The organism is Methylobacterium mesophilicum (assembly GCF_036441335.1).
Classification (GTDB): Bacteria; Pseudomonadota; Alphaproteobacteria; order Rhizobiales; family Beijerinckiaceae; genus Methylobacterium; species Methylobacterium mesophilicum_B.
In genome coordinates this window covers 1,148,627-1,261,328 of sequence record NZ_MLBW01000034.1, presented here as the reverse complement: position 1 = coordinate 1,261,328, position 112,702 = coordinate 1,148,627, and the positions used below count along the sequence as shown (strand labels likewise).

Sequence of the window (112,702 nt, the reverse complement as noted above, 5' to 3'; positions counted from 1 at the left end):
CCGTGCTGGCGCCCGGCTCGAACGTGTTCCACTACGACCACATCCACGTCGATCTCGCGCGGCACGACCCGCGCGGTCTGCGGCGGATCTGCAAGCCGCTGATCAAGTTCACGCCGCAGCTCGGCACCGGGGCCGAGCGGCCGCTGAGCCGTCCGGTCCCGCCGCAGCGCCAGCCCGCCGGCCCGCAGGCGCCGGTGGACGTGGAGGAGGACGATCCCTACGGCGCGTCGCCGATGTCGAAGGCCGGGGGCGCGACCCAGGTGGCCCGGGCGCCGGCCCGGCCCCGCCGGTCCGACGGCCACCATCCCGGGCGCGCCGCCGAGGCCCGGGAGGGACGGGGCCGATCCGGCCGGACACTGATCCCGCGCCCCGACCGACGGGCGACTGTAGCGGCCGCGCCGCACAGGCCGCCAAAGCGCCGGCGCGGGGCAGCCGGAGCTTGACTGGCGGCGCGGCCGAGCCATCGTTCGCGGATGCAGGATCGCACATCCGTCGAGGCACGCGCCATGCGCCCGGTCTTTCACGGCTTCGCCCTCGGGCTGGCCCTTCTCGCCCTGGCCCAGCCGGCGCTCGCCCGCTCGGCCCGGGAGGACATCGAGCCCGCCGAGGAGCGGATCTTCCCGTTCGACGCGCAGATCCCCGGCTGCCAGGACCCGTCGGTGCTGGAGCGGGTCTCGACCAACTTCGCCGAGAAGGAGGCGAAGTTCTGGAACTCGTCGATGACGATCCTGTCCTTCGACACGATCGAGCGCACCGCGTGGCGGCCCTGGGGCCTCGACACCTATCCGCGCCGGTTCTGCACCGCGACCGTCACCACCTCCGACGGGGTCCGCCGCAAGGTCGACTACTCGGTGCGCGAGAGCCTCGGCATCATCGGGGCGACCTGGGGCGTCGAGTTCTGCATCCACGGCCTCGACCGCGACCTCTCCTACGCCTACGCCACCGCCTGCCGGATGGCGCGTCCCTGACCGTGCGCGGGCGTGCCGCCAGCCTCGCGGGCCTGCTCCTCGCCGGGGCGGCCGCCGCGCCGGTCGCCGCCCAGGATTTCGGCGGCTTCGCCCGCCGCGGCGCGCCCGGCGACTTCGACTTCTACGTCCTCGCCCTGTCCTGGTCGCCGACCTACTGCGCGGGGCCGGGCGCCCGCCGGGACGACGTCCAGTGCGCTCCCGGCCGCGGCCTCGGCTTCGTCGTCCACGGCCTGTGGCCGCAATACGCGAGCGGGTACCCGCAGAACTGCTCGGCGGTGAACCGCGCGCCGACCCGGCAGGCCATGGAGGTCGCCGGGCAGGTCTATCCGAGCGAGGGACTCGCCCGGTACGAGTGGCGCAAGCACGGCACCTGCTCGGGCCTCGATCCCGCCGCCTACTTCGCGGCCGCCCGCGCGGCGCGGCTCGCGGTGACGATCCCCGACGCCCTCAAGGGCGGCTCCCCGCCGCAGACCCTCGCGCCGATCGAGATCGCCCGGCAGTTCGTGGCGGCCAATCGCGGCCTGCGCCCCGACATGATGGCGGTCACCTGCACCCGCGGGCAGCTGCAGGAGGTCCGGATCTGCTTCGGCAAGGACCTGCGCGGCTTCACCCCGTGCCCCGAGGTCGCCCGCGGCAATTGCCGGGCGCCCGAGGTGAGTCTCGACGCCGCCCGCTGAGTTTTTTCGCTCTTTCGCGCTCCGGACCCTGGACCCGGCGCGCGGGATCGGCTTGAGCGCGCTGCCATGAACTATCGGCACGCCTTCCACGCCGGCAACCACGCCGACGTCCTGAAGCACCTCGTCCTGGCGCGGGTGCTCGACCACCTGCGCCTGAAGGACAAGCCGTTCCGGGCGCTCGACGCCTTCGCGGGTCTCGGCGTCTACGATCTCGAGGCCGACGAGGCGGCCCGCACCGGCGAGTGGCGGGACGGCTGGGGCCGGATGGACGCGCCCTTCGTGCCGGAGGTGGAGGCGCTGCTGGCGCCCTACCGGGCGGCGGTGGCGGCGGTGCAAGCGCGCCACGGCGCCACCGCCTATCCCGGCTCGCCGGCCGTGATCCGCGAGGCGCTGCGGCCCGGCGACAAGGGCGTGTTCGTCGAGCTGCACCCGGCGGACGCCGCGACCCTGCAGGAGCGCTACGCCCGCGATCCCCGCACCAAGGTGATGAACCTCGACGGCTGGACCGCGATCAACGCGCAGATCCCGCCGCCGGAGCGGCGCGGCCTCGTGCTGATCGATCCGCCCTACGAGGTGCCCGGCGAGATCGAGCGCCTCGGTGCCCATCTCGCCCGCGCGGTCACGAAGTGGCCGACCGGCCTGTTCCTGGCCTGGTACCCGTTCAAGGACGCCGCCGCCCTCGACCGGATGGTCCGCGACCTCGGTACCGCCCTGCCCCGCCCCGCCCTGCGGCTCGACCTGCTGATCGACCGGCCGGACGATCCGACGCGACTCACCGGCAGCGGCCTGATCGTGGTCAACCCGCCCTGGCGCCTCGCCGAGGAGGCGATGCTGTTCCTGCCGGCGCTCGCCGAGCGTCTGGCCCGGCAGGATTTCGGAGGGTTTCGCTGCGATCCGATCGGCCCGGCGGCCTGACTCGGCAGAATTGGGGCGTCCCGGGGAAGTCCTCAGGTCGCGCGCGGAAGGAAAAGGTGGGGGCTCCGACACAAATGTGGCGGCAAAGTCACATTTCCGCATCGAACGCGGTCAGCGATACGGATCTGCCTAAAAATTATGCAACTGCTTCATGTTTGATTTTGTGTCAATCGCGCCGCGATGTCAGCTTGGCTGTGAACGAACCCGAACGAGCTGCGACACCATGCTGAAGCGATCCACCCTGGCCGGCCTGGCCACCGTGCTGCTGTCCTCGACCAGCATCCTCGCGGCCGATCTGGCGGCCCCCGCGCCGGTTCCGGTCGCGCCCCCGGCCGAGCCCTGCAAGGCCACGCTGCTCGGCCCGGCCTACAGCGGCGTGATCAAGGCCAACCCGAACCCGAGCTGCTTCTCGGCCGGCCCGCTGGGCGACCTCTACGTCGGCGGTGCCATCACCGGCTACGGCTACACCCAGTCGAACCCGTTCGCGTCGTTCTCGACGCCGGCGGCCCCCAACGACCGCGACCGCTCGGCCCGGTTCGACTTCTCGAACGTCCAGGGCATCATCCAGAAGCCCGAGGGCGCGTTCCAGTTCTACATCCAGGCCGGCGGCTACTCGATCCCGCAGCTCGGCTTCCCCACGCTCGGCACCTTCACCCAGACCGACCTGCTGTTCGGCCCGGTCCCGGTCGCCTACGGCAAGATCCAGATCAACGATGAATGGTCGGTCCAGGGCGGCCGGATGTTCACGCTGATCGGCACCGAGCTGCTGTTCACCTACCAGAACCTGAACATCAACCGCGGCCTCCTGTTCGTGCAGGAGAACTTCATCAACCAGGGCGTGCAGGTCAATTACAGCAGCGGCCCGCTCTCGGTGTCGCTCGCCGGTACGGACGGTTTCTTCTCCAACGAGATCACGTGGTTCACCGGCAACGTCGCCTACAAGCTCGACGACTACAACACGATCGGCGTCAACGGCGGCCTGAACGTCGGCCGGACCAACGCCCTCGACCGCAGCCCGCGCTACCAGTTCGCGACGCCGAACCTCCAGCAGAACAGCGGCATCTTCAACATCAACTACACCTACGCGAACGGTCCGTGGATCATCTCGCCGTACTTCCAGTTCACCAACGTCGAGCGTGACCTGCGCGTCGGCATCGGCAACTCGGCCTCGACCTACGGCGGCGCGCTCCTGGCGGCCTACTCGTTCACCGACAATTTCGCCCTGGCCGGCCGCGTCGAGTACACCGAGCAGACGGGCGTCCGCGGCTCGGGCGGCACCAACCTGCTGGGCTTCGGCGCGGGCAGCAACGCCTTCTCGGTCACCGTCACGCCGACCTTCACGTTCGACCGTTACTTCTTCCGGGTGGAGTACGCCCACGTCGAGCTCGGCGGGATCACCCGCGGCAACCTCGCGGAGGGCACGCTCGGCACCGGCTTCGGCCGCACCGGCAACCGCACCTCGCAGGACCGCTACATGGTCGAGACCGGCATCACCTTCTGATCGGACCGCCCGGTCCGGTTCAGGAAACCGATCGTCCTCGAGCCCCCGGCCTCCGGTCCGGGGGCTTTTTCGCGGCCGCGCGCCGTCGGTCCCGGCTCGGCGCGCTCCTCGGGGGGTCAGGCCCGCCTGAGCAGGCGCCGACCCGGCCGGTGGCCCTCCTCACCGGTGTCGCGGAAGCCGAGCTTCTCCAGCAGGCCCCAGGAGGCGACGTTGGCGGGGCGGCACTCCGCCACGACGACGCGCGCCGGGAAACGCGCACCGAGGAGGTCGAGGATCGCCGATACGGCCTCGTGGGCGAAGCCGCGCCCGCGGGCCGCGCCGCCGATCCAGTACCCGATCTCGATCGTGCCGGCGCCGCGCAGATGCGTGCCGACGACGCCGACGAGCGCACGCCCGGCCGGATCGGGCGCTCCGTCCCGAACCCAGGCGCCGAGGAAGCAGTCGCGGCCCCGGGTGCAGCTGCGAATCAGGTCCTCGGCGTCCTGCAGCGTGAACGGCGTCGGCAGGAAATCCACCGCCGCGGTGATCGCCGGATCGTCGGTGAGCGCGCGGACGGCCGGCGCGTCCGCGGGCCGGAGGGCGGCGATCGTGAGGCGCGCCGTCTCGATCGCCGGCAGGTCGGCCAGGGTGTCGCGCGCGCCGCGGATGGTAAACATGGGCTGGATGTGGGGTGCCGGCCGGTCACGAAAAGGGACGATCCGGCGAGCCGGAATCATCCCCGGCACCGCGCGAAAACCTTGCGCCCACCTTCGCGCCTGGGTCGTAGACGGCCCGAACGGGAACGGTTGCTTAACCTGAATCCGTCTTCATTGGCGCATCAAGTTGCGTCAGGCAAACGGGTGCGTCGATGCGGGTGCGCGGTACGGGTCAGATGTTGCGGACGCTGTCGCGCGTGGCGCTCATCGGCATCATCGGCGGTGCGGCTGCCGCCTGTTCCTCGGACGCCTCGCGTCTGACCAACCCGTTCTCGAACCCGTTCGACTCGGAACCCTCCGCTACCGGCAGCCTGCCGGACGGGACTGCTGCTGTTCGACCGGACGCCGGGCGGCCTCAAGCCGACGGATGCCGGCCGCGAGATGCTCTGGGCGATCGACAGCATCAACACGGTGCTGGAAACCTGCACCGACCGCCTGCGCACCCTGCGCGGCGCGGAGGGCGGGCGCGTGGCGCTCGGCGTCGTCTCCACCGCCAAGTACTTCGCCCCGCAGGTGATCGCGGGCTTCGTCAAGATCCTGCGCCGCGACGCGGTGGTCTTCGTCGCGCCCGGTGGCAGCGCCGTCGACGGCGTGGCCAAGCTGCNCGCGACTCCGGCCCAGACCAGCGCCGCCGCGCCCGCGACCCGCGTCGCCTCGACCGGCAAGGTCGGCTGGAGCGCCGAGGGCGGCACGCAGATCACCGTGTCGCGCAACGACAGCCTGAACCAGATGTCGACCCGCTTCGGCGTGCCCGCCTCGGCGATCCTGGCCGCCAACGGCCTGAGCAACGCGAACCAGATCACGCCCGGCCGCCAGATCGTGATCCCGGTCTACAACGCCTCCGGGCTGAACCCCGCCGCTGCCCCGATGACCGCCCGGCCGGCCCGGGCCGCCGAGGAGAAGCGCGAGGACGCCAAGCAGGTCGAGACCAAGATCGCGACGAAGCGCGAGGAGGCGAAGGAGGCTGCCAAGGAGGCCGCCAAGGAGGCCGCCCAGAAGCTCGCCGAGGCGAAGGCCGCCAAGGAAGCGGCCCAGAAAGCCGCCGCTGCCGAGAAGGAGGCCGAGCGCAAGGAGGCGCTCGCCCGCGACGCCGCCGCCCGCAAGGTCGCCGACGCCAAGACCCGCAAGGACGTCGCCCTGAAGGAGGGCGAGAAGCCCAAGCACGTCCGTCCCGGACAGGTCGCCAAGGCGGACGAGAAGAAGGCCGACGAGAAGAAGGCGGATCCGAAGGCCGAGGCCAAGGCGAAGGCCGAGGCGAAGGCTCAGGAGGCCAAGGCCGAGGCGAAGGCCGCCGCGAAGGCGGAGGCCGCCCAGAAGCTGGCCGAGGCGAAGGCCGCCAAGGAAGCCGCCCAGAAGGCCGCCAAGGAGGCCGCCGCCGCCGAGAAGGTCGAGAAGGTGGCCGCCAAGGAGGCGCCGAAGGCGGCCCCGGTCGCCGCCGCGCCGGCCAAGCCCGAGCCCGCCGCCACCGGCTCCGTGGCCGAGGCGACGGAGAACTTCCGCTGGCCCGCCAAGGGCCGGGTGATCTCCGGCTACGGCACCTCCGGCAACGAGGGCATCAACATCGCCGTGCCGGAGGGTACTCCGGTCAAGGCCGCCGAGGAGGGCACGGTCGCCTATGCCGGCTCCGACGTGAAGGGCTACGGCAAGCTGGTCCTCGTACGCCACGCCAACGGCTACGTCTCGGCCTACGCCCATAACGGCGAGATCGACGTGAAGCCCGGCGAGAAGGTCAAGCGCGGCCAGACCATCGCGAAGTCCGGCGCCTCCGGAAACGTGACCTCGCCGCAGCTGCACTTCGAGATCCGCAAGGGCGGCGCCCCGGTGGACCCGATGTCCCAGCTCGCCAGCAACTGAGACGGACCGCGCGGGGCCGAGGCCGGCCCGCGCGGCGCCGAATGAGACGGCAAGACGCGGCGGCGGTCCCGGACGGGGCCGCCGTTTCGCGTCGCCCGCCGTCCGGCCGCCCCGGCTCGCGACCCGCGCCGGCCGTCCTAAGCCTTCGGCGCCTGCAGCGTCCCGTCGGGGCTGTGCCGGTCGACGGTCTCGGGCAGGGCCTGCGCCAGGGTCGGGAACAGCTGGTCCATCGGAACGCCGAGCTTCTCCGCCATCTGGCGCACCTGCTCGTTGTCGAGGACCTTGCGCAGGTCGTCAGCCGTGATCGGCTCGTTCGGCCCGCGCCCGAGCCAGGAATTGACCTGGCTCTCGTAGCCGGAGCGCCGGAGCTGATCGAGCAGCGCGTTGAGGCCGCCGGGCAGCACCTGCTGGATCACGCCCGGCAGCGCCTTCAGCGCCATCTGCCCCAGCGAGCCGCCGAGAGTGTTGAGCAGACTCATGTGGACCCCCGTCGAATGGTCGATCCCCCGAGTCTAGGGCGGTGTCCGCCGAGCGGGAGTGGCCAGGGGACCGCGGCGCGCCCGCGTGAACCGCAATTTAGTCGACAGCGGCCGTCCTCCGGCCAGGAATGCCGGCCGGAACGTCGGTCCGCGGTCGGCTCTCATGAGATCCCTGGCGCTGTCATGCATGCTCGCGGCCGCGTGCGTCTCCCCGGCGCGTTCGGACGCGGAAACGGCGCGTCCGATGCCGGCGCGCCCCCTGGCGGATGCGGTCTTCGTTCGGCCGCTCTACGGCACTTACCGCCATTGCGGGGGTTCGTGCCTGAAGAGCGGCGAACTGTCGTGGTTCTGCTTCGCCACGCAGGGCTGCTACCTGAGCTGCGCGACCGCGCCGCCGCAGATGAAGTGCGTCGTCCCGTGAGGCTCCGGGCGATCAGCCGACCTGGGTGCTGAAATTCGGCTGCGGCTTCAGGCTGCCGTTCTCGCTCTGGTCGGCGACCGCGGCCGGCAGGAACTCCGCCAGCACCGTGGGGACGCGCCCCTCCGGGATCCCGAGGTCGTAGGCGAGGCGCTCGGTGACGCCCTCCGGCAGGCAGGCGGCGATGGCGCTCTCCGGCACCGTCTGCCGCGTCCCCGAGCCGAGCCAGGATCCCACCGCATCCCCGTGCCCGGTCTCCCGAAGGCGGTCGAGGAAAGCGGCGAGGCCGCCGGGATAGAATTTCGCCATGGACAGGGCGAGCTTGCCGCTGCCGGTCTGCTCCAGAGCGCGGTCTGCCGCCGCCACCACATCGCCGATCAGGGACTTCGCACCGTCGAGCAGGCCCATGGTTCTCCACCGTCGCGCTTCTTCGTCGCAGGGTGAAGTCGGGCGCGGACCGGCGACGGCAAGCGCGTGCGGCAATTGCGCGGCGAACCGTCTAGGATACCGGCGTCGCGAACCCGGGAGCCATCGATGAAGCGCGTGCGGGCCGGCGTCCTAGAGGTCGCCTATCTCGAGTCCGGTCCGGCCGACGGGCCGACGGTCGTTCTGCTCCACGGCTTCCCCTACGACGTCCACGCCTGCGCGTCCGCGGCCGCGCGGCTCGCCGCGGACGGCGCGCGCTGCCTCGTGCCGTACCTGCGCGGCTACGGGCCGACCCGGTTCCTCGATCCCGCCACGCCGCGCTCCGGCGAGCAGGCGGCGCTCGGGGCCGACCTGCTCGCCTTCCTGGACGCGCTCCACATCGGCGACGCCGTCCTCGCCGGCTACGATTGGGGCGGCCGGGCGGCCTGCGTGGTGGCGGCGCTCTGGCCGGAGCGGGCCCGGGGACTCGTCAGCTGCGGCGTCGGCTACAACATCCAGAACATCCCGGTCGCCGGGAAGCCGGTCGCGCCGGAGACCGAGCACCGGCTCTGGTACCAGTACTACCTCCACGGCACGCGCGGTCGTGCCGGCCTCGCCGCGAACCGGGACGCCTTCTGCCGCCTGCTCTGGCAGCTCTGGTCGCCGACCTGGGCGTTCGACGCGGAGACCTTCGCGCGGACCGCCCGCGCCTTCGACAATCCCGACTTCGTCGACGTGGTCGTGCATTCCTACCGCCACCGCTTCGGCCTCGTGCCGAGCGATCCGGCGCTGGTCGAGATCGAGGCGCGGCTCGCGGCCCAGCCGGCGATCGCGGTGCCGTCGATCGTGCTGCTCGGCGCCGATGACGGCGTCGGGCCGCCGCCCGCCACCGACACGGAGGCCCGCCATTTCACCGGTCCGTACCGGCGTGAGATCGTCGCGGGGATCGGCCACAACTTTCCGCAGGAGGCGCCGGACGCCTTCGCGACGGCGATCCGCGCCCTGCTGTGAGCGCGCCGCGGATGCCCGACGCTTCGGCGTTGCTTTCGGGAAGCCCCTGGCTATAGTCCGCGCGCTTTTCGACAGGTCTGCGGGCGCCACATCCGGCGGCAGGCCTGCGCGCCATTCGCAGGAGACGCTCGTTGATCACCCCCGCCTTCGCGCAAGGGGCCGGTGCGGCCGCTGGCGGAGCGGAGATCGCCTTTCAGGTGGTCCCGTTCGTCCTGATCTTCGTGATCATGTACTTCCTGATCCTGCGACCGCAGCAGAAGCGGGTCAAGGACCACCAGGCGCTGCTCAAGTCCGTGCGCCGGGACGACACGGTCGTCACCAACGGCGGCCTCGTCGGCCGCGTGACCAAGGCCTCGGACGACCAGCCCGAGATCGAGGTCGAGATCGCCCCGAACGTCCGCGTGCGGGTGGTCCGGACGATGATCTCCGAGGTCCGCGCCAAGGGCACGGTGAAGGCCGCCTGATTTCCGGTTGAACCGGCCGGCGCCGTGCGCCGGCCCAAGAGAGAAAAAGACGGCCGATGCTGCGCTTCTCCCGTGCGAAGATCATCGCGACGCTGGGCCTGATCCTGGTGGGGCTGATGCTCGCCGTGCCGAGCTTCTTCTCGCCCGAGCAGCGCAAGAGCTTCGTCGCCAGCCTGCCCTCCTGGTTCCCCAGCTGGGTCGTGCCGACGCGCGCCATCGTGCTCGGCCTCGACCTGCAGGGCGGCTCGCAGCTCCTGCTCGAGGTGGACCAGAACGAGCTGATCGCCTCGCAGGCCAAGGCCCTGCGCGACGACGTGCGCCGCGTGCTCCAGCAGGAGAATGTCCGCGCCGACGGCGGCATCGGCCTGCTCCAGCGCGGCGTCCAGGTGAAGATCGACGACGCCGCTGCCCGGGCCAAGGTCCTGCCGAAGCTCCAGGAACTGTCGCAGCCGATCACCACCTCGCTGGGCCAGACCGCGGCCCGCACCCTGGATGTGTCCGAGCAGCCCGGCGGCGTCATCCGCCTGACGCTCACCGATGCCGGCATCACCGACCGGACCCGCCGGGCCGTGAGCCAGGGCATCGAGGTCATCCGGCGCCGCCTCGACTCGACCGGCACCACCGAGCCGTCGATCCAGCAGCAGGGCGCTGACCGGATCCTGATCCAGGTGCCCGGCGAGCAGAACCCGGAGCGCCTCGAGAAGCTCCTCGGTTCCACCGCCAAGCTGGAGTTCCGCATGCTCGCCGACAGCCCTTCGGGCGACGTCGACATGCTGCCCTCCAAGGACGAGAAGGGCGCGAAGGTCCCGGTGGAGCGCCGGGTCATGGCCGATGGCGGCGAGCTGACCGACGCGCAGCCGGCCTTCGACCAGCAGTCCCACGAGCCGATGGTGAGCTTCAAGTTCAACCTGCGCGGGGCGCAGCGCTTCGGGCAGGCCACCTCGGAGAATATCGGCCGGCGCATGGCGATCGTCCTCGACAACGAGGTCGTGTCGGCCCCGGTGATCCGCTCGGCGATCACCGGCGGCTCCGGCCAGATCACCGGCAACTTCACCGTGCAGCAGGCCAACGATCTCGCGGTCCTGCTGCGCGCCGGCGCGCTGCCGGCCAAGTTCACCGTGGTCGAGCGCCGCGTCGTCGGCCCGGGCCTCGGTCGCGACTCCATCGAGGCCGGCAAGCTCGCGACCCTGGTGGCGGCGGGCCTCGTGGTCGCCTTCATGTTCGCGACCTACGGGACCTTCGGCTTCATCGCCAACATCGCCCTCATGGTCCATGTCGGGCTGATCCTGGGCCTGATGTCGGTTCTGGAGGCGACCATGACGCTGCCCGGCATCGCCGGCATCGTGCTCACGATCGGCACCGCGGTGGATTCCAACGTGCTGATCTACGAGCGCATGCGCGAGGAGAGCCATGCCGGCCGGTCGCTGATCTCGGCGCTGCAGGCGGGCTTCGACCGGGCCTTCGCCACCATCATCGACTCGAACTCGACCATGGCGATCGCCGCCCTGATCCTGTTCTTCCTCGGCTCGGGCCCGGTGAAGGGCTTCGCCGTGGTCTTCATCCTCGGCATCCTCACCACGGTCATCACGGCGGTGACGCTGACCCGGATGATGATCGCGGTGTGGTACAACGTGTTCCGGCCGAAGGCCCTGCCGTTCTGATCTTTGGAGGGTCGACGGAGTTTGCGCGGGCGGCGCGAAGACCCCCTCTCCCGCACGGGAGAGGGGACGCGCGCCTCGCCCGTCTTCGTCGCGACTGTCCGCGAATAGAGTATCGACCATGCGCCTGCTCCGCCTCTGGCCCGATGAATCGCATTTCGACTTCATGCGATTCCGGCGCCTCACCTTCCCGCTCTCGGCGGCGCTGTCGCTCGCGACCGTGGCGCTGTTCCTGACGATCGGCCTGAACTTCGGCATCGACTTCAAGGGCGGCACCCTGGTCGAGCTGCAGGCGAAGTCCGGCACCGCCGACGTGGCGTCGATCCGGCACACGGCCGCGGGCTTCGGCTTCGGCGAGCCGGAGGTGCAGGAACTTGGCAACCAGGGCACCGTGCTGGTCCGCCTGCCGCTCCAGCCCGGCGAGCAGGGCCAGACCGCGGTGATGAACAAGGCCCACGCCGCCTTCGACAAGGATTACGATTTCCGCCGGACCGAGACCGTCGGCCCGCGCGTCTCCGGCGAGCTCGTTCAGTCCGGCACGCTCGGCGTCGTGCTGTCGGTCGTGGCGGTGCTGCTCTATCTCTGGTTCCGTTTCGAGCGGGAGCTGGCGCTCGGCGCCATCGTGGGCACCCTCCACGACATCGTGCTGACCGTCGGCGTGTTCATCATCAGCCGGATCGAGTTCAACATGACCTCGATCGCCGCGATCCTCACGATCGTCGGCTACTCGCTGAACGAGACCGTGGTGGTGTTCGACCGGACCCGCGAGCTGATGCGCCGCTACAAGACCATCCCCACCGTCGACCTGCTCAACCTGTCGATCAACTCGACCATGTCGCGCACGGTGATGACGTCGATCTCGTCCGCGCTGTCGCTGCTGGCGCTGGTGCTGTTCGGGGGCGAGGCCATCAAGGGCTTCGCCGTGGTGATGCTCTGCGGCGTCCTGATCTGCACCTACTCGGCGATCTTCATCTCGACGCCGGTGTTGATCTATCTGGGCCTGATGCTCTCGGGCGCCCGCGCGGCGTCGGAGCGGTCCGGCGTCCCGCAACCGGCGGAGTAGTCCCTTTCCCGAGATGGCCGATCAGCCAAGTCCGAAGAGCTTCGAGTCCGGCTTCGTGCCGGGGCGCCACATCATCGACACCTACGGCAACGGCGGCTTCCGCTTCGCCGGGATGTCCCATCGCGGCTCGATCCTGCTGCTGCCCTCCGGGGTCCGCGCCTGGGACGTGACGGAGCCGCGGGCCATCGACCGCACGGCCCTGCGCCCGGTCCAGGCCGAGGCCGGCGGCATCGAGCTGCTGCTCGTGGGGACCGGCCTCGACATCGCGGCGATCGACCCCGCGCTCCGGGGCTGGCTGAAGGATTTCGGCGTCGGCCTCGACGTGATGCAGACCGGCGCCGCGGCCCGGACCTACAACATCCTGGTGGCCGAGAACCGCAAGGTCGCCGCCGCGCTGATCGCGGTGGCCTGATGCCGGAGGTCGACGGCCAGACCGCCGAGACCGGGCTCGCCTTCGCGCAGTCCCACTGCGAGGGCCTCGTGCGCGCCGGCGACCCGGACCGCTACTACGCGACCCTGTTCGCCCCGGCCGCCGCCCGCCCGCACCTCTTCGCCCTCTACGCCTTCTCGTTGACCATCGCGCGGGTGCGCGAGGCCGTCTCGAACCCGATGGCCGGCGAGATCCGCCTCCAATGGTGGCGCGACGCCCTGCAGGGCGAGGCGCGCGGCGACGTGCGCGCCAACCCGGTGGCGGCGGCCCTGGAGGAGGCGATCCGGGCGAACCGCCTCGGCCGTCAGCCCTTCGTCGACCTGATCGATGCCCGCGTCTTCGATCTCTACGAGGACCCGATGCCCCGGGTGAACGACCTGGAGGGCTATTGCGGCGAGACCGCCTCGGCGCTGTTCCGGCTGGCGAGCCTCGTGATCGGCACCGGCACCGAGCCGGGCGGCGCGGGCGCGGCCGGCCATGCCGGGGTCGCCTACGGGATCACCGGGCTCCTGCGGGCGCTGCCGTGGCACGCCCGCGCGGGGCAGGTCTACCTGCCGGCCGATATCCTGGGCCGCTACGGCGTCACCCGCGAGGACATCGTGACGGGCCGCGGCGGTCCGGGCCTGCGCCGGGCCTGCGCCGATCTGCGCGATCTCGCCCGGCAGCACCTCAAGGCCTTCGAGGCTGCGCGCCCGACCATCGCGCCCTCGGCGGGCGCCGCCTTCCTGCCCACCGCCCTGGTCGAGCCCTACCTCGCCGCCATGGAGCGGGCCTCCTACGACCCGCTCAACACGCCCGTCGAGTTGCCGCGCTGGCGCCGGCTGTGGCGCCTGTGGTGGGCGGCGCGGCGGGTGGGATAGCCGCCGCTTCGAGCTCTTCGCGAGCGGCGCCACGCGCGCGGACACGTTGCGCAGCCTTATGTCGCGTCGCTGCGCGCGCGCTGATGGAGCGCTGTCAGAGCACCTGCGCCAGTCCCAGCACCAGGGCCGCCAGCCGGGCCGGCGCGCCGAGCTCCGGCTCGGCCTCCGGCGTCGCCAGCACCGCCACCCGGCAGCCGCTATCGCCTCTGAGGCCCGTCACCAGCCGTCCGCCCGGCTCGAGGGCCGCGCGCCAGTGCGGCGGGATCGCCGGGACGCTGCCGTTGACGAGGATCCGGTCGAAGCCGCCGTCCGGTAGGTCGGGGGCCAGCCCGTCAGCCCGGACGACATGCACCTCGGACAGGGCAGCGAGCCGCCGCGTCGCCGCCCCGGCCAGCGAGATGTAGCGCTCCAGGCTGAGCACCGCCCCGGCGCCCAGCTGGGCGAGCAGCGCGGTCACGTAGCCCGAGCCCGTGCCGATCTCCAGGACGCGCTGGCCGGGCTCGAGCCGCAGCTGCGCCAGCATCAGCGCCACCGTGGACGGCGCCGTCATCGAGGCGCCGCAGGACAGCGGCAGCGCGATGTCGCGCCGCGCGTGCTCCCGATGCGGCGGCGGCGCGAAGGTGTCCCGCGGGACCTGCTCCATGGCCCGCAGCACCGCGGTGTCCCGCAGCCCGCGGCCCCGGAGCGCCATCACGAAGGCCGCGTTGCCGGCAGCCTCCTCCAGGCTGCCCAGATCGATCCACGTCCTTTCGATCACTCGGCGAAGGCCTGCGCGAAGCGCGTCAGCGTCGGCTCGTCGGTGAGGTCGAGGCGCAGCGGCGTCACCGAGATCCGCTTCTCGGCGATGGCCTTGAGGTCCGAGCCGTGGCCCGGCTCGAACCGGGCCTTGGCGAAGGCCAGCCAGAAATACGGGTTGCCGCGCCCGTCGACCCGGGCGTCGATCGACAGCAGCGCCTGGTTGCGGAAGCCCTGCGCCGCCACCGCGATGCCCTGCACGTCGGCCGGCTCGCAGTCCGGGAAGTTCACGTTGACCAGGATGCCGGGCTCGATCCCGGTCTCCAGGATCTTGCGGACGACCTTCGCGCCGTGCGTCCGGGCGCAGTCCCACTTGAGCGCACCGCGCCCGCCGGCCCCGTAGGCCTGGCTCAGGGCGATGGAGCGGATGCCCAAGATCGTCCCCTCCATGGCGGCCGCGATCGTGCCCGAATAGGTCACGTCCTCGGCGACGTTCTGGCCGCGGTTGACTCCCGACAGCACGAGATCCGGCCCGTGATCGCCCAGGATGTGGCGCACGCCCAGGATCACGCAGTCCGACGGCGTGCCCTTCACGGCGAAGCGCTGCTCCGAGACCTGCCGCAGCCGCAGCGGGTCATTGAGCGAGAGCGAGTGCGACACACCGGACTGGTCGCTCTCCGGCGCCACGACCCAGACGTCGTCCGAGAGGTCCCGGGCGATCTCCTCCAGGGTGCTGAGCCCCGGCGCGTGGATGCCGTCGTCGTTGGTGACCAGGATGCGCATCAGCGGGTGCCCTCGATCCGGTTGAGCCCGCCCATGTAGGGGTGGAGCACCGACGGGACCGTGATGCTCCCGTCCGGGTTCTGGTAGTTCTCCATCACGGCGATGAGCGCGCGGCCGACCGCAACGCCCGAGCCGTTGAGCGTGTGGACATAGGCCGGCTTGCCGTCCTTGCCCCGGTAGCGGGCGTTCATCCGCCGCGCCTGGAAGTCGCCGCAGACCGAGCAGGACGAGATCTCGCGGTGGGTGCGCTGGCCGGGCACCCAGACCTCGATGTCGTAGGTCTTCTGGCTGGCGAAGCCCATGTCGCCGGTGCAGAGCGTCATCACCCGGTAGGGCAGATCGAGCTTCTTCAGCACCGCCTCGGCGCTGGTCAGCATCCGCTCGTGCTCGTTGGCGGATTCCTCCGGCGTCGTGATCGAGACCAGCTCGACCTTGCTGAACTGGTGCTGGCGCAGCATGCCGCGGGTGTCGCGCCCCGCCGCCCCGGCCTCGGCGCGGAAGCAGGGCGTCAGCGCGGTGAAGCGCAGGGGCAGCTCCTCCTCGCGGAGGATCGCCTCGCGGACGAGGTTCGTCAGCGGCACCTCGGCGGTGGGCACGAGCCAGAACTGCTCGTCGCTGACCGGCGCGGAATCCGCGCCGGCCTGCCCCTGCAGCGACCTGACGTAATCGAGTCCCTTGAAGACAGAGAACTGGTCGTCCTCGAACTTCGGCAGCTGCGCGGTGCCGAACATGGCGGCGTCGCGTACCAGAACCGGCGGCGCCACCTCCAGGTAGCCGTGCTCCTGCGTGTGCAGGTCGAGCATGAACTGGCCGAGCGCCCGCTCCAGCCGCGCGAGCTGCCCCTTCAGCACCACGAAGCGCGAGCCGGACAGCTTGGCCGCCGCCTCGAAATCCATCAGGCCCGAGGCCTCGCCGAGCTCGAAATGCTCCCTGCCCTCGGTCAGCCGCTCGCGGGTCGCGGCGTGGCTGCGATAGAGCACGTTGCCGTGCTCGTCCGCGCCCTCGGGGACGTCGGGCTTCGGCCGGTTCGGGATCGCGGCGAGGCGGTCTGCCAGGGTCTTGTCGGCCGCCTCCTGCGCCGCCCTCAGCTCCGGCTCGGCGCCCTTCAGGGCCGCGACCTCGGCCATCAGGGCGGCGGCGCGGTCCTCGTCCTTCGCCTTCTTGGCGCCGCCGATCTCCTTGGCCAGCGCGTTGCGCCGCTCCTGATTGGCCTGCGCGGCCGAGACGGACGATTTCCGCGCCTCGTCGAGGGCGATCAGCTCGGCCGAGAGCGGCGCGAGGCCCCGGCGGGCGAGGTCGCGGTCGAAGGCGTCCGGGTTCTCCCGGATGGCGCGGATGTCGTGCATCGAGTCGGCTCGGGTCTTCTGCGCGGCGTCGAGCGCGCGGGCCCCGCTTTGCCGCATCGCGTCCGGTGGGACAAGCGCGCGGGCGCGCCCGAGCCGGCCGTCAGCCCTTCGGCGGCGCGAGCTTGAGCTGGTCGATCGCCCAGAGCCACGTCCCGTCCGGTTGCTCGCGGGCGACCTCCACCGAGAACGCGCCGTTGGGCAGCCGCGCGAAGGTCATGGCCAGCGCGCCGTTGCGCAGCGGCGGCGGCGTTTCCGGCGCCGGGAAGTCGGATTTGCGCGCCAGCAGGTCGGCGTAGAAGGTCCGGATCTCGGCGTGGCCCGTGGCGACGACGCGGCCCGCCGCTAGCACCGCGTCGGGCTCGTAGAGGGCGACGAGGCCCTCGACGTCGCCGGCATTGGCGCGGCGGTTGAACAGGTCGGCGAGCGCCTCGGGGGCGCGGGCCGGCTCTCGCGTCTGGTTCGTCATGGCATTTCCTCAGTCCGGCCCTGGCGGCCGCTCGGTGCTGCGGCAATGCGCCGGGCGGCCGATGTGTCCCCGGCGCGCGTCATTTCAGGCGCGTGCCGTCGCGGTCGGCCACCGAGACGGCCACCGGGATCCCGGCCTTGACGCTCTCCGAGACGGTGCAGAACCGCTCGAACTGCTCCAGCACCCGGTCGATCCGCGGCATGTCGGCGGCGGCGGCCCCGAGCTGGATGTGGACGCCGATCCCGGTGACGCGCAGCCGCCCCTCGGCGTTGCGCTCCACCCGGCACGACGCCTCGGCCGCGACGCCGCGCGCGTCCTGGTGGAACTTGCCCAGGGCGAAGACGAGGCTGGCGCAGAGGCAGTTCGCGACCCCGGAGATCAGCAGTTGCTCGGGGAACGGCCCGGTCCCGCCGCCGATCGGCGGCGCCTCGTCGGTGCGGAGCGCCGGCAGGGCGGCGCTGAAATCGACGGTGAAGACGTAATCCGCGACCTGGGTGATCCGGATCGTCGGTTCCGCTTCCATCGATGCTCCCCGGCAAACCTGTCGGCGCGACCGGCCGGGTATACCAACGTCCGATCCCCGTTCGCGTTCGGGAGGACTGCGCCATGCGTCCGGACACGGATGATTTCCCCGGTTCTTCCCCGTAGAACCGGCCGCCTGACCGACCCGCACGCGAACCCCCCGATCCGATGACGAGCCCCGCGACCCTCGACACCCTGATGCCGCTCCTCGAGCGCATCGCCACCGCGCTGGAGCGGGCCGCGCCCGCCGTCCCGCCGGCCTTCGACCCGAGCGCCGCCGACGCCTTCCTGTGGGGGCCCGAGCGCCGGCTGACCCCGGTGCCGCAGGTCGCCCGGGTGGAGATGGGTCTGCTCACCGGCATCGACCGGGCGCGCGACACCCTGGTGGAGAACACCGAGCGCTTCGCCCGCGGCCTGCCGGCCAACAACGCCCTGCTGTGGGGCGCCCGCGGCATGGGCAAGTCCTCGCTGGTCAAGGCGGCCCACGCCGAGATCAACGCCCGCCGGCCCGCCGGCAGCCTGCCGATGAAGCTCGTCGAGATCCACCGCGAGGACATCGAGGCGCTCCCGGACCTGATGGCCCTGCTGCGGCCGGACCCGCACCGCTGGCTGGTCTACTGCGACGACCTCTCCTTCGATGCCGACGACACCTCGTACAAGTCGCTCAAGACGGCCCTCGACGGCGGCATCGAGGGGCGTCCGGGGAACGTGCTGTTCTACGCCACCTCGAACCGCCGCCACCTCCTCGCCCGCGACATGGTGGAGAACGAGCGCTCGACCGCGATCAACCCCGGCGAGGCGGTGGAGGAGAAGGTCTCGCTCTCGGACCGGTTCGGCCTCTGGCTCGGCTTCCACAAGTGCAGCCAGGACGAGTACTTGGCGATGATCCGCGCCTACGCCGACCGCTACGGCCTCGCCGTGGCGCCGGAGCAGCTGCGCGCCGAGTCCCTGGAATGGGCCACCACCCGCGGCTCGCGCTCGGGCCGGACCGCGTTCCAGTTCATCCAGGACCTGGCCGGGCGGCTCGGGAAGACGCTGGACTGAGGGGCGGCTTCAAGTCTTTGGCGTGACCCGATTCCCGGTGCTCGCGTCGGCCCCACCGTCTTTGCGAGCGGAGCGAAGCAATCCAGGCAGCGCCACGCCCGACAACGTCGCGCAGCCCTGGGTCACTTCGCTCCGCCCGTGATGACGGAGGGCGCGCTAGCGCCCGCTCGACCCGAACCCGCCCACGCCCCGCTCCGAGCCGGGGCCGGGCACTCCCTCCAGCACGGTCAGCGCCGGCCGCGCGATCCGCGTGAAGACGAGCTGCGCGATCCGCTCGCCCGGCTCGATCCGCACGGGCTCGGATGCGTCGCGATTCCAGGCGGAGACCAGCAGCGGGCCCTCGTAATCCGCGTCGATCACGCCGGTGCCGTTGCCGAGCACCAAACCGTCCCGGTGGCCGCGGCCCGAGCGCGGGAAGATCAGCCCGCACCACGCGGGATCGCGGATCAGCACGCTGAACCCCGCCGGGATCAGGACCGCCTTCCCTTGAGGCTGCAGCTCCAGGGGGGTGTCGAGGCAGGCGTGCAGGTCGAGGCCGGCCGCGGCCGACGAGCCCCAGCGCGGGAAGCCCCAGCCCGGCAGGCGCGGGTCGAGCAGCCGCAGCCCGACCTCCGCCAGATCGCTCACGCGGTCATCCGCGCGATCGCCTCGGCCATGGCGAGCGTCCGCCGGGCGACCTCGACGTGGAGGCGCTCGACCATCTTGCCGTCGACCGCGATGACCCCGCGCTCGCGGTTCTCCGGCAAGTCGAAGACGTCCATCAGCCGGCGGGCCTGCGCGATCTCCTCGGCATCCGGCCCGAAGGCGGCGTTGGCCGGGCCGATCTGGCTCGGGTGGATCAGCATCTTGCCGTCGAAGCCGAGGTCGCGGCCCTGCGCGCACTCGGCCTCGAACCCGGCCGCGTCCTCGAGGTCGGTGAACACGCCGTCGATCGCCTCGATCTCGTAGGCCCGGGCGGCGGCCAGGATGTTCATCAGCCACGGAACCAGCGCGGCCCGACCCGGTGGTCGGATCCGGGACGCCTTCAGGAGGTCGTTCGGGCCGATCACCAGGGCGGCGAGCCGCCCGTCCACGTCCCGCGCGGCACCGGCGATCTCGGCGGCGTTCACCACCGCCATCGGTGTCTCGATCATCGCCCAGACCCGTGTGGCGAGCGGCGCGCCGAGCCGGCGCAGGCGGGAGCCCACGGCGATCAGCGTGTCGGAGGTCCGGACCTTCGGCACCAGGATCGCGTCCGGGGCGGCCGGCGCGAGCGCCACCAGGTCGGCCTCGCCGTCCTCGGTCTCCGGCGGGTTGACGCGGACCACGACCTCGCGCGGGCCGAAGCCCCGCGCGGCGACCGCCGCGGCCACCTGCGCGCGCGCCGCCATTTTCGCGGCTGGGGCGGTGCCGTCCTCGAGGTCGATCAGGATCACGTCGGCGGGCAGCGACCGCGCCTTCTCCAGCGCCCGGGCGTTGGAGCCCGGCATCGCCAGCACGCTGCGACGGGGACGGATCTCGCTCATCACGCTTCTCCCAAGCCGGCGTCGGCCTCGGCGACGCCGATAGCTTTCCGCGCGCATCCCGGCAAGAACGCCGGCCGTAACGGTGGCGGCGCGGACAGCGGCGGAGGAACGGCATGGCGCGCTGGATCGCGGGACTCGACGGCTGCCGCGGCGCCTGGGCGGGCGCGCTCCTCGACCTCGACGATCCCGACCGGTACCGCTGCGCGCTGTTCCCGGACGTCGCCGCCGTGCTCGACGCGAACCCGGATAGCCTCACCTTGGAAAACGCGATCACCCGCTGGGTCCAGTCGACCGCCCTGATGCGGTCGGATGTCGAGGCCCTGATCGGCTTCGCGCTGGCGATCGGCGTCACCCTGCACGCCCTGNCCCGGCTCGGGCCGGCGCGGGCGTCGGTGTTCCCGATGCCGCCGCGGGGCGCGGTCTACGCCTCCGACTACGCCGCCGCGAAGGCCGCCTCGCGGGCGGCGAGCGATCCGCCCTTCGCGCCCTCGATCCAGGGCTACAACATCTTCCGCTACGTCCGCGCCGTCGACACGCTCCTGCGGGAGCGCCCGGAGGCGCGCGCGCGGCTCCACGAGGTGCATCCCGAGGTGGCCTTCCACGCCCTCAACGGCGGCCGGCCGCTCGGCCTGCCCAAGAAGGGCAAGCGCGCCCGGGAGGGGCTGGATCTCCGGCGGGCGCTCCTCGCCGCCGCCGGCCTCCCCGCCGCGCTGATCGGGTCCCGGGTGAAGGGCGTTCCGGAGGACGACCATCTCGACGCCCTGGCGGCCCTGGTGGTGGCCCGCGACCTGAGCCTCGGACGGGCCGAGCCGCTGCCGGATCCGCCCGGGCGCGACGCCGTCGGGCTCCCCGTCGTGATCTGGGCACCGGCGCCGCGCCCGCTGTGCTGAGCCGTCGCCCGCGCGACTGCCGGGCGCGCCGTCGGCCCCAACGTGCTGTTTTGCACGCTGGCGCGCGCGCGGCCGGTGTCCGTCCCCGGCGCGTGCTCTAGCTCTGGTTCCATGAGCGCCGCGAACCCCCTGCCCGTCCGTCACATCGCCCGCGCGATCGTCCTCGATCCGCGGGACCGGATCCTGCTCATCGCCTACACGTCGGTCCACGCGACGGGGCCAGACGGGGCACCGCTCCGGTTCTGGTTCATGCCCGGTGGCGGCCTGGAGCCCGGCGAGGACCACGTCACCGCCTGCCGCCGGGAGCTGGAGGAGGAGATCGGCCGGGGCGACGCCGCGATCGGCCCGCAGGTTGCGGCTTGCGACGGCCCGTTCCACCTGTTCCGGCAGGCGCGGGACGCCCGGGAGCGCTACTTCCTCGTTCGCCTTCCGGACGACCGCGTCGACACGAGCCGCCTCGCCGAGACCGAGGACAACCCGCTGATCGGGACGCGCTGGTGGCCGCTCGACGAGCTGCGCGCCAGCGGCGAGCACGTCGAGCCGGCCGGCCTCGCGGATCTGGCGTCGGACCTCGCGCGCGGGACTATTCCGGCCCAGCCGCGCGTTCTTGCTTGGCGAGGACTTTGATTTCACTCCCGCTGTCGCGGATTTGTCTAACTGGAGACGACTTTATGTTCCCCGTCTACCTGACCGAAGGCTACCGGTCCTTCCTCCTCGATCGCTTCCCGACCGAGCGTCGGCGCTTCGCGCAGCTCGCCTCCACGCAGAATCCGGAGATCCTGGTCATCAGCTGCTGCGACAGCCGGGTCTCCCCCAGCGCGATCTTCAACGCCGGCCCGGGCGAGCTGTTCACGATCCGCAACGTCGCCAACCTCGTGCCGGTCTACCAGCCGGACGGCCAGTATCACGGCACGTCCGCGGCCCTGGAATTCGCCGTCCAGGCGCTGGAGGTGAAGCACATCGTCGTGCTCGGGCACGCCACCTGCGGCGGCATCAAGGCCTGGGCCAACAAGGCCAAGCCGCTCTCGCCGGGTGACTTCATCGGCAAGTGGGTCTCGCTCGTGGGCCAGGCCGAGGACAAGGCCGGCGATCCCGGAGCGCCGAACTACCTGACCAAGCTGGAACACGCCGTGGTCGTGCAGAGCATGGAGAACCTGCTGACGTTCCCGTTCGTGAAGGAGCGGGTCGACGACGGCCGCCTCGAGATTCACGGCGCCCATTTCGGCGTGGCCAGCGGCTCCCTGCTGGTGCGCGATCCGCAATCCGGCGAGTTCAAGCCGCCGATCGACACCGCCGGCCAGGCGGTCCGCTCCGTCGCCGCCATCGCCTGCGAGTGAGCGCGCGGCGCAGGCCGTGAGGTTTGGCGCCGCCGTATCCGGTCCCGGATCCGGACGCGACGGCGCGCCTCGAAACGGTCCGCCCCGGCGCGCGATCTGCGCGGACGGACTCACGGTCACCCGAGGCCGACAGAGCCGTCCACGCGAGAGAGGCGGCGGGCTCGCGCCCGCCGCCTCTGGATCGGTCCGGCCGAGGCCGGGCCGCCGATGACGATGCCGCCTTACATCGCGCCCGGGAGACGCTCCGCCTGCTGCAGGTGCATCTGGAGAGCCGGCAGGGCCTGCTGGGCGTAGTTGCGCAGTGCCGGGTTCGGGCCGCCCTGGGCGTAGGCCTGGGTCATCGCGATGGTCATCTGATGGGCCTGGATCTGCTGCGAGGCGTACAGACGGTCGAAGCGCGCGCCGGCCGGGGCGGACGACAGCTGGGCCAGCATCGCCTGCTGCTCAGGGTTCGGCGGGACGATCGTCGAGGCACCGGTGGCTCCCACGTCGCCGCGACCGATCTGTCCGCCCGCGGCGGCACCGCGCGCCGCGCCGGCGCCCGCGCCCTCGAGCGCTGCCCGCCACCGCGATCGGGGCGGTCACCAGGCCGCCGAGGCCGGGATCGCCGGCGACGCCGTTCATCTGGCCGCCGGCCAGGGCCACGTTGGCGGCGCGGTGGTCACGGAGCACTTCCTGGGCGTAGGAGCGGATGCGCGGGTTGCGCGACTTCGACAGGGCGATCTGCGAGGACTGGATTTCGAAGGCGTTCGCCTGCATCGACTGCATGCGGAAGTCGTTGGCGCTCTGAGCCATGGCCGGGGTCGACAGCGCCAGGACGAGCGCGGACGCGGCAGCGTAGTTCTTCAGCATCGGGACCTCTGTTCGAAATGGGCACGCGAACCGCGGAGGGACGCCGCATGCGCGGCACGGGCGTCTTGGCAGACGACGTCCTGGAAGGCGCCGAGCCGACGCGGTCGCGAATTGGTCGGTCAACGAGGTTATCGGCTTATGGTTCCTGCCGTTTTCGCCTCGGAGGGGACGGTTCCCGGCCGGATCTGATCCCGCGCGTGCGCCCGTTCGGGGGATACTGCCGGGTGTCGATCGCGCTCCCCCGGGAGGGCGACCTCGATGGGCGGGTCCTTCCGGCCTCGCCTTCGGGCGGAGCGCGCGGCGCGACGCGCGCGGGCAGCCCGTGATCGTCGTCGCCGTCCAGATCCTGCGCGCCGCCGCCGCCCTCATGGTGGCGTGGCACCACGCCCGGCACGAGGTGGCGCTTCTCGCCGACCGCGGCGCCGGCCCGGCGCTCGACCCCGCGACGCTGCTGCCCTGGTGGGGCGGGGTCGATCTGTTCTTCGTGATCTCCGGCTTCGTCATCGTCCACGCCGGCGGCCGGCTCGCCGGCCGACCGGGCGGGCGCGTCCGATTCCTCGCCCACCGGGTCGCCCGGGTGGTGCCGCTCTACTGGCTGGTGAGCCTGCTCTACCTCGTCCTGGCGCTGGCGCGGCCGGACCTCCTCGGGGATGCGGCCGCGCTGGTGCGTGACCCGCTCGCCCTCGTGGCGAGTTTCCTGTTCTGGCCGGCCGCCCGCCCGGACGGCACGGTCCAGCCGCTCTACGGCCTCGGCTGGACCCTGAACTACGAGGCGGCCTTCTACGTACTCTTCGCCGCGGGTCTGGGCTTCGGCCTGCGCGGTGCGGTCGCGTGGCTGTGCGGGAGCCTGGCCGGCCTCGTGGCGGTCGGTGCCCTTGTGCCGAACCTGCCGGTACCGCTCCGCTTCTGGTCGGATCCGATCGTGCTCGAGTTCGCCGCCGGCGCCGGTCTCGCCCTCGCCTGGGGCGCGGGGTTCCGGCCGGCCCTCCTGCTGGTGGCCGCCGCCCTCGGAAGGCCCCGCGACGCGGCCGCGGTCGCGCGGCTGCCGTTCCCCTTGCGCGGGCTCGTCGAGTTCGGCGACGCGTCCTACGCGCTCTACCTCGTACACCCGTTCGCGCTGCGCCTCGTGCGCGAGGTGCTGCTCCGGCTCGGCCTCGCCCCCGCCCTGCATCCGTGGGGCAGCATGGCACTGATGCTCGCCGGCAGCGTCGCGGCCGCGCTCGTGATCCACCGCCTCGTCGAGCGGCCCCTGACCCGGGCGCTGCGGCGGCGGCTCGATCCGGGCGCGCCGCAAAACCGTGTGCGCGCCGTGCCGGCCCCGGTTCCACCGGGCGGCCGGGCGGATTAGCCTCGCGTGCCCGAGGAGGAGGCCAGCATGAAGACCCTGCTCGTACCCGTCGCGATGCACGACGCCCTGCCCTCCGTCTTCGAGACGACCCGGCTGGCGGCGACGCGCTTCGGCAGTCTGATCGAGGGCGTGTCCCTGCGCCCGGCGCTGGCCGAGTACGTGCCGGTCGACATGGTCGGCGGCATGACGTGGCTGCGCGACGAGGAGGCCGACCGGGCCGAGGCCGAGGAGGCGGGCGGTCGGTTCATCGCCTTCATGGACGGCGCCGGCATTCCGCGGCACGCCCGCGACGGGCTCTGCATTCCGGACCGCGTACCGGATGCCGGACCGCGCTACCGCTGGCGGCAGGACGTTCCCACCGGCGACGCGTTCCTCGGGCAGTACGCGCGGCTGTTCTCGGCCACGGTCGTCGGGCGCCCGGGGACCACCGACAACGCCCCGCGCATGACCACGTTCGAGACGGCCCTGTTCGAGAGCGGCCGGCCGATCCTGCTGGCGCCGCCCACGGCACCGGCCAGCCTCGGCGAGGCGGTCATCATCGCCTGGAACGGCTCGACCGAGACCGCCCGGGCGGTGGCTTTCGCGATGCCGTTCCTGCGGCGGGCCGAGCGGGTGCTCGTGCTCAGCGTCGAGGGCGGCATGGTGCCGGGCCCGACCGCGCAGGATCTCGCCCAGGCGCTGGCCTGCGAGGGCGTGGACGCGTCGCACCGGGCCCTGCCGGCCGGCCGGCGGGTCCCCGGCGAGACCTTCCTGGCGGAGGCGAAGGCCTTCGGCTGCGACCTGCTGATCAAGGGCGCCTACACCCAGAGTCGCCTGCGCCAGATGATCTTCGGCGGTGTCACCAGCCATGTCCTCGCCCATGCCGACATGCCGGTCCTGATGGCGCATTGAGCTGGGGGTCGCGCCCGCCCGGATGACGGGAGGCGGGGCAGCCGTTCGCGTCAATATGGGGCCGGGAACCTTGGCCGGGTCCCGGCGTTCGGGTCCCGCACCCGTACGGCACGCCCCCCGTGACACGCCCCCACGGCATGTGTCCTCGGCACAAGCCCGGGAAAGGAGCCCCGTGACGAGCCCCGTGAGACGCCTCTTCCTCGCCGGTCTCCTGGCGATCGCGGCCATCCCCGCCGCCCGCGCTGAGCCGACGACCGTCCGGTTCCGCGGCACCATCGTCAGGGCCGACTCGGAGCGCCTGGAGATCCGACGCGCCAGCGGCAGCACCCTGGCGGTGCAGCTGGGCCCCCGGACCCGCATCTACGCGGTCAACGGCGCCAGCCTGCGGGCGATCAAGCCGGAGAGCTACGTCAGCATCCTCGGGGCAACCGAGTCCGACCCGCGGCAGGTGAGCGCCGTGACCCTGTACTCGCCCTCCGAGCGCGGGTTCGAGGCGGGCAGCCAGGCCTGGGACACCGGGCAGGGCGCGCGCCTCACCGCCGGGTGGGTCGCCGACCTGCAGCGGGGCGCGCCCACGCGCGTGACCGTCGCCTACAGCGGTGGCCAATCCTCCTTCGCCATCCCCGACGGCACGCCGGTGACGCAGTTCTCGCCGGGCGAGAAGGCGATGCTGCAGCCGGGCGCGGCCGTGACGATCTTCGCGCGCTCCGGCGACGACGGCAGGCTGGTGGCGGGGACGGTCGCAGTCGGCCGCCAGGGGGTCGTGCCGGGGCTCTGACCCGACCGACCGGGACGCTGCGTCACCGAAGGCGCAGCAAACCCGCGCGCGGACTCGGAAGCTGCGCTACACCGGTCGGCGATGACCGAGTCCACCTTCACCCTCGATCCGCGCCTCTCGGCCGACACCGCCGAAGTCGGCGACCTCGCCCTGTGCCGCGTGCTGCTCATGGACGATGCCCGGTTCCCGTGGCTGATCCTGGTGCCGCGCCGCGCCGACGTCGCCGAGATCACTGATCTCTCCGAGGCCGATGCCGCCGCGCTCTGGCAGGAGGTCCGCCTCGCCACGGGGGTGATGCAGGCCCTGTCCAAGCCCGACAAGGTGAACATCGGCGCCCTCGGCAACGTGGTCGCGCAGCTCCACGTCCACGTCGTCGGCCGGTTCCGGTCCGATCCCGCCTGGCCGGGGCCGGTCTGGGGGTTCGAGACGCGCAAGCCCTACCCGCTCCACGCCCGCGCCCAGCTCCTCGAGCGCGCCGGTGCCCTCTTCTCCGCGGCCTGAACCCTGGCATGACCGATCCCCGCGACACCCTCGGCTTCGTCCGCAACCGCCTCGACCGCCACTCGGCCGAGCAGCCCGAGGAGGCGGTGCCACCCTTCGACACGCCCGAGGCCCGCCTCGTGCTGATCTGCGGCGACCGGATCGTGCTGCGCGGTGAGACCGCGCTGATCGCCGTCGCGGAGGCGGCGGGCCTCGCGGGCGGGACGCGCGTCTTCCTCGGGCATCGGGACGGGCGGCCCGTCTTCGCCGCTGCCGCGCCGGCCGAGGCCGCGGAGCGCTTCGCCGAGGGGCCGACCCGCACCCTCGATCTCCGGTCGATCGCCACCGACTCCGCCGTGGAGGCCGAGGAGCTCGGCCTGCTCGCCGTGGCCAAGTCGATGCTCGACTGGCACGCCCGCCACGGCTTCTGCGCGAATTGCGGGACCGCCACCGTGGCCAAGGCCGGCGGCTTCCGGCGCGAATGCCCGAGCTGCAGCGCCCACCACTTCCCCCGGGTCGACCCCGTGGTGATCATGCTGGTGCGCCGGGGCGACACCTGCCTGCTCGGCCGCGGTCCGCATTTCCGGCCCCACATGTATTCCTGCCTCGCGGGGTTCCTGGAGCCCGGCGAGACGATCGAGGACGCGGTCCGACGCGAGGTGTTCGAGGAGACGCGGATCCGGGTGGGCGCCGTCACGTACCGGACCTCGCAGCCCTGGCCGTTCCCGTCGTCGCTGATGATGGGCTGCGCCGCCGAGGCGCTCGACGAGGCCATCGTCACCGATCCCAGCGAGCTGGAGGACGCTCGCTGGTTCAGCCGGGCCGACGTCGCCGCCATGCTGGCGGGCACGCATCCGGACGGGATCCTGGCCCCGCCGCCCATGGCGATCGCCCACTACCTGATGCGCGCGTTCGTGGCCGGCGAGACCTGACCCGGACCAGCCGGGCTCGGCGGCGCCCCGGCGAACGGCGTCGGCCCGGACGCGCCGGGGCCGCTGACCTGCCGTTCCCCGGCGCGCCNGAGGTCGGCGGCCGTGCCGCGCAGGGCCTGCTGGCCCGGGCGGGTGGCGTTGAACACCAGCAGCGCCGGCGTCGTGGGCGCCAGCCCCTCCGCCACGGCGCGCGCCAGCAGCGCCCGCAGGGTGCGCTTGGGCATGTAGACGACCGTGGTGACGCTCGGATCGGCGAGCGCATCCCAGTTCAGGTCGTCCGGCAGGGCCCCGCGGCGGTCGTGGCCGGTGACGAACTGCAGGCGGCGCGCGGCGTCGCGATGGGTCAGGGACAGGCCGAGGGACGCCGCCGCTCCCTGGGCGGCCGAGACGCCCGGGACCACGGTCACCGGGATGCCGGCGGCCCGGCAGGCCTCGATCTCCTCGCCGGCGCGGCCGAAGACCAGCGGGTCGCCGGATTTCAGCCGCACCACCTGCTTGCCGGAGCGGGCGAGCTGGACCATCAGCGCGTTGATGTCGTCCTGCCGGCAGGACGGGCCGTGGCCGGTCTTGCCGACCAGCATGGTACGGGCCTCGCGGCGGGCGTAGTCGAGGATCTCGGGTGCGACGAGGTCGTCGTAGAGGATGACGTCGGCGTTGCGCAAAGCCCGCAGCGCCTTGAGCGTGAGGAGCTCCGCGTCGCCGGGGCCGGCCCCGACCAGCGTCACGGCACCGCCCTTCGGGGCGCTCTCGGTCTCGCCGAGCAGCTCGGCGAGGTCCCGGTCCGACGGCGCGCGGTCGGGCTCCGCGAAGGCCCGGTCGGTGAAGCGCTCCCAAAAGGCCCGGCGGTCGGCGAACCCGTGGAAGCGCGCGGTGACGCCGTCCCGCCAGTCGCGGGCCGCGGCCATCCAGCGGGCGAACCCCCGGGGCAGCATCGCCTCGATCCGGGCGCGCACGGTCTGGCCGAAGACCGGGGCGGCGCCCTCCGTGGAGATGCCGACCACGAGCGGCGAGCGGTTGACGATGGCGCCGAATTTGACGTCGCAGAGGTGCGGCCGGTCGACCGCGTTGACGATGGCGCCGGCGCCGCGGGCCGCCGCCACGAAGGCGACGCACTCGGTCTCGTCCTCCATCGCGCCGATGCAGAAGGCCGCGCCCCAGAGGTCGTCCGGGCTCCAGGCGCGTTCGTGCAGAACCACCTGCCCGTCGACGATCTCGCCCGGCACGGCGCGCAATTCCTCGCCGGGCTCGGGGGCGTAGACGTCGACATGGGCCCCGGCCGCCGCGAGGAGCTTCACCTTCCAGGGGGCGCCTCCGGAGGAGCCGGCCAGCACCACCCGCTTGCCGCGCAGGGGCACGAAGACGGGCAGCACCGCCAGCGGCTCCAGGCCGGCCGCCTTGGTCTCGCGGGGCGCGCGGGCGGCGCGCAGGGGGGTATCGGTCACGGGTCTGTCCTGAATCGTCCTGATCCGGCCGATCCCGTCTGCCCCTTCATCCCGAGGTGCCGGAGCGTAGCGGAGGCCTCGAAGGAGGGCTCCAGTCGGCCGCGCGATCCCTGGAGCCCGCCTCCGAGGCCCGCTCGCGCGGGTCCCTCGGGATGAGATGATCTGACGGGAGACGCCGATCGATCCTCGCCGAGAGTGTATCAGATAATCACGCGGCGCGGGCGGTCTGCCCGGCCAGCATCTTGCGGATCTCCGGTATGCAGGAGCCGCAATTCGTCCCGGCCTTGCAGGCGGCGCCCACCGCCTCCATGGAGCCGGCGCCCCCCGCGATGGTCGTGGCGATGACGTCGGCGCCGACGCCGTGGCAGGCGCAGACCACCGGCCCCGCCGAGGCAGTCGCCGCGCGGCCCGAGAGCAGGGCCCGCCGCTCGGAGGCGTCGGGCGTCTCGGTGGCGAACAGGGCCTTGGCGGACTCCCAGTCCGGCCGTTCCCCGGCGGGCGCGTAGGCGAGGCAGGCGACGAGGCGGTCGCCGTCGTAGACCGCGCAGCGATAGCGGTCGCGGGCATGGTCGGCGTATTCCGCCAGCTCGCAGCCCGACAGTGCGTCGCTCTGGATCAGCCCGCGCACCATCAGCGCCACCGCCCGGGAGCTGTCGGCGGTAGCGAATTGCGCACCCCAGCCGCCGGTGATCGCGGCCCGCGCCCACCACCAGCCCTCGGGCATCGGCACCTGCCGGCGCGTCAGCAGGAAGCCGCGGGCGCGGTAGCCGACGGGCGCGATCGCCGCGGGCGTCGCCTTGAGTTCGGGCTGACCCGAGACCGGGTCGGTCATGCCCCGCACCAGCGCGCCGACCCGGGCCTGCGACGCGAAGGCGCCCCCCCAGTGCATCGGCATGAACAGGCTGCCCGGCACCACCGTATCGGTGACCGTCACCTCCAGCTCGGCCGCGCCGTGCGCGGTCGTCAGCCGGGCGATGTCGCCCTCCGCGAGGCCGTGGGCCGCGGCGTCCTCCGGGTGGACCTCGACGAACGGGACGGCCCGGTGCGCCGAGAGGCGCTGGCTCTTCCCGGTGCGCGTCATCGTGTGCCAGTGATCGCGGACGCGGCCGGTGTTGAGCATGAGCGGGAACGCCGTCGAGGCCGCGAGCGCGAGGGCCGGGGGCTGCACGGCCACGAAGCGGGCGCGGCGGTCGAAGGTGTAGAACCGGCCGTCGCCGAACAGCCGCGCCTTGCCCTGCGGGGCGCCCCGGAAGCCGGAGCGCTTCGGGATCGGCCACTGCACCGGTAGGGTCACGTCGTAGGCGGCGTCGCTGATGTCCGCGAGCGCGCCGAGGTCGAAGTCGCGGGTGCCGTTGTTCTCGTAGGCCGAGAGTCCGGCGTGCTCGCGGAAGATCGCCGCGGCGGAGTCGAACGCGAAGGCCCGGCCGTGGCCGAGGCGGCGGCCGACCTCCGCCAGCGCCGCCCAGTCCGGACGGGCCTCGCCGGGGCTCGCGAGGAACCGGCGCTGGCGCGAGATCCGCCGCTCGGAATTGGTGACGGTGCCGTCCTTCTCGCCCCACGCCTGTGCCGGGAGGAGCACGGTGGTCTTGCCGCATCCCCGGGCCGTGTCGGAATCCGCCACCGCCTCGGACACCACGTAGAGGTCGAGGCCGGCGATCGCGTCGCGGATCGCGTCGGCCCGCGGCATCGAGACCAGCGGGTTGGTCCCCATCACCCAGAGGGCCTTGATCTTGCCCCGGCTGACCGCCTCGAACAGCGCCACCGCCTTCATGCCCTCGCCGGAGATGATCCGCGGGGCGCCCCAGTAACGGCGCACCCGGTCCACCTCCTCCGGAGTGAAGTGCATGTGGGCGGCCAGCATGTTGGCGAGCCCCCCGACCTCGCGCCCGCCCATGGCGTTCGGCTGGCCGGTCAGCGAGAACGGCCCCATCCCGGTCTCGCCGATGCGGCCGGTGATGAGGTGGCAGTTGATGATGCTGTTGCCCTTGTCGGTGCCCTGCGCCGACTGGTTCACACCCTGCGAGAAGGCCGTGACCACCCGGCGGGTACCGGCGAACAGGGCGTAGAAGGCCGCGATGTCGGCCTCCGGCACGCCGGTGACGGCGGCGACCGCCGCGAGATCCGGCGCGATCTGGCGGGCGCGCTCCAGGGCGCCGTCGAGGCCTGCCGTATGGTGATCGATGAACGCGCGGTCGCGGAACCCGTTGTCGGACAGGTAGACCAGAAGGCCCGAGAACAGGGCGGTATCGGTGCCCGGCCGGAGGCCGAGGAACAGGTCGCATTCCTGCGCGGTCTGGGTCCGGCGAGGGTCGATGACCACGAACTTGGTGCCGCGGCGCTCCTTGGCGTCGGCCATGCGGCGGAACAGGACCGGGTGGCACCACGCGGTGTTGGAGCCGACCAGCACGATCAGGTCGGCCTCGTCGAGATCCTCGTAGCAGCCCGGAACCGTGTCGGAGCCGAAGGCCCGCCGGTGGGCCGCCACCGCGCTCGACATGCACAGCCGCGAGTTGGTGTCCACGTGCGGCGTGCCGATGAAGCCCTTCGCGAGCTTGTTGGCGACGTAGTAATCCTCGGTCAGGAGCTGGCCCGACAGGTAGAAGGCGATCGCGTCCGGCCCGTGCTCGTCCGCCACCGCGCGGAGCTTCTCCGTCACCGTGTCGAGGGCCGCGTCCCAAGAGACCTGCGCGCCGTCGACCTGCGGGTGGAGCAGGCGGCTCTCCAGCGACAGGGTCTCGCCCAGAGCCGAGCCCTTCGAGCACAGGCGGCCGAAATTGGCCGGGTGCTCGGTATCGCCCGCGATCGCCGCACCGCCCTGCCCGTCCGGCGTCGCGAGCACGCCGCACCCGACCCCGCAATAGGGGCAGGTGGTCCGCACCGTCTCCGCCGCCGCTGGCTGGGTCATGGCTCGCGTCCTCGATGGGTCGTCCTGGGGGGAGCAAGCCCCGCGCCGCGTCCCCCCTCCCCGCGCGGGAGAGGGTGATCGGTGCTCAGTACACGTCGGCCTGATACCGCCCGGCCTTCTTGAGCGCCGCGAGGTAGGCCACTGCGTCCTCCGGGCTCTTGCCGCCGAACTGCGCCGCCACGTCGATGATCGCCCGCTCGACGTCCTTGGCCATGCGCTTGGCGTCGCCGCAGACGTAGAAATGCGCGCCGCCCTCGAGCCACTTCCACAGCTCGGCGCCGTTCTCGCGCATCCGGTCCTGGACGTAGGTCTTCTCGCTGCCGTCGCGCGACCAGGCCAGGGACAGGCGGGTGAGCACCTTGTCGTCCTTCAGCCTGGTCAGCTCGTCCTTGTAGAAGAAGTCGCTGGCCTGCCGCTGGTGACCGTAGAACAGCCAGTTGCGGCCCGGTGCCTGCGTGGCGGCACGCTCGCGCAGGAACGCCCGGAACGGCGCGATGCCGGTGCCGGGGCCGCACATGATCACGTCCTTCGACAGGTCGGCCGGCAGCCCGAAGCCGTGCGCCTTCTGGAGGTAGACCTTCACCCGGGTCTGCTCGGGCAGGCGCTCGCCCAGGTGGGTCGAGGCCACGCCGAGGCGCAGCCGCGAGCGGTGGTTGTAGCGCACCGCGTCCACGGTCAGCGACACGCGGCCGACATCCATCTTCGGCGAGGACGAGATCGAGTAGAGCCGCGGCTGGAGCTCGTCCAGGGCCTCAAGGAAGACCTCGGCGTCGGGCCGCGCGCCCGGGAACTTGTGGAGCGCGCCGAGCACGTCGAGATAGGCGGCGTCGCCGTCCGGATCCTCGCCGGAGGCGAGCGCCTGCGCCTTCTTGCGCGCCGCTCCGGAGGTGAGCAGCGACAGGAGCTGGTAGAGGTTGTCGGGCGCCGCGCCCAAGGCGTGGTTGATCAGCAGGTGCTCTCGCAGGGTCTTCTCCCCGATCACGCGCTCGGGGCGGGCGCCGAGTTCCGCGATCACCGCGTCCACCAGCGCCGGGGCGTTGGCGGGGAACAGGCCGAGGGAGTCGCCGACCTCGTACTGGATCGGCGTGCCGTCCAGCCCGATCTCGATGTGCCACGTCTCCTTCTCGCCGCCCGGATCGTTGAGACGGCGGCGGGACAGGAACAGCGCCTCGACCGGGTTCTCGCGGCAATAGCCGAGCGGGCCGAGATCGGCCGCGCCCTTCGGGGCGTCGTCGTCCGCCTTCGGCGCGGCGGGGGCGCCGCCGGCGGCGCCGAACTCCTCGTCGAGCTTCTTGAGCATGCGCAGGGTCTCTTTGCCGCCGGGCTGGCAAAGGTTCAGGCGCGCCTCGTTCTTCAGGAAGATCGCGTTGGCGTAGTCGGCGCAGTTGTAGCCGCACTGGCCGCAATCCTGCTGGGCCATGGCGGCCATCAGCTTCTGCGGCTCGGGCCGATCCTTGGCCATCTCCATCCGGTCGGCGATCGGTACGGACGGGTCGTGCCAGGGCGCGTCGTCGTTGTCGGCGAGCTTCGGACCCGCCGCCGGGCCCTCGCCGGGCGCGAGCACCGTCGCGCCCGCGATGGCGGGGCCGAGCAGGGCGGCGAAGTAACCCGAGAGCCAGGCGCGCTGGTCCTCGTTGAAGGGCGCGGTCTCGGGGATCAGGACGAGGGGGGGCGAGACGTGCTGGGTCATGCGGCGGCCTTCAGGGCGGGCTGGTCCTCGGCGGCGTCGCGGAGCGCCTCCGCGCCGGTGCGGCTGGTGAAGGCCTGGAAGCTCTCCTCCGGGCCTTGCCGAAGGGCGAGGTAGGCGCGCAGCAGCGCCTCGACGCGGGCGGGCGCGTCCTCGGCCTTCACGGCCTTCCAGATCTCGGTGCCGATCTTCGGGTTCTCGGCGAAGCCGCCGCCGACCACGATGTCGTAGCCCTCGACGGTGTCACCCTCCTCGGAGACCACGACCTTGGCGCCGATCAGCCCGACATCGCCGATGTAGTGCTGGGCGCAGCTGTGGTGGCAGCCGGTGAGGTGGACGTTCACCGGCACGTCGAGGTTCGGCAGCGCCTGCTCGATGTGGTCGGCGATGATCAGGGCGTGGCCCTTGGTGTCGGAGGCCGCGAACTTGCAGCCCTTCGCGCCCGTGCAGGCCACGAGGCCGGAGCGGATGCCGGCCGCCTTGGTGGTGAGTCCGAGATCGAGCACCCGCTGCTCGACCTCGGCGACCTTCGCGTCCGGCACGCCCGAGACGATGAAGTTCTGCCAGACGGTGAGGCGGATCTGGCCGTCGCCGCACTCGGCCGCGATCTTGGCCAGCGCCCGAACCTGATCGCTGGTCATCTTGCCGACCGGAAGGACGACGCCGATCCAGTTGAGGCCGGGCTGCTTCTGGGCGTGGACGCCGACATGGGCGAAGCGGTCGGTGGCCTTGCGCGGCGCCACGTGCTCGGGCGCGACCCGGTCGAGCTTGCGGCCGAGCTTGTCCTCGACGGCGGCGAGGTACTTGTCGAAGCCCCAGGCGTCGAGGACGTACTTCATCCGGCTCTTGTTGCGGTTCGTCCGGTCGCCGTTCTCGATGAACACCCGGATGATCGCGTCGGCGACCGCGTTGCAGTCCGCGGGCTTCAGGACGATGCCGGTGTCGCGGGCGAGGTCCCGGTGGCCCGAGATGCCGCCGAGCACGAGGCGCATGTAGATCCCGGGAGGCACCGAAGCGCCCTCCAGCACCTCCACCGCCTGGAAGCCGATGTCGTTGGTCTCCTCGAGGGTCGGCATCACGCCGCTGCCGTCGAAGGCCACGTTGAACTTGCGCGGCAGGCCGTAGAGCGAGCGGTCGTTCAGGATCCAGTTGTGCCAGGACTTGGCGAGCGGGCGCGTGTCCAGAAGCTCCTGCGCGTCGATGCCGGCGGTGGACGATCCGGTGACGTTGCGGATGTTGTCGGCGCCCGCCCCCCGGGCCGTGAGGCCGATATCGGTCAGCCCGTCGAGGAAGGGCTGGGCGTGCTCGGGACCGATCTCCCGCACCTGCAGGTTCGCCCGCGTGGTCACGTGCACGTAGCCGCCGCCGTGCGCGTCGGCGAGGTCGGCGACGCCGGCGAACTGCCAGTGGTGTAGGATCCCGTTCGGGATCCGCAGCCGGCACATGTACGAGACCTGGTTCGGCGCGACCCAGAACATCCCGTGGTACCGCCAGCGGAAATTGTCCTCGGGCTTCGGCTGCTTGCCGGCGGCGGCCTCCTGGATGAGGCGGTTGTGGCCGTCGAACGGGTTCTCGGCGCGCTTCCACTTCTCCTGGTCGCAGAGCTTGCCGCCGTCCTTCACGGTCCGGTCCTGCGCCTTGATGTGGATCGCGTCCGGGCCCGTGGGCTCGGCCGGCGGCGCGGACGCGCCCGCTCCGCCCGCGGCGAGGCCGCCGGTCAGGCGGACGGCGGCGATGCCGGAGGCGAAGCCCTCGAGGTAGCGCTTCTGCTCGGCCTCGAACGCGCCCGCGGCGGTCTGGGTGGTGGTCTCGGACATCCGCGCCTCCTCAAGCAGCCAGGGGCTCGGGCGCTCGGCGCCCGAACATCAAGTCGTCCACGTTCTCGATCGGGTCGCCGGAGCGGATCAGCCCCTTGCAGGCGCCCTGCTCGGCGATGTCGCCGACGAACACCGCGCCGATCAGCCGGCCGCCGCGCACCAGCAGCTTGCGGTAGAGGCCGGCGCCGGGGTCGGAGAGCACGATCGCCTCCGCGTCGTCGGGCGTGTCCACGATCCCGGCCGAGAAGACCGGCAGGCCCGACACCTTCAGGCTCGTGGACAGGGCCGTGCCCCGGTACTCGGCCGGCTCGCCCGAGAGGTGGCGGGCGAGCGTGTCGGCGTGCTCGTAGGCAGGCTCGACCAGGCCGTAGATCTGGCCGCGGTGCTCGGCGCACTCGCCCAGCGCGAAGATGCGCGGGTCCGAGGTGGTCATCCGGTCGTCGACCGTGATGCCCCGGCCGGTCGCCAGCCCGGCTTCCTGCGCCAGCGCCACCGAGGGGCGCACGCCCACCGACATCACCACGAGGTCGGCCGGTAAGACGGTACCATCCGCCAGGACGAGGCGCTCGACGCGGCCGTCGCCCTCGACTCGCGCGGTATCGGCCTGGAGCATCACCCGCACGCCGCGGGACTCCATGGCGCGCTTCACCAGCCCGGCGGCGTGGTGATCGAGCTGGCGCTCCATCAGACGGTCCATGACGTGGAGCAGCGTGGTCTCGACCCCGAGCCGCGCGAGCCCGACCGCCGCCTCGAGGCCCAGGAGGCCGCCGCCGATGACGATGGCCCGGGCGTGCCGGACGGCCGCCGCGCGGATGGCCGCCACGTCGGCGAGGTCGCGGAACGTGATGACGCCCGGGAGGTCCATGCCGGGCTTCGGCAGGCGGATCGGCAGGGAGCCGACCGCGAGTACCAGCCTGTCGAAGGGCAGGACGTGGGTCTCGCCCACGATGACGAGCCCGTTCTCCCGGTCGATCCGCGTCGCCGGCGCGCCGGTGATCAGGCGGATCCCCTGATCCGCGTACCAGTCGAGGCCGCGGAAGGCGCAGGCCGCCTCGTCGACCTCGCCGCCGAGCAGCGAGGAGAGCAGGACCCGGTTGTAGGCGGCCGTGGGCTCGGCCCCGATGCAGGTGATGTCGTAGCGGCCGGGTGCGGCCTCGGTCAGCCGCTCCAGGAAGCGCAGCGAGGCCATGCCGTTGCCGACGACGACCAGCCGCTCGCGCGGCGGACCGTTCCCGGCGCGCGCGTCGTGTCCGCGTGTGTCCTCAGGGGATATCGCCATCGCTCGATCGCGTCTGGAACCTCGATTGCAGGATCGTTGGCGGACCGCCCACGAAAAAGCCGCTGCCGGTTATCTCCCGGCAGGCTTCAGCCTCAGGGAGAACCGGATCAGCGGCCTCGCTGACGGCGCTGTCCGTCGCCGTTGACGGACGCAGGAAGGATTGCAGGTTCCGTGCCAGACGCTGCATGGCCCGCGAGAGTCGCGCGGATCCTCAGGACTGAGAGCCGGTGCTGGGTACGGCGGAGGCTCGAAGCGACGGCTTCGGCGCTGCACAAAAACTGTGCGACCCGTCGCGAAAGCGATCACGGGCCGGTCGGAACCTCGGGAGACGAGGCTCGAATGTCGGGCGATGTCAGAGTGAGGCGCACCGCCGGGACACCGATCATGAGGCGGCGCCCGACATGTCGAGCTGCCGGGTCACGCTCTCGGGTCGCGCGAATGGGCGCCGACGACCCGCGGCCGCCCGGAACGCAGGCCCCGCCCGATATCGACGGGGCGATCCGCTAAAGCAGCGTCGACAGCATCGCCAGGAGACCCAGCGTCGGCATCGCGCCCGCGGCCAGGACCCAGTACCAAGCGTGGTGCGTGCCCGCCCGACGATTGTCGTTGCAGGCGCGGGGCACCCGGCCACCCCGGGTGACGTAGCGTCGAAGCTCGACCCGCCCGCGCGGATGCGGCATCAACGATCCAGTTTCGAGCTTGCGGCATCCAGGCATGGCGGAAGCACAACGGGCGAGCCTGCCCGACGTTCCGCCGCCGTTCGCGCCGATTCCGCGGGCCGGTGACGAACGGCCCGCAGTGTCGTCACCGTCAGGAATCGGCGATCGCCGCGCGGTACAGATCCGGCCTGTAGACCGTCGCGATCGCCGCCGCGATATCGAACTGCGCGGGGATCTGCTGCGTCGCCCGCATCTGCTCCAGCAGCCACCGGGCCTGCGCCGCGCGGGGCTCCTCGACCGGAGCGCCGAAGCGGATGCGCGGGCCCGGCTCGGTGGGCGCGTCCGGATCGCCGAAGACCCGCCCGACCAGGGCGGGATCGAGGTCGAGATAGGCCCGGCGGGCGAGGCGATGGATCAGTTCGGTCCGGTTCTCCGGCTCGGCGCACCAGCGCCCGGCCCGGGCGACCGCCCGCACCAGCGGCAGGATCGCGTCGTCGAGCCGCGCGGAGACGGCCAGCACCTTCTCGGTCGCGTTCGGCGCGAGGGCGCTGCCGTGCACCGCGATCCGCCCGTGGCCGGTCGCGGCCGCCACGTCGTTCCAGGGCGCACCGGCACAGAACCCGTCCACCAGGCCGCGGCCGAGGGCCTCCACGCAATGCTGCGGCGGGACCACGACCGTGCGGAACGCCGCCGCGTCGAGGCCGCCGGCCTCGGCGAACAGCCGCACTTGGTAGCTGTGGCACGAGAAGGGGTGCACCGTTCCGAGGGTCAGGGGGCTTCCGGCACGGTGGCGGGCCTCCGCCACGCCCGCGAAGGCCCGGGCGACGTCCGCCAACGCCTCGCTGTCCGTGTCCATCGCCGCCCAGAGGGTGCGGGACAACGTGACGGCGTTGCCGTCGGTGCTGAGCTGGAGCGGCACGATCAGGTCGGAGGGCGGCCCCGACAGGGCGAGCCGGCTCGCCAGCGCCAGTGGCGCCAGCATGTGCGCGCCGTCGAGATGGCCGAGCGCCAGCCGGTCGCGGAGCGTCGCCCAGGAGGGCTCGGCGGTGAGGTCGAGGTCGAGCCCCTCGGCCCGGGCGAAGCCGAGCTCGTGGGCCGCGATCAGGGGCGCCGCGTCGCAGAGCGGAACGTATCCGAGCTGGAGCCTCATCCGAGCAGGTCCGCGGTGGTGACGATCGCCCGGGCGATGTCGGCGATCTTGCGCTTCTCGTTCATGGCCTTGCGGCGCAGCTGCTTGTACGCCTCGTCCTCAGAGAGGCCCTTCATGGTCATCAGGATGCCCTTCGCCCGCTCGATCAGCTTGCGATCGGCGAGTTCGCCCCGCGCCTCCGTGAGCTCGCGCTGGAGGCGCGCGAAGGCGTTGAAGCGCAGGATCGCGATGTCGAGGATCGACTTGATCCGCTCCGCCCGCAACCCGTCGACCACGTAGGCGGAGATTCCGGCATCGACGGCGGCCTGCATCATGGTCGAGTCCGAGCGGTCGACGAACATCGCCACCGGCCGCTCGACCTGGCGGGTGACACCCGACATCTGCTCGAGGATGTCCCGGCTCGGGCTCTCCAGGTGGATCACCACGACGTCGGGCTTGAGCGCGGCGACGCGCTCCATCAGGTCGGCGGTGTCGGGAATCACGACCACGCGCCCGATCCCGGCGGCGCGCAGGCCCTCCTCCAGGATGGCCGCGCGGGCGCGGCTCGGGTCGATCACGGCGACGGTGAGATTGGTTTCGGTCATCTCGGCCCGGTACCGGGCGGGTCTTCTTCTGGGGGCCGGCCCGGCTCGGACCGTCGCGAGCGAAGCAAGGCCCGTGCCCGTGGCGGGCCGGCCGGCGGACATGTCCGCGGGATCCCATGCCGCGTCATCAGTAACCGCCGCGCAAACAAACGGTCCAGCTTCCGCCGCAATGCTGGCCGCACATGGCAGGTCTCGAGGCGGTCACGGAGATCGGTGATTCGGATGCGCAGGCCAGATCAGCCCGCCCTCACGGACGCCGCCCACGGCCGCGTGTCCATGCCCTTCCTGCCGACGCTGGCCGTCGTGACGGTCCTGGGCGTGGCCTCGCTCTACTGCCCGACTTCAGAGCCGGTTCGGCCCGGCGCCCGGGCCGAGGCGGGCGCGACCGCTGCCCCCGGGCCCACGGATTTCGCGCCGGTCGCCGCCGTCTCCGCGGTGGGCCGCCCGCCGGCCGTGATCGCGTTCTCCGAGCTCTACCCGCTCGACGCCGCCGTCACGCGGACGGGGTCCCTTCCCGCCCGTCCGGCCGTGGCNCCTGCCCGGGCCGGCGCTGCCCCGAGGCGCCGCGCGGCAACCCCGATCCCATGGCGCCCGCGCGCGTCGAGGCCGCCGAGCAGGCCGAGGACGCGCTGCTCCCGTCCCAGGCCCTCCCCTTCGCGGCCTCTGTAATTCAGTCCCTGGTCCCGGCCGCGCAGGCGGTCGGCGATGCGGCGAATCTCGTGCGCAGCGGTGCGAAGGCGGTCCAGGGCACGGTGGCTCTGGCCGTGGCCGACTGCCTGCGCTGAGCGCGTCCGCCCGCGGACGCTCAAGCCTCTGGATCTCGTGAGCGGACGTCCTAGGTGCGTTGCAGCGGACGGTCCGGACTGCCGGCCGCGGACCGGGGCCGGGGCCGGATGTCTGCACGCATCGAGGATTACGCGCTGGTCGGGGATTGCCGCAGCGCCGCGCTGATCAGCCGTCAGGGCAGCGTCGACTGGCTATGCTGGCCGCGCTTCGACGCCGCCGCCCTTTTCACCAGCCTCCTTGGAACTGAGGCGCACGGTTTCTGGAAGATCTTCCCCGAGGCCGAAAACGTCGAGACGCGCTGGTCCTACCGGCCGGGCAGCCTCGTGCTGGAGACCCGCCACACCACGCGGCAGGGCGAGGTCCTGGTCACGGACTTCATGCCGGTCGGCGACGGATCCCATCTGGTGCGGCTCGTCGAGGGCGTGCACGGGCGCGTCGCCATGCGGATGGAGATGGCGGTCCGCTTCGATTACGGCTCGGCCGTCCCCTGGGTCTCCCGCTCCGAGCTGGGCGACCTGCGCGCCGTATCGGGGCCCCACAAGGTCGTGCTGCGCACCGACGTCCATCTCAAGGGATCGGACGCGCAGACGACGGTGTCCGAGTTCACCGTCCATGCCGGCGACAAGCACCGCTTCGTCCTGAGCTACGGCCCCTCGCACGAGGGCGACCCGCCCCCGATCGAGCCGCGCAAGGTCCTCGAGACCACCGACCAGCACTGGCGCGAATGGTCGTCGCGCTGCACCGGCGGCACGGAATGGGACCGGATGCTCCAGCGCTCCCTGCTGACCCTCAAGGCGCTGATCTACGAGCCCACCGGCGGCATCGTGGCGGCGCCCACGGCCTCCCTGCCGGAGGGGCTCGGCGGGATCCGGAACTGGGATTACCGGTTCTGCTGGCTGCGCGACTCGACCCTCACGCTGATCGCCCTGATGGACGGGGGCTACATCGACGAGGCGCGCGACTGGCTGGGCTGGCTGCTGCGGGCCGTGGCGGGCAATCCCGAGCAGGCGCACATCCTCTACGGCATCGCCGGCGAGCGGCTGCTGCCCGAGATCGAGCTGGACTGGCTGCCGGGCTACGAGAACTCGCGGCCTGTCCGGATCGGCAACGCCGCCGCCAGCCAGTTCCAGCTCGACGTCTACGGCGAGCTGTTCGACGCGCTCTACCAAGCCCATGCCCGCGGCCTGCCGGTCAGCAAGGACGGTATGCGGGTCGGCCTCGCGATCCTGAACCACTTGGAGACGGCGTGGCGCGAGCCCGACGAGGGGATCTGGGAGGTGCGCGGCGGGCGGCGCCACTTCACGCACTCCAAGGTCATGGCCTGGGTGGCGTTCGACCGGGCCCTGCGCATGCACGAGATGCACGAGAACGGCGCCACGCAGGAGCAGGCCGAGCGCTGGCGCGCCATCAAGGACGAGATCCACGCCGAGGTCTGCGAGAAGGGCTTCGACCCCGATCTCAACAGCTTCGTGCAGTCCTACGGCGCGAAGGCGCTCGACGCGAGCCTCCTGCTCATCGCCCATACCGGCTTCCTGCCGCAGCACGATCCCCGGGTGATCGGCACCGTGGAGGCGATCGGCAAGGGGCTGATGCGGGACGGGTTCATCCTCCGCTACGAGACCGAGGGGCAGACCACCGACGGGCTGACCGGCACCGAGGGGGCTTTCCTCCCCTGCACCTTCTGGTACGCCGACAACCTCATCGGCCTGGGGCGGCGCGACGAGGCCGGGGCGCTGATCGAGCGCCTGATCGGCATCTGCACCGATCTCGGCCTCGTCAGCGAGGAATACGACGTGCATGCCAAGCGTCTTGTGGGTAACTTCCCTCAGGCGTTCACCCACGTCGCCCTCGTCAACACGCTCCTCAGCTATACGCGCGGCGAAGGGCCGGCGGATCGGCAGGGTGGTAAGGCCAACGGAGCTCCTCCCGCCGTCCTGCGGCAGCGCGAAGCCGCGAAGCGGACCGCGCGAGGCGAACTGGAAGACGCGACAACATGAGCGGTGCTGACACTCCCGCGAAGGCGGCCCTGGCTGAGATCGATACGCTCAGCATCAACACGATCCGGACGCTCGCGATCGACGCGGTGCAGAAGGCCAATTCCGGCCATGCCGGCGCACCCATGGCGCTGGCGCCGGTCGCCTACACGCTGTGGAACCGCTACCTGCGCTACGACCCGGCGCACCCGCACTGGCCGAACCGCGACCGGTTCGTGCTCTCCTGCGGCCACGCCTCGATGCTGCTCTACGGGCTGCTGCACCTCGCGGGCGTCGCCGAGAGCGACGGCGGCAACGCCCCGGCGGTGTCGCTGGAGGACATCAAGAAGTTCCGCCAGCTCGACAGCCGCACCCCGGGCCACCCGGAATACCACTTCACCACCGGCGTCGAGACCACCACCGGCCCGCTCGGCCAGGGTGTCGCCAACTCGGTCGGCATGGCCATGGGCAGCCGCTTCCTCGGCCAGCACCTGAACCGGCCGAGCCTGCCGCTGTTCGACTACAACGTCTACGCCGTCTGCTCGGACGGCGACCTGATGGAGGGCGTCGCCTCGGAGGCCGCCTCGCTTGCCGGCCACCTGCGGCTCGCCAACCTCTGCTGGATCTACGACGACAACACGATCACCATCGAGGGGCACACGGAACTCGCCTTCGGCGAGGAGGTCGCGACGCGGTTCCTCGCCTACGGCTGGCAGGTGCTGCGCGTCGCCGACGCCAACGACGTGTACGCGCTGGCGGGCTCGATCGAGACGTTCCTCGCCACCAACGACCGCCCGACGCTCATCATCGTCAAGTCGGTGATCGGCTACGGCGCCCCGAAGAAGCAGGGCACCTCCAAGGCGCACTCCGATGCGCTCGGCGAGGACGAGGTGAAGGGCGCCAAGCGCGCCTACGGCTGGCCGGAGGACGCGCAGTTCCTCGTGCCGGACGGCGTGCAGGAGAACTTCCGGAACGGCATCGGCAAGCGCGGCGCCGGCCTCTACGATTCGTGGCAGGGCCTGCTCGCCAAGGCGAAGGAGGCGGACGCCGCCCACGCCGAGGACCTGGACGCCTTCCTGGAAGGCCGCCTGCCGAAGGGCTGGGACAAGGACATCCCGGTCTTCGAGCCGGACGCCAAGGGCCTCGCCACCCGCGAATCCTCCGGCAAGGTGCTGAACGCCATCGCCCAGCACGTGCCGTTCCTGCTCGGCGGCTCGGCCGATCTGGCCCCGTCCAACAAGTCGAACCTGACCTTCGAGGGCGCGGGCTCGTTCGGCCCGTTCTCGCCGGGCGGCCGGAACCTGCATTTCGGCGTCCGCGAGCACGCCATGGGCTCGATCGTGAACGGGCTCGGCCTCTCCGGGCTGCGGGCCTACGGGGCGACCTTCTTGGTCTTCGCCGACTACATGCGCCCGCCGATCCGGCTCGCCTCGCTCATGGAGCTGCCGGTCTTCCACATCTTCACCCACGACTCGATCGGCGTGGGCGAGGACGGGCCGACCCACCAGCCGGTGGAGCAGCTCCTGTCGCTGCGCTGCATCCCGGGCCTCGTGACGCTGCGCCCGGCCGACGCCAACGAGGTCGCCGAGGCCTACCGGGTGATCTTCACGCTGAAGAACCAGCCGGCGGTTCTCGCCCTCTCGCGCCAGCCGCTGCCGACCCTCGACCGCGCGAAGTACGGGGCTGCCTCCGGCACGGCCAAGGGCGGCTACGTGCTGGCCGACAGCGAGGGCACGCCCGACGTGATCCTCCTCGCCTCGGGCTCCGAGGTGCAGCTCTGCGTCGGGGCCTACGAGGCCCTGAAGGCCGAGGGCGTCAAGGCCCGGGTCGTGTCGATGCCGTCCTGGGACCTGTTCGAGCGCCAGGACGCGGCCTACCGCGACTCGGTGCTGCCGCCCGCTGTCAAGGCGCGGGTCGCCGTCGAGCAGGGCAGCGTGATCGGCTGGGACCGCTACGCCGGCTCCGAGGGCGCGATCATCGGCATGCACACCTTCGGCGCCTCGGCGCCGATCAAGGATCTCCAGACCAAGTTCGGTTTTACCCCCGATAAGGTCCTGGACGCCGCGAAGGCGCAGGTGGCCAAGCACAGGAAGTAGCCCGGGGGCCCGCTCTCCCGCCCGGTCCGGGCGGGAGAGCGCGTTCGGGCGCGAGTACGCGGTACGCGAGGCGAGGAATCGACATGAACGCGCTCAAGGCCCTGCACGACGAACAGGATCAGGCGGTCTGGCTCGACTTCGTGGCCCGCGGATTCATCCAGAAGGGCGAGCTGAAGCAGCTCGTGGAGCGCGACGGCCTGCGGGGCGTCACCTCCAACCCGTCGATCTTCGAGAAGGCGATCGGCCACTCGGACGAGTACGACGACAGCCTGAAGGCCGTGCAGGCGACCGGCGACAGCCGCGTCATCGACCTCTACGAGGGGCTCGCGATCGCCGACATCCAGGCGGCCGCCGACGTGCTCCGCCCGGTCTACGAGGCGAGCGACGGGGCCGACGGCTACGTCAGCCTGGAGGTCTCGCCCTACCTCGCCCTCGACACCGAGGCGACGCTGGCCGAGGCGCGCCGCCTGCACAAGGCGGTCTCCCGCGACAACCTGATGGTGAAGGTGCCGGCCACCCCGGAGGGCATCCCGGCGATCCGGCAGCTGACGAGCGAGGGCATCTCGATCAACGTCACCCTGCTGTTCTCGCAGGAGGCCTACGAGGCCGTGGCCCGCGCGTTCATCGACGGGCTCGATGAACGCGCCAAGGCCGGCCACGACGTCTCGCGGATCGCCAGCGTGGCGAGCTTCTTCATCAGCCGGATCGACGTGCTGGTCGACAAACTGCTCGACGAGAAGATCGCGCAGGCCAACGACCCGGACGAGAAGTTCGCCCTGGAGCAGCTGAAGGGCAAGGTGGCGATCGCCAACGCGAAGCTCGCCTACCAGCGCTACAAGACGATCTTCGCCGAATCCAAGTGGACCGCGCTGGCCGAGAAGGGCGCCAAGGCGCAGCGCCTGCTCTGGGCCTCCACCGGCACGAAGAACAAGGCCTATTCGGACGTCCTCTACGTCGAGGAGCTCATCGGGCCGAACACCGTCAACACGATGCCGCCCGCCACCATGGACGCGTTCCGCGACCACGGCGTGGTGCGGGCCACGATCGAGGAGGACGTGCCGGGCGCCGAGGCGGTCATGAACCGCCTCGCCCGGGCCGGGATCGACATCGAGGCGGTCGCCGAGCAGCTGGTTAAGGAGGGCGTGCAGCTCTTCATCGACGCCGCCGACAACCTGCTGGGCGCCGTCGCGGGCAAGCGCGTCGCGCTGCTGGGGCACCGCCTGGACGGCCAGAGCCTCGCCATGGACGACACCCTGGCCGCCGAGGCCAAGAAGGCCGTCGAAACCTGGCGCGCCAGCGGCTCGATCCGCCGGCTCTGGGCGGGCGACGCCTCGGTCTGGTCCGGCCACGACGAGGCGAACTGGCTCGGCTGGCTGCACATCGTCGAGGAGGAGCTGGAGAAGGCCGCCGACTACGCCGCCTTCTCCGACTGGGTGAAGGCGGAAGGCTTCACCGACGCCGTGGTGCTGGGCATGGGCGGGTCGAGCCTCGGCCCGGAGGTCCTGAGCCTGACCTACGGTCAGCGCGAGGGTTTCCCGAAGCTCCAGATCCTCGACTCGACCCACCCGGATCAGGTGCGCGCCCTGGAGGCGAGCATCGACCTCGCCAAGACGCTGTTCATCGTCGCGTCCAAGTCCGGCTCGACCCTGGAGCCGAACGTCTTCCGCGACTACTTCCTGGCCCGCGCCAAGGACGTGCTCGGCGACCGGGCCGGCGACCACTTCGTGGCCGTGACCGATCCGGGCTCCGACATGGAGCGCGCCGCGCAGAGCGATAAGTTCAACAAGATCTTCTACGGCGTGAAGCAGATCGGCGGGCGCTACTCGGTGCTCTCGGCCTTCGGCCTCGTGCCGGCCGCCGCCATGGGCCTCGACGTGAAGGCGCTCCTCGAGACCGCCCGCATCATGGTCCGCTCCTGCGGGCCGGCCGTGCCGCCGGCCGTGAACCCGGGCGTCCTGCTGGGAACGGCCATCGGCGCCGCGGCGCTCGCCGGCCGCGACAAGGTGACGATCGTCGCCTCCCCGGCGATCGCGAGCTTCGGCGCCTGGGCCGAGCAGCTGATCGCGGAATCGACCGGCAAGCAGGGCAAGGGCCTCGTGCCGGTGGACGGCGAGCCGGTCGGCGTTCCCGCCGTCTACGGCCACGACCGGTTCTTCATCTACCTGCGCCTCGACGGCAACGCCGAGGCCGCGCAGGACGAGGCCCTGCGCGCCCTGGAACGGGACGGCCACCCGATCGCCCGCATCACCCTCGACTCGGTCGAGCAGCTGCCGCAGGAATTCTACCGTCTGGAGATGGCGACCGCGGTGGCCGGCGCGGTGATCGGGATCAACCCGTTCGACCAGCCCGACGTCGAGGCCAGCAAGATCGAGACGAAGAAGCTGTTCGCCGAGGCCGAGGCGAAGGGCGCCCTCCCCGCCGAGGCGCCGCTCTACGAGGACGACTGGGTCGCGCTCTACGCCGATCCGCGGAACGCCGACGCCCTCAAGCCGGCCGCCGAGGGGCTCGAGGCCGCGATGAAGGCGCAGATCGGCCGCCTGAAGGACGGCGATTACCTGGGGCTCCTGGCCTACGTCCCGCGCGACGCCGAGGCCGCCGCCATCCTGCAGGAGCCGCGGATCGCCGTGCGCGACGCCCGCAAGGTCGCGACCTGCCTGGAGTTCGGGCCGCGCTTCCTCCACTCGACCGGCCAGGCCTACAAGGGTGGCCCGGATACCGGCGTGTTCCTGCAGATCACCGCGGACGCTGCCGAGGACCTGCCGATTCCGGGCCGGAAGCTCGGGTTCAGCACCGTCGCCGCGGCGCAGGCGCGGGGCGACTTCGCCGTCCTCGCCGAGCGCGGCCGGCGGGCGCTGCGCGTCCACCTCAAGGGCGGCGACACGAAGGCCGGCCTCGTCCGGGTCGCGGCGGCCTTGAAGATGGCGGTCGTCTAGCCGTTCCGGACCGGCGGCGGGGGGCTTCCCGTCCCGCCGCCGGCCCGCCGCGGCAGGCCTCGTCCCGCGAGCGGGCGCGGCTCGCGGATCGCCTGTGACGTCGGTGAAGCCGTAGGGGCCTGACCCTCGCCGCGCGGGGGCAAACGGTAAGGAAGGGCAGCAATGCAACTCGGCATGATCGGCCTCGGCCGGATGGGCGGCAACATCGTCCGGCGTCTCCTGCGCGACGGGCACACAGCCGTGGTGTTCGACCAGAACCCGGCGGCCGTCGCCGCCCTGGTCGAGGCCGGGGCTGTCGGCGCGTCGAGCCTGGAGGATCTGGTCTCGAAGCTCGAGGTGCCGCGCGCGGCCTGGGTGATGCTGCCGGCCGGGGCGATCACCGAGCAGACCGTCCAGGCGCTCTCGGGTCTGATGCAGGCGGACGACTGCATCATCGACGGCGGCAACTCCTTCTACGGCGACGATGTCCGCCGCGGGGCCGCCCTGAAGGAGAAGGGCCTGCACTACGTCGACGTCGGCACCTCGGGCGGCGTCTGGGGCCTGGAGCGCGGCTACTGCATGATGATCGGCGGGGACAAGGAGGCGGTCGACCGCCTCGACCCGATCTTCAAGACCCTGGCGCCCGGCATCGGCGACATCCCGAAGACGCCGAACCGCGAGGGGCGCGACCCCCGCGCCGAGCAGGGCTACATCCACGCGGGCCCGACCGGCGCCGGCCACTTCGTCAAGATGGTCCATAACGGCATCGAGTACGGCCTGATGCAGGCCTACGCGGAGGGCTTCGACATCCTCCGCCACGCCAACGCGTCCGACCTGCCGGCCGAGCGCCGCTTCGACCTCAACATGGGCGACATCGCCGAGGTCTGGCGTCGCGGCAGCGTCGTCTCGTCCTGGCTCCTCGATCTGACCGCCCAGGCACTCGCGGGCGACGAGCAGCTCACCGACTTCTCCGGCTACGTCGAGGATTCGGGCGAGGGCCGCTGGACCATCAACGCCGCCGTCGAGGAGGGCGTCCCGGCGACGGTGCTCTCCGCCGCGCTCTACCGCCGCTTCCGCTCCCGCGAGCACGCGAGTTACGCCGACAAGCTGCTCTCGGCGATGCGCAAGGGCTTCGGCGGCCACCAGGAGCCGAAGGGCTGAGCGGGACGCCCGCAGGCCGACCTGTCCGACCCCCGAAGCCGCGAGGGCCCGAACCCATGAGCCTTCCCGTCGGAACCCACGTCCTGAAGGATCCGGAGGCGGTCGCCCGCGAGGCGGCCGAGCGGATCATCGTGGCCTGCGGTGAGAGCCGGTCCGACCGGATCGCGGTCTGCCTCTCGGGCGGCTCGACGCCCAAGGTGCTGTACGGCCTGCTCGCCGGGCCGGATTACGCGGCCCGGGTGCCGTGGGAGCGGATCCACTGGTTCTTCGGCGATGACCGCGCCGTGCCGTGGGACGATCCGCGCAGCAATGTCCGGATGGTCCGGGAGGCGTTCGGCCACGGGTCGCGGATCCCGCCGACGCATCTCCACTTCATCCCGTCCGACGCCGGCCCGGAAGCCGGTGCCCGCGCCTACGAGCGGACGCTCCTCGACTTCTACGGCGCCGAGCACCTCGATCCGGCCCGGCCGCTCTTCGACCTCGTGCTGCTCGGCCTGGGCGAGGACGGCCACACCGCCTCGCTGTTTCCCGGCAAGCCCGCCGTCGACGAGACCCGGCGGCTCGTCGACGCCGTGCCGGAGGCCGGCCTGGAGCCGTTCGTCCCGCGGATCAGCCTGACGCTGCCGGCGCTCGCGTCCTCGCGGCACGTGCTGTTCCTCGTCACCGGTTCCGGCAAGCGGGCTCCGCTGGCCCGGCTGGCCGCCGGCGAGTCGCTGCCCGCTGGCCGCGTGACGAGCGCGGGCGCCGTGGCGTGGCTGCTGGACGAGGCCGCGGCCGGNCGTGTATGCGCGCATTGTGCCGATTTTGAGCCGCGTTGCACGCCCTCACCGCTCGCCGCCTACGACCTCGACGACCTGCGGGCGCGGATCGGGGCGCGGACGGAGGTCGACGGCAATTTCCGGGCGATCGTGTCGCTGATCGCGCGAGAACGCAACCCGCCGCCGGCGCCCCTCGGGTATCCTTCGTGCAGCCTCGTGAAAGGGCACCGAAGGAGACCTGCCGATGCCGCAGACCACCACCCCGACCGATGTCGAGGCGATGCTGGCGAACCTCGCCCGCTCCGCGCGCCGCTCGCCGGAGGCCTATCTGGCCTCGGCCCGCGCCACCCTGGTCCGCATCCTGGCGCAGCCGGACCTGCTCGACCCGTCGCGGCTGGTCGGCCAGGGACCCGGCCTGAGCCGGAACCTCCTGTTCGGCACCGAGGCGATCAGCGTCTGGGCGATGGTCTGGGCGCCCGGCACGGTGACGCCGGTCCACGACCACCACTGCTCGTGCTGCTTCGGCCTGCTGCGCGGCAGCCTCCGGGAGACGTGGTACCGCCCGATCAGCGAGACCCACGCCGTGGCGACCATGGACGCCGTCCGCGAGCCCGGCTTCGTCGCCTGCATGATGCCCACGGGGCCGAACCTGCACCGGATCGCCAATGACGGGCCGGAAGCGGCCGTCTCGATCCACGTCTACGGCTACGACCACCGGGCGCAGGACTCGTCGATCCACCGGACCTACGCGGTGGCGGCGGGCTGAGCCCCGCCGCGGCGCGGTCGCCTCACGCCACGTAGATCGTCGGGACGGCGGTCGTGTACTTCATCTCCTCCATGGCGATCGAGGAGGACAGGTTCGAGAAGTCGAGCTTGGCGATGAGGCGCTGGTAGACCGCGTCGTAGGCCTCGATGTCCGGCACCACGATCCGCAGCAGGTAGTCGATCTCGCCGGTCAGGCGCCACGCCTCGACGATCTCCGGGAAGCCGGCGACCACCCGCCGGAACGCGTCCGACCAGTCGGCCGCGTGGCGCGGCGCCTTGACGGCCACGAACACCGTGGTGGGGACGTTGACCTTGCGGCGGTCCACCAGGGCGACCCGGCGGCGGATCACCCCGGACGCCTCCAGCTTCTTCACCCGCCGCCAGCACGGCGCCGCGCTGATGCCGACCTGCTCGGCGAGTTCGGCCACCGGGAGCGTCGCGTCCTGCTGGAGGAGATCGAGGATCTTCCGGTCCACGGCGTCCATGCGATCGATGCTCCCGTCGGCGCGTCCGGGCCGGACTACAGGGCGAAGTGCTTCGAGAGCTTGAGCCCCTGGGCCTGGTAGTTCGAGCCGGCCCCCGCCCCGTAGAGCGTCTCCGGCAGGTCGAGCATCCGCTCGTAGACGAGGCGGCCGACGATCTGCCCGTCCTCCAGGAGGAACGGCACGTCGCGGGAGCGGACCTCCAGCACGGCCCGCGCGCCCGCGCCGCCGGCCCCGGCATAGCCGAAGCCCGGGTCGAAGAAGCCCGCGTAGTGGACGCGGAACTCGCCGACCAGGGGATCGAACGGCACCATCTCGGCGGCGTGGTCCGGCGGGACCTGCACGGCCTCCTTGGAGGCCAGGATGTAGAACTGGCCGGGATCGAGGATCAGGCTGCCCGACCCGTCGGCGGCCAGCGGCTCCCAGAAATCCGCCGCCCGGTGGCGCCCGGGGGCGTCGACGTCGACGAGGCCGGTGTGGCGCTTCGCCCGGTAGCCCACGAGGCCGTCGAAGCCGGCGAGGTCCACCGACACCGCCACGCCGCCCTGGAAGGACGGGCTGCCGGCGTCGACCAGGGCCGAGCGGGCGTGCAGCAGGCCGAGCTCGGCCTCGGTCAGCCGCGGAGCCCCGCGGCGGAAGCGGATCTGCGACAGCCGCGAGCCGCTGCGCACGAGGACCGGGAAGGTGCGCGGCGAGATCTCCGCGTAGAGCGGCCCGTCGTAGCCGGGCTCGACTTGGTCGAAGGCCTCGCCCCGGTCGGTGATCACGCGGGTGAAGACGTCGATGCGCCCGGTCGAGCTCTTCGGGTTCGCGGCCGCCGAGAGATCGGCCGGCAGGGCGAGGCTCTCCTGGAGCTCCGCGATGTAGACGCAGCCCGTCTCCAGGACGGCGCCCGGGCGCAGGTCCACGGCGTGCAGCGACAGCCGGTCGACGCAGGCCTGGACCGTCCGTCCCGAGCCGGGCAGGAAGCTCGTCCGCACCCGGTAGGCCCTGGCGCCGAGGCGCAGGTCGAGGCTCGCGGGCTGGATCTGATCGGCCGCGAAGGGGCTCGCGGTCCGGATGCCGCCCGCCTGCGCGAGGGCGGCGATCGCCTGGGCCGGCAGGATGCCCGACCGGCCGTCCGCGCTCGACTCGGCGGCTCCCGTGGCTGCGCCCGCGTTCATCGCGCCCCTGACTCCATCGCGCGCGCCGGCCGGTCCGCGTCACGCCGAGCAGCGTTGTCCGCCGGGACCCGCTAACGCGGGCTTAACCGCGTCCGGAGGCCCCGTCGTGCCGGCGCCGCGCGCCGCGGGGCGCCCCGCCGCGCGAGGTAGTCCGCCGCAATTGACGGCGATTCCGCCGCCCACTACCACCGGCCGGGAAGCGCGTTCCTTTCGGCTTCAGCGAGTCGTACCGTCCGAAGAAGGGCCATTTAGGGCGATGTACAAGGCCGAGACGCGGGGAATAAGTGTGACGGTCCAGTCTCGTTTCGTCGAGGAGGAGTCCTCGCCGACCGAGAGCCGGTACTTCTTCGCCTACACGGTCGAGATCGTGAACAACGGGAGCGAGCAGGTCCAGCTGCGCTCGCGCCACTGGCGGATCATCGACGGCCACGGGGCGTGCCAGGAAGTGCGCGGCACCGGCGTGGTCGGCAAGCAGCCGGTGCTGGAGCCGGGCGAGTCCTTCTGCTACACCAGCGGCTGTCCGCTCAACACGCCCGACGGGTTGATGGCCGGCAGCTACACCATGGCGACGGTGGCCGGCGAGAGCTTCGAGGCCGAGATCCCAGCCTTCTCCCTCGACAGCCCGCACGTCCGCCGCAGCCTGCACTGAGGTCCCGGCCCGGGGCCTCGCCCCGGAGGAATCCATGTCCGCGACCGGCGAGCGGCTGAGCCCGCTCGACATGCTCGCCCGCCTCGTGTCGTTCGACACGGAGAGCGACAAGTCCAACCTCGCCCTGATCGACGCGGTCTGCGCCTATCTCGACGGCTGGGACGTCCCGTACCTGCGCCTCCCGAACGCGACGGGCGACAAGGCCGCCATCCTCGCCACGGTCGGCCCGATGGCCGACGGAGGCTCCGTCCTGTCCGGCCACACCGACGTGGTGCCGGTGACGGGCCAGGCCTGGACAGGCGACCCGTTCACCCTGCGCGTCGCCGACGGCCGGGCCTACGGACGGGGCGCGGTCGACATGAAGGGCTTCGACGCGCTGGCCCTGGCCCTCGTGCCCGACATGATCGCCGCCGGGCTGAAGCGGCCGATCCACATCCTGCTCTCCTACGACGAGGAGACGACCTGCCTCGGCTCGATGGACGGGATCGCGCGTTTCGGCGACGGCCTGCCCCGGCCGGCTGCGGTGATCGTCGGCGAGCCCACCGGGATGGAGGTCGCCGACGCCCACAAGAGCATCGTCACCTGTCTCACCACGGTCCACGGCCACGAGGCCCATTCCGCCCGCCCCGCCCTCGGCGCGAACGCCGTGGCGGCCGCCTGCGACCTCGTCGCCGGCCTCAACCGGATCGCCGACCTGATGATCGAGCGCGGCGACCCGTCCGGGCGGTTCGATCCGGCCTCGACCACGGTCCATGTCGGGACGATCCAGGGCGGCACCGCCCGGAACATCCTGGCCAAGGAGTGCCGCTTCCTCTGGGAGTATCGCGGCCTGCCGGATCTCGACCCGGCCGAGATCCCGCGGCTGTTCGCGGCGGAGGTCGAAAGGGTCACCCGCGAGCGCCTCAACCGCTACGGCGCGTTCGGGCGGATCGACACCCTAGAGGAGGTCGACATCCCCGGCCTCGCCCCGGAGCCGGGCTCGGCGGCCGAGCGCCTGTGCCTGCGCCTCGCCGGACGCAACCACACCGTCGCGGTGCCCTACGCCACCGAGGCCGGGCGCTTCCAGGCGGCAGGTCTCCCGACGGTGGTCTGCGGCCCCGGCGACATCGCCCAGGCGCACCAGCCCGACGAGTTCATCACCCTCGACGCCCTGGGCCAGGGTGAGCACTTCCTGCGCGAGCTGATCGAGGTGAGTGCGTCATGAATGCGGTAACCGGTATCACCATCAAGCTGCGCCCGCTGGAGCGGGAGGACCTGCGCTTCGTCCACCAGCTCAACAACAACGACAGCATCATGCGCTACTGGTTCGAGGAGGCCTACGAGTCCTTCGCCGAACTTCAGCAGCTCTACGAGCGCAATATCCACAATCAGACCGAGCGGCGCTTCATCGTGGCCGATCCGAGCGGGGAGCCGGCCGGGCTGATCGAGCTCGTCGAGATCAACCACCTGCACCGGCGCTGCGAGTTCCAGATCGCGATCCATCCGAGCTTCCAGGGCCGCGGCTACGCGTGGCAGGCCACCCGGATCGCCATGGATTACGCCTTCAGCGTGCTCAACATCCACAAGCTCTACCTGCACGTCGACCGGGACAACGCCCGGGCCGTGCGGATCTACGAGCGCTGCGGCTTCCATCCCGAGGGCGTTCTCAAGGACGAGTTCTTCGTGAACGGGCGCTACCGGGACGCCGTGCGGATGTGCCTGTTCCAGCCCGAGTACCTGAGGGCCCGCGGCGGGGGCGGCGACATCGCGGAGCCCGTCCTGAAGGTCTGAAGCGGGTCTCGACCGTCGCCCGCGAGCGGCGGACGAGACCCGAAACGAAACGGGGGAGGAGCCCATCGGCCCCTCCCCCCACGTTCACACCGCTCAGTTGCGGCCGGCGCCGCCCGCCTGACCGCCGGCGCGGCCGGCACCCTGGGCACCGCCCATGGCGCCGTTGCCGCCGCTCATGCCGCCGCGCTCGGCGCCACCCGTCCGGCCGCCCTCGGCGCCGGACTTCATGCCGCCCTGCTGGCCGCCGCGATCGGACGCGTTGCGGATGCCGTCCTGCTGGCCGCCGCGCATGTCGCTGTTGCGCATGCCGTCGTTCTTGCCTTCCTGACGGGACGCCTTGTCCATCCCGCGGTCCTGGCCGCGGTCGTTGCGGTCCGTCCGGCCGTCGTTGCGGCCCTCGGTCCGCGACGCGTTGTGGATGCCGTCCCGCCCGCCGCGGTTGTCGAAGCGCGCGCCGGCGCGCTGCTCGGAGCGGAAGCTCGCGCTGACCGCGCCGCCGCCGCTGAGGCGCCGGTACTCGGCCGACCCGTAGCGCACCCGCTGGCCGCGGATCGTCACGAAGCGGTCCTCCTGGACGGAGACGAGGCGGCGGTACTCGGGGGAGCCGTACAGCACCCGCTGGCCGCGGATCACGACGTAGCGCTCGCGCGGGCCGGTCTCGCGGACGCTGACCAGGCGGCGGTACTCGGGCGAGCCGTACAGCACCCGCTGGCCGCGGATCACGACGTAGCGCGCGCGCGGGCCGCGGTTCTCGGTGACGATCAGGCGGCGATATTCCGGCGAGCCGTACACGACCCGGCGGCCGCCGATGAACACGTAGCGGCCCTCGCGGCGGAAGCCGCCCTCGACCCGCTCGGACCGGACGTCGGTCCGGCTGACGTCCGTCCGGCCGCGGAAATCGGCGCGGTCGGCGCGACGGTCGCCGCGACGGTCACCGCGATCGGCACGCGCGCCGTCGCGATCCCCGCGCTCGTTCCGCTCGGCGCGATCACCGCGGCGGTCGCCCCGCTCGGCGCCGGCCCGATCCTTGTCCTGGGCCATGCGGTCCTGAGGCGGCGGCCCGGGCGGCCGTCGCGGGCGGCTTCGCCATCGAGTGCGACGTCCAGCTCAGCGCCGACGGCGAGGCGATGGTCTTCCACGACGCCGCCCTCGGGCGCCTGACGGGGGCGAGCGCGGCCCTGGCCGACCGCTCCGCCGCCGAGCTCGCGACCCTCGCCGTCGCCGGGTCCGCGGAGACGATCCCGACGCTGCCGGCCTTCCTGGCGGCGGTGTCCGGGGCGGTGCCGGTGGTGATCGAGGTGAAGTCCCGCTACGACGGCGACCTGCGGCTCGCGACCCGCACCGCCGAGATCGCCGCGGCCTGCGCCGGGCCGGTGGCGCTGAAATCGTTCGACCCGCAGGTGGTCGCGGCCCTGCGCGACCTCTGCCCCGCCACGGTCCCGCGGGGCATCGTGGCGGAGACGACGCAGGACGACCCGGTCTACGCGGCCCTGACGCCCTCGCTCCGCCGGTCCCTCTCCGACCTGCTGCACCTCGCCGAGACGCGGCCCGACTTCCTGTCCTGGCGGGTGGACGACCTGCCCTGCGCGCCGACCTACCTCTGCCGGCTGCTCGGTCAGGTCCCCGTCATGACCTGGACGGTCCGGAATGCGGAGCAGCGCGCCCGCGCGGCCGCGCACGCGGACCAGATGGTGTTCGAGGGGTTCGTCCCGTGACTGTTCCTGCGCCCCGTCCGATCCCGTCCGAACTGGATCGCCATGACCGCTTCGCGTGACGCGCGCGCCCGCTTCGCGCGGCTCTGCGGGGGCCTCGCCCTCGCCGCGACCTTGCTTGCCCCGGCGCCCGCTTCCGCGGCCGACCCGTGCGAGGGCACGACCCAGGCGGATCTCAACGCCTGCGCGGGGGCCGATTACCGGGCCGCCGACACGGCGCTGAATGCCGTCTACGGGCAGCTGGTGAGGAAGATCGGCCCGAAGACGAAGGACGCCCTGCGGGGCGCCCAGAAGGCTTGGCTGTCGTACCGGGACGCGACCTGCTTCCTCGAGACCATGGGCCTCGACGGGGGCTCGGCCTACGCGATGGCGTACAACGGCTGCCTGAAGGGGCTGACCGACGCGCGGACCAGGGTCCTGAAGGGATACCTCGACTGCAAGCCGGACGACGTGTCCTGCGTCGGCCGGCTCGCTGAGTGAGCGCGCGCCGCGACGGCGCCGTCCGGTTCGGAGAGCGCGCGTCGCCGCGCGCCGTCCAGGAGGCCGCGCGAAAGCGCGCGGCGGGTGACGTCGGCGGCCGTCTGACAACGCTGCCATGGTCGCCGCGCGCATCCGCCCGCTTGCCCCCGGCCGGTCAGGGGCTAGAGTCCGGCCCATGAAGCAAGCACCCGGGCCGACGCCGGAGACCGCCGCACTGACCGTGCGGGCGCTTCCCGGACTGAAGGAGATCGGCGCGGCGGAATGGGATGCCTGCGCGTTCTCGTCCGAGACCCTGGCGGCGGGCGACGAGACCCACAACCCCTTCGTGTCGCACGCCTTCCTGTCGGCGCTGGAGGATTCGGGCTGCGTCTCGCGCAGGACCGGCTGGCTGCCGCTCCACGTCTCGGTCGAGCGCGACGGCGTCCGCCTCGGCGTGGCGCCCTGCTACCTGAAATCGCACAGCCAGGGCGAGTACGTCTTCGACCACGGCTGGGCCGACGCCTACGAGCGGGCCGGCGGCGCCTACTACCCCAAGCTCCAGGTCAGCGTGCCGTTCACGCCGGTGACCGGGCCGCGCTTCCTGATCGCGCCTGGGGCCGATCCCGACGAGGCCACGGCCGGCCTCGTCGCGGGCCTGCGGGCGCTGCGGGGCGAGACCAAGGCCTCCTCGATCCACGTCACCTTCATGCGCGAGGCGGAGTGGGAGCGGGCCGGCGCGGCCGGCTTCCTGCAGCGCACCGACCAGCAGTTCCACTGGCAGAACGACGGCTACGCGAGCTTCGACGATTTCCTCGCCGCCCTCGCCTCGCGCAAGCGCAAGACCATCCGCAAGGAGCGCCGCGACGCCCTGGCGCCCGGCATCGCCGTCGAGCACCTGACCGGCGCGGCCATCACCGAGGCCCACTGGGACGCGTTCTACGCCTTCTACATGGACACGGGCTCGCGGAAGTGGGGACGGCCCTACCTCAACCGCCGGTTCTTCTCGCTCCTGTCCGAGCGCATGGCCGACCGGGTGCTCCTCGTGATGGCCAAGCGCGGGGACGCCTACATCGCCGGCGCGATCAACCTGATCGGCGATACCGCGCTCTACGGCCGGAACTGGGGCTGCATCGAGGACCATCCGTTCCTGCATTTCGAGGTCTGCTACTACCAGGCGATCGACTTCGCGATCGCCCGGGGCCTGAAGCGGGTCGAGGCGGGGGCCCAGGGCGAGCACAAGCTCGCCCGCGGCTACCGGCCGGTCCTGATGCACTCGGCCCACGACATCGCCGACCCGGCGCTGCGCCGCGCGGTGGCCGATTACTTGCAGCGGGAGCGCGCCCACGTCGCCGAGGCGGTCGACGTCCTCGACACGCTGACGCCGTTCCGGCGCGCGGACGCGGACGGCCCGGGCGCGACGCCCCCCGACGCCTCCTCCCCCAACACCTCACCCCCCGAGAGTTCCGAGTCATGAGCCCGATCGACCGCATCAAGACCTACGCCGACGAGCTGACGGCCCTGCGCCGCGACCTGCACGCCCATCCGGAACTCGGCTTCGAGGAGGTCCGGACGGCCGGCATCGTCGCCGACCTCCTCGAGACGTTCGGCTGCGAGGTCCATCGCGGCGTCGGCGGCACCGGCGTGGTCGGCCTGCTCAAGGGACGCACCGACAACGGCAAGCGGATCGGCCTGCGCGCCGACATGGACGCCCTGCCCATCGAGGAGGAGACCAACCTCCCCTACCGCTCGACCTATGCCGGCAAGATGCACGCCTGCGGCCATGACGGGCACACCACGATGCTGGTCGGCGCGGCGCGCTACCTCGCCGAGACCCGCGATTTCGACGGGACCGCGGTGTTCGTGTTCCAGCCGGCCGAGGAGGGCCGCGGCGGCGCCCGGGCCATGCTGAAGGACGGCCTGTTCGAGCGCTTCCCCTGCGACGAGATCTACGGCCTGCACAACCAGCCCGGCGGCGGCCACGGCATGATCAAGCTGCGGCCCGGGCCGATCATGGCGGCGGCGGACTTCTTCGACATCCACATCCGCGGCAAGGGCATCCACGCCGCACAGCCGCACCGGGGCACCGACCCGATCATCATCGCCACCGGCCTCGCCCAGGCCCTCCAGTCGATCGTGTCGCGCAACGCCGACCCGCTGAAGTCCATCGTCCTGTCGATCACCCGGATCGAGGCGGGCTCCGCCTACAACGTGATCCCCGAGACGGCTCACCTCGCCGGCACGATCCGCACCTTCGACAAGGAGATCCGGGCGCTCGCCGGCACCCGCATGCGCGAGCTGGCGGCCGGCTTCGGCGCGGCCTACGGCGCCCAGGTCACGGTCGACCTCCAGGACGTGTTCTCCGTCCTGGAGAACGCCCCCGCGCAGGCGGCCGCCGCCACGGAGGTCGCCACCGAACTCCTGGGCGCCGACAAGGTCGAGTCCAACGTCGTGCCCAAGATGGGCAGCGAGGACTTCGCCGACATGACCATGGCGGTCCCCGGCGCCTATGTCTGGCTCGGCGCCAATCCGGGCCCGGGCCTGCACAATGCCGGCTACAACTTCGACGACTCGATCATCCCGATCGGCAGCGCCTTCCTGGCGCGGATGGTGGAGCGCCGCACCGCGGCCTGACGCCGGGCCGTCCCCGCCGTCCCGGACTGTCCGGATGGCGGGCGATGTCGCCGCGCGAGTCCGGTCGGCCGTCGACAGCGCGGCCGATCGGTGCGAATCCTGACGAAACCTGCCCGCGACCCAACGCGGGTCGCGATGGGAGGGCGCCATGTCACCGGAGATGCGGGAATCGCGCGCGGCGCTCATCCTGCTGGCCGCCTCGGTGGGGGCGGTCCTGCTGTTCGGCGCTTTCACGCTGCTGACGCAGCTCGGCTGAGGCACGGCCGCGATTGCAACCTGAGCGGGTTGGCTGCGGGCCGGATCGCGGGGGGGCGGTCCCGTGCGAAGCGGGATTTCGCCGCCGGCACAGGGCATTGTCGTCGATGTGTGACGGGCGATCGAGTTGAGTTAACTGCTCATTAATTCCATCAGCGGTTGTATATCTCCGAAGGCGGGCACGGTGCGCGCTGAAACCGGAGTTCGCCCATGATGGCCGACGCAATCCAGGGTCCCCGCCCTCGGCCGGTCGACCTCTCAGCCGCCCTCGACGCCTCCGGGATCGTCGGCGCGTGGTCGTGGTCGCCGCGCGCCGAGCGGTGCGTGCTCGATGCCGGCGCCGCGGACGTGCTGGCCGGGGATCCCGGACTCGCCGGGCGCCCCCTCCCGCTCTCGGTCGCCAAGGCCTGCGTCCACCCGGAGGACCGGCCGGCCGTAATCCGGCAGTTCAAGGCGGTGCGCGAGCGCGGCGGCCTGTTCGTGGCCGAGTACCGCACGCTGTCGCCGTCGGGGCAGGTCCGCCGGATCCTCGATCGCGGCCGGATCCCGCCGGGCGCGTCGAGCCGGCGCCTCGGGCACGGCGTCATCATCGACGTGACGGACGAGCCGTCGGCGACGCGGGCGATGGCCGGGCCCGCGGACGCGCTGACGCAGGCCGTGGACCGCGCCCTCGAGTGCCGCGACGCCCTGGAGGGCGTGGCGGATTCCGAGCTTCAGCTCCTGGTCGACATGCTGCTGCTGCACCTGGGCCGGCGCATCGCCAAGGCCTCCACGACCGGCGCGAGCCGCGGCCGCCACTGAGGCGGGGGCGCTCCGTCCCGCCGGGCCGTCCGGCCCGGCTCACTGCACCAGCACGGCCTGGTTGCAGAGGGTGCCGTCCACGTCGAGATCGGCGTAGCCGAGGCGCAGGCCGAGGGTGCGCAGGACGGTGTCGAGCACGAGATCGATCCCCGGCGCCACGGTGCCCAGGGTCGTCGTCAGGGCCGATTGGAGCAGCGGGGGCACGCCGAGGCCGCTGATGTTCAGCACGAGATTGCGCAGCAGGCTGCCGGTGAGCGACTGGGTCAGACCGCTCGAGGCCACCGAGCGCACCGTGTGATCCGCGATGTCCGCCTCCGAGAAGACGAGGGTCTGCGATCCGGTGCCGAGCGTCGCGAGGGCCCGCCCGGAGACGTTGACCAGCGGCAGGGCGATCAGTGTCGCCGGCTGCGACAGGTCGGGGCTCGCGCTGCCGCCCGCGATCGCGGTGCGCGGGATCTGAGCGATGGCCAGCGTCGCCAGCCCCGTCTGCGCGTCGAGGGTGACTCTGCGTCCTCCGGACCCCGTGCAGCTGAGCGACCGCAGGGTGGCCTGCGCCGGTGCCACCTCCGCGTAGACCGGCAGGGACAGGGTTCCGAGCCCGAGCGGCGCCGTGACGGTGGCCTCGATCAGCAGCCGGGTCTGAGCCGTCTGCACGGTGGCGTTCTGGCTGCCCGGCCGGACCCAGCCCGAACTGCGCTTGCGCTCACCGATCGCCAGGGTCAGGCGCGTCGCGAGCAGTCCCGGCACGGTGGCCCCGAGATCGACCGCCACTTGGTTCTGCCCGTTCGCCAGGGAGGCGGCCGCGCCGAGCAGGTTCAGCACGTTGAGGGAGGGGCCGGCGAATCCCCGCGGCGGCGCCAGCGCGGCGGCGTCGCCGAGGCCGTCCAGCTGGCCGATCGCGACGAGGTTTCCGGCATTCGGCAGGGCGTTGAGGATCCCCGACAGGGCCGACACCGCGCTGCCGTTATCCGCCGCGGCGACCCGCAGCGCCATCAGCACCTGACCGACGCTGGCATTCGCCTGGACGATGTCGGTGTAGTTCGCGGCCTGCATGTTGAGGCTCGCCCCGAGGGCATCGAGGACGCGCAGCCCGTCGACGCGGGCGCTGGCCAGGGCATCGTAATCGCTGACGCTGAGCGACAGCCTGGCCCCGAGCAGGGCGCCGAGCAGGGCGTTGGCGATGCCGCCCTGGAGTTGCAGGGTGCCGGATCCGATCGTGAAGGCAGCGAATTGCGCGCTCGCGGCGGTCCCCGTCACCCGCAGCGGCACCGCGGCGGGCAGGCCGATCGCCCGGCCGAAGGTCACCGGGACCGAGGTCGAGAGGCCGACCCGCACCGCGTTCGCCGGGCTGCCGCCGGCGCTGAACCGGCTACCCGGAGCGACGCCCCGCGCGCTCGCGTCGTAGCTGCCGGGCGCGACCGTGGCGGTCGCCGCGCCGTAGCCGTTGTCGCTGAGCGACTGGCGGGCGACCGTGTCGGCCTGGCTCGGATCGACGGCGGCCAGCATGGCGGCGATGTCCACCGCGCCCTGCGCCTTGCGCCGGGCCTGGAACACGAGGCCGAGATCGATCCCGACCGCGCCCGCCCCCATCAGCATGGCGCTGCCGAGCGCCACCAGGATCGCGACGTTGCCGCCGCGCGCGGCCCCGAAGCGCCGCAGGCGCGTGCCGCGGCCGGTCACAGGCCGCCCTTCCGGACGCTGACGCTGCTGCGCAGCACGGTCGGGAGCATCGGCAGCAGGCGCGCGAAGACGTTGATGCCGAGCGTGGTGGCGTCGAGGGTGACGGTGACCGTGTACACCGTCGCGTCGTTGGGATCCGGCCCGACCTGCACGACGATGCTGCCCGGCCGGAACATCGCGCCGGCGCTCAGGCTCCGGTTCACCATGGTCTGGGCGAGGTTCGCCCGCTCGGCGTCGGTGACCCCGGCCACGGACGCGCGGGCCGCCTCGGCGGCGATCTGGCGGAGGTTGTGGGCCGCGCCGAGACAGATGCCGAACACCGCGATCCCGGCGAAGAGCAGGAACAGCACGGGGGCCACGAGGGCGAACTCCACTGCGGAGCTGCCGCGCCGGCAGGTCCATCCGCTCGGCGCCCTCCGCCGGCGCAAGCGCCGCATGCCCATCGCATCGACCTCCGCGACTCGCGCAGCACGACCACTGCACGGCCCATCGTGGCGGCGATGTTCTAACCAATGGTTGTTTCAATATAATATTTACAACCGAAACGGGAGTACGATGCCCCGGATGCGTCCCGATGACCGCGCGCGTCCGCCACCGCGGCGCCGGGCGCGCGCGGTCGGCATCGCCCGGAGCCGTCTCAGATCGCCCGGGGCGGCCGCAGCAGGCCGAACCCGGCGGGATCGAAGGACGCGCTCTTGACGATGGCGTGGACCTCGCGCCCCGGCGCGAGGCCGAGTTCGCGGACGGCCGCCCCGGTCACGCGCGCCACCAGACGGGCGCCGTTGCAGTCGATCTCCACCGCCGTCTCGGCGCCCGCGGCCGTCAGCCCGCAGATCCGGCCGGCCAGGACGTTGCGGGCGCTCAGACCGCGGGGACGCTCGGTGGCGACGAGCACGTCGCGGGCCGGGATGCGCACCCGCACCCGCGTCCCGGCCGGGCGCGACAGCCCCGGCACCAGCAGGCTCCCGGCGGCGCCGGTCAGGCGCGTGAGCCCCGTGGCGTCGTCGAGGGTCTCGACGACCATGTCGAGGAGCGCGCCGGGCTCGGCCTCGTGGATCGGCACGAGGTCGGCGCGGCGCAGGATCGTCTCCGCGGGGCCGGCGGCGGCCACCCGCCCGGATTCCAGCACGATCACCGTGTTGGCGAGCCGGGCCACCTCGGAGACCGCGTGGCTGACGTAGAGGATCGGCACGCCGGCCTCGTCGCGCAGGCGCTCGATATAGGGGAGGATCTCGGCCTTGCGGGCCTCGTCCAGGGCCGCGAGGGGCTCGTCCATCATGAGGAGGCGCGGCCCGGCCAGCAGCGCCCGCCCGATCGCCACCCGCTGGCGCTCGCCACCGGAGAGGCCCGCGGGCCGCCGGTCGAGCAGGTGGTCGATGCCGAGCATCCCGGTCACTGCCGCGAACGCCGCCGGGTCGGCACGGTGCCGCGCGAACACCCGGCCGTAGCCGAGATTGGTCCGGACGCTCAGGTGCGGGAACAGCCGCGCGTCCTGGAACACCACGCCGACCCGGCGCCGGTGCGGCGGCAGGATCAGGCCGGACGCGGTGTCGACCCACGGGGTGCCGCCGACGGCGATCCGGCCCCGGTCCGGCCGCGCGAGGCCGGCGATCAGGTCGATCAGCGTCGTCTTTCCCGAGCCCGAGCGGCCGAACAGGGCGGTGAGCCCGGGCCCTGCCTCGAAGGCGGCCGCCAGCGCGAAGGCGCCGCGCCGGAGCTCGACGTCGACCTGGATGCTCACGCGGCGGGCCTCGGGTAACAGGAGCCGCGGCGCGCCCCGGCGCCGGCCCGGACTTGCCCGCGATGATCACGGTCCACCACCTCGAGAACAGCCGCTCGCAGCGCGTGCTCTGGCTGCTGGAGGAGCTGGAGCTGCCCTACCGCGTGATCCGCTACGCCCGCGATCCGCGGACCCTGCGCGCGCCCGCCGAACTCGTGGCCGTCCACCCCCTCGGCAAGGCGCCGGTGATCACCGACGGCGGGACGGTGGTCGCCGAGACCGGCGCGATCGCCGCCTACCTGACGGATCTCGCCGGCGCGCGGCTTGTGCCCGGGCCCGGGACCGAGGAGCGGCGGCGCTACGTTTACTGGTCGCACTACGCCGAGGGCTCGGCGATGCCGCCACTGCTGCTGAAGCTGGTCTTCGGGCGGCTGGCGCCGGGCAGCCCCTGGCCGCTGCGGCCCCTCGTCCGCCGGATCGCCGACACGGTGCTGCGGGGCTTCGTCGATCCGGACCTGCGCCGGCACGCGGCCTTCTGGGAGACGGAACTCGCCGGCCGCCCGTATTTCTGCGGCGCCGACTTCACCGCGGCCGACATCCTGATGAGCTTCCCGCTGGAGGCCTTCGCGGCGCGCGGCACGGGCGCGGGCCCGCGCGTCGCGGACTGGCTCACGCGCGTCCACGCCCGCCCGGCCTACCAGCGGGCCCTGCGGCAGGGCGGACCCTACGCGTATGCCTGAGCGGGCGTCCCGCCCCGGATCGGTCGCCATTCAGCCCGCCCCCAGCCGCCGTCCGGCCCGCCGGGCCAGGAATTCCGAGACCAGCAGGGCCGCGACCGACAGCGCGATCGAGATCAGGGTGAGGCGCAGGGCCGGCCCCTCCCCGCCGGGAACCTGCGTCAGCGTGTAGATCGCCGAAGGCAGGGTCTGGGTCTCGCCCGGGATGTTCGACACGAACGTGATGGTCGCGCCGAACTCGCCCATCGCCTTGGCGAAGGCCAGCACGGCGCCCGCGAGGCAGCCGGGCAGGCTCAGCGGCAGCGTGATCGTGAGGAAGACCGCGAAGGGGTTCGCGCCCAGCGTACCGGCCGCCTGCTCCAGGCGCCGGTCGACGGCCTCGATCGACAGCCGCATCGCCCGCACCATGAGCGGGAACCCCATCACCGCGCAGGCGAGCGCCGCCCCGGTCCAGCGGAAGGAGAGGACCACGCCGATCTCGGCGAGGGGCGCACCGAGCGGGCCGCGCCGGCCGAAGGCGAGCAGCAGCAGGTAGCCGGTCACGACCGGGGGCAGGATCAGCGGCAGGTGGACCAGCCCGTCCAGCAGGGCGCGGCCCGGGAAGCGGCGCCGCGCCAGCAGCCACGCCACCGCGAGGCCCGGCACGAGGCTCGCGAGCGTCGCCACCGTGGCTACCCGCAGGCTCAGGCCGACGGCGGTCCACTCGTCCGGCGTGAGCCCGAGCAAGAGAGCGGCGCGCCGCTACTGGCTAGCGCCGGGCTGCGCGACCACCGTGAAGCCCTGGCGCTCGAAGGAGCCCCGGGCGGCCGGGCCGCGCAGGTAGCCGAGCAGCGCCCCGGCATCCGGGTTGCGCGAATCCCGGGTCACGGCCGCCGGGTAGACGATCGGCGGGTGGCTGTCGGCCGGGAAGGTCGCGACCACGTGGACGCTCGGGTCCGCGGCCGCGTCGGTGGCGTAGACGATGCCGAGCGGCGCCTCGCCCCGGGCGACGAGCAGGAGGGCGGCGCGCACGTTCTCGGCCTGGGCGACCTGCCCCTTCACGGCGTCCCAGGCGCCGAGCGTCTCCAGGGCGGCCTTGCCGTACTTGCCGGCGGGAACGGCGTCGATCGTCGCCATCGCCAGCCGCCCGCCGCCGAGAATCCGCGTCAGCGTGGTGCCGAGGTTCGGCGCCAGGGCGACCTGCGGGTCCGCGGCGCTGTCCTTCGGCCCGGGGGCGATCAGCACCAGGGCGTTGCGCAGCAGGTCGATCCGCGAGCCGGTCTTCAGCAGCCCGGTCCGGTCGACGTAGTCCATCCAGGCGAGGTCGGCCGAGATGAACAGGTCCGCCGGCGCGCCCGCCTCGATCTGCTTCGCGAGGGCGTTCGAGCCCGCGTAGGAGATCCGCGCGGTCTTGCCGGTCGCCTTCGTCCAGGCGGCGGCAGCGTCGTCGAGGGCGTTCTTGAGGCTCGCGGCCGCGAACACCACGACCGGGTCGTCCGCCCGCGCGGCCCGGGTCGCCGGCGCGAGGGTCAGCACCGCGAGGGCGCAGGCGACCAGGATCCGTCGCGTCAGGGGCATCACTCAGGTCTCTCCGGTCGCGACCCGCTATATACGGCGGGGAACGACGGGGATCATAGGCGCGCGCGGGCGGTCGGCCAAGGGCCGGCCCCGGGGGGAGCGCGGCCCCGTCCTGTCAGCCGAGGTCCTGTCAGCCGATGTCCTGTCAGCCGAGCTTGGCCTCCTGCCGGTCCTTGGGCTCGGCCTCCGCGCGATGGAGGCGGCTCAGGAGGACGAGGAGGTGGCCGGGGAGCGGCCCGTCCGGTGCGGGGCCGCCGAAGATCCGCTCGCGCGGTCGGACAGGCACGGCCGCGCCGTTGACGACCACGGGCCCGCGGGGGCCGGAACGCCGGGACTTGGTCACGCTGTACGCACCCTGCTCAATCGTGATTCACGTAAAAAGCCGGCAAAAACGCCGCTGTCGGCGGCGGGTTCCGCGGCCGCGATCCACCATTTGGTTAACGCGCGACCATCCTGCCGCATTCCTGGGCGCCCGCGCGCGCGAATCGGAGCCGCGACGTCACCAGGTCCGGATGTCGTGCCGCTCGACGGGGCGCGACTCCGGCAGGCCGCCCATGCCGTCCGCGACGAGAAGCGCCCACAGCGTGGCCGCGGCCGTGGTCACGGCCGCGAAGGCGACACTGATGAGGAGAGGCGCGGTCATGGCAGCACGATCGTCTGTCAAAACTGGCGCGCCGCTCCGGAACGAGCGGCGCGCCCGAGTTGAGGGTCTGGCCTTGGGGAAGCCGAGATTGTTTAAGCACACGCGAAGGTCGTGGACACTGGTTTGGTTCGTGTGAAAGATAAGTATTGGCGCTTGTGACCGTCCGGCAACAAGGGTTCGACCGCGGACCCGCGCGGCCTATCCGCCGCCGCCGGGCGCGGATTTTTTCGCGCCAGCCCCTGGGCTGCGGCGCGCCCCGGCGTTACAGCCCGGCACCATGCTCGAAGGCCTGCCGCCCCATCGCCCGTCCCACGTCCTGCGCCTGCTGACCGACGAACGCTCGGCCCGCGCGATGACCGACCTCCTGGGCGAGATGTTCGATCCCACGGAGACCGCGGTGGCGGCCTTCGAGGACGAGGACGGGCGCACGTGGCGGCTGGAGGCCTACTTCGCGGACGCGCCCGACGAGGACTACGTCCGCGAACTCATCCGCCCGGTCATCGGCGACGCGGCCGACGCGGCGGAATTCCGCACGATCGCCGAGCAGGACTGGGTGCGCGCCTCGCTGGAGGGCCTGAAGCCGGTCCGGGCCGGCCGCTTCCTCGTGCACGGCTCGCACGACCGCGACTCCGTGCGGGGCAACGATCTGGCCATCGAGATCGAGGCCGCCCTCGCCTTCGGCACCGGGCATCACGGCACGACGCTCGGCTGCCTCCGCGCCCTGGTCTCGGAACTCAAGCGCCGGCGCCCGGTCCACGTCCTCGATGTCGGCACCGGAACCGGGATCCTCGCCTTCGCGGCCGCCAAGGCCCTGCGGCAGCCGGTGGTGGCCGGCGACCTCGACGCGGAGGCCGTGCGCACGGCCCGCGAGAACGCCCGCGCGAACGGGCTCGGCCCCTACCTCAAGCTCTACGAGGGATCCGGCGTGCGCCACCGCCTCGCCGACCGGTCGCGCCACTTCGATCTCGTCTTCGCCAACATCCTGGCCCGGCCGCTCAGGCTCCTCGCGCCGACCCTGGCGCGGGTCGTCGCCACCGAGGGCGTGCTGGTCCTGTCCGGCCTGATCGAGCGCGACGTGCCGGGCGTGCTCTCGGCCTACCGTCTCCAGGGCTTCTCCCTCGTGCGGCGCGGCGTGATCGAGGGATGGGTCGCCCTGGTCCTGATGCGGGGCGGCGCGGCGCCGCGTCCGCGGCGCTGACCCGCGCGGAACCGCCCCGAAACTCCCCGCGTGCCGGCGTGTTGTCCGGCCATGAGCCAGACGTCGCTCCACGATCCGCCGGCGGACCCCATCGCCGAGGGCGCCCGCGCCCGGGCGCAGGGACGGCCCAAGGATGCCTGCCCCTATCCGGCCGATTCGCCCGAGCGCCGCGCCTGGATCGAGGGCTACGACGGGGCGCCCGCGGACCGCGCGCCGGACCTGCCGGCCACGAACGGCTGATGCCCTGCATGCCGCCGCGCTCGCCGCCGCCGGCCTTCATGCCGGACTCGGCGCCGCCCTGACCGCCGCGACCGCCCATCCCGGCGCCGCGGTCGGCGCCACCCTGCTGGGCATAGGCCGAGGTGCTGATCAGCAGCGCGGCCAATCCGATCGACAATTTCCGCATGGCGAACCCTCCAATGTTGAATCTGCCACGCAACGTCAAAGGTCGCGGAACGGTTCGGCCTGGAGGGCTCAAAAATTTACGCAACGAATACCGATCTTCGTGCGTTTCGCGCGGAAAAGCTTGGCCGTAGACGCGGGTATGCTGGTGCGCGCGCCCGCTGTCCTGCGCGCTACTGGCTCGGCTGGCCGGCGATCTCGGCCTCGATCTCCTGGGGATCGAGGTCGTAGCGCCGGGAGCAGAACTCGCAGGTGATGACGATGCGGCCGTCATCCGCCACCATGTCGTGCCGCTCCTGCGGCGTGAACGAGCGGATCATGCCCATCACGCGCTCCCGCGAGCAGCGGCAGGTCTCCTGAACCGGCTGACGGTCGAACACCCGCACCCCGCGCTCGTGGAACAGCCGGTAGAGCAGCCGCTCGCTGGAGACGTTCGGATCGACCAGCTCGTGGTCCTCGATGGTCGCGACCAGCGAGCGGGCCTCGACCCAGGCATCGTCCTCCGGCGCGTCTCCCGAGAGATGCGCGTGGCCCTCCGGGATATCGCCCGGGGGCAGGTCGGCGAGGCGCGCCCGGTCCACCGACTGGGGCAGGAACTGCACGAGCAGGCCGCCGGCCCGCCAGCGCCCGGCGCCCTCCTCCACGGCCTCGGCCACGGCGAGCCGCACCTGCGTGGGGATCTGCTCCGACTGGCGGAAATACTGGTGGGCGGCCTCCTCCAGGCTCTGGCCCTCGAGGGCCACGACACCCTGATAGCGGCTCGCGGCGGTGCCCTGGTCGATGGTCATGGCGAGATGGCCGGTGCCGATCAGCTCGGCATCCCTGAGCGGGCCGGTGCCGAGGGCCGCGACCCGCTCCGGCTCGAACCGGGCGGTGGCCCGCAGCCGGTCCGGAGCCTCGAAATCGACGACGATCATCGCGACCGGACCGTCGGTCTTGGTCTGAAGCTGGAACCGGCCCTCGAACTTGAGGGAGGAGCCGAGCAGCACGGTCAGCGCCGCGGCCTCGCCGAGCAGGCGCGCCACCGGGTCCGGGTAGCCGTGGCGGCGCAGGATGGTGTCGACGGCGGGGCCGAGCCGGACGACGCGGCCGCGCACGTCGAGCGCCTCGACGGCGAAGGGCAGGACGGCGTCGTCGGCGCCGGCATGGCCGTTGCCGCCGTTCTGGGCCTGCGGCTGGGATGGCGACTGGGGGTGCGACTGCGTTCCTGAGGTCATGCCCTCTCCGATCGATGCGTCCGGCGGCGCGTGCCGGCAAAGCGTGGATCCGTCCTCCCGGAGGCCGGGCGGCGTGAGGCGATGACCTTGGCGGAGCGATCGGATCCCTCACCCCGACCGGCCCGGAGCGGGAGCGGCGGCGCAGCGCGCTCCGTTCGTCGCCGGGATGCCGCCTTCCGGCGGCCGTGATGGGGAGACGGACGGCACAAGCCGCCCGCTCACGCCTATATGGTGCGCCGACCCCGCGAGCGCGAGGCCGGACAGGACGAGGCCGGGATCAGAGCCCCTCGGCGCCCAGGCACCAGGCCAGGATACCCTTCTGCGCGTGCAGGCGGTTCTCGGCCTCGTCGAACACCACGGAGCGCGGGCCGTCCATCACCTCGGCCGTCACCTCCTCGCCGCGATGGGCCGGGAGGCAGTGCATGAAGATCGCGCCCGGATTGGCCGCCGCCATCAGCTTGTCGTTGACCTGATAGGGGCTCAGCAGGTTGTGCCGGTGCGCCTCGTCGTCGTCCCCCATCGACACCCAGCAATCGGTGACCACGGCATCGACGCCGTCGACGGCCGCGAACGCGTCGGTGGTGACGTGGACGTCGGCGCCCTCCTGCCGCGCCCAGGCGAGCAGCGCCGGCGGCGGCGCGAGTTCCGGCGGGCTCGCGACGTTCAAGGTGAAGTCGAACCGGGCCGCGGCGTGGACCCAGCTCGCCAGCACGTTGTTCGAATCGCCCGACCACGCGACCTTGCGGCCCCGGATCGGCCCGCGATGCTCCTCGAAGGTCAGCACGTCGGCCATGATCTGGCAGGGGTGGGAGACCTTGGTGAGGGCGTTGATCACCGGGACGGTGGCGTACTCGGCCAGCTCCAGCATCTGACCGTGGTCGAGGATGCGGATCATGATCGCGTCGACGAAGCGCGAGAGCACCTGCGCCGTGTCGCCGATGGTCTCGCCGCGGCCGAGCTGCATCTCGGAGCCGGTGAGCATCAGGGTCTCGCCGCCGAGCTCGCGCATCGCCACGTCGAAGGAGACGCGGGTGCGGGTCGACGGGCGGTCGAACACCATGGCGAGGGTCTTGCCGGTGAGCGGGCGCTCGGCGGCCAGCTCGCCCTTGCGGCGGCGCGCCTTGATGGCGGCGCTGGCATCGAGGACCCGGCGCAGCTCCGCCCCGGAGAAGTCCTTGAGGTCGAGGAAATGACGAGGGCCGGCACCGTTCAGGTGCCTGGCCGGGGCCGGTGCCCGGCCGTCAATCTGGGCTTTCATCGCGTCACAATAACTAGAGTCTGCTCACCGATCACCTGATCATGAACCGCACTCTACCTCCTGGCAGGGGCACCTCCGTCACGCGCGGCGGGATCGACCGCGCCCGGAAATGCTTCGGGCCGCCCTCCGGGGTCCGGAGGGCGGTGTTCTCAATCGCGCGGATCGCTCCTACTCGGCCGCGCCGCGCACGGCCTCGAAGCCGGACGCCGCCGCGTCCAGGCGGCGGACCGCCTCGTCGATCTCGGCCTCGCCGATGGTCAGCGGCGGCAGCAGGCGGACTATGTTGTCGCCCGCCGGGATCACCAGCAGATGGGCGTCGCGGGCGGCGGCGGCGAAGTCGGTGTTCGGCACGCCGAGCTTGAGGCCGAGCATCAGACCCTCGCCGCGGATCTCCTGGATCACGTGCGGGTGGCGGTCGCGCAGGGCCGCGAGCTTCTGCTTGAGCAGCAGGCCGGAGCGGGCGACGCGCGCGAGGAAGCCCTCCTCCAGCACCACGTCCAGCACGGCGTTGCCCACCGCCATGGCGAGCGGGTTGCCACCGAAGGTGGTGCCGTGCGTGCCGGCGGTCATGCCACGGGCGGCCTCGCGGGTCGCGAGGCAGGCGCCCAGCGGGAATCCGCCGCCGATGCCCTTGGCGACGCTCATGATGTCCGGGGTGATGCCGGACCATTCGTGCGCGAACAGCCGGCCGGTGCGGCCGACCCCGGTCTGGACCTCGTCCATGATCAGCAGGAGGCCGTTGGCGTCGCAGATCTCGCGCAGCCGGCGCAGGTCCGCGTGGGGGATCTCCCGCACGCCGCCCTCGCCCTGGATCGGCTCGATCATCAGCGCCGCCGTCTCCGGCCCGATCGCCGCGTCCAGCGCCGCCCAGTCGCCGGCCGGGACCTGGTCGAAGCCCTCGACCTTCGGACCGAAGCCCTCGATGTACTTCTGCTGCCCGCCGGCCGCGAGCGTCGCCAGCGTCCGCCCGTGGAAGGCGCCCGCGAAGGTGACGATCCGGTAGCGCTCCGGCTGCCCGCCGGCCGCGTGGTACTTGCGGGCGATCTTGATCGCCGCCTCGTTCGCCTCGGCGCCCGAGTTGCAGAAGAACACCACGTCCGCGAAGGTCGCGTCGACGAGGCGCTGCCCGAGGCGCTCGCCGCCCGGGATCTGGAACAGGTTCGAGGTGTGCCAGATCTTGCCGGCCTGCTCGGTCAGCGCGCCGACGAGGTGCGGGTGCGCGTGGCCGAGGCCGTTCACCGCGATGCCGGCGCCGAAGTCGAGGTATCGCTCCCCGCCCTCCGTCACGAGCCAGGCGCCCTCGCCGCGCTCGAAGGCGAGCGGCGCACGGACGTAGGTCGGCAGAAGGGCTGACGTCACGGGTCCCATCTCCGTTTCACGCAGGATCCCGGAGCGAGCGTTGAGCCGGCTCCAAATGAAAGTGCCGCCTCAGTCCTGGGCGGCACGCGCGCGATTACTATGAAAGTGCCGCCGCCTGTCAACGTTTCAGTGCCCGGCGGACCCGCCGGGCAGCTCTGCGCGCGGCACCGGGAGAGCCGATCGCGACGGTAAATCTGCGGCGGTCCCGACCCGGGCCGCAGGCGAATCGCGGGGCCGCGATCCCGGCCTTCGCGGCGCCGGCCCTTGCGCCGCGGGGGGCGGCCGTGCTCCTGCTCCCGCGGATTCGCAGGAACCTGGAGACCCCGATGAGCTCGATCAAGGAACGCCTGGCGGCGCTGGGCCTGACCCTGCCGAAGGCGGCGGCGCCGGTCGCCAACTACGTGCCGTTCGTGCGCACCGGCAACCTCGTGGTGATCTCCGGCCAAGTCTGCTTCGGCGCGGACGGTGCCATCGCGGCCGAGCACAAGGGCAAGGTCGGCGGCGCCGTCTCGGCCGAGGCCGGCAAGGCCGCCGCCCGCCTGTGCGCCCTCAATGTCCTCGCCCAGCTCGAGGCCGCGGTGGGCGACCTCGACCGCGCCGTGGTCCAGTGCGTGCGGCTCGGCGGCTTCATCAACGCGGCGCCGGGCTTCTCGGCGGTGGCCGGGGTGATGAACGGCGCCTCCGACCTGATGGTCGAGCTCCTCGGCGACCGCGGGCGGCACGCGCGCTCCACCGTCGGGGTGGCCGAGCTGCCCCTCGACGCCGCCGTCGAGGTCGAGGCGATGTTCGAGGTCCGCTGACGGTGGCCGCCCCCGACTGGCTCACCGCGCGGCCGATCGCCCATCGCGGCCTGCACGACCGCGCGGCGGGGCGGCCGGAGAACACGCTGGCGGCGGCCCGGGGCCGGTGGTGGTCCACCCGGACGCGCTGTGCGGCGAGGCGCCCGCCGACAAGCTCGGCCGGATCCGGGCGGCGCTCGCCGAGGGCGGCTGCGACGCCCTGGTGATCTCCGACCCGCACAATCTCGCCTGGGCCTTCAACCTGCGCGGGTCCGACGTCGCCCATACGCCCCTGGCGCTGGGCTACGCGATCCTGCCGCGCGAGGGGCTGGCCCGGCTGTTTCTCGTCTCGCCGAACGTCGATCCGGCCCTGCGGGCGGCGCTCGCGCCGGTCGCCGAGATCCTGCCGCGGGCGGACCTGGACGACGGATTGGCGTCCCTGGCCGGGGCGCGCGTCCGCCTCGACGCGGCGACCGGCGCCGTCGCCCTGAAGGAGAAGATCGAGGCCGCCGGCGGCACGGCCGATGTCGGCAAGGACCCGATCACCGGGATGAAGGCGGTCAAGAACGCCGCCGAGATCGCGGGCGCCCGCGCGGCTCATGTCCGGGACGGGGCGAGCGTCGTGCGCTTCCTTGCCTGGCTCGACGGTGCGGCCGCGGCCGGCGGCCTCACCGAGATCGCCGCCGTCGAGGCCCTGGAGGATTTCCGGGCCGCCGGCGGCGACCTGCGCGAGGTCTCGTTCCCCACGATCTCGGGATCCGGACCGAACGGCGCGATCGTCCACTACCGGGTGAGCCGCGCCACCGACCGGACGGTCCGGTCGGGCGAGCTGTTCCTGATCGATTCCGGCGCGCAGTACCCGGACGGCACCACCGACATCACCCGCACGGTCGCGGTCGGTGCGCCGAGCCCGGCGATGCGCGACCGCTTCACGCGGGTGCTGAAGGGGCACGTCGCCATCGCCCGGGCGGTGTTCCCGGTCGGCACGACCGGCGCCCAGATCGACGCCTTCGCGCGGGCGCCGCTCTGGCAGGCGGGACTCGACTTCGACCACGGCACCGGGCACGGCGTCGGCGCCTTCCTGTCGGTGCACGAGGGGCCGCAGCGGATCGCCAAGACCGGCACGGTCGCGCTGGAGCCCGGCATGATCCTGTCGAACGAGCCGGGCTACTACGCCCGCGGCGCCTACGGCATCCGGATCGAGAACCTCGTCCTGGTCGAGTCCCGCGCGATCGCGGGCGGTGAGCGCCCGATCCTCGGCTTCGAGACGCTGACGCTCGCCCCCTACGACCGGCGGCTGATCGAGCCGGACCTGCTCGAACCCGGTGAGCGGGCCTGGATCGACGCCTATCATGCCCGGGTGCGCGAGACCCTGGCGCCCGGTCTCGACCCCGCGACGCGCGACTGGCTGGAGCGGGCGACGGCGCCGCTCCCGGGGTGACCCGCCAGCACGGGACCGCGGACGCGACCCCGTGCGCGGTCCGTGGTAAGACCCGGCGCCACGGGAACGCCCGCGCCGGGCCCGAGACACCGCGCGTGAAACCGCGGCAGCCCCGCCCGCGAAGGGACAGCATGATCCGCCGCCTCGCCATCCTGATCCTGGCCCTCGCCGCGAGCCTGTCGGCCGCCGCGGCGCAGGGGTTCCCGCAGGGGTTCCCGCAGGGTTTCCGCACGCCCGCGGACCTCGTGCGGGCGAGCCTCGTGGCCGAGCCCGCCGCGGTCGCCGGCGCGCAGCCCTTCACGCTGGCGGTGCGGATGCAGATCAAGCCCGGCTGGCACGTCTACTGGCGCAACCCGGGCGATTCCGGCCTGCCGCCGGAGGTGACCTGGACCCTGCCGGCCGGCTTCAACGCCGGCGCGATCCGGTGGCCGGCGCCGGAGCGCATCCCGATCGCGACGCTCATGAACTACGGCTACGAGGGCGAGGTGACGCTCCTCGTCCCGGTGACGCCGCCGCCGAGCCTCGACCCGGCCGACCCGGTGCAGGTCCAGGCCAAGCTGACCTACCTCGTCTGCGAGACCGAGTGCGTCCCCGGCTCGGCCGATCTCGCCCTGACCCTGCCGGTCGGCGAGGCCGCGCCGGACCCGGCCAACGCCGCGCTGTTCGCGCGCGCCCGCGCCGCCCTGCCCGTGCCGGCGCTCTGGCCCCTGCGCCTGTCGAGCCAGGGCGACACCCTGCGCCTCGATTTCGCCGCGACCGGCCATCCCCTGGTGGGCGGTTTACCATCCAGCGAGGGTGACGCATGGCGAAGGTGCAGCCCTCGCCGTCACCCTGCCCCGGGACCGCGCCGCGCCGGCCGCGCAGGCCGCCGCCGACGGCGTCGAGCCGTTCACGCAGGCGCGGCTCGACGCCCTGGTCGACGCGCACCGCCCCGTCTTCGTCGACATGACCGCCGCGTGGTGCATCACCTGCGCGGTCAACGAGGCGACCTCGCTCAACACCAAGGCCGTGCGGGCCGCGATGGCCGAGCGCGGCGTGACCTACATGAAGGGCGACTGGACCAACCAGAACCCCGAGATCACCCGCCTCCTGGAGAAGCACGGCCGCAGCGGCGTCCCGCTCTACCTGCTCTACACCGGGACGGGGGAGCCCCGGGTGCTGCCGCAGATCCTGACCGAGGGGACGGTCCTGGCGGCGCTGGAGGCGGTGCCGGCGGCCTCGGGCCGGAGCGCGGCGCTGGCGCGCTGAGTCCCTGAGGGGGGGACGCTAAATAGCGGCGCGCCCGTCACACCGTCGTCGCGAGCGCAGCGAAGCGATCCGGCAGCGCCACGCGCGCCGGCGTCCCGCCGCCCTGGGTCGCTTCGCTCCGCCCGCGATGACGGCACGCCGGAGCGGTGAGGCGCTCCGACAGCCCGCGAGGCCGCCTCAGGCCTCGAGCGAGAAGGTCTCGTCGAAGGCGTAGCCCGAGCCCCGGACCGTGCGGATCGGGTCGGCCTGGCGCGGGCCATTCAGCGCCTTGCGCAGCCGCCCGACATGGACGTCGACGGTGCGCTCGTCGATGTAGACGTCGTGGCCCCAGACCCCGTCCAGCAGCTGCTCGCGGGAGAAGACCCGGCCCGGCGCCAGCATCAGGAACTCGAGGAGCCGGAACTCCGTGGGGCCGAGATGCAGCTCCTCGCCGCCGCGGCGGACGCGGTGGCCGGTGCGGTCGAGCTCCAGGTCGCCCGCCGCCAGCCGGTCCGAGACGTGGGCGGGCTTGGCCCGGCGCAGCAGCGCGCGGATCCGGGCGAGCAGCTCCGGGACCGAGAACGGCTTGACGATGTAGTCGTCGGCCCCCGTGCCGAGACCGCGGACGCGGTCGCCCTCCTCGCCCCGGGCGGTGAGCATGATCACCGGCAGCCGCTCGGTCTCCCGGCGCGCCCGGATCCGGCGGCACAGCTCGATCCCCGAGAGGCCCGGCAGCATCCAGTCGAGCAGGACGAGGTCCGGGATCCGCTCCGCCAGGAGCAGCTCGGCGTCGTCGCCGCGCGCCGCGGAATCCACCAGGAAGCCCTCGGCCTCCAGGTTGTAGCGCAGCAGCGTGGTCAGCGCCTCCTCGTCCTCGACGATCAGGACTTGCATGCTCACGTTCGACGACTCGTTCTACCGGCGGTCCCGCGGATGGTGCAGGAGGCGCCGCCCGGCCTCAACCTGCACGGATACCGGCCCCGGCCGCGCCCACAGGGAGGCGCGGGAGCCGGGATCGGGGGGCTCAGGGCGCCTGGACGCCGTCCACCGTCGCGTAGTTCGACGCGTCGTTCTTCGGCCGGTCGCCCGCCAGGGTCTCGCCCGTGGCGAGGTAGTGGATCGTCTCGGCGATGTTGGTGGTGTGGTCGCCGATGCGCTCGACGTTCTTGGCGCAGAACAGCAGATGCGTGCAGAACGAGATGTTGCGCGGATCCTCCATCATGTAGGTCAGGAGCTCGCGGAACAGGGAATTGTACAGGGCGTCGATCTCGCCGTCGCGCTCCCAGACGTCGTGGGCCGCCTGGACGTCGCGGCTCGCGTAGGCGTCGAGCACGTCCTTGAGCTGGCCCTCGGCGAGGTCGCTCATGTGGCGCACGCCGAGCACGATCTTCTGGGCCGGCGCCTGGTCGGAGATCGCCACCACGCGCTTGGCGACGTTCTTGGCGAGGTCGCCGATCCGCTCGAGGTCGCCGGAGACGCGGATCGCCGAGATGGTCTCGCGCAGGTCGATCGCCAGGGGCTGGCGCCGGGCGATCAGCAGCACGGCGCGCTCCTCGATGTCCCGCTGCAGCGCGTCGAGGCGCTTGTCGGCGAGGATCACCGCCTGGGCGAGCGTGTCGTCCCGGCGGACGAGGGCGTCGGTCGCCTCCGCGGTCATCTTCTCGGCGACGCCGCCCATCTCCGAGATCGAGCGACGCAGGTTCTCCAGGTCGGTGTCGTAGGAGGTGACGATATGGCCGGGCATGGCGGATCCTTCGATGGGGTCCCGGGGACGGCCCTCCGGGCGGCTTGCGGGACCCGCCGGCGCGCCGGAGACGCGCGCGGCGGCCCCGGCACCGGAGCGGCCCGGCAGACTAGCCGAAGCGGCCGGTGATGTAGTCCTGCGTGCGGCGTTCCGTCGGGTTCATGAACATCCGGTTGGTCGGACCGAACTCGACGAGCTGCCCCAGATACATGAAGGCGGTGAACTGCGAGATGCGCGCCGCCTGCTGCATGTTGTGGGTGACGATCACGATGGTGAACTCGTCGCGCAGCTGCTCGATCAGCTCCTCGATCCGGCCCGTGGAGATCGGGTCGAGGGCCGAGGTCGGCTCGTCGAACAGGATCACCTCCGGGCGCTGCGCCACCGTCCGGGCGATGCACAGGCGCTGCTGCTGGCCGCCCGACAGGCCGGTCCCCGGCTGCCGGAGCTTGTCCTTCACCTCGTCCCAGAGGGCGGCCTTGCGCAGGGATTCCTCGATCCGGCCGTCGAGCTCGGATTTCGGCAGCTTCTCGTAGAGGCGCAGGCCGAAGGCCACGTTGTCGTAGATCGACATCGGGAACGGCGTCGGCTTCTGGAACACCATGCCGATGCGCGAGCGCAGCTCGTTCAGGTCGACGGACGGGCTGAGGATGTTCTCGCCGTCGAGCAGGATCTCGCCCTCCGCGCGCTGCTCCGGATAGAGGCTGTAGATCCGGTTGAAGCAGCGCAGCAGGGTGGACTTGCCGCAGCCGGACGGCCCGATCAGCGCCGTCACCTGCCGGTCGTGGAAGTTGAGGTTGACGTCCTTCAGACCGTGGAAGCTGCCGTAGTAGAAGTTCAGGTCCTTGACGGCGATCCGCACGGGGCCGCCCTCTTCGGCGCGGTTGCGGTTCAGCTCGACCGTGGGGATCGCGGAGGCGGCGTTCATCGTCGTGTCCTCGAAAGGGGGCTCAGCGCGAGGCCTGCGGCTTGATCACGAGGCGCGCGATGATCGACAGCGCCAGGATGGTGGTGGTGATCAGGAGCGCGCCCGCCCAGGCGAGGCCCTGCCAGTTCGGGTAGGGCGAGAGGGCGAACTGGTAGATCATCACCGGCAGGTTCGCGACGCCGCCCATCAGGTTGGCCGAGAACCACGAATTGTTGTTGAGCGCGGTGAACAGCAGCGGCGCGGTCTCGCCGGCGATGCGGGCGAGCGCCAGGATGATGCCGGTGACGATGCCGGCCGAGGCCGCCCGCCAAGTCACGCTCATGATCACCGTCGAGGGGGGCGCGCCGAGCGCCGCGCCGGCCTCCCGCAGGGTGCCGGGCACGAGGCGCAGCATGTCCTCGGTGGTGCGCACGATCACCGGCACGGCGATGATCGCCAGCGCCACGCCGCCGGCCCAGCCCGAGTAGGTGCCCATCGGCCGCACCATCAGCGTGTAGACGAACAGGCCGATGAGGATCGACGGCGCCGAGAGCAGGACGTCGTTGAGGAAGCGGATCAGGGCGGCCAGCTTCGAGCCGCGCCCGTACTCGGCCAGGAAGGTCCCGGCCATGACGCCGACCGGCGTCGCGATCAGGATGCCGATCCCGGTCAGAATGAGGCTGCCCAGGATGGCGTTGGCGATGCCGCCGCCCTCGGAGCCGGGGCCCGGGGTCGGGTTGGTGAACAGGGTCGGCGTGAAGCCGCGCACGCCCTGGACGATCAGCATCACCAGGATCGAACCGAGGACCAGGGCGCCCACCACCGTCGCGGCGGTGCAGGCGACGCGCAGGGTCCGGTCGGCGACGCGGCGTCCCTGTCGGACGCGGCCGGGGCGGCGCTGGGCGGGCGCGGCGATCGTGCTGGAGGAAACCATCGCGCGTGCTCCTCAGGCGGCCTGGACGCGGCGCGTCAGCAGCCGGGCGATGATGAGCACCACGAAGGTGATCACGAACAGGATGCAGCCGAGCGCCATCAGCGCGTTCAGCTGGAGGCCGTCCGCCTCGTTGAACTCGTTGGCGATCCGCGACGCGATGGTCGAGCTCGGGTCGAAGATCGAGGCCGAGAGGCGGTTGGCGTTGCCGACCACGAAGGTCACCGCCATCGTCTCGCCGAGCGCCCGGCCGAGGCCGAGCATGATCGCGCCGATGATCGAGACCGCCGCCTGCGGAACGAGGACGTGGCGCACGACCTCCCAGGTGGTGCAGCCGATGCCGTAGGCGCTCTCGCGCAGCACGGTCGGGATCTGGTCGAGCATGTCCCGGGCGATCGAGGCGATGAACGGCACGATCATGATCGCCAGGATGATCCCGGCCGTGAACACGCCGACGCCCGACGGCACCCGGGCGTAGAACAGCGTGCCGACGATCGGCATGCCCTCCACGAGGTTCGAGACCGGGATCTGGATGTAGCGCGCGAGGAGCGGCGCGAACACGAACAGGCCCCACATGCCGTAGATGATGCTCGGCACGGCGGCGAGCAGCTCGATCGTCATGGCGACCGGCTTGCGGGCCCAGCCCGGGCAGAGCTGGGTGAGGTACACCGCGATGCCCAGCGAGACGGGCACGCCGATCAGCAGGGCCAGGAAGGCGGAGGCGACGGTCCCGATCACCGCGACCAGGGCGCCGTACTGCTCGGTCCCGACGTTCCAGGCGCTGGAGGTCAGGAAGCCGAAGCCGAACTCGCGGAAGGCGGGCCAGCCGCCGTACAGGATCGAGCCGAGGATGCCGGCGAGCACGAGCAGCACCAGCAGGGCCGCGGCGTACGAGCAGGTCCGGAACAGCGTGTCGAGGCTCCGGCTCGGCGCCTTCCGCGCGGTCGCGGAACGGGTTCGGCCGAGGGCGATCGATTCGGTCAAAGCGGGCATCCGCGGTTCTCTGCGAAGGGGGGCGTGGTAGCGCGGTGCGTTCCCGGAAGCGAGGGAGGAGGTTCTCACCTCCTCCCGGCCACGCTCACATGTTGAGGACAGGCTTGCCGTCCTTGCCCTTCACGTCTTTCCACTCCTGGTGGATCAGCTCGACGACGTTGTCCGGCAGGGGGACGTAGTCGAGGGCGGTGGCGAGCGTGTCGCCGTTCTTGTAGGCCCAGTCGAAGAACTTGAGCACCGCGGCGGACTTGGCCGGGTCGGCGGCGTCCTTGTGGACCAGGATGAAGGTCGCCGCCGTGATCGGCCACGCCTCCTCGCCCGGCTGGTTGGTCAGCGAGATGCCGAAGCCCGGGGTCGCCTTCCAGTCGGCGCTCGCCGCCGCGGCCTGGAACGCCTTGTCGTCGGGCTGCGGGTATTTGCCGGCCTTGTTCTGCAGCAGGGCGTAGGAGAGCTTGTTCTGCTTGGCGTAGGCCGACTCGACGTAGCCGATCGCGTTCGGAACCTGCTTCACGGTGGCGGTCACGCCCTCGTTGCCCTTGCCGCCCTGACCGACCGGCCAGGAGATCGTCGTGGCCGCGCCGTACTCCTTCTTCCAGGGCTCGGAGACCTGCGACAGGTAGGTGGTGAAGATGTTGGTCGTGCCCGACGCGTCGGAGCGGTAGACCGGGGTGATGTTGGCGTCGGGGAGCTTCAGCCCGTCATTGAGCTTGGCGATGCGCGGGTCGCTCCACTTCGCGATCTTGCCGGCGTAGATGTCGGCCAGCACGTCGCCGGTGAGCTTGAGCTTGCCCGGCTCGATCCCCGGGATGTTCACCACCGGCACGACGCCGCCCATCACGGTCGGGAACTGGACGAGGCCGTCCTTCGTCAGCTGCTCGGGCTTCAGGGGCGCGTCGGTGGCACCGAAATCGACCGTCTTGGCCTGGATCTGCTTGATGCCGCCGCCGGAGCCGATCGACTGGTAGTTGAGGCCCGAGCCGGTCTCCTTGCGGTAGGCCTCGGCCCACTTGGAGTAGACCGGGAAGGGGAAGGTGGCTCCGGCGCCGGTGATATCGGCGGCGAGCGCCGCGGACGCCAGCTGAACCGTCGCGAGGCCGACGGCGAGCGCGTAAGCGAAGGGTCTCAAAGGAATCTCCGTTGCCGTCGGGCTAGAGCCTGCGCTGCTCCGCCGGCGAGCCCGTGCCCGCGGCAGAGCTCTGCGGCCGATCTTCCGAAGAGACCCAGCGCCGGCCGCCCGATGGCCGGGCGGTTACGACAAGTAGATGACACCGGGATGACACGTCGCACGACAGCGCGGCCGGCCCGGGCGCGGCACGGTTCCGGGCTCTCGCGCGTTCCTCTCCGCCAGGAGCAGCAGTGCGTAGCAGAAGGACGCGCGAATCGTGGGCGGCGACGAGGTGGATGCGGCGACGGAATCCGATCCGGCCTGGCTGGCCCTGCACGCCGAGCGGGAAGCCGTGGAGCGGGCGCTCGCGCTGGCGCAGGCCCGGCAGAAATTCAGCCCCGACCCGGACGCGGCCGCGGCGGCCCGCGTCGAGGAGGCGGAGCTGCTGGTGAGCCTCGACCGCGTGCTGACGCTGATTCGCGCGGCCGAGTATCGCCGGCGGCCGGGCGCGCGCCGCTGGTAGCGGCGGCGCTGCCGGGTCAGACCGCCCGGCGCAGCTCCCGCTCCTTCTGGCGCAGGCGCAGGAGCAGCTCGACATGCGTGTCGGTGATCGGCTGCGTGTCGACGCTGCCCTCATAGACCGTGCGGAGCGTGAGGCCGAGCTGGCGGGTGTCGACCGCCCGCTTCAGGGGCTGTCCCGCAGGCAGAGACCCATCGGACTCGACGACTGACGGCTTCATGGCTCCTCCCGCCCTTCGACCGCCCAAGCCTGCCGCGGTACCGGGATGGAAGCACTCTCGCGAGGAATGGTTAACGGATCGTTACCTTCAACCAACGGTTAAGGTTGTCGCCCGCTCACGCGTCGGCGCCCTGGAGGAGCCGCGCCGCGGCCGCCCGGGCCTCGTCGGTGACGGTGGCGCCCGCCAGCATCCGGGCGATCTCCTCCCGTCGCTCGGCGACCGGCAGGCTCGCCACCCGCGTGGCGACGCGGCCGGCCCCCTTCACGGGCGCCTTAGCGATCAGGAAATGCGTCTCGGCCCGGGCGGCGACCTGGGGCGCGTGCGTCACCGCGACCACCTGCACGGTCGCGGCGAGCCGGGCGAGGCGCATCCCGATGGCGTCCGCCACCGCGCCGCCCACGCCGGTGTCGATCTCGTCGAAGATGAGCGTCGGGGCCGAGCCCTTGTCGGCCAGCACCACCTTCAGCGCCAGCATGAAGCGCGACAGCTCGCCGCCGGAGGCGACCTTCATCATCGGGCCGGGCTTCGTCCCGGGATTGGTCTGGGCCCAGAACTCGACCCGGTCGGTGCCGGCGGGATCGCGGGATTCGGGATCGGTGGCGATCTCGGTGATGAAGCGCGCCCGCTCCAGCTTGAGCGGCGGCAGCTCGGCCTTGACGGCGGCGTCGAGCTGCTTGGCCGCCCGGCGCCGCCCGGCGCTGAGCTTCTCGGCCGCCTCCGCGTAGGTGGCCTCGGCCGTCGCGAGCGCCTGCTCCAGCCCGGCCAGAGCCGCCTCGCCGGCATCGATCGCCGCGACATCGCCCGCGTAGCGCTCCGCCAGGGCCGCGAGATCGTCGGCCGGAACGTCGTACTTGCGGGACGCGGCGCGCAGCGCGAAGAGCCGCTCCTCGACGCGCTCCAGGTCGCGGGGGTCGAACTCGGTCTCGGCCACGGCCGCCTCGAGGACTGCGCGGGCTTCGTCGAGGGCGACCATCGCGGCGTCGAGGGCGTTCACGCACGGGTCCACCAGGGCCGGCAGCTGCGCGGCGCGCCGCTCCAGCTTGCGCAGGGCGGCCGACAGGTGCGGCACGCCGGAATGGGGACCGCCGACGGCCTCGAGCGCCTCGTTGAGCTCGCGCGCGACCTTCTCGGATTGCTGCATGATCGTGCGGCGCTCGGCGAGCTGGGCCTCCTCGCCCGGCAGCGGCGCCAGGGTCGCGAGCTCCTCCACGGCGTGGCGGAGGAAGTCGGACTCCTTGCGGGCCGCCTCCACGCGGGCGCGGTGCTCGGCGAGCGCGGTGCGGGCCGTCCGCACGGTCCGCGACGCGGCGGCGACCTTGGTGAGCTGGGTCTGGAGCCCCCCGAAGGCGTCGAGGATCGCCCGGTGCGAGGCGGGATCGGCCAGGGCCCGGTCGTCGTGCTGGCCGTGGATCTCCACGAGGGCCGCGCCGATCGCCCGCAGGACCTGCACGCCCACCGGCTGGTCGTTGACGAAGGCCCGCGTCCGGCCGTCCGCCATCTGGGTCCGGCGCAGGATCAGGTCGCCCTCGGTGTCGATCTCGGCCTCGGCCGCGATCCGGCGCGCCGGATGATCGGGGGGCAGATCGAACACGGCCGTGACCGCGCCCTGCGCCTCGCCGTGGCGGACCAGACGGCCGTCGCCGCGGCCGCCGAGCGCCAGGGCGAAGGCGTCGAGAAGGATCGATTTGCCCGCGCCCGTCTCGCCGGTCAGGACGCTGAGTCCCGATCGGAAATTCAGTTCGAGCCTGTCGATCAGGACGATGTCGCGGATCGCGAGCTGCGCCAGCATGCGGCGACGGGGATTCCTCAGGATGGGACCGCAGACATAAGGCCGCTGCGGCGCGGATTCACCCCAAAAATGCGTCGCACCGCTCAGGCGGTGTGCCGCAACGGGCGCCGCAACGGGAAAGGCCCGAAGCGGCGGCTCCGGGCCTCGACGATTCTCGGGACGGCCCGAAGCGGGCCTCGACGCCTACTCCGCCGAGGCGGTCTTGCCTGTCACCGTGCGGTAGATCTTCGAGAGGAACGAGGTCTTCTCCTCGCGGGGCTCGAGGCCACCCTGCGCCAGCAGGGCGTGGGCGTCCTTGTACCACGGGCTTTCCGGGAAGTTGTGGCCGAGCACCGCGGCGGCGTTCTGCGCCTCCTGGGTGATGCCGAGCGCCCAGTAGGCCTCGGTCAGGCGCTCGAGGGCCTCCTCGGCGTGCCGGGTGGTCTGATACTTGGCGACCACGTCGCGGAAGCGGTTGATCGCCGCCGGAAAATTGCGCTTCTCGAGGTAGAAGCGGCCGATCTCCATCTCCTTGCCGGCGAGCTGATCGCGGGTGATCTGGATCTTGGCCTTCGCGTCCGCGGCGTATTCCGACGTCGGGTACTTCTGGACCAGTTCCTGCAGGGCGACGAGCGCCTTCTCGGAGCGTTCCTGATCGCGGGTGACGTCCGGGATCTGCTTATAGTTCGACATCGCCATCAGGTACTGCGCGTAGGCGGCGTCCTTGCTGGCCGGGTGGCGCTGCAAGTAGCGCTTCGAGGCACTGATCGCGTCGTCGTACTTCTGGCCCTCGTAATTGGCGTAGGCCGTCATCAGCAGCGCCTTCCGGGACCATTCGGAATACTGGTACTGCTTGTCCAGACTGTCGAATTTCTTGACCGCGCCCTCGTAGTCGCTGTCCTCGAGCTTCGCCAGACCGTCGCTGTACAGCTTGTCGGCCGGAACGTCCGGCACGACCTCGGGCTTGTACTTCTCGGCGAAGATGCTGGTCGGGTCGAAATCGCAGCCGCCGAGGCCCAGGCCGAGGACGGCCACGAAGGGCATCGCGAAGGCCGCTGCCCGGCGATGACGAATGGTGACAGGCATCTGGCGCTCTTTCCCGGAACCGGCGCCGTCTCGCGCCGTCATGCCATCGCGTGGGTGGATCCGGCCCGCCCCGGGCCGTGCCCGCCGTTCACGGACCGTTAAACCCTGCCGTTCGATTCGGGCACGAAAGCGGCAAGGCTGCGGCGGCCAGGATCGGTTGCGGGCTGTGTCCCGCCAGTCACAGGGGGGGCTAGAGGTCGCCCGCGAAGGCGGCGATGCCGAGGCCGACGCCGAGTTCGGACAGCACGGTCTCGCGGCGCGAGCCCTGCGCCTCCACGATGGCGTAGTTCGCCCGGTCGGCGAAGAGGGCGGACAGCACGCCGACATTCATCCGGTGGCCGCCGCAATAGGAGCGGTAGGCACCCTGGATCGGCAGACCGGCCAGGGCGAGGTCGCCGATGGCGTCGAGGATCTTGTGGCGGACGAACTCGTCCTGGAAGCGCAGGCCCTCGGGATTGACCACCGCGGTCTCGCCGACCGCCACGGTGTTCTCCAGGGAAGCGCCCAGGGCGAAGCCGGCCTTCCAGTAGCGCTCCACGTCCCGCATCATCCCGAAGGTGCGGGCGCCGGCGATCTCGCGGCGGTAGGTGGCGGGCGACAGGTCCATCGCCCTGCGGGAGCGGCCGATCACCGGGCTCTCGAAATCGATCTCGACGTCGAGGCGGAAACCGCGGTCGATCGGGCGCAGCTCCGCGAAGGATGTCCCGGCCTCGATGCGGACGTGGCGGAGGATCTTGAGCCAGCGGCGCGGCGTGTCGCAGGCGGCGATCCCGATCTGGTCGATCGCCTGGACGAAGGGGAGCGCGGACCCGTCGAGGATCGGCATCTCCGGGCCGTCGATCTCGACCAGAGCGTTGTCGACGCCCAGGCCGTACAGGGCGGACATCAGGTGCTCGACGGTGGCGACGGCGCCGGTCTCGACGTCACCCAGGACAGTGCAGAGTTCGGTGGCGGAGACGAGGGCGTGATGCGCCTTGATCAGGCGGTCGTTGCCGTGGGTGGTACCGGTGCGGAGGAAGGCGATGCCGTGATTGGCCGGAGCGGGTCGGATCGTGATCTCGGCGGGGTTGCCGGAGTGAACTCCGATCCCCGAGAGAGTCGCCGGCCCTTTGAGGGTCGTCTGTTTATGCGTTCGCATTCCTTAGCCCCCGGGCGCGACCAGATCCCGACACCCCGACGGGAGTGAGGAGAAACTGACTGATCCGTCCGCTGCTTGATGCCCTAGCCCACGCGATCAGGTTGTGTCCTGCTGCGTGTCGTCTCGATCACATGGTTTCTATAGCTGCGCCGCACAGGGCAGCCAAATCACGGATTCTTACGGTCTGTTACAGACACGCTTAGCGCTTCGTCACCGCAAAGCGCTGCTCCACCAAAGGCTTAAAGGTTGGTTAATACGTGACTAACCCGCGGCCGTTCTGTGGCGCGGATGCACCATGCGCACAGGCTCGCGCGCGTCGGCGCACCGTCTCGGCGAGCCTTATTCCCGGCCGCGACAACCATGAGTTGCTTTGCTGCAGCGCGAAGGGGCCGGCGGTTTCCCGCCAGCCCCGGGCCGTGTCGGAGACCTGAACCGGTCAGTTCGCCTGACGGCGGAGGAAGGCCGGGATCTCGAGCTGATCGTCGTCCATCATCCGCGACTGCGGGGCGACCCGGCCCTGCCCGTCGAGGTTGCCCTGGGCCGGGCGGTACTGCGGGACCGCGGGCGCGGCCGGAGCGCGCGGGGCCGGCGGCACGTGGGGCTGCGCCATGTGGGGCTGCGCCATGTGGTGCTGGGCCATGTGCGGCTGGGCCATGTGCGGCTGGGCCATGTGCGGCTGGGCCATATGCGGCTGCGGGGCCGCGGGCGAGGCCGGCCGAGCTGCCGGGGCGCCGTCCATGTCCTCGCGGCGTCCGCCGAAGCCCACCGTCGCGAGCCGGCGCAGCAGCGAGGTCCGCTTGGATTCCGGAGCGGCCTCCTCCGCAGCGCGGTTCGCCATGATCTGCGTCTGGGCGATCGGCGGCAGCTCGTGGATCTGCGGCATGCGCGGGGCGCGGGCGAGCGGCGTGCCCGTCGGGGCGGCCGGACGCGGCGGCACGAACGGACCGGCCTCGACGGCGGGCGCCGCCTCGACGCGCTGCGGTGCGGGGGCCGGGGATCGGCGCCGGGGCGACCGACTCGGTGCGGATGCTCGGCACCGGGGAGGCGGCGCGCGAGCGGGCCTCGGCGCGCAGGCGCTCGGCAACCTCGGCGATGCGCTGCTCGGTCTCGGCGATGGCCGGGTTGTTGGGCGAGTTCGCCGAGATCAGGGCCGGCTCGATGCCGGTGGCGACCACCGACACGCGGATGATGCCGTCCAGGCTCTCGTCGAAGGTGGCGCCCAGAATGATGTTGGCGTCCTGATCGACCTCCTCGCGGATGCGGGTCGCGGCCTCGTCGAGCTCGTACAGGGTCAGGTCGGAGCCGCCCGTGATCGAGATCAGCAGGCCGCGGGCGCCCTTCATCGAGACGTCGTCGAGGAGCGGGTTGGCGATGGCGGCCTCGGCGGCGCGGTTGGCGCGCTTCTCGCCGGACGCCTCGCCGGTGCCCATCATGGCCTTGCCCATGCCGCGCATGATCGCCCGGACGTCGGCGAAGTCGAGGTTGATGAGGCCCTCCTTCACCATCAGGTCGGTGATGCAGGCGACGCCCGAGTAGAGCACCTGGTCGGCCATCGCGAAGGCGTCCGCGAAGGTGGTCTTCTCGTTGGCGACCCGGAACAGGTTCTGGTTCGGGATCACGATCAGGGTGTCGACCGCGGCCTGAAGCTCCTGGATGCCGGACTCGGCGGTCCGCATGCGGCGCATGCCCTCGAACTGGAACGGCTTGGTCACGACGCCGACTGTCAGGATGCCCATGTCGCGGGCCGCGCGGGCGATGACCGGCGCGGCGCCGGTGCCGGTGCCGCCGCCCATGCCGGCGGTGATGAAGCACATGTGGGCGCCGGAGAGCTGGTCGCGGATCTCGTCGATCACCTCGTCGGCGGCGGCCGAGCCGACCTCCGGGTGCGAGCCGGCGCCGAGGCCCTGGGTGACGCCCAGGCCCATCTGGATCACCCGCTCGGCCTTCGACGAGGTGAGCGCCTGCGCGTCGGTGTTGGCGACGACGAACTCGCAGCCCAGCAGGCCCGACTCGATCATGTTGTTGACGGCGTTGCCGCCGGCGCCACCGACGCCGAAGACGGTGATGCGGGGCTTGAGTTCCCGGATGTCCGGCGCCTGGAGGGTGATGGCCATGGTGTCGAGCCTCTCGCTAACTGTGCTGTCCGTGCGACGCCTGGGCGCCGGATTCCCTTCGATCCCCCCCGAGCGGGCGGGCGTGAAACCTAGAAGCTGTCCCGGAGCCAGCGGCCGACCCGGTTCAGGTAGTTGTCGGTCCCGGTCGCCGCGAAGGCGCCGTGTCCGCGCGGCTCGAAATGCTCGGCATGGGCCACCTGCGGGTAGACGAGCAGGCCGACCGCCGCCGAGAAGGCCGGCCCCTTGGCGGCTTCCGGCAGGCCCCGGATGCCGAGGGGCCGACCGATCCGCACCTGACCCTGGAGGACGCGGCGGGCGACCTCGGGCAGACCGACGAGCTGGCTGGCGCCGCCGGTGAGGACGACGCGGCGCCCGGCCTGGGCGGCGAAGCCCGCGTCCCGCAGGCGGTCGCGGACCAGCTCGACCACCTCCTCGACGCGCGGCTTGATGATCCGCACGAGCTGTGAGCGCGGGATGTGGGCCGGCGCCTCGCCCTCGTCCTCGCCGACGCCGTGGACGGCGATCATGTCGCGGTCGTCGGAGGGGGTGGAGAGGGCCGAGCCGTAGAGGGTCTTCAGCCGCTCGGCCGCCGCCATGCGGGTCGAGAGGCCGCGGGCGATGTCCATGGTGACGTGGTGGCCACCGACCGCCAGGGCGTCCACGTGGACGAGGTGGCCGCCGGAGAACACGCCGACGCTGGTCGTGCCGCCGCCCATGTCGACGACGCAGACCCCCATCTCGGCCTCGTCGTCGACCAGCGCCGAGAGGCCGGCCGCGTAGGGCGTGGCGATCACCGCCTCGACGCCGAGGTGGCAGTGCTCGACCGCCAGCATGACGTTGCGGGCGGCCGCGAGCTCGCTGGTGACGACGTGCAGGTCGACGCTGAGCGCCTCGCCGATCATGCCCGACGGGTCGATGACGGCGCCCTGCCCGTCCAGGGCGTAGCCGGTGGGCAGCGCGTGCAGCACGGCCCGGCCGGGGCTGACGCCGTGGGCGCTGGCGGTCTCGAGCACCCGCTCGACATCGCTGCCCGTGACGGTGCCCGAGCGGACATTCACCCGCGCCTGGAAATGCTGCGAGGCGAGCCGACCGCCCGACATGTTGACGATGACCGACTGGACCTCGACCTTGGCCATCCGCTCGGCGGCGTGCACCGCCTGCCGGATCGCGCTCTCGGCCGCGGCGAGATCGACGATGGCGCCGCCCTTGAGGCCCAGGGAGCGCTGGTGGCCGATGCCGATGATGCGCGCGAGGTGCGTGCGGCCGCGGAGCGTCGTGAGCGCCTCGGCGGGTTGCAGCTCGGCGATGAGGCAGACCACCTTGCTCGTGCCGATGTCGAGCACCGAGAGGGTGGTCGAGCGCCGGGCGGAGAGCGGCTTCAAGCGCGGCGTGAGGCCGTGTTGGCTGTGCATTGACGCTACCGGGCGCGGGATGCGGGACGGGCGGAGATCGTGGTCGAGGTCATCAGCTGGCCGCGCCCTTCTTCTTCGCCTTCTGGGCTTCCGCGCGGGCGGCGGCGGCCTCCTCGGTCAGGCGCACCACCAGGCGGTCCGGCATGCGCAGGTCCACCGCGATGATGTCCTTCTCGAGCAGGCCGGCCTCGCGCTCGAACCGCACGAGGCGGGCGAGCGCCGCGGCCGGATCGAGCTCGGGCAGGCGCACGTCGATGCCGTCGAACTTGAGGGTCCAGCGCCGGCCGGACACGTAGGTGCCGGCCTTGATCCGCTCGGCGAGGGGCCCGGCGGCGGCGATGAGCGCGAGGTATTCCGGAAGCTTGGTGTTGGCGTCCTCGCCGACCACCAGGGGCAGGCTGGCGTAACGGTCGTCGCGCATCGCGTCGATGACGGTGCCGTCGGCGGCGATCACGCTGATCTCGCCGTTCCTCTGCCAGAGGGCCGCGGGCTCGCGCTCCACCTGGGTGATGGCGATCTCGTTGGGATAGATCTTCCGGACCGAGGCCTGCGCGATGAGCGGCACGCGGAGCAGCCGCTCGCGCACGTCGTTGACGTCGAGGAAGGGAACCGAGGAGCGCCAGTCGATCCCGGCGGCCGCCAGGACCTCGCGTTCGTACATGCGGGAGATGCCCGAGATCGTGACGCGCTCGACGCCGAAGCCGGCGACGCGCGCGGCGATGTCGAGGGGGCGGCCCTGCTCGGCCACGAAGGCGTCGTAGCGGCCGCTCGCCACGAAACCGGCGAGCGCCACGGCGGCGGCCGAGACGGAGACCGCCACGATTCCGGCGCCGCGGGGCAGGCGCTCGCTCAGGCGCTGACTCGGGCGGGCCCGACGAACCGAGAGCGACCGGGACGTGGCGCGGCCGGCGAGCCGGCCCAGGACCGCGCCGACGAGGCGCGCGGGACCGCTCCGGCCGGCGGCGTCGCCGCTCAGCGATTCAGGGAAGCGTCCTCCACCATCCATCGGACGAGCTCACCGAAACTCAGGCCCGCGTGGGCCGCCATCTCCGGCACAAGGCTCGTCTGGGTCATGCCGGGTTGCGTGTTGACCTCCAGCACCACGAGCAGACCGGTTCCACCCGGTGTGTCGTCGTAGCGAAGGTCGGCACGGCTGACGCCCCGACAGCCCAGTGCTTGATGCGCCGTTAACGACAGTTCTTGGACACGCTGGTAAACATTTGGTTTAAGTTCGGCCGGGAGCACGTGAACCGAGCCCCCGGGGGCGTACTTGGCGTCGTAATCGTACCAATCCCCCGTGGCGGCCTTCACCTCGATCACCCCGAGGGCCTTGTCGCCCATCACGCCGCAGGTGAGTTCGCGGCCAGCAATGTAAGGTTCCGCAAGGACTTGCTCGCCGAACGTCCACTCCTCCGAGGCGAGGATCTGGGGCGGGTGCGAGCGGCCGTCGCGCACGATGATCACACCCACCGATGAGCCTTCGGCGATCGGTTTCACGACGTAGGGTGGCGGCAGCGGGTGTGTCCTGGCGGCCTCACGACGGTTAACGATCCGGCCCTCGGGCACGTCGACGCCGGCGGCGCGCATGACGGTCTTGGCCCGCTCCTTGTTCATGGCGAGCGCCGAGGCGAGGACGCCGGAATGGGTGTAGGGGATCTTCAGGATCTCCAGCAGGCCCTGGATGGTGCCGTCCTCGCCGTCCGGCCCGTGGAGCGCGTTGAAGGCCACGTCCGGCCGGAGCGCCGTCAGGACGGCCGCGATGTCGGGGCCGACATCGACCCGGGTCACCCGGTAGCCCTCGCCTTCGAGCGCGTCGGCGCAGGCCTTGCCGGAACTGAGGGAGACCTCGCGCTCGGCGGAGGTGCCGCCCAGCAGGACGGCGACGTGCTTGGACATCAGGGCACCTCGAATAGGTCGGCTTCAATCAGGATCTGAACGTGCGAACGGCCGCGGTGACGACCGAGCACCGTGTCTCGGCCGCGTCGGCGCGTCCCGAACATCGCTCTCACATCGTGCCGGCGGGCCGGCCGATGCGCCGGATCTCCCAGCGCAGCTCGACCCCGCTGGTTTCCCGGACGCGGCGGCGGACCTCCTCGCCGAGCCCCTCGATGTCGGCCGCGGTCGCAGTTCCGGTATTGATCAGGAAGTTGCAGTGCATCTCGCTGACCTGGGCGCCGCCCCGCCTCAGCCCGCGGCAGCCGGCGGCGTCGACGAGCTGCCACGCCTTGCCGCCGTCCGGGTTGGCGAAGGTCGAGCCGCCGGTCCGCTCGCGGATCGGCTGCGCGGCCTCGCGGGCGGCCGTGACCCGCTCCATCTCGGCCTCGATGGCGACGCGGTCGCCGGGCCGGCCGCGGAAGAGGGCGCGCGTGAAGATCACGTCCTCGGGCGCGTCCGCGTGCCGGTAGGAGAACCCCATGGCGGCGTGGCTGAAGGTGCGCGACGCGCCCGTCCGGTCGACCCCGCGGGCTTCCACCAGCACGTCGGTGGTCTCGCCGCCATGCGCGCCCGCGTTCATGCGCAGCGCGCCGCCGATCGAGCCCGGGATGCCGCGGTAGAAGGCGAGCCCGTCGAGCCCGGCCTCGGCCGCCGCCTTGGCGAGGCGCATGTCCGGGACCGCGGTGCCGACGGTCAGGGTGTCGCCGTCGATCGCGACGCTGCCGAAGGCCTTGCCGCCGAGGCGCACGACCACGCCCGGCACGCCGCCGTCCCGAACGATCAGGTTCGAGCCGAGCCCGATCACCGTGACCGGCACGTCCGGATCGAGGGATGCGAGGAGGCGGGCGAGATCCTCCTCGTCGGCCGGGGTGAACAGCACCTCGGCCGGTCCGCCGACCCGGAACCAAGTGAGGTCGGCGAGCGGCTGGTCGGCGAGCAGGCGCCCGCGGAGGTCGGGCGCGGCGGCCCGGATGCGATCGTGCAGAGAGGCGGTCATCTGTGTGTCTCCCCTCGCCCCGCCCGCGGGGAGAGGGATGCGGCGATCCTGGTGTCGTCGCATCGGGGTGGCAGCGGGCGCTGCGAGGCCGGGGTCCGGAGAGTCACCGCCGGGTTCATCCTCAGAGCGCAGCCCGCAGTGGACGGTCGACGGTGCCGACGACCCGAGAGGCCTCCCGGGGCGGGCTGACGCACCGCGCCTACCGTCCCCGCGCGGCGAGTTCGTCCGGGAGGGCGTAGGCCCACTGGGTGATCGTGCCGGCGCCGAGGCAGACCACGTAGTCGCCGGATTTGGCGAGCTCCGCGATGATCCCGGCGAGTTCCTCCGGCCGCTCCAGGGCCCGGGCGTCGCGGTGACCGCGGGAGCGCAGGCCGGCCACGAGGCTGTCGCGGTCGAAGCCCTCGATCGGCTGCTCGCCGGCCGCGTAGACCGGCGCCACGATGACCGTGTCGGCATCGTTGAAGCAGGTGCAGAAATCGTCGAACAGCGATTGCAGCCGGGTGTAGCGGTGCGGCTGCACCACGGCGATCACCCCGTGCTCGGTCGAGGCGCGGGCGGCCTTGAGCACCGCCTTGATCTCCACCGGATGGTGTCCGTAATCGTCGAAGATCGTCGCGCCGTTCCACTCGCCGGTGCGGGTGAACCGCCGCTTCACGCCGCCGAACCCGGCGAGCGCCTGGCGGATCGCGTCCGGCTTCACGCCGAGCTCGTGCGCGACGGCGAGCGCCGCGGTGGCGTTGAGCGCGTTGTGCTTGCCGGGCATCGGCAGGACGAGATCCTCCATCTCCATCCGGTAGCCGGGCCGACGGTCGCGGATCATCACCCGGAAGCGGCTCTGGCCGCCGCGCAGGTCCACGTCGATCAGGCGCACGTCGGCCTGCGGATTCTCGCCGTAGGTGATGATCCGCCGGTCCTCGATGTGGCCGACGAGGTCCTGCACCACCGGGTGGTCGATGCACATCACCGCGAAGCCGTAGAACGGAATGTTGTCGATGAAGCGCCGGAACGCGTCCTTGATCGCGTCGAACGAGCCGAAATGGTCGAGGTGCTCGGGGTCGATGTTGGTGACGATCGCCACGTCCGCCGGCAGCTTCAGGAAGGTGCCGTCCGACTCGTCGGCCTCGACCACCATCCACTCGCCGGCACCCATGCGGGCGTTGGTCCCGTAGGCGTTGATGATGCCGCCGTTGATCACGGTCGGGTCGAGGTTGCCGGCGTCGAGCAGGGTGGCGACGAGCGACGTGGTCGTGGTCTTCCCGTGCGTGCCGGCGATCGCCACGCAGGACTTGAAGCGCATCAGCTCGGCCAGCATCTCGGCCCGGCGCACCACCGGCAGACGCCGCTCGCGGGCGGCCTGCAGCTCGGGGTTGTCGCGGCGGATCGCGGTCGAGACGACGACGAGGGCCGCCTCCTCGACGTTCTTGGCATCGTGGCCCACGAAGGTGCGCATGCCCTTCTCGGCGAGACGGCGGACGTTGGCGTTGTCGGAGGCGTCCGAGCCCTGCACCGTGTAGCCGAGATTGTGCATGACCTCGGCGATGCCGGACATGCCGATGCCGCCGATGCCGATGAAGTGGATGGGGCCGAGCTTGTCGGGCAGCTTCATGGGTCGAACCGTCTGGTGGCGGGACCGCCGGTGCGGAATCCCTCAAGAAATCAGGTGCGGGCGGCCGTCTCGACGACGACCTCGGCCAGCCGCTCGGCGGCGTCGTGGATGCCCGCGCTTCTGGCCGCATCGGCCGCCGCGGTCAATTTTGCCGGCGTCTCGAAGCAGGCGGTCAGCTCCGCGGCGAGGCGGTCCGGCGTGAAATCCGACTGCTTCACCGCGAGCGCCGCGCCGATCGCGTCGAGGGTCGCGGCGTTGGCGGCCTGGTCCTGGTCGAGCGAGCCGGGCAGGGGCACGAGGATCGCCGGGCGGCCGATCGCGGCGAGTTCCGAGACCGTCGAGGCGCCCGAGCGCGCGACCACGAGGTGGCTCGCGGCCATCCGCGCGGGCAGGTCCTTGAAGAACGGCGCCGCCTCGATCCCGGCGAGCCCCATGGCGAGGTAGCGGTTCTGCACCGCCGTCAGGTCCTCGGGGCGGACCTGCTGGACGAGGTGCAGGCGGGCGCGCAGCGCGTCCGGCAGGCGGGCGATCGCCTCCGGCACGACCTCGCCCATGACCCGGGCGCCCTGGCTGCCGCCGAACACCAGGAGCCGCAGGGCGTCGTCGTTACCGAAGGGCGGAAACGGGACCCTGGCCGCCTCGATCACCGCCGGGCGGAGCGGGTTGCCGGTGTGGATCCGCGGCGCGCGGGCCTTGTCGGGCACGCCGCGCACGACCTCGAAGCCGGTGGCGATGGTGCGCGCGCCCCGCGCCAGGAAGGCGTTGGCCCGACCCATCACGGCGTTCTGCTCGTGCAGGATCGTCGGCACGCGCAGGATCTGGCCGGCCAGCACCGGCGGCACGGTCGGGTAGCCGCCGAAGCCGACGATGGCGGCCGGATTGATCCGCCGGATCTCCTTCGCCGCGACGCCGAACCCGCGGCCGAGCGTCAGCACGGCGCTTGCCCGCTTCAGCGGCGAGCGGCCGGACGGCGTCGCCGAGGCGATGGTCACCACCTCGGAGGCCGGGAACTCGGACGCGATGGAATCGACCCGGGCGTCGGTGGCGAGCGCCACCCGGATGCCGCGGGCCCGCAGCGCGTGGGCGAGGCTCTCGGCCGGGAACAGGTGGCCGCCGGTGCCGCCCGCGCAGAGCAGGATCGTGGGCGTGAAGACGGTCACCGCATCACCCCGGCGACGGTGGCGGGCGCGGTGCCGGGGGGCTTCTGGCTGAGCATGACGGTGCGGGGCCGCTTGCGGGTCAGGGCGACGAGGAAGCCGGTGCCGAGCGCCAGCGAGATCAGCGAGGAGCCGCCGTACGAGACGAACGGCAGCGTCATGCCCTTGGCGGGCATCAGCTGCGTGTTCACCGCCATGTTGATGCAGGCCTGCAGACCGAACAGCGTGGTCAGGCCGGTGATCGCCAGCCGCGAGAAGGTGTCGTCGGTGCGCCGCGCGAGCTTGAGTCCGCGCAGCACGATGAAGGCGAACAGGGCCACGAGGCAGAGGCAGACGATCACGCCGAACTCCTCGCCGGTGACCGAGAAGATGAAGTCGGTATGCGCGTCCGGCAGGTGGCGCTTGGCCACGCCCTCCCCCGGCCCGGTGCCGAACCAGCCGCCCGAGCGGAACGATTCGCGCGACCAGAAGTCCTGGAAGCCGCCACCGGAATCCCGGTCGAGGAACTTGTTGAAGCGCTCGCGCACGTGGTGGAAGAACAGGTAGGCAGCGAACACACCCCCGAGGCCCAGCACGCCGAGGACGGCCACCCAGATCAGGTGGAGGCCGGCCACGAAGAACAGCGCGCACCACACCATGGTAATCAGCATGGTCTGGCCGAAATCGGGCTGGAGCAGCAGCGGCACGATGGTGATCGGCAGGAGCAGCAGCGCCAGGATGCCGCCCGGCATGTCGCGGCGCTGGGCGCCCTCCGAGAAGGCCCAGGCGGCGACGACCACGAAGGCCGGCTTCACGAATTCCGAGGGCTGCAGGCCGAAGGAGCCGAACTGGATCCAGCGGTGCGCGCCCTTGATCTCGGGCCCGAACTTGCCGGCGAGCAGGCACAGGGCGACGCCGCAGATCCAGGTGACCAGCGCGAGCCGCCGGATGCCGCGCAGCGACAGGAACGAGACCGCGCAGATCAGCAGGATGGTCGGCGCGAGGTACATCGCCTGCCGGTTGAGGAAGTAGAAAGTCGGCAGGCCGATCCGCTCGGCCACCGGCGGGCCGCCGCCCATCAGGAAGACGAGGCCCGCGACCATCAGCGCGAACAGCGCCGCCAGCAGACCGCGGTCCACGGTCCACCACCAGTCCGTCAGGGGGGTGCGTTCCGCGCGTGACATCATGCCGGGCAACGACTCCAGGCCGCGCGGATGCCGATCCGCGCGGGTCGGACGGGATCCTCGGCAGGAATGGTAAACGGAGCCTTATGGCCGGCGCGTCGGCGCGCGTCGGCCGCACGTCTGGAGGCCGCTGGAATGCTGTATTTGGCCGCCGCAATACTGGTAAAAAGACACTCCATGTTAATCTTCCTACTGCAACTTCCGGATGTATCCCCCCGGCGGGTCGCGGTGCCCCGCGCCCGGTCCGCCCAGCGGAAGCCGACGCGCCATGTTCTCTGCCCTGAATGTCCGTGAAGCGCATGCCAAGCTGGCGGCCCTCGACCGGGTCCAGGGCGTGATCGAGTTCGACCTGGCGGGACGGATCCTGTCGGCGAACCAAAACTTCCTCGACGTGGTCGGGTACGCGCTGCCGGAGATCGTCGGCCAGCACCACAGCATGTTCATGGAACCGGCCCAGCGGGACGCGCCGGAATACCGGGCGTTCTGGGAGCGCCTGCGCTCCGGCGGCTTCGAGTCCGGCCAGTTCCAGCGGGTCGGCCGGGGCGGCCGGTCGATCTGGATCCAGGCGTCCTACAACCCGATGCTCGACGTCCGCGGCCGGCCCTACAAGGTGGTGAAGTTCGCCACCGACATCACGCAGCAGCGGACCGAGGAGGCCGACCGCGCCGGGCAGATCGCCGCGATCGACAAGGTGCAGGCGGTCATCGCCTTCGACCTCGACGGCACGGTGATCGCGGTGAACGACAATTTCCTCGCCGCGATGGGCTACAGCCGCGCCGAGGTGATCGGGCAGCATCACAGCCTGTTCGTGGAGCCTGCCTACCGCGAGAGCGAGGCCTACCGGGCCTTCTGGGCGGCCCTTCGGAACGGCACCTATCAGGCGGCGCAGTTCCGCCGGATCGGCAAGGACGGGCGCGAGGTCTGGATCCAGGCGTCCTACAATCCGATCCTCGATGCCGCGGGCCGGCCCTACAAGGTGGTGAAGTTCGCCACCGACATCAGCGATCAGGTCCGGCTGTTCGCCAACCTGCGGACCCTCATCGATCAGAATTTCGGCGAGATCGAGCGGGCGGTGACGCACTCGACCACGGCGGCCTCGCTCGCCTCCTCGGCGGCCGACTCGACCTCCGGCAACGTCCAGACCGTCGCGGCGGCGGCCGAGGAACTCGCCGCCTCGGTGGCCGAGATGTCCCAGAGCATCGTGCGCTCCCAGAGCGCCACCGACACCGCCTATGCCTGCGTCCAGGACGCTGACGGCCACACGAAGCGGCTCGCCGAGACCGCCACCGCCATGACCGGCATCGTCGGCCTGATCCAGGACATCGCCGGCCAGATCAACCTGCTGGCGCTGAACGCCACCATCGAGGCCGCCCGCGCTGGCGCGGCGGGCCGCGGCTTCGCGGTCGTCGCCTCGGAGGTGAAGGCGCTGGCCGACCAGGCGGCGCGCGCCACCGGTCAGATCAACGGCGAGATCGCCAGCGTGCAGCGCGTCTCGCAGGAGGTCGTAGAGGCTCTCAGCTCGATCGGGTCCTCGGTCTCGGTGATGCGCGAGACCGTGGTCGCCACCGCGGCCGCCATCGAGGAGCAGAGCGCCGTGACCCGGGATCTCGCCGAGAGCATGCAGAGCGCCGCCGGCGCCGTCACGGAGATCACCGGCAATATCGGGGCGATCGTCCAGTCGGTGGCCAACGTCTCGCAGGCGGTCGACACCACCCGCGACGCCGCCAAGGTTCTGGCGCGCTGAGGCCGGCGCTGCCTCAGGGCAGCGCCTGCACCAGTTCGCGGAACCGGTCGCCGCGGATCTCGAAGTTCCGGAACTGGTCGTAGGACGCGCAGGCCGGCGACAGCAGCACCACCGGCTCCGGCGCACCCGAGGCGGCGGCGTTCTCGGCGGCCTTCGGGACGGCGTTCTCGAGGGTCTCGCAGCGCGTGTAAGGCACGGCGCCCTCCAGGGTCGCCGCGAAGGCGTCGGAGGCCGCGCCGATCAGGTAGGCGTGGGCGACCCGCTCGAAATACGGCACCAGCGGGAAGATCCCGCCCTCCTTGGCCTTGCCGCCGAGGATCCAGTGGATGTCGCGGAAGGCGGTGAGGGCCTTCTCGGTGGAATCCGCGTTCGTCGCCTTGGAATCGTTGACGAACAGCACGTGGCCGCGCCGACCGACCTCCTCCATCCGGTGCGGCAGGCCCGGGAACGAGCTCAGCCCGGCCTGGATCTGCTCCGGCGACAGGTCGAGGGCCCGCGCCACGGTGACCGCCACCGCGGCGTTCTGCCAGTTGTGCGCTCCCCGGAGCGAGCCGATCCCGTTGACGTCGGCGAGGGCCGTCCCGTCCGGCTCCCGGACGATCCCGTCGCGCACCGTCAGCGCGTCGGTGCACAGCACGTCGCCGTGGGGCACGTGGACGCGCACGAGGTCGGCGCCGCGGCGATCCGCGATGGCGCGGCTCGGGGCGTCGTCGACGCCGACCACCGCCAGGCCGGCGCCCTGGACCAGGCGCTCCTTGATGGCCGCGTACTGCTCCATCGTGCCGTGCCGGTCGAGATGGTCCGGCGTGATGTTCATCAGCACGCCGACGCTCGGGTCGAGGCTCGGCGTCAGGTCGATCTGGAACGACGACATCTCGATCACGTGGACTCGGCCGGCGGCCGGCGGCTCCAGCGACAGGATGGCGGTCCCGATGTTGCCGCCCATCTGGACGTCGCGGCCCGCCTGCGCGAGCACGTGGGCGATCAGCGCCGTGGTGGTCGACTTGCCGTTGGTCCCGGTGATCGCCACGAACGGCGCCCCCGGCGCCTGCGCCCGCCGCTCCCGGCAGAACAGCTCGATGTCGCCGACGATGGCGACGCCGGCGTCCCGGGCGAGCCGGACGCTCCAGTGCGGCTCGGGATGGGTCAGCGGCACGCCCGGGCTCAGCACGAAGGCGGCGAACGCGGACCAGTCGGCCGCGCGCAGGTCCCGCGTCTCGATGCCGGCCTCCCGCGCGCGGGCGAGGCTGTCGGCATTGTCGTCCCAGGCCTGCACGGCCGCGCCACCCGCCTTCAGCGCCAGCGCCGTGGCGAGCCCCGAGCCCCCGAGTCCGAACAGGGCGACGGTCTTGTCCTGGAAGACGGTGACGGGTGTCATGCGGAACTCTGGATGCGGCGGCCGAACCCGGCCGATCCGACCGCGCCCGTCATCCCGAGGTGCCCGCGGCGGCGTTCCCCGAAGGCGGGCTCCAGGGATCGCGCGGCTGGCCGGGAGCCTCCTTCGAGGCGCCCGCTCCGCGGCCGCGCCTCAGGATGGGGGCGAGGATCGGATCGACCTCTCAGATCGCCCTCTAGCACAATTTCTCAGCGCAGCTTCAGCGTCGCCAGACCGGCCATCGCCAGGATCACCGCGATGATCCAGAAGCGGATCACGACCTGCGGCTCCTTCCAGCCCTTCTGCTCGAAATGGTGGTGGATCGGCGCCATGCGGAAGACGCGCTTGCCCGTCAGCTTGAACGACGCGACCTGGATGATCACCGACATCATCTCCAGCACGAACAGGCCGCCGACGATCGCCAGGACGATCTCGTGCTTCGTCGCCACCGCGATGGAGCCCAGCAGGCCGCCCAGCGCCAGGGAGCCGGTGTCGCCCATGAAGATCTGGGCCGGCGGCGCGTTGAACCAGAGGAAGCCGAGGCCTGCGCCGATGACCGCGCCGCAGACCACGGCGAGCTCGCCCGTGTCGCGGACGTAGTTCACCTGCAGATAGCTGGCGGTGAACGAATTGCCGACGAGGTACGCGATGAAGCCGAACGTGCCGCAGGCGATCATCACCGGCACGATCGCGAGGCCGTCGAGGCCGTCGGTCATGTTCACGGAATTGCCCGCCCCGACGATCACGAAGGCGCCGAACAGCGGGTAGAACCAGCCGAGATTCAGAAGCGCGTCCTTGAACACCGGGAAGGCGAGCTGGTTCTGGAGCGCGGCTGGCGAGTAGACCGCGATGGTCACGCAGGCCGCCATCGCGATCACCGCCTCCAGGGCGAGGCGGAACTTGCCCGAGAAGCCCTTGTGCGACTGCTTCGTGACCTTGAGGTAATCGTCGTAGAAGCCGATGGCCCCGAAGCCGAGGGTGACGGTCAGCGTCACCCAGACGTAGTGGTTGCGCGGGTTCGCCCAGAGCAGGATCGCCACGACGGCGCCGGCCAGGATCATGAGGCCGCCCATGGTCGGCGTGCCCCGCTTGGTCAGCAGGTGGGTCTGCGGCCCGTCCTCGCGGATCGGCTGCCCCTTGCCCTGACGGATCCGCAGCAGCGAGATGATCCAGGGCCCGAACCAGAACACGAACAGGCCCGCCGTGAACAGCGCGCCGCCGGTGCGGAAGGTGATGTAGCGGAACACGTTGAGCGGCGTGAAGCTGCTGCTCAGGTCCGAGAGAAGGTACAGCATCCGGGCGCTCGGCCCCCTTGTTCAGGCTCAGGTTTCGGGGGACGGCGCCGGTCGCGCCGTGCGCGCGGACGTGCCGATCACGGGACGGCCTGGGTCCGCCGGGTCGGATCGACCGCGTAGCGGGCTTTCAGCGCCTCGACAATCGGGCCCATGCGGCTGCCGTTCGATCCCTTCACCATGACGGCGTCGCCGGACCGCAGGGTCCGGGCGAGCGGCTCGAGCAGGTCGGTGGCGGTGTCGGCCACCGCGCCGCGGCGGCTCACCGGCAGGGCCTCGAACAGGTTGCGCATGAGCGGACCGGCCGTGAAGACCAGATCGACCCGGGCCGCCTCGATCGCCTCCGCCAGGCCGCGATGGAGGTCGGGCGCGGCGGCGCCGAGTTCCAGCATGTCGCCCAGCACCGCGATCCGGCGGCCGCGGGGCCCGGTCTCGATCCCCGCCAGGGTCGCCAGCGCCGCGCGGACCGCGACGGGATTGGCGTTGTAGCTCTCGTCCACGAGGTAGGCGGTGCCGCCGCCGATCTCGAGGGCGGTGCGCTCGCCGCGCCCCGCCGGCGGCGTCAGCCCGCCGAGCGACAGGGCCGCGCGGGCGAGGTCCGCCCCGAGGCTGTGCACCACCGCCATGACGCCCAGGGAGTTCAGCGCGGCGTGCCGGCCGGCGGTGCCGAGCTTGTAGGTGACGGGCTGGCCCATCACCACCGCGTCGATCACCGACAGGTCGGGCCGGAGCACGATCTTCAGGGCGCGGACGTCGGAATCCGGGTGCTCGCCGAAGGTCACCACCCGGCCCGCCCGGGAGGCCTGGGCGTGGGCGACCAGCCGGTCGAAATGCTCGACGTCGCGGTTCAGGATCGCGACGCCGCCGGGCTGGAGCCCGGAGAAGATCTCACCCTTGGCGTCCGCGATGGCGGCGAGCGAGGCGAAATGCTCGATATGGGCGGGCGCGATCGTGGTGATCAGCGCGATGTCCGGCCGGACCTGGGCGGTCAGCGGCACGATCTCGGCGCCGTGGTTCATGCCGATCTCGAACACGCCGTAGCGCGCCGAGCGCGGCATCCGCGTCAGGGTCAGGGGCACGCCCCAGTGATTGTTGTAGGAGGCCGCCGAGGCGTGGGTCTCGCCCTGCTCGGACAGGACGTGGCGCAGGGCCTCCTTGGTCCCGGTCTTGCCGACCGACCCAGTGACCGCCACGACCTGCGCGCGCGTCCGGGCCCGGGCGGCGGCACCGAGGCGCACCATCGCGGTCAGGACCGGGTCGACGCCCGCCTCGGGCACCGCCAGGACGGGNCCGGCCACCGCGGCGGCGCCGCGCTGGGCGGCCTGCGCGGCGAAGCGGCGGCCGTCGGCCTTCGTGCCCGGCACGGCGACGAAGACCGTGCCGGTCGCGACCTGCCGGCTGTCGGCGGTGAGGTCCGAGACGGTCAGCTCCCCCGCGGGGCCGGCGGCCTCTGGGAAGAGGTCGGCGAGCCGCGCGCTCATCGATCCACTCTCATCGATCCACTCTCACGGGCCGCCGAGCTGGTTGACGTGGTAGGCGTTGAGCTTGACCATCTGCGGGAACGGCCGCACCGGCGGCTCGAATTGCGGCGGCAGGCCGAGGATCGGCGCCACGCGCTCGATCACCTTGCCGGTGACCACGCCGGAATTCCAGGCCGCCGTGGCGTAGCCGCCCGATTCCGGCAGGCCCTGCGGCTCGTCCATGATCGTGACGAACAGGTACTTCGGGTCGTTCATCGGCGCGGCCGCCATGAAGGTCGTGAACAGGCGGTTGTGGATGTAGCGGCCGCCGATGACCTTCTCGGCGGTGCCGGTCTTGCCGCCGACGAAGTAGTACGGGATCGCCGCCTTCTTGGCCGAGCCCTCGGAGGCGTTGAGCCGCATGATGTAGCGCATCGCCTCAGAGGTCTGGGCGGAGAGCACGTGCGTGGCGCGGGCCTTGGCCGCCTCGGGCGTCGTCTTGAGGAAGGTCGGCGTCATCAGGTCGCCGCCGTTGGCGATCGCCGCCACCGCGGCCGCGGCCTGGATCGGCGCCACCGCGATGCCGTGGCCGAACGCGATGGTGATGGTGTTGATCTCGGTCCAGCGCGACGGGACGATCGGCGCCGCGCTCTCCGGCAGCTCGGTGCGCAGCCGGTCGAGCAGGCCCATCTTCTTCAGGAAGGCCTTGTGGCCGGGCACGCCGACGCCGAGCGCCATCTTGGCGGAGCCGATGTTGGAGGAGTGGGTGAACACCTCCGGCATGGTGATGACGCGGTTGGTGCCGTGGTACTCGTGGATCTTCTGCCGGCCCCAGTTCAGCACGCCGCCCCGGGTGTCGAAGGTCGAGTTGACGTTGTACTTGCCGGAATCGAGCGCCATGGCGAGGGTCATCGCCTTGAAGGTCGAGCCCATCTCGTAGACGCCGACATTCATCCGGTTGATGCGGTCGGGCGAGAGCGCGTCCTTCGGGTCGTTCGGGTCGAAATCCGGCATCGAGACGAGCGCGATGACCTCGCCCGTCTTCACGTCGAGGATCATCGAGGCGCCGGCCTTGGCCTTGAAATGGTCGATGCCCCAGGCCAGCTCGTCGCGCACGGCGAACTGCGCGCGCAGGTCGATCGACAGCTGCACCGGCTTCAGGTCGGCCTGCTTGTTGATCAGCCCGAAGCTGTTGAGGGCCTGCAGGCCGGTGGAGTCGATGTACTTCTCCATGCCGGCGATGCCGACGCCGTCGAGGTTCGTCGCGCCCAGGATGTGGGCGGCCGCGACGCCGTTCGGGTAGACCCGCTTGTGGTCGGGCAGGAAGCCGATGCCGGGGATGCCGAGCCGGTGGACCTCGGCCTGCTGCTTCGGCGTCAGCTCGCGCTTCACCCAGACGAAGCCCGCACCCTTCTTGTCCTTGCGCTGCGTCAGCTTGGCGCGCAGCTCCGAGGCGTTGAGTTCCGGCAGGACGGCGGTGAGCAGCTCCACCGCCTCGTCCTTGTCGTAGATGTTGCCCGGCTCGGCGAAGACCGAGACCGTGCGGATGTCGGTGGCCAGGATCTCGCCGTTGCGGTCGACGATGTCGGGCCGGAAAGCGGTCGAGGACGCGGCCGCGACCCGGTGCTCCTGGCTGGGCGGCTCCCCGAAGATCGCCATCATCAGGAGCTTGGCCGAGATCGTCCCGAACACGCCGACGAAGACCAGCCCGACCAGCGCGACACGCATGTGCGAGCGCTCGATCGCCAGCCGGAACATGCTGCGCAGGAGCGCCTTGGCGCGGTCGGCGCGCGGCTCGGGCTCGCGCGCCTCCTCGTCCAGGGGGCGCGGCGCACCGGCGGCGTGCGCCAGCGCGGCGGCTTCGAGCAGCGCCGCCTCGTGGTCCGACACGGCGGGCTCGACCGCCGGGTCTAGGGTCTGGTCGGCGTGATCGGACACGGGGGTTTACCTCGAAGCCGTCGTCGGGGTGCGGGTCGTGGTGACGGTGCGGGTGATCGAGCCGGTCGTGCGCGGCTCGATCGCGCCCTTGTCTTTGGGCGTCGCCGTGGCGGCGAGCAGCCGGCCGATCTCGTCGCCGCGCTCCGGCCGGGCTGGCAGGTCCGAGAGGCGCGCGAGGTGGCTGGTGCCGATCGGCTCCAGGGCGAGATGCTTGTCGACGGCCGCCTGCAGGCGGTCCGGCCGCGTCAGCAGCTGCCACTCGGCGCGCAAGACGGCGATCGCCTGCCGCTCCTTGTGCAGGGCCGTCTGCAGCTTCGAGACCTGACCGCCCTGATAGAGCGTGTCGTACTTGATCGAGTAGGCGTAGATCGCCGAGGCGACGAGACCGGCCACCGCCAGCAGGTTCAGGAGCCGGATCATCGGCGATGGCCTCCGCGGGCCGCGTCGGGCAGGCTCGCCAGCGCGGTCAGCGCGGCCAGCGGTTCGGGAACGTCGGATTCGGTGCGCTCCGCGGCCCGGAGCTTGGCCGAGCGGGCGCGCGGGTTGCGGGCGGTCTCGGCCTCGCCCGGCAGGACCGGGCCCTTGGTGACGGGGCGGAAGCTGCGGACGGTCTCGGCCGGACCCCCGGGCAGATGGCGCGAGCCCTGGGCCGAGCGGCCGCTGCGCGCCGCGAAGAACTGCTTGACGATCCGGTCCTCGAGCGAGTGGAACGTCACGACGGCGAGGCGTCCGCCGGGCCTGAGCACGCGCTCGGCCGCGTGCAGGGCACGGACCAGCTCGCCCAGCTCGTCGTTCACGGCGATTCGCAGGCCCTGGAAGGTCCGCGTCGCCGGGTGGATGTGGCTTCCGGGCTCGGTCCGGACCACGCCGGCGACGAGCTCGGCCAGCTGCGCGGTGGACTCGATCCGACCGCGGCGCCGCGCCTCGAGGATGGTCCGCGCGACCGCCCGCGAGCGCCGCTCCTCGCCGTAATGGTAGATGATGTCGGCCAGCACGGTCTCGTCGGCCTCGTTGACGAGATCCGCGGCGCTCGGGCCATCGCGGCCCATGCGCATGTCGAGGGGGCCGTCGCTGCGAAACGAGAAGCCCCGCTCCGGCGCGTCGAGCTGCATCGACGAGACGCCGATGTCGAGGACCACCCGGTCGACCTGCGCGATGCCCGCCTCCGCGAGGAGGCTGTCGAGATCGCCGAAGCGGCCGGGCAGGAGGCGCAGGCGCCCGCCGGACCCCGCGACGAGCGCCTGTCCGGCCGCGATGGCCGTGGGGTCGCGATCGATCGCCACGACCTGCAGGGCCGGGTCCGCCGCGAGGAGCGCGCGGGTGTAGCCGCCGGCGCCGAACGTGCCGTCGACCGCGATCCCGCCCGCGGTGCCGAGCGCCTCGACGACCTCCGCGAGGAGGACGGGGACGTGCGGTTCTGCCGGCGCGTCGGCGCCGCCGTGGCGGGGCGACGTCTCGGGAGCGGAGCGGCGGCTCATGATCGCCTCGCCGGCGCGGCGTGCCGTGGCGCGCGAGGACGGGCGGAGTGTCGGCGCGCCCCGGAGATCCGGGCGCGGGTGCGGCTCGTGCGTCTCATGGTGCCCTGTGCCGGGCCGCGCGAGCGCGGCGCGCGTGACGGGAACGGCACCGGATGCGGAGCGCGCAAAACGCCGCGCACGGACGGGACCTGCGCGATGGCAGGGTGCGCCCGGCGATCCGATACACGCCGTTGACGGGAGGATGCCGGGTATCATGGGCCTCGGAGGATCGTCAACGCACAAGCTTGGCGCTGCCGCGCGGACCGATCTGAACCCGGCAAGGTTAACCGAAGGTTTTTGCCGCGCCCGAATCTTCGGCGCGCCGCCTGCCGGCCCGGCCACGGCGGTGGGTCGACAAGGCGTTGAGGATACAGGCTTTATCGGGAGGTGGATCAGCCGGCCTGTAAGCCGGGTTCTGTAGGGCCGGAGCGCTCGCGCGCCCCGACGTGGCAGCCATTCCTCTGGGACGATCGTTGCCGACCGCCTCGAGCAACCAACCCGGGCGACTGGCCTGGAGAGCCGGCCTGCCCTTCTCGCGAAGGGCGCGCCGCCCCTATTCGGTCTTGCTCCCGGTGGGGTTTGCCGTGCCGTCCGCGTTGCCGCGTCCGCGGTGCGCTCTTACCGCACCCTTTCACCCTGACCCCGGACGGATCCGGGGCGGTCTGCTCTCTGTGGCACTGTCCCTGGGGTCGCCCCCGCCGGAGGTTATCCGGCACCGTCTCTCCATGGAGCCCGGACTTTCCTCCCCGAACGCTCGCGCGCCCGGAGCGGCCGCCCGGCCGGCTGATCCGCGGGCAGATGCGCCCGCGGGGCCGTCCGGGTCAAGGGTGCGGGCCCGTTACCAGGTGCCGGTGTTCTCCATCGACTTCCACGGCTCCTGCGGCTCCTTGGCGCCGCCCTTCTGGAGGATCTCGATGGAGATGCCGTCCGGCGACTTCACGAAGGCCATGTAGCCGTCACGCGGCGGCCGGTTGATGGTGACGCCCTTCTCCTGCAGCCGGGCGCAGAAGCCGTAGATGTCATCGACCTGATAGGCGAGATGGCCGAAATTGCGCCCGCCCGAGTAGGTCTCCGGATCCCAGTTGTAGGTGAGCTCGATCAGCGGCGACTTCGTCGCCGAGGCGCGCTCGACATCGCCGGGCGCGGCGAGGAACACGAGGGTGAAGCGGCCCTTCTCGTTCTCGACGCGGCGCACCTCTTTCAGGCCGAACGTGTCGACGTAGAAGGCGAGCGCCCGGTCGAGGTCGGCGACCCGGACCATGGTGTGCAGAAATTCCATCGGGACCTGTCCTGTTGCTCTTCGAAGACGGACCGCTGGCCCGCCTCCGGCTGACTCGCCCCGCTAGCTAGAGGCCGGCCCGGCGGTGAGAAGGCCGTCCGGTACGGAGTCGGGACAAAACGGCCCGGGCGTCCGGACGGGTCGGAACCCGCCGAGCCGAAGTGGACGCTGTGGACCCAGGCCCTCGGGAGTGATCCGCCCGAGGTCTGGCGGCGGGCCGGGTGTCTCCGGCCATTCCTCCGAAGGATATCCCGATCCATCGATGGAGAGATACTTCGGCTGAAAGATGGTGGGCGGCTTACCACCAAGATGTAGTCGGCACACGACGGATCCGCCTTATGCCACGGGATGACAGGTGCGCTTTCGAACGTCGGAGGCCGTGATGAAGACGCAGGGGTCCGCGCGAGACAGGCACGATGCACAGATGATCGGTCTCGATGCGGCGCGCTTCCTCGCCGCGATGCTGGTCATGACATTTCATCTCGGCGCGTACGCTTGGCAGGCGCCGCTCTCGACGGCCGGCCGTGCCTTCGATTCCGCAGCGGCCTATCCCGAATTGTTCGCCTGGACGTGGTTCGGATGGATCGGGGTCGAGTTGTTCTTCGTCATCTCGGGCTTCGTGATCGCCTACTCGGCCGAGCACGCGACCGCGCGCACCTTCCTGCGCAGCCGCCTCCTGCGTCTCGTGCCGGCGGTCTGGATCTGCGCCACACTCACGGCCCTCGTCTCGCTCGCCATTGGCCGCATGGGATCCGTCCGGCAGGTGCTGCGAGCCTATCTCGACTGCGTGCTGTTCGTTCCGGTCGCGCCATGGCTGGACGGCGTCTACTGGACCCTCGGCGTGGAGATCGCGTTCTACGGGCTCGTCTTCGCGCTGCTGCGGCTCGGGCGGTTCCGGAGCATCGGCCCGGTCTGCGCGGCGGTCGGCGGCGCCAGCACCCTTTTCTGGCTCGCGACCCTGGCCGTGCCGAACCTCGCCGACCTGGCGGCGACCCGATTGGCCGAACTGACGCTCCTGCGCCACGGCTGCCTCTTCGCGCTCGGCGTCTTCCTGTGGCTGGCGCTGGTCAAGGGGCCGACGACCGGACGTCTGTGCGTGATCGCCCTCTGCGCGGTCGGGGCGCTCGTGGAGATCGGAGACGCGGCCAGATCGTTCCTGTTCCAGATGGGCCGGAGCGGGGCTCCGCTCCTCCCGCGCCTCGCCTTCGCGGGCTGCGTCCTGATGATCGTGGCCAGCGTGCGCGGCAACGCGTGGCTCCGCGCGCGGCTCGGGGACCGGGGCTGCGCGCTGGCTCGCCGGCTCGGGCTGATCACCTACCCGCTCTATCTCCTGCACAACGTCAACGGGGCCGCCCTGATTCACCGCCTCGTCGACGCCGGCGTTCCGCCCTACACGGCGCTCGTCGCCGCGTGCGGCGCCATGCTTCTGCTGAGCTACACCCTCATGCGCTGGGCCGAGCCCTTCGTCCGCGCCCGCCTGTCGGCCACGCTCGACAGGGTCGGCCTCGACCGGCCGCTGCTCGCGGAGCGGCGCACGGCCCCCGGGCTCTGAGCCGGGCGAGGACCGCCCCGCGCACGCCGTTTCGACGGGGCCGATCGTTGCGCCGCGCGCTCTGAGGGACCAGAACGGGCCCCTTCCGCACCCGGAGTGAGCCGAATGCGCACCGAGACGCCGCCGCTGATCCGCCTCGAGGAATACCGGCCCAGCGACTACCTGATCGATCGCGTCGACCTCGACATCCGTCTCGACCCGCACGCGACCCGCATCGACGCGACGCTGACGCTGCGGCCGAACCCGGCCGGCGTGCCGGCGGTGCCGCTCACCCTCGACGGCGACGATCTCCGGCTGGTCTCGGCCGAGCTCGACGGCGCGCCGCTGGCGCCCGACGCCTACGCGGCGACGCCGTCCGGCCTCATCCTCCGCGATCCGCCGCGGCAGCCCTTCGCGCTGCGTCTCGTCACGGAGGTGGATCCGACCGCCAACACCAAGCTGATGGGCCTCTACCGGTCGAACGGGGTCTACTGCACCCAGTGCGAGGCCGACGGCTTCCGCCGGATCACCTACTTCCTCGATCGGCCGGACGTGCTGTCGGTCTACACCACGCGCATCGAGGCCGACCTGGCCGAGGCGCCGGTCCTGCTCGGCAACGGCAATCCCGTCGCGACCGGCGCGGCCGGGCCGGGCCGCCACTTCGCGATCTGGCACGATCCCCACCCGAAACCCGCCTACCTGTTCGCCCTCGTCGGCGGCCGGCTCGGCCAGGTCGAGACGCGCTTCACCACGATGGAGGGCCGCCCCGTAACCTGCGCGGTCTACGTCGAGCCCGGCAAGGAGGACCGGGCGGGCTACGCCCTCGACGCCGTCATCCGCTCCATGGCCTGGGACGAGACCGCGTTCGGCCGCGCCTACGACCTCGACGTGTTCAACGTCGTCGCGGTGTCCGACTTCAACATGGGCGCCATGGAGAATAAGGGCCTCAACATCTTCAACGACAAGTACGTTCTGGCGAGCCCCGAGACCGCCACCGACGGCGACTACGCGGCGATCGAGGCGATCATCGCGCACGAGTACTTCCACAACTGGTCCGGCAACCGCGTCACGTGCCGGGACTGGTTCCAGCTCTGCCTGAAGGAGGGGCTCACGGTCTTCCGCGACCAGGAATTCTCCTCCGACATGCGCTCGCGGCCGGTGCATCGCATCGCCGAGGTGCGCTCCCTGCGGGCGCGCCAGTTCCCCGAGGATGCCGGGCCCCTGCGGCACCCGGTGCGGCCGCGGGCCTACGCCGAGATCAACAACTTCTACACGGCGACCGTCTACGACAAGGGCGCCGAGGTCGTCCGGATGCTGCGGACGCTGATCGGTCCCGAGGCCTTCCGGGCCGGCATGGACCGCTACTACGCCGACAATGACGGGCGCGCCGCCACGGTGGAGGATTTCCTCGCGGCCTTCGCGGCAGTGATCGGGCGCGATCTCGACGCCTTCGCCCGCTGGTACGAGCGGCCCGGCACGCCCCGCCTCGCGGTCACGGCCGCGTACGATCCGGCCGCCGCGCGCTACACCCTCCGGTTCGCCCAGAGCCTGCCCGGCGCCGGCGCCGAGCCCGACGGGCCGCCGCTGGTGATCCCCGTGGCCCTCGGCCTCGTCGGGGCGTCCGGGCCGCTGACGGGCGCGACCTGCCCGGACATGCGGGACGGCGTCTACGTTCTCGACCGCCCCGAGGCCGAGATCGTGTTCGACGCGGTCGCCGAGGAGCCGGTACCCTCCCTGCTGCGCGACTTCTCGGCCCCGGTGCGGCTCGACCTCGCCCTGACCGACGCGCAGCGGATGCGGCTGCTCGCGCAGGACAGCGACCCGTTCAACCGCTGGCAGGCCGCGCAGGACGTGGCTCTGCGGCTGATCCTCGAGCCCGACGCCGATCGGACGGAGGCGTTCGCCGCGGCACTCGGCCGGTTCCTCGACGAAGAAGCCTTGGCCGACCCGGCCTTCGCGGCCCTGGTCCTGGCGCTGCCGAGCGAGGGCGAGGCCGCCGACGCGGTGCCGGCCGACGTGGATCCCGACGCGATCCACCGGGCGCGATTCAACTTGCGGGCGCGTCTGGGCCAGGCCCTGCGGCCGCGGCTCGAATCGATCGACGCGGCGCTCGCGCCGGTGGCCGGCGCGCCCTACAGCCCCGACGCCGCCTCGGCGGGGCGCCGGTCNGGTCGCTCCGCAACGCCGCCCTCGACCTGGTCGCCGCCGGCGATCCCCGGGAGGGCGCCGCCCGCGCCGCCGCGCGGCTGGCCGAGGCCACCAACATGACCGACCGGCTCGCCGCCCTCGGCACGCTGGCGCTGATCCCGGGGGAGACCCGCGAGGCCGCCTTCGCGGAGTTCGCGGCCCGCTACGCCGACGAGCCCCTGGTCCTCGACAAGTGGTTCGCCCTCCAGGCCCAGATCCCGGAACCCGGCACCCTCGACCGGATCGCGCGGCTGCAGGAACACCCGGCCTTCACCATGACCAACCCGAATCGCGTGCGGGCGCTGATCGGGAGCTTCGCGTTCGGCAATCCGACCCAGTTCGCACGGCCGGACGGGGCGGGATTCGCCCGCGTGACCGACACGGTCGCGGCACTCGATTCGACCAACCCGCAGGTCGCCGCGCGGCTGCTCACGGCCTTCGGATCGTGGCGCCGGCTGGAAAAATCACGCGGCGCCAAGGCGGTCGAAATGCTGAATGGGATCAAGGCGATCCCCGGGCTCTCGCGGGACACGGCAGACATCCTCGCGCGCACCCTTGGAGGCGGCTAAGCGTCTGAAACCGCGGCCGAAATCGATTCTCGGGCGGCCGGGCAACACCCGGCTTTCGTCAAGCCCTTATGGTAAAAAATCCGTGGACAAACGGCCCCCCGAAGTGATTGTATTCAGTCAGATTCGGGGGGCCTTCGGGGGCCGGGTGCCCGTACCGGATCACAGTTCCCACGGGCGAGGTTCGGCCATGCCGGAGGCGGCTTCCGCTTCCTTCTCCGCGCGTGCGGATTCGAGTCTCACGATCTCCTGGCCCATGCGGAGCCGGGACCCGCGTCTCGGCCAGGCCGAGCGCTGGCTGCGCTACGCCGTGCCGGGAACGCTCGCGGTGTTCCTGGCCTGCCTCGTCGGGCTCGCCGCGCTCCACATCCAGGGCCAGCGGGCCGAGATCCTGGCGGGTGCGAAGGCCGAGGTCGAAGGCTTCGCCCGTCTGGCCGCGCGGGCGGTGGATCCGGCCGGCACCGTGGCGGAGGACCTGCGCGCCCTGGTGCCCGAGAGTGAGCGGCATCCCGGCCGCCGTCTGCTGGTGGTCCGGCCCGACACCCGCATCGTCGCCGCCCATCCGCCGCTGCCCGCCGACCGGACGACCCTCGCCGCGGTGCTCGGCGAGAGCGAGCCGCTCTCCGGCCTCGGCGAGCGCGCCGGCGCCATGGCCCTCGAACTTCCCGGCGGCGAGAGCGTGCTCGCCGCCATGCACAGCCTGCCCGGCGGCGCGGGGCAGGTGGCGGTGCTGCAGCCCATCGAGCCGCTGCTGCGCGGCTGGAGCGCGCGCACCCGCGACCAGATCGTCCTGATCGCCGCCGCCGCGATCGTCATCGTCGGCGTCGGCCTCGCCTACGGTCTCCAGACCCGCCAGGCCGCCCGCGCCGACCGCGCCCGCGAGCAGATCCGCGGCCGCCTGGAGACCGCCCTCCGCCGCGGCGCCTGCGGGCTGTGGGACTGGGACATCGCGCGGGGCCGGATCTACTGGTCCGACTCGATGTACACGCTGCTCGGCTACCGGCGGCAGCACGAGTACCTCTCGTTCGGTGACGTCAACGGCCTGGTCCACCCCGACGACGGTGACCTGTACAGCCTCGCCCGGGGGCTCGCGGCCAACCAGACCCATATCGACCACGCCTTCCGCATGCGCGGCGCCGACGGCGCCTATGTCTGGCTGCGCGCCCGCGCCGAGGTCGTGGCCGACGCCGCCGACGGTGGCCGCCACCTCGTCGGCATCGCCACCGACATCAGCGAGCAGCGGGCCCTGGAGGAGACCAACGCCGCGGCCGACATGCGTCTGCGGGACGCCGTCGAGGCGATCTCGGAAGCCTTCGTGCTCTGGGATACCGGCAACCGCCTGGTCCTGTGCAATTCGAAGTTCCGCCACCTCCACGCCCTGAGCCCCGAGGACGCGCAGGCTGGCCGGAGCTACACGGACGTGATGGGCCGCGGCGTGCTCCCGCAGGTCCGGCGGGAATCGCCCGAGGCCGGGATGGCCCTGACCGGCCTGGCGGCCCGCACCTTCGAGGCCGAGCTCACCGACGGCCGCTGGCTGCAGATCAGCGAGCGGCGCACCAAGGACGGCGGCTACGTCTCGGTGGGGACCGACATCACCAGCCTCAAGCGCAATCAGGAGCAGCTCCTCGCATCCGAGCGCGAGCTGATCGAGACCGTGAAGGACCTCAAACGGTCCCGCCGCACCCTCGAACTCCAGACCCAGCAGCTCGCGGACCTCGCCGAGCGCTACCTCGACCAGAAGGCGGCCGCCGAGGCGGCCAACCAGGCCAAGGCCGAGTTCCTGGCCAACATGAGCCACGAGCTGCGCACGCCGCTGAACGCCATCATCGGTTTCGCCGACGTGATGGAGAACGCCGTCCTCGGCCCGCTCGGCACCCCGCGCTACACCGAGTATTGCCGCGACATCCGCGAGAGCGGTTCGCACCTGCTGTCCATGATCGACGACATCCTCGACATGGCCCGGCTCGAGGCCCGGCGCGTGCGCCTGAGCCCGAAGGCGATCTCCGCCGAGACCGCCGTCAGCGCGGCCCTCGAGCCCGTCGAGGCGACGGCCCGCGAGAAGGCGATCACGGTCAGCGTCGACGTCGTGCCCGGCCTCGAGCTGTTGGCCGACCCGCAGGCGATCCGGCAGATCCTCGCCAATCTCGTGCAGAACGCCGTGAAGTTCACGCCCGCCGGCGGCCGCGTCGCGGTCCGCGGCCGCCGCGCCGGCGCGTCCACCCACCTCTACATCGAGGACAACGGCATCGGCATTCCCCGCACCGACCTCGCCCGGCTCGGCCGGCCCTTCACGCAGGTCGAGCGGCAGATGACCCGCAGCCACAAGGGGTCGGGCCTGGGCCTCGCCATCACCCGCTCGATGGTGGAACTGCATGGCGGTTCGCTCCGGATCCGCTCCGAGGAGACGGTGGGCACGATCGTGCTCGTCCGGCTGCCGGCCGCACCGGACGGGCGGCCGGAGGTCCTCGTTCCGCCCGGCCCGTCCAGTTCTGCGACGGCCGATTCGGCGACGGCCCTGCGCGAGGGGCCACGGGCGGTCCGGGCCGCCGCAGGCCGCTCGGCCGTCGCCTGAGCGGGCCCGCTCACGGGCGCGGATCGA

Annotated in this window: 98 protein-coding genes, 1 other RNA gene and 9 pseudogenes (1 of these 108 only partly in view); 50 read left to right on the top strand and 58 right to left on the bottom strand. The window is 72.1% G+C overall.

The genetic code is table 11. The features are described 5' to 3' along the window. The 5 genes from MMR14E_RS26725 to MMR14E_RS26705 form a co-directional block, all read left to right on the top strand. Positions 1-443: the final stretch of an extensin family protein gene (locus MMR14E_RS26725; protein WP_331318668.1), read on the top strand. Its footprint begins 562 nt before the window's first position; only the last 443 of its 1,005 coding nucleotides appear in the window; the start codon falls outside the window, past its left edge; its stop codon occupies positions 441-443. A 63-nt stretch (positions 444-506) separates the two neighbouring features. Continuing rightward, entirely contained in the window at positions 507-968 is a 462-nt protein-coding gene (locus MMR14E_RS26720; protein ID WP_012319233.1) for a hypothetical protein, read from the top strand. Positions 969-970: 2 nt separating this feature from the next. After that, positions 971-1,645: a ribonuclease T2 gene (locus tag MMR14E_RS26715; protein ID WP_331318467.1), complete on the top strand. Its 675-nt coding sequence runs from the start codon at positions 971-973 to the stop codon at positions 1,643-1,645. 66 nt (positions 1,646-1,711) lie between these two features. After that, positions 1,712-2,560 (top strand): 23S rRNA (adenine(2030)-N(6))-methyltransferase RlmJ, encoded by an 849-nt coding sequence (locus MMR14E_RS26710; protein ID WP_331318465.1) that lies wholly within the window; start codon positions 1,712-1,714, stop codon positions 2,558-2,560. A 223-nt stretch (positions 2,561-2,783) separates the two neighbouring features. Then, the gene (locus MMR14E_RS26705) at positions 2,784-4,061 is read left to right on the top strand and encodes a porin (protein WP_331318464.1); all 1,278 of its coding nucleotides are present in this window, start codon (positions 2,784-2,786) and stop codon (positions 4,059-4,061) included. A 116-nt stretch (positions 4,062-4,177) separates the two neighbouring features. Here MMR14E_RS26705 and MMR14E_RS26700 read toward each other — a convergent pair whose 3' ends face one another. Then, positions 4,178-4,717, bottom strand: a complete 540-nt coding sequence (locus MMR14E_RS26700) for a GNAT family N-acetyltransferase (RefSeq protein WP_331318462.1) — start codon at positions 4,715-4,717, stop codon at positions 4,178-4,180. Between the two features lie 420 nt (positions 4,718-5,137). On the opposite strand from MMR14E_RS26700, the gene MMR14E_RS26695 reads away from it, so the two are divergent. Beyond that, on the top strand, positions 5,138-6,610 hold the full coding sequence (locus MMR14E_RS26695) for a peptidoglycan DD-metalloendopeptidase family protein (RefSeq protein WP_331318460.1): 1,473 nt from the start codon (positions 5,138-5,140) through the stop codon (positions 6,608-6,610). Positions 6,611-6,747: 137 nt separating this feature from the next. Here the strand turns inward: MMR14E_RS26695 and MMR14E_RS26690 are convergent, their stop codons facing one another. Next, the gene (locus tag MMR14E_RS26690; protein ID WP_331318458.1) at positions 6,748-7,089 is read right to left on the bottom strand and encodes a YidB family protein; all 342 of its coding nucleotides are present in this window, start codon (positions 7,087-7,089) and stop codon (positions 6,748-6,750) included. A gap of 244 nt (positions 7,090-7,333) precedes the next feature. Between MMR14E_RS26690 and MMR14E_RS26685 the strand changes: the two genes are divergently transcribed. Further along, the gene (locus MMR14E_RS26685; RefSeq protein WP_331318456.1) at positions 7,334-7,510 is read left to right on the top strand and encodes a hypothetical protein; all 177 of its coding nucleotides are present in this window, start codon (positions 7,334-7,336) and stop codon (positions 7,508-7,510) included. A 12-nt stretch (positions 7,511-7,522) separates the two neighbouring features. Here MMR14E_RS26685 and MMR14E_RS26680 read toward each other — a convergent pair whose 3' ends face one another. After that, a complete protein-coding gene (locus MMR14E_RS26680; RefSeq protein ID WP_331318455.1) occupies positions 7,523-7,915 on the bottom strand; it encodes a YidB family protein in 393 nt (130 codons plus the stop codon). Positions 7,916-8,041: 126 nt separating this feature from the next. On the opposite strand from MMR14E_RS26680, the gene MMR14E_RS26675 reads away from it, so the two are divergent. The 6 genes from MMR14E_RS26675 (at position 8,042) to MMR14E_RS26650 (ending at position 13,398) form a co-directional block, all read left to right on the top strand. Further along, the gene (locus MMR14E_RS26675; protein ID WP_331318453.1) at positions 8,042-8,923 is read left to right on the top strand and encodes an alpha/beta hydrolase; all 882 of its coding nucleotides are present in this window, start codon (positions 8,042-8,044) and stop codon (positions 8,921-8,923) included. A gap of 131 nt (positions 8,924-9,054) precedes the next feature. Then, positions 9,055-9,387 carry a preprotein translocase subunit YajC gene (gene yajC, locus MMR14E_RS26670; protein ID WP_273564009.1) on the top strand — a complete coding sequence of 111 codons (333 nt, stop codon included), beginning with the start codon at positions 9,055-9,057 and terminating at the stop codon, positions 9,385-9,387. Positions 9,388-9,443: 56 nt separating this feature from the next. Next, positions 9,444-11,048, top strand: a complete 1,605-nt coding sequence (gene secD, locus MMR14E_RS26665; protein WP_331318452.1) for a protein translocase subunit SecD — start codon at positions 9,444-9,446, stop codon at positions 11,046-11,048. A gap of 118 nt (positions 11,049-11,166) precedes the next feature. Continuing rightward, a complete protein-coding gene (gene secF, locus MMR14E_RS26660; RefSeq protein WP_331318451.1) occupies positions 11,167-12,108 on the top strand; it encodes a protein translocase subunit SecF in 942 nt (313 codons plus the stop codon). A 13-nt stretch (positions 12,109-12,121) separates the two neighbouring features. Next, positions 12,122-12,520: an Mth938-like domain-containing protein gene (locus MMR14E_RS26655; RefSeq protein ID WP_331318449.1), complete on the top strand. Its 399-nt coding sequence runs from the start codon at positions 12,122-12,124 to the stop codon at positions 12,518-12,520. After that, entirely contained in the window at positions 12,520-13,398 is an 879-nt protein-coding gene (locus MMR14E_RS26650) for a phytoene/squalene synthase family protein (RefSeq protein WP_331318448.1), read from the top strand. Before MMR14E_RS26655 ends, MMR14E_RS26650 begins: the two co-directional genes overlap by 1 nt. A 94-nt stretch (positions 13,399-13,492) precedes the next feature. On the opposite strand, the gene MMR14E_RS26645 is transcribed toward MMR14E_RS26650, so the two are convergent. The 5 genes from MMR14E_RS26645 to MMR14E_RS26625 all read right to left on the bottom strand — a co-directional run bounded on the left by MMR14E_RS26645 (position 13,493) and on the right by MMR14E_RS26625 (position 17,251). After that, complete coding sequence (locus MMR14E_RS26645; protein WP_331318666.1) at positions 13,493-14,089, bottom strand: protein-L-isoaspartate O-methyltransferase family protein; 597 nt, start codon at positions 14,087-14,089, stop codon at positions 13,493-13,495. Positions 14,090-14,151: 62 nt separating this feature from the next. Continuing rightward, on the bottom strand, positions 14,152-14,916 hold the full coding sequence (gene surE / locus MMR14E_RS26640) for a 5'/3'-nucleotidase SurE (RefSeq protein WP_331318446.1): 765 nt from the start codon (positions 14,914-14,916) through the stop codon (positions 14,152-14,154). Further along, on the bottom strand, positions 14,916-16,262 hold the full coding sequence (gene serS, locus MMR14E_RS26635; RefSeq protein WP_331318444.1) for a serine--tRNA ligase: 1,347 nt from the start codon (positions 16,260-16,262) through the stop codon (positions 14,916-14,918). The genes surE and serS overlap by 1 nt, the downstream gene beginning before the upstream one ends. Before the next feature lie 100 nt (positions 16,263-16,362). Continuing rightward, the gene (locus tag MMR14E_RS26630; RefSeq protein ID WP_331318443.1) at positions 16,363-16,728 is read right to left on the bottom strand and encodes a nuclear transport factor 2 family protein; all 366 of its coding nucleotides are present in this window, start codon (positions 16,726-16,728) and stop codon (positions 16,363-16,365) included. Between the two features lie 79 nt (positions 16,729-16,807). Then, positions 16,808-17,251, bottom strand: coding sequence for an OsmC family protein (locus MMR14E_RS26625; RefSeq protein ID WP_331318442.1), 444 nt, complete (start codon positions 17,249-17,251; stop codon positions 16,808-16,810). A gap of 167 nt (positions 17,252-17,418) precedes the next feature. On the opposite strand from MMR14E_RS26625, the gene MMR14E_RS26620 reads away from it, so the two are divergent. Further along, positions 17,419-18,294 carry an ATP-binding protein gene (locus MMR14E_RS26620; RefSeq protein ID WP_331318440.1) on the top strand — a complete coding sequence of 292 codons (876 nt, stop codon included), beginning with the start codon at positions 17,419-17,421 and terminating at the stop codon, positions 18,292-18,294. Between the two features lie 156 nt (positions 18,295-18,450). Here the strand turns inward: MMR14E_RS26620 and dut are convergent, their stop codons facing one another. Beyond that, complete coding sequence (gene dut / locus MMR14E_RS26615) at positions 18,451-18,921, bottom strand: dUTP diphosphatase (protein WP_331318438.1); 471 nt, start codon at positions 18,919-18,921, stop codon at positions 18,451-18,453. Continuing rightward, a complete protein-coding gene (locus MMR14E_RS26610; protein ID WP_331318436.1) occupies positions 18,918-19,799 on the bottom strand; it encodes a CoA ester lyase in 882 nt (293 codons plus the stop codon). The genes dut and MMR14E_RS26610 overlap by 4 nt, the downstream gene beginning before the upstream one ends. A 113-nt stretch (positions 19,800-19,912) precedes the next feature. Between MMR14E_RS26610 and MMR14E_RS26605 the strand changes: the two are divergent. From MMR14E_RS26605 to MMR14E_RS26595, 3 genes and pseudogenes are all read left to right on the top strand, one after another. Further along, a pseudogene (locus MMR14E_RS26605) lies at positions 19,913-20,689 on the top strand (DUF429 domain-containing protein). Between the two features lie 111 nt (positions 20,690-20,800). Continuing rightward, the gene (locus MMR14E_RS26600) at positions 20,801-21,316 is read left to right on the top strand and encodes an NUDIX hydrolase (RefSeq protein WP_331318433.1); all 516 of its coding nucleotides are present in this window, start codon (positions 20,801-20,803) and stop codon (positions 21,314-21,316) included. A 44-nt stretch (positions 21,317-21,360) separates the two neighbouring features. Continuing rightward, on the top strand, positions 21,361-22,026 hold the full coding sequence (locus tag MMR14E_RS26595) for a carbonic anhydrase (protein ID WP_331318431.1): 666 nt from the start codon (positions 21,361-21,363) through the stop codon (positions 22,024-22,026). Between the two features lie 221 nt (positions 22,027-22,247). On the opposite strand, the pseudogene MMR14E_RS26590 reads toward MMR14E_RS26595, so the two are convergent. Next, positions 22,248-22,878 (bottom strand): annotated as a pseudogene (locus MMR14E_RS26590) (DUF4142 domain-containing protein). 322 nt (positions 22,879-23,200) lie between these two features. On the opposite strand from MMR14E_RS26590, the gene MMR14E_RS26585 reads away from it, so the two are divergent. From MMR14E_RS26585 to nudC, 5 genes are all read left to right on the top strand, one after another. After that, positions 23,201-24,226 carry an acyltransferase gene (locus tag MMR14E_RS26585; protein WP_331318428.1) on the top strand — a complete coding sequence of 342 codons (1,026 nt, stop codon included), beginning with the start codon at positions 23,201-23,203 and terminating at the stop codon, positions 24,224-24,226. Between the two features lie 27 nt (positions 24,227-24,253). Continuing rightward, positions 24,254-25,117, top strand: coding sequence for a universal stress protein (locus MMR14E_RS26580; RefSeq protein ID WP_331318427.1), 864 nt, complete (start codon positions 24,254-24,256; stop codon positions 25,115-25,117). Positions 25,118-25,301: 184 nt separating this feature from the next. After that, entirely contained in the window at positions 25,302-25,895 is a 594-nt protein-coding gene (locus tag MMR14E_RS26575) for a hypothetical protein (RefSeq protein ID WP_331318425.1), read from the top strand. Between the two features lie 81 nt (positions 25,896-25,976). After that, entirely contained in the window at positions 25,977-26,396 is a 420-nt protein-coding gene (locus MMR14E_RS26570) for an HIT family protein (RefSeq protein ID WP_331318422.1), read from the top strand. Positions 26,397-26,404: 8 nt separating this feature from the next. Beyond that, positions 26,405-27,307 (top strand): NAD(+) diphosphatase, encoded by a 903-nt coding sequence (gene nudC, locus MMR14E_RS26565; protein WP_331318420.1) that lies wholly within the window; start codon positions 26,405-26,407, stop codon positions 27,305-27,307. On the opposite strand, the gene cysG is transcribed toward nudC, so the two are convergent. The 8 genes from cysG to MMR14E_RS26525 all read right to left on the bottom strand — a co-directional run bounded on the left by cysG (position 27,271) and on the right by MMR14E_RS26525 (position 38,830). Beyond that, positions 27,271-28,749, bottom strand: coding sequence for a siroheme synthase CysG (gene cysG / locus MMR14E_RS26560; RefSeq protein ID WP_331318418.1), 1,479 nt, complete (start codon positions 28,747-28,749; stop codon positions 27,271-27,273). The two genes, nudC and cysG, sit on opposite strands and share 37 nt — an antisense overlap. A gap of 208 nt (positions 28,750-28,957) precedes the next feature. Continuing rightward, complete coding sequence (locus MMR14E_RS26555) at positions 28,958-31,654, bottom strand: molybdopterin-dependent oxidoreductase (RefSeq protein ID WP_331318417.1); 2,697 nt, start codon at positions 31,652-31,654, stop codon at positions 28,958-28,960. A gap of 85 nt (positions 31,655-31,739) precedes the next feature. Further along, positions 31,740-33,344, bottom strand: coding sequence for a sulfite reductase subunit alpha (locus MMR14E_RS26550; protein ID WP_331318416.1), 1,605 nt, complete (start codon positions 33,342-33,344; stop codon positions 31,740-31,742). Further along, a complete protein-coding gene (locus MMR14E_RS26545; RefSeq protein WP_331318414.1) occupies positions 33,341-35,158 on the bottom strand; it encodes a NirA family protein in 1,818 nt (605 codons plus the stop codon). Before MMR14E_RS26545 ends, MMR14E_RS26550 begins: the two co-directional genes overlap by 4 nt. A gap of 10 nt (positions 35,159-35,168) precedes the next feature. Continuing rightward, the gene (locus MMR14E_RS26540; protein ID WP_331318412.1) at positions 35,169-36,437 is read right to left on the bottom strand and encodes an NAD(P)/FAD-dependent oxidoreductase; all 1,269 of its coding nucleotides are present in this window, start codon (positions 36,435-36,437) and stop codon (positions 35,169-35,171) included. Positions 36,438-36,940: 503 nt separating this feature from the next. Continuing rightward, entirely contained in the window at positions 36,941-37,117 is a 177-nt protein-coding gene (locus MMR14E_RS26535) for a hypothetical protein (protein WP_331318409.1), read from the bottom strand. A 130-nt stretch (positions 37,118-37,247) separates the two neighbouring features. Then, positions 37,248-38,246: a CmpA/NrtA family ABC transporter substrate-binding protein gene (locus MMR14E_RS26530; RefSeq protein ID WP_331318408.1), complete on the bottom strand. Its 999-nt coding sequence runs from the start codon at positions 38,244-38,246 to the stop codon at positions 37,248-37,250. Further along, positions 38,243-38,830 carry an ANTAR domain-containing response regulator gene (locus MMR14E_RS26525; RefSeq protein ID WP_331318405.1) on the bottom strand — a complete coding sequence of 196 codons (588 nt, stop codon included), beginning with the start codon at positions 38,828-38,830 and terminating at the stop codon, positions 38,243-38,245. Before MMR14E_RS26525 ends, MMR14E_RS26530 begins: the two co-directional genes overlap by 4 nt. Before the next feature lie 584 nt (positions 38,831-39,414). On the opposite strand from MMR14E_RS26525, the gene MMR14E_RS26520 reads away from it, so the two are divergent. From MMR14E_RS26520 to MMR14E_RS26490, 7 genes and pseudogenes are all read left to right on the top strand, one after another. Then, a complete protein-coding gene (locus MMR14E_RS26520) occupies positions 39,415-39,615 on the top strand; it encodes a hypothetical protein (protein WP_331318403.1) in 201 nt (66 codons plus the stop codon). A gap of 108 nt (positions 39,616-39,723) precedes the next feature. Beyond that, positions 39,724-41,613 carry a glycoside hydrolase family 15 protein gene (locus MMR14E_RS26515; protein WP_331318401.1) on the top strand — a complete coding sequence of 630 codons (1,890 nt, stop codon included), beginning with the start codon at positions 39,724-39,726 and terminating at the stop codon, positions 41,611-41,613. Beyond that, the gene (tkt, locus tag MMR14E_RS26510) at positions 41,610-43,685 is read left to right on the top strand and encodes a transketolase (protein ID WP_331318399.1); all 2,076 of its coding nucleotides are present in this window, start codon (positions 41,610-41,612) and stop codon (positions 43,683-43,685) included. The genes MMR14E_RS26515 and tkt overlap by 4 nt, the downstream gene beginning before the upstream one ends. An 83-nt stretch (positions 43,686-43,768) precedes the next feature. Continuing rightward, positions 43,769-46,618, top strand: a complete 2,850-nt coding sequence (locus tag MMR14E_RS26505; protein ID WP_331318397.1) for a bifunctional transaldolase/phosoglucose isomerase — start codon at positions 43,769-43,771, stop codon at positions 46,616-46,618. Between the two features lie 162 nt (positions 46,619-46,780). Further along, positions 46,781-47,758: a phosphogluconate dehydrogenase (NAD(+)-dependent, decarboxylating) gene (gene gnd / locus MMR14E_RS26500; RefSeq protein WP_020094173.1), complete on the top strand. Its 978-nt coding sequence runs from the start codon at positions 46,781-46,783 to the stop codon at positions 47,756-47,758. 56 nt (positions 47,759-47,814) lie between these two features. Continuing rightward, positions 47,815-48,536, top strand: a pseudogene (gene pgl, locus MMR14E_RS26495) (6-phosphogluconolactonase); the annotation flags it as partial. 224 nt (positions 48,537-48,760) lie between these two features. After that, positions 48,761-49,282 carry a cysteine dioxygenase family protein gene (locus MMR14E_RS26490; RefSeq protein ID WP_331318394.1) on the top strand — a complete coding sequence of 174 codons (522 nt, stop codon included), beginning with the start codon at positions 48,761-48,763 and terminating at the stop codon, positions 49,280-49,282. A 22-nt stretch (positions 49,283-49,304) separates the two neighbouring features. On the opposite strand, the gene MMR14E_RS26485 is transcribed toward MMR14E_RS26490, so the two are convergent. Then, entirely contained in the window at positions 49,305-49,766 is a 462-nt protein-coding gene (locus tag MMR14E_RS26485) for an Lrp/AsnC family transcriptional regulator (RefSeq protein WP_012319278.1), read from the bottom strand. Positions 49,767-49,801: 35 nt separating this feature from the next. After that, the gene (locus MMR14E_RS26480; protein ID WP_331318392.1) at positions 49,802-50,926 is read right to left on the bottom strand and encodes a 2'-deoxycytidine 5'-triphosphate deaminase; all 1,125 of its coding nucleotides are present in this window, start codon (positions 50,924-50,926) and stop codon (positions 49,802-49,804) included. A gap of 256 nt (positions 50,927-51,182) precedes the next feature. Between MMR14E_RS26480 and apaG the strand changes: the two genes are divergently transcribed. Genes apaG through speG form a run of 3 tightly spaced genes read left to right on the top strand, consistent with a single transcriptional unit; the run spans position 51,183 to position 53,345 of the window. Beyond that, positions 51,183-51,575, top strand: a complete 393-nt coding sequence (gene apaG, locus MMR14E_RS26475) for a Co2+/Mg2+ efflux protein ApaG (protein WP_012319280.1) — start codon at positions 51,183-51,185, stop codon at positions 51,573-51,575. Between the two features lie 34 nt (positions 51,576-51,609). Then, positions 51,610-52,779, top strand: a complete 1,170-nt coding sequence (gene argE, locus MMR14E_RS26470) for an acetylornithine deacetylase (RefSeq protein WP_331318391.1) — start codon at positions 51,610-51,612, stop codon at positions 52,777-52,779. A gap of 14 nt (positions 52,780-52,793) precedes the next feature. Then, positions 52,794-53,345 (top strand): spermidine N1-acetyltransferase, encoded by a 552-nt coding sequence (gene speG / locus MMR14E_RS26465; RefSeq protein ID WP_273564583.1) that lies wholly within the window; start codon positions 52,794-52,796, stop codon positions 53,343-53,345. Between the two features lie 93 nt (positions 53,346-53,438). On the opposite strand, the gene MMR14E_RS26460 is transcribed toward speG, so the two are convergent. Then, positions 53,439-54,386: a hypothetical protein gene (locus tag MMR14E_RS26460; RefSeq protein WP_331318389.1), complete on the bottom strand. Its 948-nt coding sequence runs from the start codon at positions 54,384-54,386 to the stop codon at positions 53,439-53,441. Between the two features lie 11 nt (positions 54,387-54,397). Between MMR14E_RS26460 and MMR14E_RS26455 the strand changes: the two are divergent. From MMR14E_RS26455 to MMR14E_RS26435, 5 genes and pseudogenes are all read left to right on the top strand, one after another. Beyond that, a pseudogene (locus MMR14E_RS26455) lies at positions 54,398-55,060 on the top strand (glycerophosphodiester phosphodiesterase family protein); the annotation flags it as partial. A gap of 42 nt (positions 55,061-55,102) precedes the next feature. Further along, positions 55,103-55,537 carry a lysozyme inhibitor LprI family protein gene (locus tag MMR14E_RS26450; protein ID WP_331318387.1) on the top strand — a complete coding sequence of 145 codons (435 nt, stop codon included), beginning with the start codon at positions 55,103-55,105 and terminating at the stop codon, positions 55,535-55,537. A 175-nt stretch (positions 55,538-55,712) separates the two neighbouring features. After that, positions 55,713-56,990, top strand: a complete 1,278-nt coding sequence (locus MMR14E_RS26445) for a GNAT family N-acetyltransferase (protein WP_331318384.1) — start codon at positions 55,713-55,715, stop codon at positions 56,988-56,990. Beyond that, entirely contained in the window at positions 56,987-58,147 is a 1,161-nt protein-coding gene (locus MMR14E_RS26440) for a M20 aminoacylase family protein (RefSeq protein ID WP_331318382.1), read from the top strand. The genes MMR14E_RS26445 and MMR14E_RS26440 overlap by 4 nt, the downstream gene beginning before the upstream one ends. Positions 58,148-58,612: 465 nt before the next feature. Then, positions 58,613-59,203 (top strand): PAS domain-containing protein, encoded by a 591-nt coding sequence (locus MMR14E_RS26435; protein WP_331318380.1) that lies wholly within the window; start codon positions 58,613-58,615, stop codon positions 59,201-59,203. A gap of 39 nt (positions 59,204-59,242) precedes the next feature. Here the strand turns inward: MMR14E_RS26435 and MMR14E_RS26430 are convergent, their stop codons facing one another. The 3 genes from MMR14E_RS26430 to modC form a co-directional block, all read right to left on the bottom strand. Beyond that, positions 59,243-60,883, bottom strand: a complete 1,641-nt coding sequence (locus MMR14E_RS26430; protein WP_331318377.1) for a TadG family pilus assembly protein — start codon at positions 60,881-60,883, stop codon at positions 59,243-59,245. Further along, entirely contained in the window at positions 60,880-61,257 is a 378-nt protein-coding gene (locus MMR14E_RS26425) for a TadE/TadG family type IV pilus assembly protein (RefSeq protein WP_331318375.1), read from the bottom strand. Before MMR14E_RS26425 ends, MMR14E_RS26430 begins: the two co-directional genes overlap by 4 nt. Before the next feature lie 263 nt (positions 61,258-61,520). Next, a complete protein-coding gene (gene modC, locus MMR14E_RS26420) occupies positions 61,521-62,624 on the bottom strand; it encodes a molybdenum ABC transporter ATP-binding protein (protein WP_331318374.1) in 1,104 nt (367 codons plus the stop codon). A gap of 62 nt (positions 62,625-62,686) precedes the next feature. Between modC and MMR14E_RS26415 the strand changes: the two genes are divergently transcribed. Beyond that, entirely contained in the window at positions 62,687-63,343 is a 657-nt protein-coding gene (locus MMR14E_RS26415) for a glutathione S-transferase (RefSeq protein ID WP_331318373.1), read from the top strand. 30 nt (positions 63,344-63,373) lie between these two features. Here the strand turns inward: MMR14E_RS26415 and modB are convergent, their stop codons facing one another. The 4 genes from modB to MMR14E_RS26395 all read right to left on the bottom strand — a co-directional run bounded on the left by modB (position 63,374) and on the right by MMR14E_RS26395 (position 65,540). After that, positions 63,374-64,066, bottom strand: a complete 693-nt coding sequence (gene modB, locus MMR14E_RS26410) for a molybdate ABC transporter permease subunit (protein ID WP_331318371.1) — start codon at positions 64,064-64,066, stop codon at positions 63,374-63,376. Positions 64,067-64,081: 15 nt separating this feature from the next. Then, the gene (gene modA / locus MMR14E_RS26405) at positions 64,082-64,897 is read right to left on the bottom strand and encodes a molybdate ABC transporter substrate-binding protein (RefSeq protein WP_331318370.1); all 816 of its coding nucleotides are present in this window, start codon (positions 64,895-64,897) and stop codon (positions 64,082-64,084) included. A 145-nt stretch (positions 64,898-65,042) separates the two neighbouring features. Further along, the gene (locus MMR14E_RS26400; protein WP_331318367.1) at positions 65,043-65,240 is read right to left on the bottom strand and encodes a hypothetical protein; all 198 of its coding nucleotides are present in this window, start codon (positions 65,238-65,240) and stop codon (positions 65,043-65,045) included. 156 nt (positions 65,241-65,396) lie between these two features. Then, positions 65,397-65,540, bottom strand: a complete 144-nt coding sequence (locus MMR14E_RS26395; protein WP_331318366.1) for a hypothetical protein — start codon at positions 65,538-65,540, stop codon at positions 65,397-65,399. A gap of 277 nt (positions 65,541-65,817) precedes the next feature. Here MMR14E_RS26395 and MMR14E_RS26390 point away from each other — a divergent pair, with 277 nt between their 5' ends. Then, positions 65,818-66,738 carry a 50S ribosomal protein L11 methyltransferase gene (locus tag MMR14E_RS26390; RefSeq protein ID WP_331318364.1) on the top strand — a complete coding sequence of 307 codons (921 nt, stop codon included), beginning with the start codon at positions 65,818-65,820 and terminating at the stop codon, positions 66,736-66,738. 51 nt (positions 66,739-66,789) lie between these two features. Next, the gene (locus MMR14E_RS26385; RefSeq protein WP_331318363.1) at positions 66,790-66,978 is read left to right on the top strand and encodes a ribosome modulation factor; all 189 of its coding nucleotides are present in this window, start codon (positions 66,790-66,792) and stop codon (positions 66,976-66,978) included. Between the two features lie 335 nt (positions 66,979-67,313). Here the strand turns inward: MMR14E_RS26385 and MMR14E_RS26380 are convergent, their stop codons facing one another. The 3 genes from MMR14E_RS26380 to MMR14E_RS26370 form a co-directional block, all read right to left on the bottom strand. Further along, complete coding sequence (locus tag MMR14E_RS26380; RefSeq protein ID WP_331318362.1) at positions 67,314-68,357, bottom strand: Hsp33 family molecular chaperone; 1,044 nt, start codon at positions 68,355-68,357, stop codon at positions 67,314-67,316. A gap of 277 nt (positions 68,358-68,634) precedes the next feature. Continuing rightward, on the bottom strand, positions 68,635-69,615 hold the full coding sequence (gene argF / locus MMR14E_RS26375; protein ID WP_331318361.1) for an ornithine carbamoyltransferase: 981 nt from the start codon (positions 69,613-69,615) through the stop codon (positions 68,635-68,637). A 168-nt stretch (positions 69,616-69,783) separates the two neighbouring features. Further along, positions 69,784-70,974 carry an aspartate aminotransferase family protein gene (locus tag MMR14E_RS26370; protein ID WP_331318360.1) on the bottom strand — a complete coding sequence of 397 codons (1,191 nt, stop codon included), beginning with the start codon at positions 70,972-70,974 and terminating at the stop codon, positions 69,784-69,786. A gap of 326 nt (positions 70,975-71,300) precedes the next feature. On the opposite strand from MMR14E_RS26370, the gene MMR14E_RS26365 reads away from it, so the two are divergent. The 5 genes and pseudogenes from MMR14E_RS26365 (at position 71,301) to MMR14E_RS26345 (ending at position 74,442) form a co-directional block, all read left to right on the top strand. Next, complete coding sequence (locus MMR14E_RS26365) at positions 71,301-71,774, top strand: RidA family protein (RefSeq protein ID WP_331318359.1); 474 nt, start codon at positions 71,301-71,303, stop codon at positions 71,772-71,774. A 2-nt stretch (positions 71,775-71,776) separates the two neighbouring features. Next, positions 71,777-71,872 (top strand): annotated as a pseudogene (locus MMR14E_RS26360) (glycerophosphodiester phosphodiesterase); the annotation flags it as partial. 2 nt (positions 71,873-71,874) lie between these two features. After that, a pseudogene (locus tag MMR14E_RS26355) lies at positions 71,875-73,194 on the top strand (aminopeptidase family protein P); the annotation flags it as partial. 131 nt (positions 73,195-73,325) lie between these two features. Further along, positions 73,326-73,751: pseudogene (locus MMR14E_RS26350) on the top strand (protein-disulfide reductase DsbD domain-containing protein); the annotation flags it as partial. A 238-nt stretch (positions 73,752-73,989) separates the two neighbouring features. Next, a complete protein-coding gene (locus MMR14E_RS26345) occupies positions 73,990-74,442 on the top strand; it encodes a thioredoxin family protein (protein WP_331318357.1) in 453 nt (150 codons plus the stop codon). A 177-nt stretch (positions 74,443-74,619) separates the two neighbouring features. Here the strand turns inward: MMR14E_RS26345 and phoB are convergent, their stop codons facing one another. From phoB to pstS, 6 genes are all read right to left on the bottom strand, one after another. Continuing rightward, a complete protein-coding gene (phoB, locus tag MMR14E_RS26340) occupies positions 74,620-75,315 on the bottom strand; it encodes a phosphate regulon transcriptional regulator PhoB (RefSeq protein ID WP_012319307.1) in 696 nt (231 codons plus the stop codon). A 130-nt stretch (positions 75,316-75,445) separates the two neighbouring features. After that, complete coding sequence (gene phoU / locus MMR14E_RS26335; RefSeq protein ID WP_192708539.1) at positions 75,446-76,165, bottom strand: phosphate signaling complex protein PhoU; 720 nt, start codon at positions 76,163-76,165, stop codon at positions 75,446-75,448. A gap of 109 nt (positions 76,166-76,274) precedes the next feature. Then, positions 76,275-77,090 carry a phosphate ABC transporter ATP-binding protein PstB gene (gene pstB / locus MMR14E_RS26330; protein ID WP_012319309.1) on the bottom strand — a complete coding sequence of 272 codons (816 nt, stop codon included), beginning with the start codon at positions 77,088-77,090 and terminating at the stop codon, positions 76,275-76,277. A 22-nt stretch (positions 77,091-77,112) separates the two neighbouring features. Continuing rightward, positions 77,113-78,003, bottom strand: coding sequence for a phosphate ABC transporter permease PstA (pstA, locus tag MMR14E_RS26325; RefSeq protein ID WP_331318354.1), 891 nt, complete (start codon positions 78,001-78,003; stop codon positions 77,113-77,115). Positions 78,004-78,015: 12 nt separating this feature from the next. Beyond that, positions 78,016-78,993 (bottom strand): phosphate ABC transporter permease subunit PstC, encoded by a 978-nt coding sequence (gene pstC / locus MMR14E_RS26320; RefSeq protein WP_331318353.1) that lies wholly within the window; start codon positions 78,991-78,993, stop codon positions 78,016-78,018. Between the two features lie 85 nt (positions 78,994-79,078). After that, positions 79,079-80,119, bottom strand: coding sequence for a phosphate ABC transporter substrate-binding protein PstS (gene pstS / locus MMR14E_RS26315; RefSeq protein ID WP_331318351.1), 1,041 nt, complete (start codon positions 80,117-80,119; stop codon positions 79,079-79,081). Positions 80,120-80,375: 256 nt separating this feature from the next. Here pstS and MMR14E_RS26310 point away from each other — a divergent pair, with 256 nt between their 5' ends. Next, entirely contained in the window at positions 80,376-80,621 is a 246-nt protein-coding gene (locus MMR14E_RS26310; protein WP_331318349.1) for a hypothetical protein, read from the top strand. Between the two features lie 16 nt (positions 80,622-80,637). Here MMR14E_RS26310 and MMR14E_RS26305 read toward each other — a convergent pair whose 3' ends face one another. The 12 genes and pseudogenes from MMR14E_RS26305 to MMR14E_RS26250 form a co-directional block, all read right to left on the bottom strand. Next, a complete protein-coding gene (locus tag MMR14E_RS26305; RefSeq protein ID WP_024830024.1) occupies positions 80,638-80,838 on the bottom strand; it encodes a hypothetical protein in 201 nt (66 codons plus the stop codon). 115 nt (positions 80,839-80,953) lie between these two features. Next, positions 80,954-82,627 carry a DNA repair protein RecN gene (recN, locus tag MMR14E_RS26300; protein WP_331318346.1) on the bottom strand — a complete coding sequence of 558 codons (1,674 nt, stop codon included), beginning with the start codon at positions 82,625-82,627 and terminating at the stop codon, positions 80,954-80,956. A 183-nt stretch (positions 82,628-82,810) separates the two neighbouring features. Next, positions 82,811-83,692, bottom strand: a complete 882-nt coding sequence (locus MMR14E_RS26295) for an outer membrane protein assembly factor BamD (RefSeq protein ID WP_331318345.1) — start codon at positions 83,690-83,692, stop codon at positions 82,811-82,813. A 190-nt stretch (positions 83,693-83,882) separates the two neighbouring features. After that, positions 83,883-84,830, bottom strand: coding sequence for a UDP-3-O-acyl-N-acetylglucosamine deacetylase (lpxC, locus tag MMR14E_RS26290; protein WP_331318343.1), 948 nt, complete (start codon positions 84,828-84,830; stop codon positions 83,883-83,885). Positions 84,831-85,266: 436 nt separating this feature from the next. Next, positions 85,267-86,944: pseudogene (gene ftsZ / locus MMR14E_RS26285) on the bottom strand (cell division protein FtsZ). An 89-nt stretch (positions 86,945-87,033) separates the two neighbouring features. Beyond that, positions 87,034-88,356: a cell division protein FtsA gene (gene ftsA / locus MMR14E_RS26280; RefSeq protein ID WP_012319319.1), complete on the bottom strand. Its 1,323-nt coding sequence runs from the start codon at positions 88,354-88,356 to the stop codon at positions 87,034-87,036. A gap of 52 nt (positions 88,357-88,408) precedes the next feature. Continuing rightward, complete coding sequence (locus tag MMR14E_RS26275; RefSeq protein ID WP_331318341.1) at positions 88,409-89,362, bottom strand: cell division protein FtsQ/DivIB; 954 nt, start codon at positions 89,360-89,362, stop codon at positions 88,409-88,411. Further along, positions 89,329-90,252, bottom strand: coding sequence for a D-alanine--D-alanine ligase (locus tag MMR14E_RS26270; RefSeq protein ID WP_020094130.1), 924 nt, complete (start codon positions 90,250-90,252; stop codon positions 89,329-89,331). The genes MMR14E_RS26275 and MMR14E_RS26270 overlap by 34 nt, the downstream gene beginning before the upstream one ends. 109 nt (positions 90,253-90,361) lie before the next feature. Beyond that, positions 90,362-91,288: a UDP-N-acetylmuramate dehydrogenase gene (murB, locus tag MMR14E_RS26265; protein WP_331318339.1), complete on the bottom strand. Its 927-nt coding sequence runs from the start codon at positions 91,286-91,288 to the stop codon at positions 90,362-90,364. Between the two features lie 199 nt (positions 91,289-91,487). Then, a complete protein-coding gene (gene murC / locus MMR14E_RS26260; RefSeq protein ID WP_331318337.1) occupies positions 91,488-92,894 on the bottom strand; it encodes a UDP-N-acetylmuramate--L-alanine ligase in 1,407 nt (468 codons plus the stop codon). Positions 92,895-92,944: 50 nt separating this feature from the next. Further along, positions 92,945-94,054: an undecaprenyldiphospho-muramoylpentapeptide beta-N-acetylglucosaminyltransferase gene (gene murG, locus MMR14E_RS26255; RefSeq protein ID WP_331318336.1), complete on the bottom strand. Its 1,110-nt coding sequence runs from the start codon at positions 94,052-94,054 to the stop codon at positions 92,945-92,947. Continuing rightward, complete coding sequence (locus MMR14E_RS26250; RefSeq protein WP_331318335.1) at positions 94,051-95,217, bottom strand: putative peptidoglycan glycosyltransferase FtsW; 1,167 nt, start codon at positions 95,215-95,217, stop codon at positions 94,051-94,053. Before MMR14E_RS26250 ends, murG begins: the two co-directional genes overlap by 4 nt. 265 nt (positions 95,218-95,482) lie before the next feature. On the opposite strand from MMR14E_RS26250, the gene MMR14E_RS26245 reads away from it, so the two are divergent. Next, positions 95,483-96,958: a PAS domain-containing methyl-accepting chemotaxis protein gene (locus tag MMR14E_RS26245; RefSeq protein WP_331318333.1), complete on the top strand. Its 1,476-nt coding sequence runs from the start codon at positions 95,483-95,485 to the stop codon at positions 96,956-96,958. 13 nt (positions 96,959-96,971) lie between these two features. Here MMR14E_RS26245 and murD read toward each other — a convergent pair whose 3' ends face one another. From murD to MMR14E_RS26205, 8 genes are all read right to left on the bottom strand, one after another. Then, on the bottom strand, positions 96,972-98,336 hold the full coding sequence (gene murD / locus MMR14E_RS26240; protein ID WP_331318331.1) for a UDP-N-acetylmuramoyl-L-alanine--D-glutamate ligase: 1,365 nt from the start codon (positions 98,334-98,336) through the stop codon (positions 96,972-96,974). 206 nt (positions 98,337-98,542) lie between these two features. Next, entirely contained in the window at positions 98,543-99,628 is a 1,086-nt protein-coding gene (mraY, locus tag MMR14E_RS26235) for a phospho-N-acetylmuramoyl-pentapeptide-transferase (RefSeq protein ID WP_012319328.1), read from the bottom strand. A 77-nt stretch (positions 99,629-99,705) separates the two neighbouring features. Next, positions 99,706-101,106, bottom strand: coding sequence for a UDP-N-acetylmuramoylalanyl-D-glutamyl-2,6-diaminopimelate--D-alanyl-D-alanine ligase (locus MMR14E_RS26230; protein WP_331318329.1), 1,401 nt, complete (start codon positions 101,104-101,106; stop codon positions 99,706-99,708). A gap of 24 nt (positions 101,107-101,130) precedes the next feature. Beyond that, positions 101,131-103,023: a penicillin-binding protein 2 gene (locus MMR14E_RS26225; RefSeq protein ID WP_331318327.1), complete on the bottom strand. Its 1,893-nt coding sequence runs from the start codon at positions 103,021-103,023 to the stop codon at positions 101,131-101,133. A gap of 6 nt (positions 103,024-103,029) precedes the next feature. After that, positions 103,030-103,443: a cell division protein FtsL gene (gene ftsL / locus MMR14E_RS26220; protein ID WP_012319332.1), complete on the bottom strand. Its 414-nt coding sequence runs from the start codon at positions 103,441-103,443 to the stop codon at positions 103,030-103,032. Continuing rightward, positions 103,440-104,501, bottom strand: a complete 1,062-nt coding sequence (gene rsmH / locus MMR14E_RS26215) for a 16S rRNA (cytosine(1402)-N(4))-methyltransferase RsmH (protein ID WP_331318325.1) — start codon at positions 104,499-104,501, stop codon at positions 103,440-103,442. The genes ftsL and rsmH overlap by 4 nt, the downstream gene beginning before the upstream one ends. Positions 104,502-104,928: 427 nt before the next feature. Further along, positions 104,929-105,327, bottom strand: an RNA gene (gene rnpB / locus MMR14E_RS26210) — RNase P RNA component class A. Positions 105,328-105,378: 51 nt separating this feature from the next. Continuing rightward, positions 105,379-105,819: a VOC family protein gene (locus tag MMR14E_RS26205; RefSeq protein ID WP_331318324.1), complete on the bottom strand. Its 441-nt coding sequence runs from the start codon at positions 105,817-105,819 to the stop codon at positions 105,379-105,381. A 424-nt stretch (positions 105,820-106,243) separates the two neighbouring features. Here MMR14E_RS26205 and MMR14E_RS26200 point away from each other — a divergent pair, with 424 nt between their 5' ends. The 3 genes and pseudogenes from MMR14E_RS26200 (at position 106,244) to MMR14E_RS26190 (ending at position 112,675) form a co-directional block, all read left to right on the top strand. Beyond that, complete coding sequence (locus tag MMR14E_RS26200; protein WP_331318321.1) at positions 106,244-107,371, top strand: acyltransferase; 1,128 nt, start codon at positions 106,244-106,246, stop codon at positions 107,369-107,371. A gap of 105 nt (positions 107,372-107,476) precedes the next feature. After that, positions 107,477-110,106: pseudogene (gene pepN, locus MMR14E_RS26195) on the top strand (aminopeptidase N). A gap of 187 nt (positions 110,107-110,293) precedes the next feature. Then, on the top strand, positions 110,294-112,675 hold the full coding sequence (locus MMR14E_RS26190; protein WP_331318320.1) for a sensor histidine kinase: 2,382 nt from the start codon (positions 110,294-110,296) through the stop codon (positions 112,673-112,675). The last annotated feature ends 27 nt before the right edge of the window (positions 112,676-112,702 follow it).

Coding starts and splice junctions, on each gene's coding strand:
- MMR14E_RS26720 (WP_012319233.1), top strand. CDS start 507: ATGCGCCCGGTCTTTCACGGCTTCGCCCTCGGGCTGGCCCTTCTCGCC.
- MMR14E_RS26710 (WP_331318465.1), top strand. CDS start 1,712: ATGAACTATCGGCACGCCTTCCACGCCGGCAACCACGCCGACGTCCTG.
- MMR14E_RS26705 (WP_331318464.1), top strand. CDS start 2,784: ATGCTGAAGCGATCCACCCTGGCCGGCCTGGCCACCGTGCTGCTGTCC.
- MMR14E_RS26700 (WP_331318462.1), bottom strand. CDS start 4,717: ATGTTTACCATCCGCGGCGCGCGCGACACCCTGGCCGACCTGCCGGCG.
- MMR14E_RS26690 (WP_331318458.1), bottom strand. CDS start 7,089: ATGAGTCTGCTCAACACTCTCGGCGGCTCGCTGGGGCAGATGGCGCTG.
- MMR14E_RS26685 (WP_331318456.1), top strand. CDS start 7,334: ATGCCGGCGCGCCCCCTGGCGGATGCGGTCTTCGTTCGGCCGCTCTAC.
- MMR14E_RS26680 (WP_331318455.1), bottom strand. CDS start 7,915: ATGGGCCTGCTCGACGGTGCGAAGTCCCTGATCGGCGATGTGGTGGCG.
- MMR14E_RS26675 (WP_331318453.1), top strand. CDS start 8,042: ATGAAGCGCGTGCGGGCCGGCGTCCTAGAGGTCGCCTATCTCGAGTCC.
- secD (WP_331318452.1), top strand. CDS start 9,444: ATGCTGCGCTTCTCCCGTGCGAAGATCATCGCGACGCTGGGCCTGATC.
- secF (WP_331318451.1), top strand. CDS start 11,167: ATGCGCCTGCTCCGCCTCTGGCCCGATGAATCGCATTTCGACTTCATG.
- MMR14E_RS26655 (WP_331318449.1), top strand. CDS start 12,122: ATGGCCGATCAGCCAAGTCCGAAGAGCTTCGAGTCCGGCTTCGTGCCG.
- MMR14E_RS26650 (WP_331318448.1), top strand. CDS start 12,520: ATGCCGGAGGTCGACGGCCAGACCGCCGAGACCGGGCTCGCCTTCGCG.
- MMR14E_RS26645 (WP_331318666.1), bottom strand. CDS start 14,089: ATGGCGCTCCGGGGCCGCGGGCTGCGGGACACCGCGGTGCTGCGGGCC.
- surE (WP_331318446.1), bottom strand. CDS start 14,916: ATGCGCATCCTGGTCACCAACGACGACGGCATCCACGCGCCGGGGCTC.
- serS (WP_331318444.1), bottom strand. CDS start 16,262: ATGCACGACATCCGCGCCATCCGGGAGAACCCGGACGCCTTCGACCGC.
- MMR14E_RS26630 (WP_331318443.1), bottom strand. CDS start 16,728: ATGACGAACCAGACGCGAGAGCCGGCCCGCGCCCCCGAGGCGCTCGCC.
- MMR14E_RS26625 (WP_331318442.1), bottom strand. CDS start 17,251: ATGGAAGCGGAACCGACGATCCGGATCACCCAGGTCGCGGATTACGTC.
- MMR14E_RS26620 (WP_331318440.1), top strand. CDS start 17,419: ATGACGAGCCCCGCGACCCTCGACACCCTGATGCCGCTCCTCGAGCGC.
- MMR14E_RS26610 (WP_331318436.1), bottom strand. CDS start 19,799: ATGAGCGAGATCCGTCCCCGTCGCAGCGTGCTGGCGATGCCGGGCTCC.
- MMR14E_RS26600 (WP_331318433.1), top strand. CDS start 20,801: ATGAGCGCCGCGAACCCCCTGCCCGTCCGTCACATCGCCCGCGCGATC.
- MMR14E_RS26595 (WP_331318431.1), top strand. CDS start 21,361: ATGTTCCCCGTCTACCTGACCGAAGGCTACCGGTCCTTCCTCCTCGAT.
- MMR14E_RS26580 (WP_331318427.1), top strand. CDS start 24,254: ATGAAGACCCTGCTCGTACCCGTCGCGATGCACGACGCCCTGCCCTCC.
- MMR14E_RS26570 (WP_331318422.1), top strand. CDS start 25,977: ATGACCGAGTCCACCTTCACCCTCGATCCGCGCCTCTCGGCCGACACC.
- nudC (WP_331318420.1), top strand. CDS start 26,405: ATGACCGATCCCCGCGACACCCTCGGCTTCGTCCGCAACCGCCTCGAC.
- MMR14E_RS26555 (WP_331318417.1), bottom strand. CDS start 31,654: ATGACCCAGCCAGCGGCGGCGGAGACGGTGCGGACCACCTGCCCCTAT.
- MMR14E_RS26550 (WP_331318416.1), bottom strand. CDS start 33,344: ATGACCCAGCACGTCTCGCCCCCCCTCGTCCTGATCCCCGAGACCGCG.
- MMR14E_RS26545 (WP_331318414.1), bottom strand. CDS start 35,158: ATGTCCGAGACCACCACCCAGACCGCCGCGGGCGCGTTCGAGGCCGAG.
- MMR14E_RS26540 (WP_331318412.1), bottom strand. CDS start 36,437: ATGGCGATATCCCCTGAGGACACACGCGGACACGACGCGCGCGCCGGG.
- MMR14E_RS26535 (WP_331318409.1), bottom strand. CDS start 37,117: ATGCCGCATCCGCGCGGGCGGGTCGAGCTTCGACGCTACGTCACCCGG.
- MMR14E_RS26530 (WP_331318408.1), bottom strand. CDS start 38,246: ATGAGGCTCCAGCTCGGATACGTTCCGCTCTGCGACGCGGCGCCCCTG.
- MMR14E_RS26525 (WP_331318405.1), bottom strand. CDS start 38,830: ATGACCGAAACCAATCTCACCGTCGCCGTGATCGACCCGAGCCGCGCC.
- MMR14E_RS26520 (WP_331318403.1), top strand. CDS start 39,415: ATGGCGCCCGCGCGCGTCGAGGCCGCCGAGCAGGCCGAGGACGCGCTG.
- MMR14E_RS26515 (WP_331318401.1), top strand. CDS start 39,724: ATGTCTGCACGCATCGAGGATTACGCGCTGGTCGGGGATTGCCGCAGC.
- tkt (WP_331318399.1), top strand. CDS start 41,610: ATGAGCGGTGCTGACACTCCCGCGAAGGCGGCCCTGGCTGAGATCGAT.
- MMR14E_RS26505 (WP_331318397.1), top strand. CDS start 43,769: ATGAACGCGCTCAAGGCCCTGCACGACGAACAGGATCAGGCGGTCTGG.
- gnd (WP_020094173.1), top strand. CDS start 46,781: ATGCAACTCGGCATGATCGGCCTCGGCCGGATGGGCGGCAACATCGTC.
- MMR14E_RS26490 (WP_331318394.1), top strand. CDS start 48,761: ATGCCGCAGACCACCACCCCGACCGATGTCGAGGCGATGCTGGCGAAC.
- MMR14E_RS26485 (WP_012319278.1), bottom strand. CDS start 49,766: ATGGACGCCGTGGACCGGAAGATCCTCGATCTCCTCCAGCAGGACGCG.
- MMR14E_RS26480 (WP_331318392.1), bottom strand. CDS start 50,926: ATGAACGCGGGCGCAGCCACGGGAGCCGCCGAGTCGAGCGCGGACGGC.
- apaG (WP_012319280.1), top strand. CDS start 51,183: ATGTACAAGGCCGAGACGCGGGGAATAAGTGTGACGGTCCAGTCTCGT.
- argE (WP_331318391.1), top strand. CDS start 51,610: ATGTCCGCGACCGGCGAGCGGCTGAGCCCGCTCGACATGCTCGCCCGC.
- MMR14E_RS26460 (WP_331318389.1), bottom strand. CDS start 54,386: ATGGCCCAGGACAAGGATCGGGCCGGCGCCGAGCGGGGCGACCGCCGC.
- MMR14E_RS26450 (WP_331318387.1), top strand. CDS start 55,103: ATGACCGCTTCGCGTGACGCGCGCGCCCGCTTCGCGCGGCTCTGCGGG.
- MMR14E_RS26445 (WP_331318384.1), top strand. CDS start 55,713: ATGAAGCAAGCACCCGGGCCGACGCCGGAGACCGCCGCACTGACCGTG.
- MMR14E_RS26440 (WP_331318382.1), top strand. CDS start 56,987: ATGAGCCCGATCGACCGCATCAAGACCTACGCCGACGAGCTGACGGCC.
- MMR14E_RS26435 (WP_331318380.1), top strand. CDS start 58,613: ATGATGGCCGACGCAATCCAGGGTCCCCGCCCTCGGCCGGTCGACCTC.
- MMR14E_RS26415 (WP_331318373.1), top strand. CDS start 62,687: ATGATCACGGTCCACCACCTCGAGAACAGCCGCTCGCAGCGCGTGCTC.
- modA (WP_331318370.1), bottom strand. CDS start 64,897: ATGCCCCTGACGCGACGGATCCTGGTCGCCTGCGCCCTCGCGGTGCTG.
- MMR14E_RS26395 (WP_331318366.1), bottom strand. CDS start 65,540: ATGACCGCGCCTCTCCTCATCAGTGTCGCCTTCGCGGCCGTGACCACG.
- MMR14E_RS26390 (WP_331318364.1), top strand. CDS start 65,818: ATGCTCGAAGGCCTGCCGCCCCATCGCCCGTCCCACGTCCTGCGCCTG.
- MMR14E_RS26385 (WP_331318363.1), top strand. CDS start 66,790: ATGAGCCAGACGTCGCTCCACGATCCGCCGGCGGACCCCATCGCCGAG.
- MMR14E_RS26380 (WP_331318362.1), bottom strand. CDS start 68,357: ATGACCTCAGGAACGCAGTCGCACCCCCAGTCGCCATCCCAGCCGCAG.
- argF (WP_331318361.1), bottom strand. CDS start 69,615: ATGAAAGCCCAGATTGACGGCCGGGCACCGGCCCCGGCCAGGCACCTG.
- MMR14E_RS26365 (WP_331318359.1), top strand. CDS start 71,301: ATGAGCTCGATCAAGGAACGCCTGGCGGCGCTGGGCCTGACCCTGCCG.
- phoB (WP_012319307.1), bottom strand. CDS start 75,315: ATGCAAGTCCTGATCGTCGAGGACGAGGAGGCGCTGACCACGCTGCTG.
- phoU (WP_192708539.1), bottom strand. CDS start 76,165: ATGCCCGGCCATATCGTCACCTCCTACGACACCGACCTGGAGAACCTG.
- pstB (WP_012319309.1), bottom strand. CDS start 77,090: ATGAACGCCGCCTCCGCGATCCCCACGGTCGAGCTGAACCGCAACCGC.
- pstA (WP_331318354.1), bottom strand. CDS start 78,003: ATGGTTTCCTCCAGCACGATCGCCGCGCCCGCCCAGCGCCGCCCCGGC.
- pstC (WP_331318353.1), bottom strand. CDS start 78,993: ATGCCCGCTTTGACCGAATCGATCGCCCTCGGCCGAACCCGTTCCGCG.
- MMR14E_RS26305 (WP_024830024.1), bottom strand. CDS start 80,838: ATGAAGCCGTCAGTCGTCGAGTCCGATGGGTCTCTGCCTGCGGGACAG.
- recN (WP_331318346.1), bottom strand. CDS start 82,627: ATGCTGGCGCAGCTCGCGATCCGCGACATCGTCCTGATCGACAGGCTC.
- MMR14E_RS26295 (WP_331318345.1), bottom strand. CDS start 83,692: ATGCCTGTCACCATTCGTCATCGCCGGGCAGCGGCCTTCGCGATGCCC.
- lpxC (WP_331318343.1), bottom strand. CDS start 84,830: ATGCGAACGCATAAACAGACGACCCTCAAAGGGCCGGCGACTCTCTCG.
- ftsA (WP_012319319.1), bottom strand. CDS start 88,356: ATGCACAGCCAACACGGCCTCACGCCGCGCTTGAAGCCGCTCTCCGCC.
- MMR14E_RS26275 (WP_331318341.1), bottom strand. CDS start 89,362: ATGGATGGTGGAGGACGCTTCCCTGAATCGCTGAGCGGCGACGCCGCC.
- MMR14E_RS26270 (WP_020094130.1), bottom strand. CDS start 90,252: ATGTCCAAGCACGTCGCCGTCCTGCTGGGCGGCACCTCCGCCGAGCGC.
- murB (WP_331318339.1), bottom strand. CDS start 91,288: ATGACCGCCTCTCTGCACGATCGCATCCGGGCCGCCGCGCCCGACCTC.
- murC (WP_331318337.1), bottom strand. CDS start 92,894: ATGAAGCTGCCCGACAAGCTCGGCCCCATCCACTTCATCGGCATCGGC.
- MMR14E_RS26250 (WP_331318335.1), bottom strand. CDS start 95,217: ATGATGTCACGCGCGGAACGCACCCCCCTGACGGACTGGTGGTGGACC.
- MMR14E_RS26245 (WP_331318333.1), top strand. CDS start 95,483: ATGTTCTCTGCCCTGAATGTCCGTGAAGCGCATGCCAAGCTGGCGGCC.
- murD (WP_331318331.1), bottom strand. CDS start 98,336: ATGACACCCGTCACCGTCTTCCAGGACAAGACCGTCGCCCTGTTCGGA.
- mraY (WP_012319328.1), bottom strand. CDS start 99,628: ATGCTGTACCTTCTCTCGGACCTGAGCAGCAGCTTCACGCCGCTCAAC.
- ftsL (WP_012319332.1), bottom strand. CDS start 103,443: ATGATCCGGCTCCTGAACCTGCTGGCGGTGGCCGGTCTCGTCGCCTCG.
- rsmH (WP_331318325.1), bottom strand. CDS start 104,501: ATGAGCCGCCGCTCCGCTCCCGAGACGTCGCCCCGCCACGGCGGCGCC.
- MMR14E_RS26205 (WP_331318324.1), bottom strand. CDS start 105,819: ATGGAATTTCTGCACACCATGGTCCGGGTCGCCGACCTCGACCGGGCG.
- MMR14E_RS26200 (WP_331318321.1), top strand. CDS start 106,244: ATGATCGGTCTCGATGCGGCGCGCTTCCTCGCCGCGATGCTGGTCATG.
- MMR14E_RS26190 (WP_331318320.1), top strand. CDS start 110,294: ATGCCGGAGGCGGCTTCCGCTTCCTTCTCCGCGCGTGCGGATTCGAGT.